Source organism: Corynebacterium sp. CNCTC7651, from assembly GCF_021496665.1.
In the GTDB taxonomy this organism is placed as follows: Bacteria; Actinomycetota; Actinomycetes; order Mycobacteriales; family Mycobacteriaceae; genus Corynebacterium.
This window is the reverse complement of the sequence record NZ_CP071246.1, coordinates 965,807-1,081,149: the sequence shown is the minus strand read 5'-3', so window position 1 is coordinate 1,081,149 and position 115,343 is coordinate 965,807. Positions and strand designations below refer to the sequence as shown.

Sequence of the window (115,343 nt, the reverse complement as noted above, 5' to 3'; positions counted from 1 at the left end):
TGGTTGTCCAGGCGGGCCGTGCGGTGGCGGGCGGTGCCGATCACGGCCAGGCCGCCAAGCTGCGCAACCTCGTCGTGATCCGCCTCATCTGCGCCGCCGAGGCGGATATCGGTGCCGCGGCCGGCCATCTGGGTAGACACGGTCACGCGGCCGGTGTCGCCGGCCTCGGCGATGATGCGCGCCTCCTCCGCGTCGTTCTTCGCGTTGAGCACGTTCACCGCAATTCCGCGCGCCTCCAAGGCTTCGGCCAGTGCCTCCGACTCCGCCACATCATGCGTGCCCACAAGCACCGGCTGCCCCGACGCATGAATGTGCGCGATCTCCTCCACGATGGCCGCGTTCTTATCCTCCATGGTGGCGTAGATGCGGTCGGCCTCGTCGAAACGCTTCAGCTCCTGAGCGCGGTCGATCACCGAGACATGCAGGCCGTAGAAGGTGCGCAGCTGGTCGGTCGCCTCCACAGCGGTGCCGGTCATGCCGCACACGATTGGGTAACGGCGCATGAGTGCCTGCAGGGTAATGGAATCCAAGATGCGGCCGCCCTCAGAAACGTCGAGGCCCTCCTTGGACTCCACCGCAGCCTGAAGGCCATCCGGCCAGCGCTGCAGCTCGGCAACGCGGCCGCGGGAGGCATCCACGAGAGCGACCTTGCCGTCCGCGACGATGTAGTGCACGTCCCGCACCAAGAGCGCCTTCGCGTGCAGCGCCAGGTTCACCCGCACCAGCGTGGTGCCGATGTGCTCGTCGGAATACAGCGAGTCGATGCCCAGGAGCCGCTCGACCTTTTCCGCGCCTTTATCGGTGAGGAAGACGTTGCGCCCTTCAGCATCGATCGTGTAGTCCTCTTCCTCCTCGAGGTGGGACACCGCGGCCGTGATCTGGCCGGTGGCCTGCTGGGAACCCTCAGAACCGGCGAGGACCAGCGGCACCAGAGCCTCATCCACCAGCACACTGTCTGCCTCATCCACCAGCGCCACGTCAGCCGGCGGCTGCACCGTCTGCGAGCGGTGGGTGATCTGGTTGTCCCGCAGGTGATCGAAGCCGATCTCCGTCACCGGCGCGTAGATCACGTCGCTGCGGTACGCCGCCACGCGCTCCTCGCGCGTCGATGCCTCCGTCACGCTTGCCACGGTCAGCCCGAAGAACTCGACCAGCGGCCGCATCCACTCCGCGTCACGGTCCGCCAAGTAGTTGTTCACGGTGATCACGTGCACGCGCTTGCCCGTCAGCGCATAGCCGGTGGCGGCCATCGCGCCCACCAGCGTCTTGCCCTCGCCGGTGGCCATCTGGATCACGTCGCCCTCCAGCATGCGCAGCACCGCCTGGTTCTGCACGTTGAACGGGGTCATGCCCAAACGACGCTGGGATGCGACAGATAACCCGGCCAAAAACCGCGGCTTGTCGGCGATTTCGCCGTTTGCCACGGTTCCTCGGACGGTGGCTGCCAATGAAGCGTCGTCAAGCTGGGAAAGCTCCGGGATCAGCTCATGTGCCGCGGCCACCACGGACTTTGACTTCTTGTTGTTGCGCTCGGTGGTCGAGCCCATGGCCTTCCAAAACCAATCGAATGCGCCCATGCGTGGCATTGTACGGCCCCAGCGAGACTCCCTCGGCGGGCGGGGCGGGAGGTGCTTTATTGTTGTGGGCATGCAGTCGCTGAACGTCAAGGTCCCGTCTTCCACAGGAAAGATGCTGGCCGCCACGATTGACCGCCCAGAATCCCCCGCGCAGGCCTACGCCATCTTCGCCCACTGCTTCGCCGGCTCCCGCCACACGCCGGGTGCATCGCGCATCTCGAAGCGGCTGACGGAGCACGGTATTGCCACCCTGCGCTTCGACTTCCCCGGTCTTGGCCAGTCCGAGGGCGAGTTCAAAGACACCACGTTCTCCCAGAACGTGGATGACATTGTGGCGGTGGCGCAGTGGATGGAGGAGCACTTCACGGCACCGCAGCTGATCATGGGCCACTCCCTCGGCGGCGCCGCCACGTTGAAGGCCGCGACGCGCCCCGAGCTCAAAGACATGGTGAAGTGCGTAGCCACTGTGGGCGCGCCGTTCGACCCGGCGCACTCCGTGCTGCACTACGCAGACAAGATCGGCGAGGCTGACGCGAACGGCTCCGTCCCCGTGATCCTCGGCGGGCGCGAGCTGGTGATCTCGCGCGAGTTCCTCGAGGATCTGGCCGTAACCAACCCGGAGACCTACCTGCCCACCATGCGCAAACCGCTGCTTCTGGTGCACTCCCCCATTGACGTCACGGTGGGCATCGACAACGCCCAGACCATCTTCCAGCTCACCCGCTACCCCAAGTCCCTCATGGCGCTGGACAAGGCGGACCACCTGCTCACCCGCTCCGGCACCGCGCAGCGCGCTGCGGACATCATCGGCTCCTGGGCCCAGCAGTACATCGTCCCGGAGTTCGTGCCGGAGGAGACGGGCGATTCCAACGCCATCAGCTACGCCGCCCGCGGCACCAAGTACGGCGACGTGGTGCGCACCTCCAACACCGCGATCACCACGGACCGCGCGAAGAACGCCGGCGGCAAGGGCCAGGGTGTCACCTCCACCGGCCTGTACATGTCCGCGCTGGCTGCCAGCTCCTCCCAAGCCGTGCGCGAGGCGGCCAAGGGCATGCCGCTTGACGACGTTCGAATTGAAATCACACACGGCCAAGGCAACGAATTCGTCCGGGAAATCACGCTGTACGGCGACCTCACCGACGAGCAGGCGGAGACGCTGCGTGCAGCCGGCGCAGCGTCGACGGTCGACGGGTACGTTGCGGCGAACCAGATCGAGACGACGGTTGCTGTGGCATCCGTGGCCGAACGCCGCGCCGCAAACAAGGCAGCCGGCAAGGCCCACGTTGCCGCCGGCAATCTGGTCGGCAAGCGCGAGCGCAAGGCGCGCGCCGGGAAGTAGCTGGTGAAGGTTCGCGAGCCAGACCCCTGCCCGTGCGGGTGGGGTTTGGCGTACGAGCAGTGCTGCGGGAAGTACCACGCGGGACTGCGCGCGGGTGGTACCGCTGCCGGCGCCCCGACGGCTGAAGCCCTCATGCGCTCGCGCTATTCCGCCTTTGTGATGGGCGACGGCGAGTACGTGAGCGCGACCTGGGCACCCGAGACTCGCCCCTCCTCGCTCGAGATCGATCCGGCGGGTGAGCCTTTCACCAGGCTGGTGATTCTGGATACGGCTGGCGGTGGCCTGCTGGATACCGAAGGCGTTGTCGAGTTCGCCGCCTTCTACTCCGGCGGAGTGCAACGGGAACGCTCCCGCTTTGTAAAGCGTGCCGGGCAGTGGCTCTACCTCGACGGGGTTGTTCGGTAAGTCGCTCTCGCCTCGCGTCTACCGGACCTCCGTGGCTAACGCCTGCCCCTCATGGTTTTGGCCGCTGGTTTATCCGCCGTTTTGGCCGCTGCCTGTACGATCTCACCGGACTTCTGCAGAATGGCCATTTTTGGGACTGAAGCTTTCCTGTGAACCGTCGGCCATCGGTGAGGAGTTCCAGATGAGTTATCCGTTGGCGGTTCGTGAGCGTGCCGTCGAGCTTTACGGCAAGGGTCTAGAGCCGCAGCAGGTACGCGCCCGTTTGCGTGAGGAAGGTGTCGATCCTGTTCCCTCGGCGGCGTCGATTTGGCGGTGGGCAGTTGATGCTGAGCACGGTGTTGAGGTGGATCATCGCCGGCGCAGCCCGAGTGAGATCGCCGCAGCGGTGCGGGCGGCATTGACCTCACCGGGGTCGCTGCGGGAGATGAGCCGGCAAGTTGGTGTGTCGCCGGCTACGTTGTCGATTTGGGTCCGCAGTTTCGCTCCTGAAGAAGAGACGCGGCGTGGGATGAGCCCTGAGCAGCTAGAGCAGGCGACACTGTGGCGTGTGGAACAACATAAACGCCGCCCGCGCAAAAGCGCATCGCCGCAAGCTTCCAAGCCGTCTAGCGCTAAGGCTGCCAAGATTGCCAGTGAGCAGCACGTGACGCAGCTCGATGATGCTGCGTTGCCGGATGATCCCGAAGAGCTTAAAGCGATGTTGCGCCACGAGCGGTTTTTACGGCTTGCGGATAGGGCCTTGTTCGAGGCTGCGATGGAGTCGGAGGGAAAAGCCCCAGCCCGGAGACGTTCGACAGCGTGGTCGTCGCTCAAGCTGTTCAGCGACTCCGGGCGCACGGATATCAAGTGAAAGCCAGCTGCGAGCACTTCGGGTTGAACCCGAGCACCTACAAGCATGCGTGCCGGCGGTTAAAGTACCCGACGTCGAAGCGCAAAGCTGCCGCAGCGGCGGTCATCGCGGTGTCGAAAGCGAGCAACGGCATCTACGGCTACCGCAGGATCTTGGCGCTGTGCAGGCAAAACGGGTGGACGATAGGTGAGAAAACAGTACGCGCCATCATGTACGAAGAAAACCTCACCCCGAAGTCCAAGCGCGCCATGAGGTACCGCTCCTACAAAGGAGAAAACGCCCACCGGCCGGCGAATAAGCTGCTCATCGGGGACCTGGATGAAGCAGCGGCCGCAGATGTCGTTGTCTCGCAGGGCTACTCGCGCGAAGCACGCAGGCGTCGCGCTGCCCTTGAGCCCGACTTGGTTCACGACTTCTACGCCGATAAACCGAACGAGAAGTTCGGCACCGACGTCACTGAGTTCGCCTGCCGAGACGGCAAGGTCTTCTTCAGCCCCCTGATCGACTTCCATGACAATCTGCCCGTCGTCTATACCATGAGCACCAGCCCGAACGCCGCGCTGACGAACACCATGCTGGAGGCTGCGTTGGCAACCTTCCAGCCCGGAACCAAGCCGGTCATCCACTCCGACCGCGGGTGGGCCTACCGCCACCCGGAATGGGTCGGCATGCTCACCGACCCCACCCACGACCAGGCAGCATGCGACACCTGCGACCCGGGCAAACCCTGCGACAACGCCTGGGTTGCAATCCCATCGTTGTCGCGAGTCGGCAAAAGCGGCGATAACGCCAGGGTGGAAGGATTCTTCGGCCTGCTCAAAAGGGAGCTCTACGCCGCCGGAATTAACTCCGAAAAGATGGGCACCGAGGACTTCATGGACTATCTTGAAACCCACCTGGACTGGTTCGTCTACGAAAGGCTCACCACACACCCAGGTAAGGGCTACACAACCCTGGCAGAGCGACGCGCTCTAGCCACAGCTACCTAACAAACACGACTAGATGGCCACAGAGGTTCACAGGAAAGCCGCAGTCCCTTTGAGGGGTTTCTGCAAAAGCCCGGCGAGATCCTACAGCGCAGTCTCCCCCGATCATCCGAGCGATCTCCGCGTCCCCCGAGTCGGCTTGCAACCACCAGCAGGTTTCCGTTCGGAAAGTGGGCTGGTGTAGTCTGACTGAGTTGCCAGCTCCGCTGGGAACGATCGGGCTGTGGCGCAGTTTGGTAGCGCACCACACTGGGGGTGTGGGGGTCGCAGGTTCAAATCCTGTCAGTCCGACAAAAGTCCTTTGGGACAGCTACGGCCCCCTGGCCGACACCTTTTCGGGAAACTGAAAAGCTGTCAGCGAGGAGGCCCTTATTTGTGCCTTGGTTACGGCTTGAGGACGACCTTGATGCAGCCGTCTTCCTTCTTCTGGAACTTCTCGTACATCTCGGGCGCGTCGTCAAGCGGTGCGGTGTGTGTCTTCAGGTCGAGCACGCCGAGGGGGTCAGACGGGTCGTCCACCAGCGGAAGGATGTCATCGGTCCAGTTGCGCACGTTGCACTGGCCCATCCGCATCTGCACCTGCTTGTCAAACAGCGTCATCATCGGCATCGGGTCCTTCATACCGCCGTAGACACCGCTGAGTGAGATGGTTCCACCGCGTCGCACCGCATCGATAGCGGTGTACAGCGCGCCGAGGCGGTCCACACCAGCCGTTTCCATGGCTGCGCGGCCTAGTGCGGGAGGCAGCAGGCCGACGGCAGCTTGAGCGGTGCCGGCGACGGGAGAGCCGTGGGCTTCCATGCCGACGGCGTCGAGGACGGAGTCGGGCCCGCGGCCGTCGGTCATCTCGCGCAGCAAATCGACAACCCCGTCGCCGCCCTCGAGGACCTCGATGCCGTGCCGGGCTGCCATGTCGCGGCGCTCCGAGACGGGGTCGACGCCGATAACGCGGTAGCCGAAGTGGGCACCGATGCGCGAAGCCATCTGCCCGATCGGGCCGAGACCGAGCACCGCGAGGGTGCCGCCTTCAGGGACATCGGCGTACTTGACGCCCTGCCAGGCGGTAGGAAGAACGTCGGATAGGAACAGGAAGCGCTCGTCCTCGCCGACGTTGGGGACCTTGATGGGGCCGTAGTCGGCGTGCGGGACACGCAGGTACTCGGCCTGACCGCCGGGCAGCGAGCCGTAGAGGCGGGAGTAGCCGAGCAGGGTGGCGCCGCTTTCGTACTCGCGAACCTGCGTGGTCTCGCACTGAGACTGAAGGCCGCGCTCGCACATGTAGCAGTGGCCGCAAGAGACGGTGAAGGGGATGACTACGCGGTCGCCCGGTTTGAGGTTGGTGACTGCGGGGCCGACCTCCTCGACGATGCCCATCGGCTCGTGTCCGATCACGTCGCCCTTGTCCATGTAGGGGCCGAGAACCTCGTAGAGGTGCAGGTCAGAACCACAGATGGCGGTGGAGGTGACGCGGATGATGACATCAGTAGGTTCGATGATCTTGGGGTCCGGAACTTCCTCGACGGTCACATTCCGCTTGCCTTGCCAGGTGAGTGCTTTCATAAGAAACCTTTCATCGGTTGGGGGTGCGGCCGAGTGTAATCCTGGCTTTGTTGAGCGCGCCACATTCTTTGCTCGTGTTTTCAATGGGCGGCCTTCCACAGGAAGCCTTCTGGCATCTGCGGGAGCAACACCACACCACTTTTCCACCCTGAACAGGGAGAAAGCGTCATATCGTGAAGATATGAGCGCCAAGAGATCCCGAAAACGCGATGCCAGCGGGAGCATCCTTTCCTACCGTTCCAAGAACTCCGTCCTCAGCGCCTGGTCCTCTGAATCGTTCATGAGCATCGGCTCCGTCGGATCCTTCATGTCGATCGGATCATTGGGCTCCGCCCTGTCTATCGCGTCCGTGGGTTCGGCTCTGTGCGTCCTCTCTGTCGGCTCGTTCCTGTGCGTCACTTCCCTGTCTAGCTACCGCAGCAAGAACGCGGTGCTCGGTAAGTCCAGCTAGGGGTAGTCGCGAGCCGTCGGGCCCGATCCACGGACTCTCACTGGGCTGAGCGTTTCGCGGAATATCGCGGTAATCCGAACAAGGATGTTGCCATTATCCGGCTGAAACCGGGAGTCAAGTTGGGCAATAACGTCTACTCGGGGGATAAGATTCTTAACCCCGCCGATGTCAAGCTTTCTAAGCAGCGCCACTGTGTGTATGGAGCTATCTCTAGGAAGCCAGTTTGTGGATTGGGATTCTTTAGCAACGGGCTCGAGAATCTGATCTATGTAATCGGAGCTCCGGCCCGCCAGGGTGATTCGGGCGGCCCAGTCTGGGCGGTCGACTTCCAAGGCAATCCGATTGGTCTAATCGGCCCTGTTAAGGGTGGAGCAGCTGAAGACGATGAGATTAGGGATCCGAGCTTCCCTCCTCAAGATAACTCGACCTCTTGGTTCCTGACGAAGACGAGATTCTAGAGGTCGAATCCACTCACAAAACCTAACCCCGCAGCGCTGTAGCGCCGTGGGGTTTCGTTTTTCTCAGCTGAGATCAGTGAACGAGCAGTAACCCCTACCGCTCCCCGACCCCGAAGAACTCCAGCTGCCGCTTCGTGGCAAAGCCGCTGGGGGCGGTGCCGGACTGGTCGTACGCGCCGCCGGGCCACACGTGGGGGCCGCCTTCGATGCGGTAGTGCTCCATGCCGGCGTCGCAATCCAGCCAGCGCTCCTCCACAATGCCAGTGGTCACCTGCGTCACCTCCGGTTCCGGAGCGCACCGGTTGCGCTGGGCCCCTTCCTCGACCATTTCGGCTGTGGAGTCATACACCGTGTCATGGCGATGGCCGCCCGCGTACTCGATCACCCGGTCCTCAGTGCCGTGGAAGTCGATGTGCTTCATCGGGATCGCGGAGCAGCCCTCGGACACCCGCTGGTAGAACGCCGCGGCCACTGAAGCCACCGCCGTGAAATCTTGCGGTCGCTGACACCCCACGTATGCCGCGAACCCGCCGCCGTTGGACATCCCGGTGGCAAACACTCGCGCCCGGTCCACCGAAAACTCCTCCGCCAATTGCTCACGAACCGCGTCTACAAACGCAAGGTCCTGCGCACCAGTCGTCTTCGCGTACGGGGCCGGCGCCCAAGCCTTCTCCACACCCTCCAGGTACGCCACGATCGCATCCGCACGGTCCATGTTAGAATTCTTCCGCACCGACGCCGCATCCTCGTTGTACCCGTGGAACACCATGATCAGCGGCAGCCGTTGCCGCTGATGCGCCCCCTCGGGCAGCGAGAGGATGTACCCGCGCCGCACCCCGCCAACGTCCAGCGTCCTCTCCTCCACCGTGGCAGGGCTCAGCTTGTCGACGCTCACTTGATCCTCCCCATCCTCCACCACAACCGTGGTAGGGCTGGGCACGACGGGCTCTGAGACGTCTGCGCAGGAGGTGAGCGGGAGGGTGAGCAAAAGGAACGTCGTCAAGCAAAAAGCCCTTAATCCCGCGCGCACGGTGAACCAGAGTAGCCCACGCTGGGCGGCTCGATGGGAGAGAATGGGGGTGTGACGGCACCGAGTTCCCCGCAAACCCCCACCCGCACGGTGGCGAAGGTCCGCTACATCGCGCCCGACGTGGCGCGCGGCATGGCGCTGCTGGGCATCGCGCTGGCCAACACGCCGACGAACTGGCTGGTACACGCGGACGCGCCGGCCGCCCAGTTCTTCGGCGGCGCGCCTGAGGACATGGGTCTGCTGACCAAGATCCTGATCGTGTTTCAAGCGATGTTCGTGCACGTGCGCGGCCTGCCGATGTTTTCCACGCTGCTTGGCGTGGGCATCGGCATGGTCACCGCGAGCCTGCTGCGCCGCGGGTACTCCACCAAGGCCGCGCGCCGGGCGCTGCTGCGCCGCTACGGGTTCCTGCTGCTCTTCGGCCTGATTCACCTGCTGTTCTTCCCGGGCGACATTCTCACCGGCTACGGCATCTGCGGCATGATCACAGCATTGTTGATTGGGCTCAGTGACCGGGCCATCCTGTGGATCGCCGGCGTCGTGCTGTTCCTCTGGTCCGGGTGGACGGCACTCGGCGGCACCGTGCTGTTGACCATGGGCCCGACCGCCTTCCGATTCGACTACTCGCTTATGCTGCCTGCGAATCCAGAGACCTACGCGGGCCAGCTGGAACACTCGCTGAATACGCTCCGGAGCCAGCCGTTCCTCGTGCCCTCCATCCTCCCGATGGTGCTGCTCGGGTTCGTGTGGGGGCGCAGCGACCTTATGGGCAACGTAGACAAACACGCCCGCAAACTGTGGGTGTGGGTGTGGGTCGCGGTGGCCGTGATCCTGCTCGTAGGGCTGCCGTGGGGCCTGGCCGCCGTGGGGGTGCTGCCCCGCGAACTTGAGATCGGGCTTTTCCTGTACAACCAGGCATTCGGCCGCCTGGCCGGTCCCGGCATCTTGGCCGCGGTGATTCTCGCCCTCCGGCCGGTCCAACGCCGCCTCGCCGCCGCGCCGGGCACGCCGCTCCCGGGCTGGCTGGCCGCATTCAACGCGCTGGGAAAGCGATCGCTGAGTGGCTACCTTGGTCAGACTGTGCTCTTCTTCATCCTCACCCCGCTGTTCATGCTCGGCGTCGGCCACAGCTGGGGCATCGGTGGCCAGATGCTCTTCGCCACCGCAGTCTGGCTGGTCACCCTCTTCGCCGCCTGGGCGATGGAGCGCCGCGGCGTCCCCGGCCCCTTCGAGGCTGTGCACCGCCGCCTCGCCTACGGCAAGGCCGGCGTACCCGAACGTTTCCAGCCGCGTGAGCTCGAGCGCGCATGATCGGCCCCAGCCGCAGGCAGGGCCCGGGCTTCCGGGACGACGCCGCCCGCACCCACACCGCCGGGGCATTCCAGAAGGGGGCTTCGCTTTACGACGCCACCCGTCCCACCTATCCGCCAGAAGTCGCCGCATTGATTGACGGTGCCGCGTCGGTGCTCGACGTGGGCGCAGGCACCGGCAAACTTACGGAGATACTGGTCAAGGAGGGTCGCCGCACAGTCGCGCTCGACCCATCCGCAGACATGTGCCGTGTCCTGCGGGCGCAACTCCCGGGCGTTCCCGCACTGCGCGGAACCGCGGAAGCACTCCCAGTGGCAGACGCGTCCTTCGAGGCCATCACCTGCGCGCAGACCTGGCACTGGGTGGACGTGGAGGCAGCCAGCCGCGAGGCGGACCGCGTGGTCCGCCTCGGCGGGGCACTCATGCTGTGCTGGAACACCCTCGACGTGTCGCACCCGTGGGTGCTCCGGCTTTCACGCATCAGCCACTCGGGTGATGTGCATCGGGAGGGGTTTTATCCGGACGTCGGCAAGCAATGGGTGCTCGAGCGCGAACTGCGAACCAAGTGGATCCAGCCGGCGACCACGGATGACCTGTTTGCGCTGGCTCGCACGCGGTCCTACTGGCTGCGAGCAAACGAGGCGACGCGCGCCAAGGTGGAAGCGAACCTCTCCTGGTACCTGTTTGAGCGGCTGGGGTTTGCGGAGGGGCAGCTGCTCCCGTTGCCCTACCGCACAGACGCGTTCCTGTACCGCCGGGCGTAGGGCGGCGCGGGAGGGCTACCCGCTCCGCGCACGCCTAGAGCCCGAAGAAGTCCAGGATCTCGCGGGTGACATCGATGCCGCGGTGGGCGGCCCACTGGCCTGTCGGCCACTCGTGACCCATGCCCTCGACGCGGCGGTGCTCCGTGCGGGCGGCATCGCCGTTGCGGCGCTTGAACGCCTCGACGACGGCGGGCGCCGCTTGGATCACATCCGGCTCCGCGCCTGAGTACGGGGAGCGCAGATCCCCCGCGTACGGCACGACATCGTCATACGTGCCGTGGATGTTCAGGTAGTCCACGGGCTCGGCCGACGCGATCTCGTCCGGGGTCTCGCGCACCGCTGCGGAGCAGGTGGCTATGCCGGCGAAGCGGTCGCGCACCGTGGAGAGCGCCACCGCCAAGCCGCCCCCGTTGGAGAAGCCAGCCAAATAGACGCGCTCCGGGTCCGCGCCGTGCTCGGCCACAAGGTTGTTAACGATGGCGTCGATACGCGCGGCGTCCTCCTCCAGGGTGGTACTGGCATAGGGTGCCGGTGCCCAGGCGAGCGCGCGCCCGGTCGGCGCAGCCACGATGGCGTTGGCTTGCGTCAGCCCTGTGCCGTCGAGAAAGTCAATGCCGTTATCGCCCTTGCCGTGCAGGGCAATCAGCACAGGGTGCGGGCCAGGCGTGCCCTCCAAGGAGGCGGGGACGTGCACGCGGCAGGCGGGATCCATAGCCACTACTTCCTCCTCGGGTTGCGCTCGCGCACGCGGACTGCGATGCGGATGGGCGAGCCGGGGTAGCCGAACTGCTCGCGGAACTTGCGCTCCAGGTACCGGCGGTATGCCGCGTCGAGGAACCCTGTCGTGAACAGCACGATTGTTGGCGGGCGGGTAGTCACCATGGTGGCGAAGAGGATCTTCGGCAGGCGGTTGTTCTTCATCGGCGGCGGGTTCGCAGCAACCGCATCGCGCAGCCAGTTGTTCAGCTGGCCGGTAGAGACGCGCTTGTCCCAGCTCTCCAACGCCTGCTGCATGGCCGGCTCCAGGCGGTGCAGGCCGCGGCCGGTTTCCGCGGACACGTTGATCTTGGTCACCCAGCCCAGGTGGCCGATGTTCTGCTCAAACTCGCGGTCGAAGTAGTAGCGCCGGTCCTCATCCATCAAGTCCCACTTGTTGAACAGGATCACCATTGCTTTACCGGCGTCCAGCACCATGGATATCACGCGCTGGTCCTGCTCCGAAATCTCCTGGGAGGCATCGATGACCACCACGCACACCTCAGCGGCGTCGATGGTGCCGCGGGTGCGAAGCGACGCATAGTACTCGTGCCCCTGCGCGTTCTTCACCTTCTTGCGCAGACCGGCGGTGTCGATGAACTTCCACAGCTGATCATCGAGCTGGATCAACTCATCCACCGGGTCTACGGTGGTTCCGGCGACGTTATCCACCACGGAACGGTCCGACTTGGACAGCTTGTTCAGCATGCTGGACTTGCCCACGTTCGGCCGCCCCACCAGCGCCACGCGGCGCGGTCCCTCGGTGATGGAGTTCGCGGCGCGCGGGACTTCCGGGAAGAGGCGCAGAATCTCATCCAACACGTCCGCGCCGCCGCGGCCGTGCAGGGCCGAAACCGGCCACGGGTCGCCCAACCCGAGTCCGTAGAAGGAAGCGACATCGCCCCACTGGGAGTCGGATTCGAACTTGTTGGCCACCAGGATCACCGGCACGTCAGCGCGCTGCAGGTTGCGGGCCATCACCGCGTCCGTCTCGGTGATGCCGGTGTGGGAATCCACCACCATCACAATCACGTCGGAGGTTTCCATCGCGGCCTCAGACTGGCGGGCGATTGCCGCGTGGATGCCCTTCGCGTCCGGGTCCCAGCCGCCGGTGTCTTGCACCCAGAAGCGGCGCCCGCCCCAGTCGGCCAGGTAGCTCACGCGGTCGCGTGTCACGCCGGGGTGGTCCTCCACCACAGCTTCGCGGCGGCCTATGAAACGGTTTACCAGGGTGGACTTACCCACGTTCGGGCGGCCGACGATGGACACCGTCGGCAGCGCCTCCTCGACCACGTTGGGGCGGGTGATGCCGTAGACGCGCTCGAGTTCCTCCCAGTCGGTGTTCTCGTCGAATTCATCGTCGTCGAAGTCGCCCTCGAACTCGCCGTCGCCGTAGTCGGCTTCGCCGAAATCGTCCTCGTCGAAATCGGTGTCGAAATCCTCGTCGCCGATTTCGTAGTACTCCACATCGTCCGCACCGATGTACTGCACCTCAACCTCGTCGTACCCGGAGGCGTCGATGCCCGGTTGGAAAAATTCGGTCTCGGGAAGTTCGGAGGGGTCAAAGCGATCGTCGTCACGCGGGGTTGTGCTCATCGCGCGCTCCTTTCAATCACCTGGATGAGTGCGTCAAGCACGGCCTCACGCGTCATCTCGGAAGTGTCAATGATTTCGGCGTCGTCCGCCGGCTTGAGTGGACTCGTCGCGCGGGAAGAGTCCAGCTCATCGCGGCGCTGCACGTCCGCCAGCACGGTGGCGTAGTCTGCCTCGCGCCCGGCCGCCACGTCCTGGTCGTAGCGGCGCTTCGCCCGCACGTCCGCGGACGCAGTCATGTACGCCTTGGCCGGCGCATCCGAGAGGACGACGGTGCCAATATCGCGCCCTTCTACAATCGCACGGTGCGCTTCCCGCGCAAGCGCGCGCTGCAGCGCAACGAGGTTTTCCCGCACCTCCGGGATGGCGGAGACGGCGGAGACGTTGCGCGTGACCTCGGCCCCGCGGATCTCGCCGGAGACATCCTCCCCACCCAAGAGTACCTCGGTGGAATCCGGATCATCAGAAACGGTCAGCGGCAGCGCGGCAGTCGCCTGAATCACCGCGGCGGTGTCCTCCGGGTCCACTCCCGCGCGCAGCACCGCCAGAGTGGCCACGCGGTACATCGCACCGGTGTCGATGTACTTGGCATCCAGGCGCTTCGCCAGCGCGCGGCAGGTGGTGGATTTGCCGGTGCCGCTCGGCCCGTCGACGGCCAGGATCAGGCCGCCGTCCGGCATATTCGTCATGGTTGCAAGGTCTGCGTGATCCGCCATTACATCTCCACCGCCTTGTACAAGGAGGCCAGCTCGCTGGAGTTCAGGGCGCGCATGGAGCCCGGCTTCATGTCGCCCAGCTGCACGGTGTGCACCTTGGTGCGCACCAGGCGCTGCACCGGGTAGCCGGCCGCCTTGAGCATGCGGCGCACAATGTGCTTGCGGCCCTCGTGCAGCTCCACACGCACCAGGGACTGGCCGTTGTGCACGTCCACAATCTGGGCGTAATCGGCCTTCGCCATGCCGTCATCCAGCTCGATGCCGTCTTTCAGCTGCTTGATCAGGTCATTCTTCGCCTCGCCCAGCACGGTGGCCAGGTAGGTCTTGGACACGCCGTACTTCGGGTGCGTCAGCCGGTTGGCCAGCTCACCATCGTTGGTTAGCAGCAGCAGCCCCTCCGTGTCCGCATCTAAGCGGCCCACGTGGAAGAGGCGCTGGCCGGACGCGGTGCGCTCCGAGAGGTAGGAGCCGACAGACATGCGGTCCATCTCATCGTTCATCGTGGTGTGCACGCCGCGGGGCTTGTTAAACGCGAAGTACTGCATCTCCTCGTTCACATTGATGCGGGTGCCGTCCACGCGGATCACGTCCACATCCGGGTTGACGCGGGTGCCCTGCGTGGTCACTTTCTTGCCGTTGACGGTGACGCGCCCCTGATCAATCATCACCTCTGCGTGGCGGCGGGAAGCCACACCAGCTTGGGCGAGCACCTTCTGCAGGCGCACGCCGTCGGTGTGCTGCTTGCGTTCTTTCACGTCATCGTCATCCCACCAGTTATCCGCAAGCGGGTGGGGTTCAACGTGTTGCTTCTTCGCCGGCTTCGCGTAGGAGATGTAGAACGTCTCGTCCTTCTCTCTTTCCGGTGTGCCGTCGCGGCGAGCGGGTGGAGTCATGCAAATCATCCTTTGCCTCGGGTCTGAAGTTGTCCGCACTATCCTACCAGCAGGAAACGTATTACCAGGCATCCTCGATGGCGTCGACCTCCGGCAGCAGCGGCGCGAGCTCCGGCAGCCGCTCCAAGGACTCGATGCCCAGCAGTTCCAAGAACAGTTCCGTGGTGACGTACCGGTGCGCGCCAGTGGACTCATCCGGATCCACCTCCGCAATCAGGCCACGCAGCGTCAACGTGCGCATCACCCCGTCCACATTCACCCCGCGCACGCCCGCAACTTGCGCGCGCGTCACCGGCTGGCGGTACGCCACCACGGCGAGCGTTTCCAGCGCCGCCCGGCTCAGCTTGGTTTGCGCGCCGTCCAGCACAAACGCCTCCACCGCGTCCGCGTTCTCGGGCCGCGTATACAGCCGCCACCCCTCCGCGCTGTGCCGCAGGTCAATCCCGCTCCCCCGCGCGTCCAGCTCGTGCGCCCACTCGAGCAAGTGCTTTTCGACGCTTCCTTCATCCACCCCGAGCACCCCAGCCAACGCGGCAGCGGTCACGGGCGTATCCACCACCAAGAGGATGGATTCGATTTGGGAGCGCAGTCTATTCATCGTCGTCAAGCTTAAGCCCCCTACTCCCAGTTGCCGGCGGCCACTACGGCGGGATCCACCTGCGCCCCGGTCCAGGCGACGTCGAGGGGGCCGAGGGCTTCCGGCTGCTGCGTTTCCACCGCCTGAGCCTTGTAGAGCTCCAGCAACGCGAGGAAACGGCCGACAACCTCCATCGATTGGCCGCAATCGCGCGTTAGCGCGGCGAAGGAGAGCCACGTGCCCTCGCCGGCGCGTGTGAGCTGGTCCAGCAGGCGGCCAGCCTGTTCGGGCACGGAGACATGCACGTCGTGGACGTGGTCCGTGCGCACCTCATCAGGGGGACGAGGGCGGAACACACTGGCGGCGAGTTCCGCGAAGCTGTCCGGTGTGTGGCCGAGCGACACGGGTGGGAGGAGCTCGGCGAACTGCGGCTCCATCGACACGGCCCGCGGGTAACGGCGTTTGGCATCGAGCTGCCAGCGGGCGAACTCGGCGGCGACCTGCTGATAGGCGCGGTACTGCAGCAGGCGAGCGAAGAGAAGGTCGCGGGACTCCAGCAGCTCGAGGTCCTCGATCTCTCCGGCCTCGCCCCGCGGTAGCAGGCGAGCCGCCTTCAAGTCCAAGAGCGTTGCGGCGATGAGCAGAAACTCCGTCACCTCGTCCAAGGCCGCCGTCTGCCCAAGCGCGCGGGTGTAGGCGATGAACTCATCCGTCACCTCCGCCAGCGCCACCTCAGTAACATCCAGCTTCTTGGAGTTGATCAGGCTCAGCAGCAGGTCGAAAGGGCCCTCGAAGTTGTTCAGGACGAGGGTGAAGCCGGTGATCTCCGGCTGTTCATACCTCACCGCTCGGTGCGTTCCATGACCTCAAGCGCCAGGCTGCGATACTGCTCAGCGCCCTGCGAGTGCGGGGCCCAGGTGGTGATTGGCTCTCCGGCGACAGATGTTTCGGGGAAGCGCACGGTGCGGGTGATTACGGTGTCGAAGACGCGGTCCCCGAACACCTCCACCACGCGGTCCATGACTTCACGCGCGTGGGTGGTGCGCCGGTCAAACATGGTGACCAGGATGCCCACAATGTCCAGATCGAAATTGATGCGGTCGCGCACCTTCTCCACCGTGTCCGTAAGCAGCGCAAGGCCGCGCAGCGAGTAGTACTCGCCCTCCATCGGGATGATCACGCCGTGCGACGCAGCCAGGGCGTTGACGGTCAGCAGGCCCAGGGACGGGCCGCAGTCGATAAAGATGTAGTCGTACTCACCGCGCACCGGGCGCAGCGCACGTGCGAGGGTCTGCTCGCGCCCCACCTCATTGACCAGCTGGATCTCTGCCGCCGAAAGGTCGATGTTGGCCGGGATGAGATCCAGACCGGAGACGTTGGAGTGCTTGATCGCCCCGTGGACGCTGGCAGTGTTGTCGAAAAGCAGGTCGTACACCGTGATCTGCTCTTCATCGTGCGGGATACCAAGGCCGGCGGAGAGCGCACCCTGCGGGTCCAGATCCACCAGCAGGACGCGCCTGCCCTGCTCAACCAGCGCGGCGCCCAGGTTGATGGTGGAGGTGGTCTTACCCACGCCGCCCTTCTGGTTCACCATCGAGATGATCGTGGCGGGACCGTGCTTGTCCAGTGGTTTGGCAGCCGCGAACTCGCGGTGTGGCCGCCCGGTGAGGAACGTTTTCTGCCCCTCAGCGTCGAACAGCGCATTGCTCGCGGAGTTGTTCGCCATCGCCGATCCTTCCCTCAGACGATCATGCCGACACGCTTGACGCTTTCATCTTACAACGGTGGGATTTTCCGTGGGAGCTGCGCGCGCAGCCCAGTTGGGCGCGACCTACCCGCGACGATGAGAACGGCGACGCAAACCGGCGATAACCAGCGCGATTATCAGAAGAATGCCGACGCCGGTTGCAAGTATCGGAAACAGATAGCTGCCCTTGTCAGGTTCTGCGACTTGACCTTCTGCAGTGACATCGCTGTACGGATTCTCGGTGTCCACCGATTCAGGAGTTTCCACCGCCGCGTTGGTGGCGGTGATGACGGCGATGAATTCCGCGGCCGTATCGTCGCGCACAACCTCCATGATGAACGGGTTATCTGGTGTTTCACCCTCGGGATACGTCAGCGTCAATGTGCGGGCAGTAATGTTCACGTCCCGCTTTACGCCCTCGATGATCCTGCCGTTCACATCCACATAACGCAGCTTGGCACCCTCGCGGTCCGTATTCGCGTACTGGACCAGATCCGCGGCCCTGGACAGCGGCACCGTGACCACAATCTGGTTGCCCTTGATCTCGCCGTCGAAGTAGAAGCGCTTTGCAGCCGACGTTTCCACCGGGGAGGCTGCTTGGCGGGGCGGATGGCTCACTGCTGCAGCGCCAGCCGCTCCGGCAGCACCCGGGGCGCCCGGCGCACCTGCATCGCCCGGCTTCGCCCCTCCATCTGTCGGAGCCTGAGCTCCGTTACCGCCTTGGCCGGCGTTGTCGGCCGGGGCCTGATCGGCAGCCCCCTGACCAGGCTGGCCGCCTTGCCCCGCACTCCCCTGGCCGCCCGCTGGCTGACCGGCGCCCCGACCCCCGGCCTTGCTCCCCTCTCCAGTTGCTACAAGCGTGATGGTGGCGGTGTAGCCCAGCGCACTCGCCGGCACGTTTGCAGTCGCACCCGGGCTATCGGGCGCAGTCACGGACACGGTAGTGCCGTTCGACGTCACCGACCAGCCGCCGGAGTGGTAGTTCACGTCCACCGGCACGCCCACATCAACCGAGGTAGTCTCACCCGCACGCACCGAAACCTGGGACGGGATCATGGACTGCACCTGGGCGGGATCAAGCCCAGCCGGCAATTGCGCCTGGGCGGGCACCGGCACCGCGATCACGGTTAGACAGGCGACGGCAGCGGCACCTGCAGTTCTACGGAAGTTCACCACGCGACAACTGTACACACGGGCGTGGTTTGCCAGGCTACGCGCGCGGATGCGAGCTCGCCCACACCTCTCTCAAGCTTTCGGCCGTGACGTGGGTATAGATCTGAGTGGTGGTTACGGAGGCGTGCCCCAGCAGCTCTTGGACTGTTCGCACGTCCGCGCCGCCCTCTAACAGGTGGGTGGCAAAGGAGTGGCGCAGCGTATGGGGTGAGATCTCCTTGTCCAGCCCAGCACGCTCCGCGGCCTGCTTGATCACTGTCCAGGCGCTTTGCCGCGACAGCGCACCGCCGCGAGCGTTGAGAAACAACGCGTGGGACTTCCCCCTCGCAAGCACCGGGCGCGAACGCACCAGATACGCCTCAAGCGCCGCCCGAGCGTGCGAGCCCAGCGGCACCAACCGCTGCTTGTTGCCCTTCCCGGTCACTGCGACAATGCCGTCGGTATCAGCGACATCGTCCACCACCAGCGCCAGCACTTCCGAAACGCGCGCGCCGGTAGCGTAGAGCGTTTCCAACAGCGCCTTATCCCGCAGCCCAACCGGTGTGTCCTCTGAGCAGGCATCCAGCAGCGCCGCAACTTCCGCAACGGTCAGCGTGTCCGGGAGCTTCTCGCCCGAGGACGGCGGGGAGACGTCAGCCGACACGTCCGCCGGCAGGATGCCCTCCGCCACTCCGAACTTGTGCAACCCGCGTGCGACCACCAGCGCGCGGGCCGCCGACGATGCGGCCAACGGCGCCGCACCCGCGGTACCGCGGCGCAAGTCCGCCACGTACGCCTCGAGGTGCTGGGCCGTCACGTCCCCGAGATCCGTGATGCCGGCGGCGCGCAACCAGCCGATGTAGCGGTTCAGATCCCGGTCATAGTTGCTCACAGTGTTATTGGACAGCCCGCGCTCCACCACAAGGTGGTCGTGCCAGCGAGCAGCCAGCGCCGCAGCGTCCACGGGGCTAATCGCGCCCCCCGCGCGGAATCCGCTTCATGTCGGGCACAACGCCTTGCGCGCTGCGCCGCTTGGCCATCGACGTCGGGCGCAGGTCAAACGGCTCGCCCACATCGCGCGGCTCTGCACGGCCCGCCTCGACCTCCGATGCCGCGAGGATGCCCGCCACAGCGATGGAGTTCACGATGCCGCCGCGCATCACCTCGCTCCGCGCCTCCTCCAGCTGCACCCAGGAAAAGCCCATGTCCGCTTCCTCGTCCTCGGCTTCCGGGCGCTCCACCTCGGTCAAATCCCGCGCAATGTACACGCGCACGGCTTCTTCCGCGAAGCCAGGCGAAGTGACAAGATCCACCAGCAGCCCCCACTCGGCAGCCTCCAAGCCAGCTTCTTCAACCAGCTCGCGCTTCGCCGTTGCCAACGCATCCTCTTCGTGGAAATCAAGTATGCCCGCGGGCAGCTCCTTGAGCCTGCGGCGAACGGAGTGGCGGTACTGCTCCACCATGGCCACGCGCCCCTGCGCGTCCACCGCGACCACGGCCACAGCCCCGAAATGCTCCACAATCTCGCGGTCTGCCTCATTTCCGCCGGGCATGACCAGCCGGTCACGCCTGAGCGCCAGGATCGGGGCATCGACCAATATTTCGGAATTTCGAACGGTGAATTCGTGGTGCATGCGCCCCACCCTACTGCTCGCCGCCGGCTAGCTCAGCCGCCGCCAGCACCGCCCGGATCCGGCCCGCCTCCGTACCCACGTACCCCACCGTGTCCGCGCCTTCCACTTGGAGGGCATTGCTTGACGACGCCACAACGACCCGCGCATTCGCCCCCAGCGCAGCCGCGAAGTCGGCCAACGCCTGGCTAGCAAAGCTATCGTCATCCTCCGGGCCAGCCACGAGGATGATCACGCCAGCCGGAACGACCGGCGGGGTGATGTCGATGAACCCGGCGTGCTGGAGGGATTCTAGAACTAGGTCGCGGTCCCCCGTTGGCGCGATGGCATCGCCCGTTGCAGGGTCGGCCGCCAGAACCGCCGCAAGTGACTCGCCGGCGTGCGTGCCCGGGGAACGGTTCTCCACGGACAGCTGCGCTCCCGCCGGTAGTGTGGTGGCGATGATGCTCGCCAGCTCATCCGCCGCCTCGCGGTCGAAGAACTTCTCCGTCAACATAATCCCGCCCGAGCTGGAGGCACCTGCGACGTTGGCCAGCCACCTCACAGCTGCCGCGTCCGCATCATCGGCCGATGCAGTGCGAATCACCGTCACTGGTACGTCCGTGAGCGCGCCCTCCACAATCATCTGCGACTGATCCGCAAGCAGTGCGTTAGCCTCCTCAGCCTGCGCTTCCGCATCGGAGGAGTTGGCGCCGCCAGCTTCGGTCCCCCCTCCCTCCGCGCTGTGTGTGGGTGCTGCGGGGCGGGTCAAGGGATCGTCGGTAAGCGTGCCGCCCATCGCCGGGGCGATGAGGAGGGTGCCAAGCGCAACCCCGAGTGCAATGCCCCAGCCGAGGCCCGCCGCAACGAGTCCGGATGCTTGTCCTGCGTTTGCCATCCTGCGCCCTCCTTAGGAGACCCAGCCCTGGACCGCGGTGGCGATCGCGTCCCAGGTGTCCACCAAGTTCTGAGTGAATGCGGCCGGGCCGGAAAGGCCGACGATGAGGACGATGGTGGCTGCGGCCACCATCAGCCCCAGGATGGCCCACGCCCACGCCACGCCACCACCGCCGGTGTTGGTGGTGTAGAGGTTTTCAATGACGGTGGAATCCACCAGCTTGCGCCCGGCTTTCAGGCGGGTGAGTAGCGCGGCGGGCTCCACCTGCTCCGGGTCGGCGAAGATCGCGTCCAGCTCCACAGGAGCGCCCACGGTGATGATGGTCTCCGCATCATGGAAGAGCGCGAGAAGAATTGCCAGGTCTGTGGCGGATTCGGTCGCGGCCGGGAACGTCATCGCTCCGACGCCGAGGTCCTGGATGCGCTCCAGCCCGGGCGCGTACCCGTCCGTCTCAGCGGGCAGGATTACCTTGGCTTCGCTGCGGAGGTTTTCCGCCGACACCTCGGTCGGATCGGCCACGATGAAATCCGGGTCATAGCCCATGGCGGTCAAGGTGTCCGTAGCCTTGCCCACGCCGATAATCACCGGTGTGAATTCGCGGATGAAGTGCTTCAGCCCCGCGAGGCGCTCGCGCGTATCCGGTGCCGGCGAGACGATGAGCACTTTGCGCTCTTGCATGGAGTCGCCCACCTCGGGGGCTCCCACGCCGTCGATAAGCAGCGGTGCCTCCGAGTGGATGAACTCGATGGTGTTGCCGAAGTAGGCCTCCATGTTCTCCACCAGGCTGCGCTGCGCTTCAGCAAAGGTGGAATCCACGTCGGCGCGGTGCACCGGCGCCGCGTGCCCGGCGACCTTCTTGCCAACGGTGATTTCGCCACCGCTGCTAATGCGAACCTTCTTGCCGTCGCGGATGGCGGAACGCATTTCGCTGCCCGCGCCCTCGAAGAGCGGTATGCCGGCATCCAGCAGCAAGTGCGGCCCGTAGTTCGGCACCGCGCCGGTAGTAAAGCGCGACAGGTTGACCACTGCCGCGGGGCGGGCCGCGATGAGCAGCTCCGCTAGGCGACGGGTCATGTCAGGCGCGTCCACAAAGGCGACATCCCCCGAACCCAGACGGGAGATGCCTTTGCCCTGCGCAGTGCAGTCGCGCAAGGTGCCGGAAGCCCCCTGCGGAGCTTTCACATCCACCTGACCTACATTGCTCTCCGAGACAGTCATGCCCGCTATTGTGCACCCTGACCAGCCATATCACTGTTAGGCGCGCGGAAAGACGCGGGACTACCAGCCCCGCAGCGAGGCCACTTCGCCCTGCGCCCGCTCAAAGAGTTCTGTGGCGTGCGCACGGCCCGTGTCAGAATCGTCGAGGCCGGCCATCATCCTCGCCAACTCCTCAATCCGGCCCTCCGGGTCTAGGCGAGCTACGCCTGACGTCACAGCCTCATCCCCTACATGTTTGGACACGTGCAGGTGGGCGTCCGCGTACGCCGCCACTTGGGGCAGGTGCGTGACCACAATGACTTGGTTGCGCACCGCGAGCCTGGCCAACCTCCGCCCGATCTCCACCGCCGCGCGGCCGCCCACACCGGCATCCACCTCGTCGAACACCAGCGTGGCGCCGCTTGTAGAACCTGCGAGGATCACTTCCAGCGCCAGCATCACGCGCGAAAGTTCGCCGCCCGAAGCGCTTGTTGCCAACGGCTTTGCCTCTAGCGCCGCGTTGGGCGCGAGGAGGATCTCCACCGCATCCGCGCCCTGCGGGCCGTACGGCGCGCGCTCCACCTTGACGGCAAGCTGCGCCTTCGGCATCGCGAGCCCGTGCAGCTCGCCGGTCACGGCTTCGCTAAGGTTGTTGGCCGCAGCCTCGCGCGCCGCACTCAGCTCCCTGCCCCTCGCCGCGACTTCCTTCTCCAGCTCCGCTACTCGGGCACTGAGCTTTTCGACGGCACCTTCAGACGTATCGATCTTGGCCAGCCGCTTCGCCGCCTTGTGCCGCCATGCCACAACGCCTGCGGCATCCGGCGCGTACTTGCGCGTCAGCGCCTTCAGTTCCTGCTGGCGCTGCAGCAGACGGTCGAGCTCACCCGGGTCGCTCGGTAGATCGGCAAGATAGCCGCCCAGCTCAACCGCCGCATCCCCGAGCACTGCCGATACTTCCTCGAGCCGGCCAGCCAGTTCCTTCAGGGCCGCATCGCTGGACCCTGCAAGTGCGCTGGCGGCCTGGCCAACCAACGAGGACGCGGATTCCTCGTCCCCGCCGTACCCGCCGGCCGCCTCAGCACCGTCAATAGCTGCCAACGCGGTGGTCGCCGCCTCCCTGAGTGCGTCCACATCCTGGAGACGGTTGATAGAGGCGATGAGCTCCTGGTCCTCGCCCTCCTCGGGCGAAACGGCGTCGATTTCGTCGATGGCGAACTGCAGCCGGTCAGCCTCTTGGGCAAGCTCCTGCCGCTTCGTCGTACGTTCCTTGAGCTCGCGGGCTGCCGCCCGCCACTCCCGGTAGGCCGCTTGGTAGCGCTGGAGGATCTCCCCGAGCGCTGGATCGAAGCGGTCCAGCGCCGCCAGCTGCTCGTCGGGCGACATCAACCGCAGCTGGTCGTTTTGGCCGTGGATGGTAAGCAAGTGGGAGGTGAATTCCCCGAGCGTCGCGGCCGGCACGGTGCGGCCGGCTAAATGCGCGCGGGAACGTCCCGTTGCCTTCACGGAGCGCGCGATGAGGAATTCCCCATTTTCATCTGGCGCGGCACCCGCCTCCTCCGCGATGGCGGAAACCTGCCCGCGGTCGGTCTCTCGCAGGCCCTCGGTGCTGAAGGCGCCCTCCACCAGCGCTTCCGGCGCTCCGGTGCGCACCCGCGACGCATCCGCGCGGCCGCCGGTGAGCAGGCGCAGGCCGGTTACCACCATGGTCTTGCCGGCGCCGGTTTCACCCGTAAGCACCGTCAACCCCGGCGAAAACTCCGCGGAGGCATGCGGGATTACGCCCAGGTTGGAAATTGTCATCTCTGCGAGCATGCAACCGCCTTACCTTGGCCCGCGCCAACCGGAAACAGGGAGCTGGAACTTGCGCACCAAGCGATCGGTGAATGGGCGGTTATCCAGGCGCACCCACTTCACCCCGCGCTCTCCGCGCGTGACTTCCACGCGTGATCCGGGCGGCACCTCAATCGCGCGAAAACCATCCATCATGGCAACAGCGGGGCCAGTCGTCGGCTCCGATTCAACCGCAACGGTGGACCGCGGCGAGACCACCAGCGGCTTTGCAAACAGGGCGTGCGCGTTGTTGGGCACTACAAGGATTGCCTCCAGGTTGGGCCACATTACCGGCCCGCCGGCCGAGAACGCGTAGGCGGTGGAGCCCGTCGGCGTGGAGATCAGCACACCGTCGCAGCCGAAGGAAGACACCGGGCGCAGATCCACCTCGAGGATTGCATCCAGCACCTGGGTGCGGTCCGTATTTTCCACGCTGCATTCATTCAACGCCCAATCGCGGCCCAGCTCGCTGCCTTCTGCGTCACGCACCACAACGTCCAGCGTCATGCGCTCTACCACGCGGTAACTGCGCGCGATCACGTGGCCGACAGAGGTCTCCAGGCTCTCCGCTTCACCTTCTGCCAGGAAGCCCACGTGCCCCATGTTGATCCCCAGCACCGGCAGATCCTGGGCGCGGGCGTAACCCGCGGCGCGCAGAAACGTGCCGTCCCCGCCCAGCACCAGGACAAGCTCGCAGCCGGCGGCAGCATCTGGCCCAGCCTCAACGCGTTCCAGCCCCGCCAGCACGGGTTCATGCTCCATCGGGCTGTGTTCTCCCGGCACGCCCTGGGCGAGCAGCCGCACCCGGATGCCCGCGTCCTGCAGCAGGCGGGCGGCGGTGGCCGCGGCGGCGATGTTCTCCGGCCGGTAGAAGTGCGGGACCAGCAGGATTTCTCTCGGATTCGTTGCGTCCATCTGTGTTACTGCGGTCCTTCCTTCACGGCTGCGGCAACCATCTCGGCCACCGCTTCCGGCTCGCGTGCGGACGCGCCACCGTCCTTCACCAGCCACAGGAAATATTCTACGTTCCCGCTTGGGCCGGGCAGCGGCGAGGCCGTGACCGCCTTCAGGCTGAGCCCGAGGGACTGCGCGAACTCCGCCACATCCGCCGTCACCTCGGCGCGCAACTCCGGCGAGCGTACGACGCCGCCGCTGCCAAGGCGATCCTTGCCTACCTCAAACTGCGGCTTCACCATCGGCAGCAGATCAGCCCCGTCCGCCATGCATCCCACAATCGCAGGCAGTACCAGCTTCAACGAGATGAAGCTTAGATCGCCGACCATCAACTCCGCCGGGCCGCCCATCATCTCCGGCGTCAGCGTGCGGATATTCGTCCGGTCCAGCACCAGCACGCGATCATCGTTCTGCAAACGCCACACCAGCTGCCCGTACCCCACATCGACGGCGACAACCTCACTCGCACCCCGCGCCAACAGCACGTCAGTGAACCCGCCGGTGGAGGCTCCCGCATCCAGGGCTCTGCGCTTTCCGACGCTCAGTCCCCCCGCCTCAAACACCTCAAGCGCGCCGAGCAGCTTGTGGGCGCCGCGGGATGCCCACTCGTCCTCTTCGGAGGCGCTGACCTTAATGGAGACACCCGGTTCCACCACCGTCGCAGGTTTGGTGGCGGTGAACCCGCCAACCTCCACGCGGCCCTCCTTGATCCAGGTCTGCGCCTGTTCGCGGGAGCGGGCAATTTTGCGCCGCACCAGCTCCGCGTCGAGCCTCCTGCGACCCGGTGCCATCACGCACCACCGCCCTGCAGTGCGTTCGCAAGTAGTGCGTGCGCGCGACTCAACTGGTCCGCCTCCTCCGCCAGCGTGTCCGCCGGCGCGGCGAGAATTGCCTCGTACCTGGTCTGAAGGTCTGCAAGGTCCTCCGTCGAAAAGCGGGGAGCCCTAGGATCCCCTGGCTTTGGTGCGCTCACCGCGGTTACCACCAGCCGTCGGTCGCAGCCTCCGCCGCGTCCGAATTCGGGCGGACCAGCTCCGGGGGCTCCGGCATGAGCCACGCAACCTCCAGCACCGTGCGCAGCGCTTGCATGCTGGTAGCGCCCTCGTTGCCGTGGCTGAGAATGATGTCTTTGCCGTCTATGCGGGCACCGAACCCGCCCTGGCGGCCCGGCTTCAGCTCCTCCGGATCGGCGTGGAGAGCCCGCATATCCTCTGCAACGTAGGTCGGGCGCATGGATTTCGGCGCCTCAAGCAATGCGAGCGGCCCAGAGACGCCAGTAGCCACGTGGAGGGCCGGGATGCCAGCGCCCACAGCGCCCGCGATATCGGTATCGAGGCGGTCCCCCACTGCGAGAGGTCGCTTCGAACCAGCAGTTTGTGCGGCCTGCAGGAACATCGCGGGCTCCGGCTTACCGGCCGACTGGGGTGCAACACCTGTAGCGGACGTGATCGCCGCTACCATCGAGCCGTTTCCAACCAGGAAACCGCGCTCGCTGGGCAGGGACGTATCCAGATTCGATGCGAGATAAGCCGCGCCGCGCTGGATGGCAAGCGCTGCTTCGGAGAGGTCGCGCCAGCCGGTGTCGGGGTTCAGACCGTGGAGGACAACCTTCGGAGCATCATCCGCGCTATCCACAACGTTGTACCCGGCTGCAGTAACCAAGTCGCGGAAGGACTGCGCGCCGAGAACGAATACGTTATCCCCAGGTTCCAGGTGCTGCTCCGCAAGCCGCACCGCGGCGTGCGCGGACGTTAGTACTTCCTCCGGCTGCGTGTGCAGACCGATCGCGCGCAGCATCTCCGCAACACTCTCCGCGCTGCGGGAAGCGTTGTTGGTGATGTACATCGCCGGCACGCCGGCTGCGTTGATGGCCTCCACGGCATGTGGGATAGCGGTTCCGCCGGCCCACACTGTGCCGTCAAGGTCTAGAAGCAGGGCGTCATGCTTGGTGATTAGCGGCATGGTCCCGACCCTAGTCCAGCTCTTCCAGACGCTCTCGGGCATCCGTCAGCTCATCGATGTCCAAGTCAGCCGCGTGCTCGAACCAGGTGCTGGCTTCGTCCTTACGCCCTACGGAGAGCAGCGCATCTGCGTATGCGTAGGACAAACGGGCTTGACTGTATCCTTCCGAATCTAGCGACGGGTTGAGGCGATCAAGCGTTGCCAACGCAGATTCGTGCTGGCCAAGGTCATGGCGCGCACCAGCCATCACGATGGCGAGCTCGATGCGGCCTTCCTCATCCAGCTGGCGCGCCTCCGGCGTACGGCCGAGCTCTAGTGCTTTCTCCGGGCGGCCAAGACCACGTTCTGCGTCTGCCATCACGGCGAGCAAGCCAGGGCCGCCAGTCATGCGGCGGGCGGCACGCAGCTCAGAGAGCGCTTCACGCCACTCCCCGGCGTGGTAAGCGACCACGCCATTGGTCTCGCGCACCACACCGACGCGGCCCGCGCGGTTCTTCGCGGCACGCGCGTGGCGGAGTGCCAGCTGCGGGTCATCCTCCAGAAGTTCCGCCGCCATCACGAGGTGCTTTGCTACACGGTCCGCGTTGTCCTTGGAAAGGACGCGGAGATCTTGCAGCACCGACGGGTCCAGCAACGTGATGTCGATATCGTCGTGCAGATCCGGCTCTGAGAGGCGCTGCGCCATACGGTCCTCGCGGAATCCTTCGCGGCGCGGGTTCGAACGATCGTGGCGCACGCGGTTGTCGTCTCGCCGGTTGCGATCGCCATACGGCTTGTTGCCGCCGCGGCTGCGGTCGCCGCCCCGGTTGTCTCTGCGGTCATTTCTACCGCGGTTATCGTCTCGCCGACCAGCACGGGAGCCGCCACGGGCGTCACGGTCATCTCTGCCGCCGCGGTACCCACCGCGGCCGCCGTCACTGCGGCGGTCACCGCCACGGTCATCCCGACTACCACGTCCACGGTCGTCGTACCGACCACGGCCCCGATCGCGGTCTCCGTCCCGACGCTCGTACCGTTCGCGCCCCCGCTCACCAGGGTTCTCGGAGCGCCGCGTCTCACGACGATCAGGCTTGTTACCCTGATCCTCCGTTGGGGCATCCTCGTATCGGTTATCGACTTCAGACATTCCTAACCTTTCCTACGCGTTCACAACAGTATAGGGAGACTGGCATACATAGATCGCATCGCCGGACAGCAGGCCATGCGCTTACGGGTACCAGGGTTGCAGCTCCCTGCGGCGCCTAAGGGCACGAATCTGCAACAGCACCGGGTATAGGTGGCCGAAGATCCCGACGACCACCAGCGCGGCGCACCATGCCAAACTTCCGGTCGAGGCCACCAAGATTGCGGTGATGATGTGCAGCGCGAATGACCAAGCGTGCCCGGCGGCTGCCGACTGCATGTGATGCGGGTCCCACCGGTCGCTGTCACCAGTTGATCGATATTCCCGCATGGCGTAGACCTGTTTGTTCTATCCGATACGGGAGAGCAACGCATTGAAACGGGACACTCCCCATCGGTGGGGACGTCTCGCGCGAGATGGAGAGGCGATCCCAGAAGGTGACCGGGATACGCCGTGCAAGAGAATCGCCGACGAAGGGAGCAAACCCGAATCCAATGAGGATTACGGTGACAGAAAATATCGCCGTACTGGCGCTGGCTGAACTGGCGACGATTACAAGGCCGAAGATCGCAAGGGTTGTCATGATCAGCGCGACCAAGGGTGCTCCCCCTCGACAGCACTAAAGGGCATCGTTTGCGACGGTACTGTACGGTCCAAACGATGCCCTTTAGCGGTCTTGTTTTAAGTTGTTGGGTCGGCGGTAACCTACTCTCCCACACCCTCCCGGGTGCAGTACCATCGGCGCGGGCGGGCTTAGCTTCCGGGTTCGGAATGGGTCCGGGCGTTTCCCCGCCGCTATCACCACCGACACATCTATTTCGGGGTTAGCAACATTGGTTGATGTGGAGTTGTCTGGCCCCGCACACTCGGGTGGTGTGTGGTGTGTCAGATACTGGTGAGTGGACGCGTGCACACCTTGTGTTGGTGTGTTTGCAGGACACCGAACCGTGACCTAAGTGGGTGTTGATTGGTGGTGGTTGTTTGTTGTTGGTGTATTAGTACCGGTCGCCTCCGCACATTGCTGTGTGTCCAGTTCCGGCCTATCAACCCAGTAGTCTGCTGGGAACCTCAAAAGAAACCTCATCTTAAAACAGGCTTCCCGCTTAGATGCTTTCAGCGGTTATCCCTCCCGTACGTAGCTAACCAGCGATGCTCCTGGCGGAACAACTGGCACACCAGAGGTACGTCCGTCCCGGTCCTCTCGTACTAGGGACAGCCTTCTGCAAGTTTCAACGCGCGCGGCGGATAGAGACCGAACTGTCTCACGACGTTCTGAACCCAGCTCGCGTGCCGCTTTAATGGGCGAACAGCCCAACCCTTGGGACCTACTCCAGCCCCAGGATGCGACGAGCCGACATCGAGGTGCCAAACCATCCCGTCGATATGGACTCTTGGGGAAGATCAGCCTGTTATCCCCGGGGTACCTTTTATCCGTTGAGCGACACCACATCCACAAGTAGGTGCCGGATCACTAGTCCCGACTTTCGTCCCTGCTCGACTTGTAAGTCTCGCAGTCAAGCTCCCTTGTGCACTTACACTCTAAACACCTGATTGCCAACCAGGCTGAGGGAACCTTTGGGCGCCTCCGTTACATTTTGGGAGGCAACCGCCCCAGTTAAACTACCCACCAGGCACTGTCCCCAACCCAGATCATGGGCCAAGGTTAAGGTATCCACTACGGTCAGAGTGGTATTTCAACAACGACTCCACACCAACTGGCGTTGATGCATCAACGTCTCCCACCTATCCTACACAAACCGCACCGAACACCAATACCAAGCTATAGTGAAGGTCCCGGGGTCTTTTCGTCCTGCCGCGCGAAACGAGCATCTTTACTCGTACTGCAATTTCACCGGGCCTGTGGTTGAGACAGCAGGGGAGTCGTTACGCCATTCGTGCAGGTCGGAACTTACCCGACAAGGAATTTCGCTACCTTAGGATGGTTATAGTTACCACCGCCGTTTACTGGGGCTTAAATTCTCCGCTTCGGTATTACTACCTAACAGGTCCTCTTAACCTTCCAGCACCGGGCAGGCGTCAGTCCGTATACATCAACTTAATCGTCTTCGCACGGACCTGTGTTTTTGATAAACAGTCGCTCCCCTCTCTTCTCTGCGACCACCACCAGCTCAACCACGCAAGATGGCATCACCGGGTGTGGTCCCCCTTCTCCCGAAGTTTCGGGGGCATTTTGCCGAGTTCCTTAACCACAGTTCACCCGACCGCCTTAGTATGCTCTACCTGACTACCTGTGTCGGTTTCGGGTACGGGCCGTACATGCACATCGCTAGAGGCTTTTCTCGACAGCACAGGATCACCGCCATCACCCCAATTGGGCTACGCATCACGCCTCACACCTAGTGACGCCCGCATTTAACAAGGCGTCGTGCTACACGCTTGCACCAGAATCCAATAACTGGCGCGGCTACCACTCTGCGTCACCCCATCACTTACCTACCACAGATCAGGCCCCACGCATCACCACACCCGGACCATCAGAGATGATCATAGGAGTGGTTCAGGGTGGTTAGTATCACCGCTTCAGCATTTGGCGCGCATACACGGGTACGGGAATATCAACCCGTTGACCATCGACTACGCCTGTCGGCCTCGCCTTAGGACCCGACTCACCCTGGGAAGACGAACTTGACCCAGGAACCCTTAGTCATTCGGCGGATACGATTCTCACGTATCTCTCGTTACTCATGCCTGCATTCTCACTCGCATGCAGTCCACCGCCCCTTACGATACGGCTTCACCCCACACACGACGCTCCCCTACCCAAGACAATGTCTTGCCGCGGTTTCGGCGGTGTACTTGAGCCCCACTACATTGTCGGCGCAAAACCACTCGACCAGTGAGCTATTACGCACTCTTTCAAGGATGGCTGCTTCTAAGCCAACCTCCTGGCTGTCTTCGCGATCCCACATCCTTTTCCACTTAGTACACCCTTAGGGGCCTTAACCGGCGATCTGGGCTGTTTCCCTCTCGACTATGAAGCTTATCCCCCACAGTCTCACTGCTATGCACCACTTCAACCGGCATTCGGAGTTTGGCTGACATTGCTAAGATGATAGTCCCGCTCAACCAACCAGTAGCTCTACCTCCGGCAAGCTCACATAACGCTGCACCTAAATGCATTTCGGGGAGAACCAGCTATCACGGAGTTTGATTGGCCTTTCACCCCTACCCACAACTCATCCCCTCAGTTTTCAACCTAAGTGGGTTCGCGCCTCCACAACCTCTTACAGCTGCTTCACACTGGCCATGGGTAGATCACCCCGCTTCGGGTCCAGGACATGCCACTACAACACCCATTTCGGATTCGCTTTCGCTACGACTACCCCACACACGGGTTAACCTCGCGACATGCCGCTGACTCGCAGGCTCATTCTTCAAAAGGCACGCCATCACACACTGAGGTGCTCTGACGGATTGTAAGCGCACGGTTTCAGGAGCTCTTTCACTCCCCTCCCGGGGTACTTTTCACCATTCCCTCACGGTACCTAATCCACTATCGGTCACACTGAGTATTTAGGCTTACCGGGTGGTCCCGGCAGATTCACAGCAGATTCCACGAGCCCGCTGCTACTCGGGGTTTGCGACACAACCAGCACATGCATATACGCGTACGGGACTCATCACCCACTCCGGTGCACCATCCCAGGCGCTTCCGCTCACACACGCACGTAGTCGGCACAGTTGGCAGACCATGCTCAGTCGCACCCCACAACCCCACACACGCAACCCCTGCCAGGTATCACACGCACATGGTTTAGCCTCATCCGCTATCGCTCGCCACTACACACGGAATCACAATTGTTTTCTTCTCCTACGGGTACTGAGATGTTTCACTTCCCCGCGTCAACCCCCACACAGGCTATGCATTCACCTGCAGGTAACACCACACAACTGGTGCTGGGTTTCCCCATTCGGACATCCTCGGATCAACGCTTAGTTGGCAACTCCCCGAGGCATAACGCAGCCTCACACGTCCTTCATCGGCTCAGCATGCCAAGGCATCCACCGTACGCCCTTACATAAAAACAACACACTAAGAACAAACACACAAAAAACAGAAAAAACAACACCCACACCCCACACACACGTGCAAGGCACAAACGCAGGTGTTGTCAGATGCTCGCGTCCACTCTCCAGTTCTCACACACCACACCCACACACCACACCACCCACAAAACGTAAGCAGCGCGAACCATGCAGGCCACAGAAACAACACAACACCTGTGCTGCCCCAGACACCCAACAGCATGCCAACACAAACACTTTGTTCGCGGACCCCCACCAAACGGCGGGAGAAAGGTTGCACACCCAGTACCACACCCATGAGCCGGGCATCTAACCCAGCCGGTGCATGTCCACCTGGAAATTTTCAAACAAACACGGCGGCAGCCGCACACACGGCGACTCAACCACCAACCACACACACATCAAACACTGCTCGACAAACACTGTTCGACACACACTGTTCGACGCACTGTGCGGCACCCGCAACTGCGGGCACAAAACATAAAGCTCCTTAGAAAGGAGGTGATCCAGCCGCACCTTCCGGTACGGCTACCTTGTTACGACTTCGTCCCAATCGCCGATCCCACCTTCGACAGCTCCCCACAAACGTTTGGGCCACTGGCTTCGGGTGTTACCAACTTTCATGACGTGACGGGCGGTGTGTACAAGGCCCGGGAACGTATTCACCGCAGCGTTGCTGATCTGCGATTACTAGCGACTCCGACTTCATGGGGTCGAGTTGCAGACCCCAATCCGAACTACGACCGGCTTTCAGCGATTCGCACCCCCTCACAGGGAAGCTGCGCGTTGTACCGACCATTGTAGCATGTGTGAAGCCCTGGACATAAGGGGCATGATGATTTGACGTCATCCCCACCTTCCTCCGAGTTAACCCCGGCAGTCTCTCATGAGTCCCCGGCCAAACCGCTGGCAACATAAGACAAGGGTTGCGCTCGTTGCGGGACTTAACCCAACATCTCACGACACGAGCTGACGACAACCATGCACCACCTGTACACCAACCACAAGGGAAAGACTATCTCTAGCCCGATCTGGTGTATGTCAAGCCCAGGTAAGGTTCTTCGCGTTGCATCGAATTAATCCACATGCTCCGCCGCTTGTGCGGGCCCCCGTCAATTCCTTTGAGTTTTAGCCTTGCGGCCGTACTCCCCAGGCGGGGCGCTTAATGCGTTAGCTACGGCACGAACCCCGTGGAAGGGACTCACACCTAGCGCCCACCGTTTACGGCATGGACTACCAGGGTATCTAATCCTGTTCGCTCCCCATGCTTTCGCTCCTCAGCGTCAGTTACTGCCCAGAGACCTGCCTTCGCCATCGGTGTTCCTCCTGATATCTGCGCATTTCACCGCTACACCAGGAATTCCAGTCTCCCCTACAGCACTCAAGTTATGCCCGTATCGCCTGCAACCCCACAGTTAAGCTGCGGTATTCCACAAACGACGCGACAAACCACCTACGAGCTCTTTACGCCCAGTAATTCCGGACAACGCTCGCACCCTACGTATTACCGCGGCTGCTGGCACGTAGTTAGCCGGTGCTTCTTCTCCAAGTACCGTCAAAAATTCGTCCTTGGCGAAAGGAGTTTACAACCCGAAGGCCGTCATCCCCCACGCGGCGTCGCTGCATCAGGCTTGCGCCCATTGTGCAATATTCCCCACTGCTGCCTCCCGTAGGAGTCTGGGCCGTATCTCAGTCCCAATGTGGCCGTACACCCTCTCAGGCCGGCTACCCGTCGACGCCTTGGTAGGCCATTACCCCACCAACAAGCTGATAGGCCGCGAGCTCATCCCACACCAAAAAATCTTTCCACCACCGACACTAAACGATGGTCCTATCCGGTATTAGACCCAGTTTCCCAGGCTTATCCCAAAGTGCAGGGCAGATCACCCACGTGTTACTCACCCGTTCGCCACTCGAGTAATCCCGAAGGATCCTTTCCGTTCGACTTGCATGTGTTAAGCACGCCGCCAGCGTTCATCCTGAGCCAGGATCAAACTCTCCACAAAGAACACCCTGAAATAGAGTGTCATGTTTCGTCAAGAAACAGGCCGTGAAAAGCCCAATACCCAACCAAAACAAACCACCCCACACCAAACCGGTGCAGAACTGGCTCAAATAAAATGTTTTCCTAAAATTACTGCAAACACGGCTGGCCCCACATCCGACGAGGAAAAACTTAAGGGCCAACCAAAAACTTTGCAAAAACGTTCAGTGAACCAATCATGGCCCAACCGATCAACCACGCCCCCATCAAAGGATTCAGAACGCAGCCACCAGCACACACCAACCACACACCCCGCAAAACACGGAACCATGCAGCCAAAATGTGTCACAGGCACACAACCAACCCACAAACAAAAATGCATTGGCACACTATCGAGTTCTCAAACAACACACCCACGCTTTTCCGCTGAGTTTCACCCCGGCGTTTGAGCGGCTTGTACGACCTTACTCATTCGGTTCTTCGGTGTCAATCTCCGTCTTACGGAAGTTTTTCCATCCGAACCTGTATTGAGTTTGTCTCGCTCCGAAGAACGTGTTGGACACTTTAAACACCGACGTGAACAGAATGCAAACTTCCCTGCTCACGCGGTGTAACACGATAGAGCGTCAGTGGCTTAAACGCGCTTAACGCCCGCGAAGTTCTTCTTGCCTCGGCGCAGCACAAGCCAAGCCCCGTGGTAGAAGTCCTCCTCTGCGGGGACCCACTCCTCAGACTCAACGCGCTCATTGTTAACGTAGATGCCGCCCTCCTTGATCGCGCGGCGTGCAGCACCCTTGGAATCCACCAGGCCGGAGCCAACAAGAAGGTCCACAATGCCCTGGGCTTCCTCGCTCGATGTCTCGAGTACCCCGGTCTCAGATACGGCGGCGGCGAGGGTGCCTTCGTCCAAGTCCGCAAGATCCGCCTTGCCAAACAGCGCCTGCGCCGCAAGTTCCGCAGCCTCGCGTGCCTCCCGGCCGTGAACCAAGTCGGTCATCTCTTGAGCCAAGCGGCGCTGCGCCTCGCGCTTGAACGGGCGCTCCGCCACCTCCTCCTCGAGCTGCTCCAGCTCTGCCTGGTCAAGGAACGTGAACCAGCGCAGGTAACGGATGACGTCTGCGTCTGCGGTATTCAGGAAGTACTGGTACCAGCTGTACGGGCTGGTCATCTCGGGATCCAGCCACAGGGAGCCGCCGCCGGTGGACTTGCCGAACTTCTTGCCTTCAGAATCCGTCACCAAAGGCACCGTTACGGCGTGGACGGATGCGCCATCCATGCGGCGGTTCAGGTCTACGCCGGCGATCAGGTTGCCCCACTGGTCGCCGCCGCCGATCTGCAGAATGCAGTCGTGGTTGCGTCGCAGCTGCACAAAGTCATTCGCCTGCAAGAGCATGTAGGAGAACTCGGTGTAGGAGATGCCGTCGGATTCCAGGCGGCGCTTCACCGTCTCGCGCCCGAGCATTGTAGACAGCGAGAAGTGCTTGCCAATGTCGCGCAACAGGCCGATGGCGGAAAGGTTCTTGGTCCAGTCGTAGTTATTCACCAGCAGCGCGGCGTTGTCACCTTCGAAGGAGACGAAGCGGGAAAGCTGACCTGAGATACGCTTCGCCCATTCTCCGACAGTGTCCTCCGAGTTCAGGGTGCGCTCGCCAACGTCACGCGGGTCGCCGATCATGCCGGTCGCGCCACCGGCCAGCACGATCGGGCGGTGGCCGGCCATTTGGAAGCGGCGCAGCATGAGCAGCGGAACAAGGTGGCCTGCGTGGAGCGACGGCCCGGTCGGGTCAAAGCCGCAGTACAGCGTGATTGGGTTTTCGGTCGCCTCGCGCAGCGCTTCGAGGTCGGTCGATTGGTTGATCAGGCCGCGCCATTCGAGTTCGTCGACAATATTGGCGGGGGAAGTCATGAACAGATCACGCTCTTTCTATGTTCGCTACTTGGTAGCTGCGGGGTGGGGCTGTGCTTCGTCGATAAGCAGGACGGGGATGCCATCGTCGATGCGGTAGGCAACCCCGAGCCGCTCGTTGATGAGGAGCTGCTCCCCTTCGTCGTAACGCAGCGGGCCCTTGTCCTGCGGGCAGACGAGGATTTCCAGCAACCTGGGATCAAGGCTCATGGCGCTCAATGCTACCCGCCGGCAACCCGTGCGGGCGCTAGCGGTCCTCCTCCGGATAGCCGCCGTCCAGACCCGGGAGGGCGCCCAGCTCATTGCGCAGGAACTGGGCTTGGGAATCCATGGCGCGCAGGTTGTCGTCAAGAATGCCGGCCTTGATTCGCCCCGCGGCCTGCGTCAGGGTGCTCAGCGAATCCACCATGACGTTCACCGCGGACTGGTCGCGGAACTGCGGCGCATCCAGATACGTCGTGGTGATTTCCGGGTAATACACCTTGACAATGTTCCACATCGTCTGCCGGTGCTTCGGCGTCGGCTCCAGGTGGTCCCACTGCGAAAGCACGAAGCGCACGTTGTTCTCCAACTCCCGCACCTGGGCCAGAATCGGCGTCGGCGGGCCCGCGCTGAACAAGCGTTTCGACGTTTCCGTCAACGCCTGATCGAGCAGCACCGGCGTGGGAGTAACGGGGGCTGGAGGAAGCTCCTTCTGCTTCGGCGGCGGGGTCAGTGCCACGCCGGCACCGTATGCAGCCACTGTCGCCAACGGCCACAAGTATCCCAGGCCGAATGCAAGGTGCAGCACCACCACCAGGATGGCCAACAGCAGACCGACCTGGTTCCGGCGCGACACCAGGAAGTTTGCGAAAGCGTTATTGGTATCCACGGATCTCCTTGAACGCAGCCTCGAGGTCGCCGCCGAGGGCATCGAACACCTTGCCGCCAGTCATCGCCGCAAGCTCGCGCATCTCGCTCTCATTCGCGCTGCCGTAGAGGATGATGAAGACGGGAATCCGGCGCTTATCCGCAGGAAGGTCGGCGTACAGGTACTTCAGTTCGCGCATCGGCGGGCCGATGTTGTCCTCGCCGTCGCTGAAGAGCACGATCGACGGAATCCCAGCGGCCGTGTCGGCGCCGTGCAGCGCATCCAGCAGCGTCTGGTACATGGCGGTAGAGCCGCTGGCCTCCAGGTTGTCAACATAGTCTGTCAGCTGCTGCAGGCTGGCTGGGTTAGAGCGGTCCACCTGGACTGTCACCGGCGGGTTCGGCTGGTTGTCGAAGGACCACAGCGTGACCTGCTCGCGGTCGCGCAGGGAAACGTCGCCCACCAGGGTGGACGCGGAACCATCGACTAGAGAACGCATGATGGCCTGCAGCGACTCAATTCGCCGACCAGCCATGGAGCCGGAGGTATCCAAGATGAACGTCGTGGTGCCCGGGGTGCGGTAGCTGTTGTCGTAGGCGTACAGCAGCTCATCCACCACGCCCTGGTTTGCGGGGAACGGCAGCTCGATCACCTGCTGGCTAGCAATCTCAGCCGGCAGGTTGTCCACCTGGGAGACCGGGCGGCGGAACGTGCTGGCGATGTTCTCCTGGTGCTCCAGCAGCCACTGCGCCAGCGCCTTGACCTGCTCACTCGCCTGCGGGTTAGCTGGCTGCGCCAACGTGGCCAGCGGGTAATCGGCAGAAATCACGCCGTCTGCCGGCACCACAACCTGGATCGGGTGGCCCTGTTCCCGCAGCTGGTACAGCGTGGACTCATAGTTCACAATCGCGTCCGCACGAGTGGGGTCCGCAACAAACGCCTCTGCCAGCCAGCCGGAGGATCCGGAGACCAAAGATTGCGCCTGGAACAGCTGCTGCAGTGTGGGGCTCACGCGCTCCAAGTCGCCCGGAGAGAGCGCCTGGCCCGTGTCCGCCAACGCGGTGGCCACGGCCACTAGGGCGGAAAAGCCCGAGTTGGAGGCGGAGGGGTTGGTCATGCCGAAGGTGAACTCCCCCGCCTCAGCCGCCTTGGCAAACTCCGTCCACGTCGGCTGCTGCGTGTCCCATCCAAGACGCTTTGCGGTTTCCTCCCACACACCGAAGGCCACGGGGCTGGTGGCAATTTTGGTCTCGTCCGCCAGCTTGTCCACCGCGCCGATTAGGTTCACGTAGCGGTTGGTGGCGAACCAGGTGGCGTCCACGGCGCCGTCGAACTCCCCGCGCTTCAGCGCCTGAGAATTCTCAAGGGTGCCGCCCGGAAATTCGAGCTCGATGGGGAAGCCGAGGTCGTTCGAAGCTTCGTCGATAAGCTGCTGCAAATCCTTGAGCTCTGTCGCGGCGACAATGCGCAGGCCGTCGCCCTGGGAGCTTCTGCTTGACGACGATCCCGTCCCCGACGTCATCTCCGTCGTGCACCCGGCAAGTGCCAGGGTGGCGATCATGGCCAGAATGGCCGCCCAGAGTTTCTTCACTACTCTTCCTCCTCCTGCTTCGGCGGCGGTGCGAGCGTGCCGTAGCGCATGCCCACCCCGTCAATCAACTGCTCCAAGCGGTCATAGTTCGGCGGGTCGATGGAATTGACGTAGTCCGCCGGCGGCTGCAAGCCGTGCTGCTCCATCTCCTCCGCCAGCGAGCCCGCGGTGGCTGGGCGGAACCCGTGGCGGGCCGCGAGCTGCTGCAACTGCGCATCAGCGGTCAGCAGCCGGGCGAGCTCCTTGCCCTCCGGGGTCACGCCCACAATGCCATGGTTGGCCAGCACAGTCGGGCTCAAGTGGAACAGCACCATGTCGTCCCGGATGCGGGAGGTGGGGCTCATCTGCTCGCCGATGAACTGGGCCTCGTAGACCATCACCATCGGTGCGGCACCCATACCCTGGCTCAGGTACTCCGCGAACGGGCCCGAAGAGGAGGACTCGGAGTAGCCCTGGCCAGTGAAGAACGGGGAGATCTGCTCAACCAAGTAGCCCACATCATCCCCGCGGGCTGGGTCGCGCTGTTGGAATTCCCACGCAAGCACGCTCAGGTACATCGCGGCGGAGTTGGACGTGCGGATGTCCGTGGAGCGGATCTGCACGTTGCGCGGAGACGGGAACGCATCCGAAAGGTCGCGCCAGCGGGTTCCGGACTGCGCCAAGTCCACGTACTTTGCCATGTCCAGCACGTACGCGCCGTTTTCCTGGTGGACTACTCCCTGCTCCTCAAGAATGTCCGCGATGGTCTGCCAGCTGGCCACGGCCATCGGAGAAAAGAACGGGAACTCCGCGCTAGCGCCAGATACCTGCTCCCGCACCTTCTGCGTTGCCGGGGCGGACGACGGGAAAACAAAATCCTGCGCGGCAATGTCCGTGCCGGTGGCAATCTGGCGGGAGCCGGCGGTGGAAATACTCACCTCGTACCCAAGCTCTTTCAACCGCGCGACAACGTCTGGGTCCTCGAAGTAGCCGCGCTTCTCGGAGCCGATGACGCCGTGGACCTTGGTCACCCCCGCACCGCCGCGGAGGCCGCCGCCAGCGCCGTCGTTTTCCGTGTCGGAGGTGCCGCCTCCACCAAGGCCTCCCCGGCCCAGAGCTACCGCGGCCACCACCACGCACAGCAAAATGACACCAAGCAGGACGGTCAGTCCACGCCCTCCACGCTTGGTGCCATTCGTCGTGCTCGATGCACTACTGGGAACACTCATACGGCCATCGTAGAGTGCCCTAAACGATAGCGCTGCTAAACGGCACCGTCGGCACGCACGGGGCGCTCGGCCCACGCGCGGTAGGAAGCGCTCGCCTCGGCCACGCGCTCCCGCTGCTCCTCCACCCGCACGCGCGCAGTGCCGCCGCGGGTGGCACGGGAGGCCACCGCACCGTCGATGGTGAGCACCTCGCGCACCTCGGGGGTGAGGCGCGTGTCGACGCCCGCCAGCTCCTCATCCGTCAGCTCCACAAGACCAACTCCCCTGCTTTCTGCGATGCGGACACAGGCGCCGGATGCTTCGTGGGCCTCGCGGAACGGCACGCCCTGGCGCACCATCCACTCCGCCAGGTCCGTCGCCAACGTGTAGCCGGCCGGCGCGAGCTCGCGCATGCGATCCTCGTGGAACGTCAAGGTGGAGACCAAGCCCGTGAAGGCGGGGAGCAGGACGCGCAGCTGGGTCACCGAATCAATGACCGGCTCCTTGTCCTCCTGCAAGTCGCGGTTGTAGGCCAGCGGCTGCGCCTTCAACGTCGCCAAAAGGCCGGCAAGGTTGCCAATCAAGCGCCCGGACTTGCCGCGCGCAAGCTCGGCCACGTCCGGGTTTTTCTTCTGCGGCATGATCGAGGACCCGGTGGACCAGGCGTCATGCAGCGTGACGTAACCGAACTCCGGCGTGCACCACGCGATGATCTCTTCCGCGAAACGGGGGAAAGGTCTACCGCGATCTGGGCGAGCACGTACGCAGCCTCGGCCGCGAAATCGCGGGATGCGGTGCCGTCGAGGGAGTTGTCGGCGGAGGAATCGAAACCGAGCTCCTCCGCAATGGCCTCCGGATCGAGCTGCAGGGAAGAACCCGCCAGCGCGCCGGAGCCGTACGGGGACACGGCCAAACGCTTGTCCAAATCCTGGATGCGCTCCAGATCGCGAAGGAGCGGCTGGGCGTGCGCCAGGAGGGAGTGCGCGAGCAGGATGGGCTGCGCCGCCTGGAAGTGGGTCTTACCGGGCATGATCGCATCCGGGTGCGCCTTGGCCTGGGCGACGATGGCATCCACCAAGTCGGCAACATCCAGCGCCACGCCACGAACCGCATCACGCAGCCACATGCGGAACATGGCGGCAACCTGGTCGTTGCGGGAGCGGCCGGCTCGCAGACGCCCGCCCACTTCCGGTCCAACCCGGTCGATCAGGCCGCGCTCCATCGCACCGTGCACGTCCTCATCCGTCGGCAGCGGACCGAAAGAACCGTCCGCCACGTCGCGGCCAAGCTGGTCGAGGCCGTCCAGCATGGTTGCCAAGGCATCGTCGTCAAGCAAGCCAGCCCTGTTCAGCACCTTGGCGTGCGCCTTGGAGGCCAGCACGTCGTAGGGTGCCAGCACCCAGTCGAAGTGCGTGGACACGCTGAGGGCAAACATCGCCTCAGAAGGACCGCCGGAGAACCGGCCGCCCCACAGCGCGCCCTCGTTGGTCTTGTGCTGCTCCACTAGCGCGCCTCGCGGTCGCGCTTGTTGGCAATCTGGGAGGACAGGCCGTGCAGGCGCACGAAGCCCTTCGCCAGGGTCTGGTCGAAGGTGTCGCCAGTGTCGTAGGTGGCCAGGTTGAAGTCATACAGCGAGTGGTTGGAGCGGCGGCCGTTGACGGTGGCCTTGCCGTTGTGCAGCTCCATGCGGATGTCACCGGTGACGTGCTCCTGGGTGGACTCGATGAATGCGTCCAGGGAGCGCTTCAGCGGCGCGAACCACAGGCCGTCGTACACCTCTTCCGCCCAGCGGGCGTCGATGAGGCGCTTGTAGCGGGCCAGCTCGCGCTCCACCGTCACGTCCTCCAGCGCCTTGTGCGCCGTGATCAGGGTGATGGCACCCGGAGCCTCGTACACCTCGCGGGACTTGATGCCCACCAAGCGGTCCTCCACCATGTCCAAACGGCCGATGCCCTGGGCGCCTGCGCGGCGGTTCAGCTCCTCGATTGCCTCCAGGACAGTGACCTGGCGGCCGTCAATGGCCACCGGCTTGCCGGATTCGAAGGAGATGATGACCTCGTCCGGCGCGTTACCCAGCGCCGGGTCCTCGGTGTAGGAGTACAGGTCCTTGGTCGGCGGGTTCCACAGGTCCTCCAAGAAGCCCGTCTCAACCGCGCGGCCCCACACGTTCTGGTCAATGGAGAACGGAGATGCGGCGGACTGCTCAATCGGCAGGTCCTTACCCTCGGCGTACTCGATGGCCTTGTCGCGGGTCCACGCGTAGTCGCGCGCCGGGGCCACAATCTCCAGGTCCGGGTCCTGGTTGAGGAAGCCGACCTCGAAGCGAACCTGGTCGTTGCCCTTACCGGTGCAGCCGTGGGCAACGTGGGTGCCGCCGAAGTCCTGGGCAGCCTTGACCAGATGCTTCACAATCAGCGGGCGGGAGATGGCGGAAACTAGCGGGTATTCGCCCTGGTACATGCCGTTCGCCTTGATGGTGGGCAGGCAGTACTCATTGGCAAACTCATCCTTTGCGTCGATGACAATCGCCTCTGCCGCACCGCAGTCCAGCGCGCGCTGGCGCACGGACTCCATGTCTTCGCCGCCCTGGCCCAGGTCGAGCGCTACGGCGATAACGTCGCCCTCCAGCATTTCGCCGAGGTACGGAATGGCCACGGAGGTGTCAAGGCCTCCGGAGTATGCGAGTACAACGCGGTTGGACATATGCAAAAGCTCCTTGAGAAAAAGTTTTGGTTCGACCTTTGAGGATAGTGGGTGGCGCTAATCGCGCTTGCGCGGGGCGCTGCCGAAGAGCTCCTCAGCAAGATCCTGGCCCGTCAGCGGTTCACGTGCGAGGACAAACACCGTGTCATCGCCCGCAATGCAACCGACTACCTGGTCCAGACCCACACGGTCGATGTAGCTGGCCAGGTACTGGGCCGCGCCCGGCGGGGTGCGCAGGACGGCGATGCCGTAGGAGTAGTCAACGGAGACCACAAGCTCATCAATCATCCGGCCCAACTTTTCGCGTGGGCCGGTCTGCACCGCTCCGAGGGCTTCCTTTTCAGACCCCACGGTATAGAACGCACGGCCGCCTTCCAGCGGGCGAACCTTGCGGGCGCCAAGCTCATCCAGATCGCGCGAGAGCGTCGCCTGGGTGATGTCAATCCCCTCTTCCAGCAGCAGCTCCGAAAGCTGCACCTGCGAGGTCACATGTGTCGCCGCGAGGATCTCCAAGATCCGCGCCTGGCGTGCGGTGCGGGATACGGGTTGCGTCACTGCACACCCTCCGACGGCTGGTGCTCCAGCAGCCAGGCCAGCAGCGCCTTCTGCGCGTGGAGGCGGTTCTCCGCCTCATCGAACACGCGCGACGCAGGTCCGTCGATGACCTCTGCGGTGACCTCACTGCCGCGGTATGCAGGCAGGCAGTGCAGGAAGATCGCGCCCTCGCCGGCCGCGTTCATGACATCCTGGGTGACCTGGTACGGCATGAACGGGGTGCGGCGATCCTTGCCGTCGCCCTCCATGCCCATTGAGACCCAGGTATCGGTGATCACCACGTCCGCGCCCTCAACCGCAGCGAGGTCCGAGGTCACGGTGACGGTTGCGCCGGTCTCAGCAGCACGCGCGCGGGCCCGCTCCACAAACTCCTCACGCGGCAGGAAACCCTCCGGCGCGATGATGGCAATGTCCATCCCGGCGGTGGCGAAGCCGATCATGTAGGAGTTGGCCATGTTGTTGTCGCCATCGCCCAGGTACACAGCACGCTTCCCGCTCAGGCCGGCAGGCCCTTCCTCGGGGCAGAGATTTTCGACGATCGTTTGCAGGTCCGCCAGAATCTGGCACGGGTGCAGGTCGTCCGACAGCGCGTTCACAATCGGCACCGTGGCCGTCTCCGCCATGTCCATAAGGTTCTGGTGCGCGTAGGTGCGCCACACAATCGCGGAAACATAGCGGGAGAGCACCGCACCTGTGTCCTGGTAGGTCTCGCCCTTGCCCATTTGGGAGTTGCCGGTTTCCGTGACAATCGCGTGGCCGCCAAGCTGGGCAATACCCGCGTCGAATGAGAAGCGGGTGCGCGTGGACGTCTTGTCAAAGAGGACTGCTACCGACTGCGGCCCCTCGAGCGGGCGGCGCGCGTACGGCTCCCGCTTCATCGCTGCGGCGAGCTCCAGCACCTCCGCCTGCTCGGCCGGGGTCAGATCATCGTCCGCGAGAAAGTGACGTGGCATTGCTACTCCTTCTCTTCCTGTCGTGTTTCGTTGAAGGCTGCGGCGAAGCGTTGCGCAGCCTGCTCAAGTTCGTCTTCGCTGATTACTAGCGGCGGGGTGAAGCGCACCACGCTTGCGGACGGCGCATTGAGCACCACCCCGTGACGCAACCCCGCCGCCACAGTTTGCTTCGCCACAGGTGCTTCGAGCACGGCGCCGAGCATGAGACCGCGCCCGCGGACCTCGGTAACGCCGTCGATGGCGTGCACCAACTCTGCGAACCGCTCCCCTTTCGCGGTGACGCCGGCCAGAAAATCGTCGTCAAGCGTTTTCAGCACCGCGCGCGCTGCAGCGCACGCGATGGGGTTGCCGCCGAAGGTGGTGCCGTGTGAGCCCGGGGTAAGGGTCTCGGCGACCTTGCCGGTGGCGATGGCCGCGCCGATTGGCAGCCCGCCGCCGAGGCCTTTGGCCATGGTGACCACGTCCGGGCGGATGCCTGCGGGCAGGTCGTGCTCGAACGCGAAGAAGGAGCCGGTGCGGCCGACGCCGGTCTGCACTTCATCCACCACCATGAGGATGCCGTGGGTGTCGCAAAGTTCGCGTACCGCGGCGAGGAATCCCTCCGGCGCCGGAATCACGCCCGTTTCACCCTGAATGGGCTCGAGGAAGATCGCCGCGACCTCTCCCGGGTTGAGCTCCACCAGGGTGCGCAGGTAGTCGATGTCCCCGTACGGGTAGTACTCCACGCCTGCGGCAACCGGCTCGAAGGCCTTGCGCTTCTCGGGCTGGCCGGTGAGTGCGAGCGATCCCATTGTGCGGCCATGGAACCCGTGCTGCGCTGACAGGATGCGCCTGCGTCCAGTCAAGCGCGCGAGCTTGAACGCGGCCTCGTTCGCCTCCGCGCCGGAGTTGCAGAAGAACACCCGTGCGCTCTCGTCGCCGAAGCGGCGCACCAGCTCGCCCGCAACCTGCACCGCCGGTTCGGAAGCAAAAAGGTTGGAAACGTGGCCCAAGGTCTGCACCTGCTCGGTCACGGCCTCGACGATTGCGGGGTGGGCATGCCCCAAGGCGTTGACGGCAATGCCGGCCAGCATGTCGATGTATTCGTTTCCAGCGTCGTCCACAAGCGTGGAACCGTGCCCCGAGACGAGCGCGACCTGCGGGGGGCCGTAATTGTTCATCAGCCCGGCTTGCCAACCGGAGAGGATCTCGCTCACTTCGCCTCGTCCTTCCTGAACACGGTGCCGTCCGGGTAGTGCGCCAGATCGTACGCGTCCGGCAGCACCATGGTGCCGATGCCGCCCATGGTCAGCAGCTCCAGCAGCACGGAGTGGGCGATGCGGCCGTCGATGACGTGGGCAGCGCGCACGCCGCCCTTCACGGCGGTGAGGCAAGCCTCCATCTTGGGGATCATGCCGCTATCCAGCCGCGGCATCATCTTCTCCAGCTCGCCCACCTCGATCTTGGACAGCAGCGAATCTTTGTCCGGCCAATCGGTGTACAGCCCCTCAACGTTGGTGAGCACCACTAGGCGCTCCGCGCCGATCGCCGCCGCGAGCGCACCCGCGGCCTCATCCGCGTTGATGTTGTACACGTTGCCGTCCGCGCCCGGAGCAATGCCGGAGACCACGGGGATGCGGCCGGCCTCGATGATGTCCATCACCGCGGACGGGTTCACGTCCGTGATCGTGCCCACCAGGCCGATGTCCAGCTGCTCCCCGTCCACCTCCACGTAGCGCTTTTCCGCCGTGAATAGGCCCGCATCCTCGCCGGACGTGCCCACCGCGTAGGGGCCGTGGGAGTTGATTTTCCCCAGCAAATCGCGTCCCACTTGGCCAAAGAGCACCATGCGCACCACGTCCAGGATTTCCGGCGTGGTCACACGGAAGCCGCCGACAAATTCGCCTCCGTCAAGGCCCAGGCGCTTCATCATCGCGGAGATCTGCGGGCCGCCGCCGTGCACCACCACAGGCTTCGCGCCGACAGTGCGCAGGAACACCATGTCCGCGGCGAAGGCGGCCTTGAGGTCCTCATCGATCATCGCGTTGCCGCCGTACTTCACCACCACAATCTTGTCGCGGTAGTGCTGCAGCCACGGCAGCGCTTCCGCGAGCACGTGGGCGCGGGCCTCATTACTCAGGTTCGCGCTGATCGCTTCTACATCCATGTGTCGGTTCTTTCTTTAGGTGCTGTAGGCGGAGTTGATCTCCACGTAGGCGTGCGACAGGTCGGTGGTGCGCACGGTGGCCTTGCCCGGCCCGCCGGTGCCCAAATCCACCTCCACGGCGATATCTTCACCGGAAAGGTCCACCTCGCGGGCGCCCGGCGTGCCCGCCGAGCGCTCGCACACCGGCTGGCCGTTGAAGCTCACCGAGATGTTCTCCGCATCCATCTCCGCATCCGCCATGCCCACGGCCGCGAGGGTGCGGCCCCAGTTCGGATCCGAGCCGAACATGGCGCACTTGAACAGGTTGTCGCGGCCGATGGTGCGGGCGGCGTTAAGCGCCTGCGCATCATCCGCAGTGCCGGTGACGGTGATGGTGACGCGCTTGGTCACGCCCTCCGCATCTGCCTGCATCTGGGCGGCCAAGTCGGCGCATACCGCGTGGATCGCCTCATCCAGCTCTTCCTGCGCGGGGGTCAGGCCGCTGGCGCCGTTGGCCAGGACAATCACCGTGTCATTGGTGGAGGTAGACCCATCGATGTCCAAGGTGTCAAAGGTCACCGCCGTGGCCTTGCGCAGGGCGGCGTCGAGAGCATCCTTGCTTGCCGACGCATCCGTAGTGATCACCACAAGCATCGTGGCCAGCGACGGCGCCATCATGCCCACGCCCTTGCCCATCGCGCCGACGGTCCATCCATCTCGCTCCACCTTGGCTTCCTTGGCCACGGTATCCGTGGTCAAGATCGCCTCCGCCGCGGCGGCACCATGGGCGGCGTCGCTTCCCAGCCCGCCGGCCACCGCCTCTACGCCAGCCCTGATCTTGTCCATGGGCAGCAGCTCGCCGATCAAGCCGGTGGAGCACACGGCCACATCGCCGGCGTCCACGCCGAGCTTCTCCGCTGCCAGCGCCTGGGCCTCGCGCGCATCCGCGTCGCCCTGCGCGCCGTTGCAGGCGTTCGCATTGCCGGAGTTGAACAGCACGGCTTTGAGCTGGCCGTTCGCCACAGCCTCGCGGCTGATTTTCACCGGGGAGGCGAACACCTTGTTGCGGGTGAACACCGCGGCGGCGTTGAACTCCGGGCCCTCGTTGAGCACCAGCGCCATATCCGGCTTGCCGGACGGCTTGATGCCGGCGGTGTGGCCCGCAGCGGCGAAACCCTGCGGCGCAGTTACACTTCCAGTCATTCCAACTCCTCCTTACGGGGCCACGCCCTGGCGGGGCAGGCCGGCGGTCTCTTCAAAACCAAGCGCGATGTTCATGCACTGGACCGCAGCGCCGCCCGTGCCCTTGGTCAGGTTGTCAATCGCAGAGGTCATCAGCACCACGCCAGCGTGCAGGTCGATCTCGGCCTGGATGTGGCACATGTTGGAGCCGACAACGTTTTGCGTCTCCGGTAGCTCATCCTCCGGCAGGAGCCAGATGAACGGCTCGTCCCCGTACATCTCTTCGTACGCGCCGCGCAGCTGCGAGTCGATTTTGGCCACGCGAACGTCGTCCGCAATCGGCGCGGTGACGGTGGTGAGGATGCCGCGCGGCAGCGGCGCCAGCACCGGCGTGAAGCTCACGGTGACTTCTTTGTTGGTCACCTCGGAGATGTTCTGCGCAATCTCCGGAGTGTGGCGGTGCCTACCAGCGGTGTTGTACGCCCTCAGTGACCCCATGGTTTCGGAGCCGAGCATGCCTACCGACGCCTTCTTCCCCGCACCCGAGACACCGGTCACGGACACCACCCGCAGATCAGGCTTCACAACACCGGCCTTGACTGCGGGCAGGGCGGCCAGCGTAGCCCCCGTCGGAAAGCAACCCGGCACCGCGATGCGCCGAGCGTTCGCGATCTGCTCGCGGTGACCCGGCATCTCCGGGATTCCGTACGGCCAGGTACCGGCGTGCGGGGAGTAGTAGTAGTTCTCCCACTCCCGCGCGCTGCGCAGGCGGAAGTCTGCCCCGCAGTCAATCACCAGGGTTTCCTCCGGCAACGCGGCGGCAATCGCGGCAGAGTACCCGTGCGGGAGGCCAAGGAACACCACGTCGTGCTTTGCCAGCGTGTCGACGTCCGTTTCCTCCACCACCCTGTCCGCCAACTGCGGGAGGTGAGGCACAAGCCGCCCGAAGCGAAGACCAGCGCTAGAGTTGCCGGTCAGCGCTCCAATTTCTAGCTCACCAGCCACAAAAGCCGGGTGACTGAGCAGGAGGCGGAGAATTTCTCCACCCGCGTACCCGGTCGCCCCGGCAACCGCAACGGAAATAGTCATAACGGCAAACGTAGCAGATTATGCATCTTGCCGCAAACTATTCGTTACCCTCGCATCGTCGCGTTGTGCTCCTTCGCGGCAGCTTCCGCGGCGCGCAGACGGGCCTCGGAGGCTTCGTCTTCAGTGAGGGTCTTATCCCCAGCGCGGAACACCAGGCCGAATGCGAGCGACTTCTTCCCTTCACCCAGCTGCTCCGAGCGATACACGTCGAACAGTGCCACGCTCTCCAGCAGCTCGCCGGCGGCGGACTCGATGGTGCGGCGCACGGCCTCGGCCGGGACGTCCTCTTCCACCACAAGCGCGATGTCCTGGTTCACTGCCGGGAAGGAAGACAGCATTGGCGCAGGCAGCACCTGGTTGAACGGCAGCGCGGTAAGGTCCAGCTCCATTGCGCAGGTGCGGGCCGGAAGGTCCAGGGCCTCCAGCACCTGCGGGTGTAGCTCGCCCGCATAGCCAACAATGATCTTCTCGCCTTCTGCGGTTGTCACAGTCAGCGCGGCACAGCGGCCCGGGTGCCACGGCAGTTGCTGCGCGGCTGCAACGTCTAGGGCCACACCGGCGGCCGCAGCGGCCACGCGTGCGGACTGAATCGCATCCGCCCAGGTGTAGTCGCGGCCCTTGCCAAACGGGCCGTCCAGCTCCTGCTGCCCCACCGCCACGGTGGCTGCGTGCAAGTGCTGCTCCGGGAGGGAATCAATGAGCTCCGCCAGCGTCGCCTCATCCGGGCGCGCGGCCACGCTTGGCAGCGGGGAGACATCTGCGCGCTTCACAGATGTCTGCGCAACCGAGTAGATCGCCAGATCGTGGCGGCCGCGAGCAACGTTTCGACCGATGGCCTCCAGCATGGACGGCAGCAGCGTGGTGGCCAAAATGCTGTAGTCCGCGTCCAGCGGGTTCTGCACCTTCACGGTGTTGCGGCGCGGGTCCTCCGCCTCCAGGCCCCAGGTATCAAAGGTGGTGTTCTTTATAAACGGCGTGGGGATGATCTCCGCGTACCCGGAGTACGCCAGCGCGTGCGTCACCGCGCGGCGGCGGCGCTGCAGCGGGCTCAAGCCCCGGCCGCCAACCGGCGTGGGCAGGACAGACGGGATGTCGTCCAAGCCCTCGAGGCGCACGACCTCTTCGATCAGCTCCACCGGCACAGTGAGATCGCCGCGCCAGGTCGGCGGGGTCACGCGCAGGACCTCGTCCGCACCAGCCTGCGCATCGCCGCGCTCAACGGTGCAGCCGACCTCTTCCAGCCGCTTGATCACGGTCTCGGTCGCGTACTCCACGCCGATCAGCTCGCCGGCGCGGCCCGCGCGCAGCTCAATCGCCTCGCGCGCCGGCACCTCACCCACGATGGTGGCCTGCGGCGAGATGGTGCCCCCGGCGGCGCCGACAAGCAGTGCGCACGCGATATCCAGCGATGCCTCGACGATTGCCGGGTCCACGCCGCGCTCGAAGCGGCGCGACGCCTCCGAGGAGAGCTTGTGGTGGCGCGCCGTCTTGGCCACGGTCAGCTCATCCCACGTCGCGGCCTCGAAGTAAACGTTCACCGTCTCATCCGAGATTTCTGAGGTGGTGCCGCCCATGACACCAGCGAGGGACTGGATGCCGTTGTCGTCCGAGATCACCACATCCGTCGGCAGCAGGGTGCGCTTGGTGTGGTCCAGCGTCTCAAACTCCTCGCCGCCTTGCGCGTTGTGCACGCGCAGGCCGCCGGCAATCTTGTCCGCGTCGAACGCGTGCATCGGCTGGCCCGTCAGCAGCATCACGAAGTTTGTCACGTCCGTCGCCGCGTTCACGGAGCGGATGCCGGACAGCATCAGCGCGCGCTGCATCCAGAACGGTGCCTGCGCCTTCGGGTCGATCCCCTCAACCTTGCGCAGGCCGAAGCGCTTCGCCTTCGTGGACGGCTCCAGGGTGATGGGCAGGAGCTCCCCGCTTATCGACGGCACCTTGCTCACGTCCACCCCAGCAACGGAGGGGTCTTCAACAACATCGGTGAAGTCGAGACCGAACGCGGAGGCGATCTCGCGAGTCAGGCCGCGTGCGGACAGCGCGTAGCCGCGATCCGGGGTGATGTTGACCTCGAAGACAGTGTCGTCGGAGCCGAGCACCTCGCGGGCATCCTGGCCGGGTTCGAGCCCGGAGGCTTGCACGGAAGCGTCGGCAAGCGTGATAATGCCCTCGCTCTTCGCAGTGAGCCCGAGCTCCGCGGCGGAGGCCATCATGCCGTTGGAGATGTGGCCGTACGTCTCACGCGCGGCGATCTCGAACCCGCCCGGGAGGACAGCGCCCGGGAGGGAGACGATCACGGTGTCGCCCTCTTGGAAGTTGCGGGCACCGCAGATGATCCCCTGCGGTTCGCCGGTGCCGTTCGCCTGGCCGACGTCAACCTGGCAGTAGCGGATCGGCTTTTTGAAGCCCTCGAGCTCCTCAATCTCCAGCACGCGGCCGATAACCAGCGGGCCGGTGGTTTCCGGCAGCGGCTGGTAGCCCTCAGTTTCGAAGCCGACGCGCACGAAGCCGGCATCCAGCTCCTCGTCCGTCGGGTTGAAGCTGTTGCCCGCGCCATTGAGCAGGTCAGTGATCCAGTTCTTTGAAATCAGCATGTTCTCTCTCTCCTGCCCTTATGCCTGGATGCCGAACGGGATGGTGAAGCGGACATCGCCCTCGACCATGTCGCGCATGTCCGTCAGGCCGTTGCGGAACTGCAGCGTGCGCTCAAGCCCCATGCCGAACGCGAAACCGGTGTACACCTCCGGGTCCACGCCCACGGCGCGCAGCACGTTCGGGTTGACCATGCCGCAGCCGCCCCACTCGATCCAGCCGGCGCCGCCCTTCTTGTTCGGGAACCACACATCCACCTCGGCCGACGGCTCCGTGAACGGGAAGTAGTTGGTGCGCATGCGGGTCTTGGTCTCCGGGCCGAAGAGCGTCTTGGCTAGGTGATCCAGGGTGCCCTTGAGGTGCGCCATGGACAGCCCCTTATCCACTGCCAAGCCCTCCACCTGGTGGAACACCGGGGTGTGCGTGGCATCCAGCTCATCAGTGCGGAACACGCGGCCGGGGCAGGCGATGTAGATCGGCACATCGCGCTCCAGCATGGTGCGCACCTGCACCGGGGAGGTGTGGGTGCGAAGTACCTGCTTGGAGCCCTCCTCGCCGATGTAGAAGGTGTCCTGCAGGGTACGGGCCGGGTGATCCGGGATGAAGTTCAAAGCGTCGAAGTTGAAGTACTCCGCCTCTACCTCCGGGCCTTCGGCGACCTCCCAGCCCATGCCGATGAAAATGTCGGCGATCTGCTCCGAAAGCGCAGTGATCGGGTGCATCGCGCCCGCCTGTGCGCGGGCGGTAGGCAGAGTGACGTCCACGGTCTCCTCGCGCAGCTGGCGCTCACGGTGTTCAACTTCTCGCACCGCTCGAAGTTGGGAGAAGGACTTCTCTGCCTTGCCGCGGGCGACGTTGACGAAGCGGCCGGCGTCCTTGCGCTGATCCTTCGGCAGCTGGCCGAGTGAGCGGCGCGCCAGGGAAATCGGGGATTTCTCGCCGAGGTGGGCGCGGTGCGCCTCCTCGAGCGCAGCAAGATCTGCAGCCGCTTCGAACGCCGCAATGGCTTTGTCTGCAGCCCGGTTCAGGCTCTCCTCAGTCAGTTCAATTTCGGGGTTTTCGGTGCTCACTGCACACCCGCACCTTTCCTCATCGGCGGCATCTCAAAACGCAGACAAGCATACCCGCGAGGTCCGGGCCCGTCGGCTTCGAGGACTGGCTTGATTGACCTATCCCTCGCTCACCGGTACTGACAGTACTTACCTCGGGCCGTTGGCAGCGGGCAATCTAAGGTGAAGACGGTTTGACACCTCACAAACTGATATCGTCGCGATATCTACCACCATTGTTGTGATGCAGGAGGTAACTAACGTGGCATCCATCATCGTGCGAAACTTGGATGACGGCGTAAAGGCCAAGTTGGCCGAACGCGCACGTCAGAATGGTGTCTCAATGGAAGCTGAGGTGCGACGGATTCTGTCTGAGTCCGTGGGAGATCGGAACGCGGGTCAGGCACTACTCGATGCACTGTCGGAAACAGGAGGATTCCCCGAACTCACTATTCCAGCACGGGAATACGATGATGACCGGGTGCCGTTCTCGTGATCATTCTCGACACGAACGTGATCTCAGACTTGATTGCCAACCCGGATGGGAAGGTGGCAAGAAGGGTTGCTGCCGCTGCCGATCAGGTGTGCATCACCTCGATCACTTTGGCGGAGCTGCGCTACGGTGTTGAACTTCTCCCCCATGGGCGGCGCAGAGAATCTCTTGAAGAAGTGATCAGCGTTTGGGCAGAAATGCTCGGATCCGAGCTCATTCTTCCGTTCGATGGAAATGCCGCGGAGGCATTCGGGCGAATCCGATCAGCGCGCAGAATCATGGACCGCCCCATCACATTCGCTGATGCTGCGATTGCGGCAGTCAGCGAGTTTCACAAGGCGACGCTATACACGGGCAACACCAAGGATTTCGAGCACACCGGTGTCAACCTCTTCAACCCTTGGCTCGACTAGCCGGTACCGTTCGAAGGCATGGGCAAGAGCAACCTGAGCAGGCAGAAGCTAGGCAAGAAGCGGCGCAAGAAGCTTCAGCAACTGCGGGACGAGCGGCTGCCTGAGGAGCGGTGGGACAAGATCGCGCGGCTGTACTGCGATCCCACGGCCCACACACTTGATGTGGTGCCCTTCCGCGGGATGAGCGAGTCCTTCCTCCACTACTACTTCCACGTGGAGCGCAACTACATGCCGCGCTTCATCGACCGGTACGCGTTCATCGTGCTCACGGCGGCATACACGTGGGCGGATTACATCGACATCGTGCCCGGATACTGGCACAAGCGAGACCAGTACCCGACAGTCATCCTCGAGAGCGAGAAAGGCCTCGAATCCTCGGCAAAGGATGTCGACCGCCTAATCCGTGACACGCTCAAAAGCGAGCTCCTCACGACCACCTACGTTTTTATCGAGAGCAAGAACATCCTCATCGAGCTGCGGGAAGACTTCACCGTGGTGTTCTACGGCCTTGGCGACGACGAGGAGCGGATGATCCAATCGCTCGCTGACGCAAACGGGTTATTCCTCAAACGAGGCACCGAAGACAGGACCACCGAAGACTGCCTCAACGAGACCATGCCAACCACCTACCCGGGCACTGGTTGGACTATCTCAAGCCTCGTGCTCCCCGAGCGCTTTGGAGGATTCCCAGAGACAGATACTCGCGGCGGTAGCTAGGTTCAACGACTCGGCGCTCCCCCGAATCGGGATGGAGACGCGGTGATCGGCGGAATCCAAGAGTTCCTCGCCGAGACCGTGCGCCTCGTTGCCGAATAGCCACGCCGTGGGCTGGGCAAGGGCATCACCTGGCTGGGCGAGGTTGAGTTCGCCGTGCATGGTTGTAGCGAACGTCGATAAGCCTGCGCCCTGAAGCTGGCCGATGACCCTGCGGATGTCGCGATCCCGGGCGACTGGGATGTGGAAGAGCGAGCCTGCGGTGGAGCGGACGACCTTGGGAGACTCAGGGTCGACGGTGTCGCCGGCGAAGATGACAGCGTCCGCGCCTACGGCGTCCGCGATGCGGATGATGGTGCCGGCGTTGCCCGGGTCATTCGTTTCCACGCACACCGCGACCAGCTTCGGGTTGCCCTTCAGAATCGCGGGGACGGTCCAGAGGACGGGGCGGCAGACGGCGAAAATGCCGGTGCTGGTCACCGCGTCCGCGAGGTGGTCTGCAGCCTTTTCTGTGATCGCGTGCGTGTATACGTTCATGTAGCCGGCCGCGCGGACGATCTCCTCGAAGCGCTCGGCGGCTTCCTCCGTGACAAAGAGGTCGGTGGCGGCACCCGTGGCTACCGCGGCCTCAACAGCGTTCTCCCCCTCCGCGAGGAACGCCTTCGCCTTCTTGCGACCGGCCGCACGTTTCAGTTTCGCAGCATTGACTACGCGGGGCGTGCGCTCGGTAAACGGTTCGTTGAAATCGAGGGGCATGCCGCCAGCGTAATCAAGTGGGTGTTGACTCCCCTGCAGCAGGCCCCTAGCATGGCGCTAGCGTAGGGATATCAAACCGAGGAGGTGCCCGATGGCTTCACTCATTGTGCGTAACTTGGATGAACGGGTAAAAGAAGCTCTGGCGGAGCGCGCCCGACTACAGGGGCGATCCATGGAAGCCGAGGTGCGGGACATCCTGCACCGCGCCGTGGCGCCTACCAATCCCCTCGAAGAACTGCATCAGCTGGTCTCCCGAGCTGATGCCAGCGTTGATTTGGAGCTTCCCGATCGAGTCATTGATGAGCGGAAAGTTGACTTCTCGTGATCATTTGGGACACAAACGTAGTCTCCGAGTTTCTCAAGTCGGATCCGGACCCTAGGGTCCGCGTTTCGATTGAGAGGTCCATGAGAGACACCCCCGGGCTGGCCGCACTGTGCACAATGACGCTCGGTGAGATATGGCAGGGAATCGCGTATCTCAAACCTGGTCGAAGACGCACCGCTCTCGAACAGAGCTTTACCACCTGGTTGGAGCTCATGCCGCCAGAACACGTTCTCCCCTTTGGCGCCGAGGAAGCCCGGATCTTTGGCGACGTGCGTGCCCATCGAAAGGCAATTGGGCGACCCATAAGCTACCCAGATGCCATCATCGCAGCAACATGCATTGCTCATGATGCAACACTGTTCACGCGCAATACCAGCGATTTCGACGAACTCAATCTCCGCCTGGTCAACCCTTGGGAAGACTAACCCCGAAAAAGACGAACGCCCCGCGGCCGCGGTGAGAAACCGGGCACGCGGGGCGTCAGTTAACGAACGAGCGCTTAGGCGGCAACCTTCGGTGCGTTGACGTCCTCCGGGAGGGCGTTCTTGGCAACCTCGCACAGCGCGGAGAACGCAGCGAAGTCGTTCACGGCCAGATCGGCGAGGATCTTGCGGTCAACCTCGACCTCGGCCAGCTTCAGGCCGTGGATGAGGCGGTTGTAGGTGATGTCGTTCATGCGGGCAGCGGCGTTGATGCGCTGGATCCACAGCTTACGGAACTCGCTCTTGCGCTTGCGGCGGTCGCGGTAAGCGTAGGTCTGGGAGTGCAGCCACTGCTCCTTGGCCTTGCGGTACAGGCGGGAGCGCTGGCCGCGGTAGCCCTTCGCGGACTTCAGAATCGCGCGACGCTTCTTCTTGGCGTTGACTGAACGCTTGACACGTGCCATGAGTCTTTACTTCCTTATCGTTCTAGGTTTGTAGGGATCAGGCAGTGCTTAGGACATGCCGAGGAGGCGCTTCGCGCGCTTGACGTCAGCCGGAGCGACATCGGTGGTGCCGGAGAGCTTGCGGCGACGCTTGGACGAGAGCTTCTCGTTGAGGTGGCGCTTACCGGCCTGCTCGCGGCGCAGCTTGCCTGCACCGTTGACCTTGATGCGCTTCGCGGTGCCCTTGTGGGTCTTCTGCTTCATTTTCAAAGCCCTTCAGAGTTGTGAACGTTTACTTCTTGCCCTTGCGAGCCGGTCCGAACACCATGGTCATGTTGCGGCCGTCCTGCTTCGGACGGGACTCCACCACGCCGAGTTCCCCGATGTCGTCTGCGAGACGCTCCAGGAGGCGGTAGCCGAGCTCCGGACGCGACTGCTCGCGGCCGCGGAACATGATGGTGACTTTGACCTTGTTGCCCTTCTCTAGGAAGCGCTCAACATTGGCCTTCTTCGTCTGGTAGTCGTGCTCATCGATCTTCGGGCGGAACTTCTGTTCCTTGACCACGGTCTGCTGCTGGTTCTTGCGGGCCTCGCGGGCCTTCTGGTCCTGCTCGTACTTGAATTTGCCGTAATCCATGATCTTGCACACGGGCGGCTTGGCGTTCGGCGCAACCTCGACCAAGTCGAGATCGGCTTCGTATGCCAGTTTGCGAGCATCATCCGTACGGACAATGCCCACCTGCTCGCCGGACGGGCCGACGAGACGAACTTCCGGAACACGGATGCGTTCGTTGATCCGAGCTTCAGCGCTGATGAGAACTCCTTGAGACGAAGGGAAACAATGTTGCCCGCTCCCGGTCCGCTTGTAGTGCTACCCCCACACAAAAATCCCGCTCACCCGAGAGGAGGTGGCGGGAGTTCGTCCTAGTATCGGAAGACGCACATTCCGTGCGGTTCCAACACCGTTGACCCGTATCCAACCGGGTTCTGCAACTCCGGCGGCTTGGGGTGGGATTCACTCCACTTGCGGCCCGCACGCCTAAGTCAGGCGCACTGGGCGGTGTGCAGGGAAATGTACCACCACTTCCGCCTCAACTCCAAATCCCGCACCGCAGCGGGGCGGACCTAGCGCTGCAGCACCTCCGACAGGAACTGCCCGGTGAAGGAACCTTCCACCTTGGCAACATCCTCCGGAGTGCCTTGCGCAACGACGGTACCGCCGCCGGAACCGCCCTCCGGACCCATGTCGATGATCCAGTCCGCGGACTTGATCACATCCAAGTTGTGCTCGATGACAAGGACGGTGTTGCCCTTCTCTACTAGGCCGTTGAGCACCAACATGAGTTTGCGGATGTCCTCGAAGTGCAGGCCAGTGGTCGGCTCGTCCAGGATGTAGATCGTGCGGCCGTTGGAACGCTTCTGCAGCTCGGACGCGAGCTTCACGCGCTGCGCCTCGCCACCGGACAGCGTGGTGGCGGATTGGCCCAGACGGACGTAGCCCAAGCCGACGTCGACAAGCGTTTGCAAGTAGCGGTGGATCGAGGTGATCGGTTCGAAGAACTCGGCCGCCTGAGAGATGGGCATGTCCAGCACCTCGGCGATGTTCTTGCCCTTGTACCGGACCTCCAGCGTTTCGCGGTTGTAGCGCGCGCCGCCGCACACCTCGCACGGGACGTACACGTCCGGGAGGAAGTTCATCTCGATCTTGATCGTGCCGTCGCCGCGGCAGGCTTCGCAACGTCCGCCCTTGACGTTGAAGGAGAAGCGGCCGGCCTTGTAGCCGCGCACCTTCGCCTCCTGCGTCTCGGCGAAGAGATTGCGGATCTTGTCAAAGACACCGGTATACGTCGCAGGGTTGGAACGCGGTGTGCGCCCGATCGGGCTCTGGTCCACCTGCACAAGCTTGTCCAGATGCTCCAGACCCTCCACGCGCTTCACGCGACCCGGGACCTGCCGCGCGCCGTTGAGCTGGTTTTGCAGTGTGCGTGCGAGGATCTGGTTCACCAGGGTGGACTTGCCGGAGCCGGACACGCCGGTCACGGCCACAAGCACACCCAGCGGGATATCCACATCGACGTTGTCCAAGTTGTTCTCGCGCGCACCAACTACGCGCAGCTTCCGCTCCGGGTCGATCGGCCGACGCGACTCGGGCACCTCAATGGCTTTGCGGCCGGAGAGGTAGTCGCCGGTCAGCGAATCCTTGGCCTTGAGAATGCCCTTCGGCTCGCCCTGGTACACCACTTGGCCGCCGTACTCGCCGGCCTTGGGTCCGATGTCGATGAGCCAGTCTGCCTCGCGGATCGTGTCCTCATCGTGCTCCACCACAACCAGGGTGTTGCCCAGGTCGCGCAGCTTCTTCAGGGTGCCAATCAAACGCTGATTGTCGCGCTGGTGCAGGCCGATGGACGGCTCATCCAACACGTACAGGACACCCGCCAGGCCGGACCCAATCTGCGTGGCCAAACGAATGCGCTGCGCCTCGCCGCCGGAGAGCGTTCCCGCGGAGCGGGCGAGGGTGAGGTAGTTCAAACCGACGTCGATAAGAAAGTGCAGGCGCGCCTGAATCTCCCGCAGTACGGCACCAGCAATCATTTCCTCCCGGTAGCCCAACACCAGGTTGTCCAGGTACTCGCTAGCGTCCTCGATGGACAGCTCCGTCAGCCCTGCGATGGACTTCTCACCGTGCGTGGTGGAATCCAGCCGCACGGCCAGTATCTCCGGCTTCAGGCGGGTGCCGTCACAGGTCGGGCACGGGATCTCCCGGGTGTACGCCAGCAGGCGCTCCTTTTGCGTGTCCGTCTCCGCCTGCTCCATCTTGCGCTCGAGGTAGCCAATCACGCCCTCATACGCAGCGCTGAAGGAACGTTGGCGGCCGTAGCGGTTCTTGTAGCGAACGCTCACGGTGGTGCTGGAGCCGTGGACAAGGTGCTTCTGCTGCGTCTTGGTCAGCGAGCTAAACGGCGCGTGCGCGTCAAAGCCCTCCTCTTTCGCCAGCGCTTCGATCAACTTGGTGAAGTAGCCCTTGTTAGGGCTGGAGTTCCAGATCTGGAACGCGTCCACCGCCGGGGCGTCCGGATCCGGAATCACCAGGTCGATGTCAATCTCTTTGCGCACGCCAAGGCCGTCGCACGCCGGGCACGCACCGAACGGAGAGTTGAAGGAGAACGCACGCGGCTCATACTCCTCCACGTCCAGCTTGTGGCCGTTCGGGCAGGCCATCTTCTCAGAGAAGATCTGCACCCGCTCAGGATCGTCCGCCTCCAGGTCCACGAAGTCGAAGCCCACAAGGCCGTCCGCGAGCTTGAGCGCGGTCTCCACCGAATCCGTCAAGCGCTGCTTCTGGCTCGCCTTCACCGTCAGGCGGTCCACCACCACGTCGATGTTGTGCTTGACCTGCTTTTCCAGTGCCGGCGGTTCCGTGAGCTGGTAGGTCTCCCCGTCCACGTTCACGCGGGAGTAACCCTGCGCGGCGAGATCCTTAAACAGGTCCTGGAACTCGCCCTTGCGTTTGCGCACCACCGGGGCAAGCACCTGGAATTTGGTGCGCTCCTCCATGGACAGAATCTGGTCCACAATCTGCTGCGGCGTTTGCCTATCAATCACCGCGTCGCACACCGGGCAGTGCGGGGTGCCGGCACGCGCGTACAGCAGACGCAGATAGTCGTAGATCTCGGTGATCGTGCCCACGGTGGAACGCGGGTTGCGGTTGGTGGACTTTTGGTCGATGGACACCGCCGGGCTCAACCCGTCGATGTAATCCACGTCCGGCTTGTCCATCTGCCCCAGGAACATGCGGGCGTAGGAGGAAAGGGACTCCACGTAGCGTCGCTGCCCCTCAGCAAAGATGGTGTCGAAGGCGAGAGAGGACTTGCCCGAGCCGGAAAGGCCGGTGAACACAGCCATCTTGTCGCGGGGCAGCTCGATGTCAATGCCCTTCAGGTTGTGTTGGCGCGCGCCGCGCACCGTTAGCCACTCTGCCACGTGGGTCCTTTCTCTTAAACCGCCACCAACCTACCAACGTGCGCCGCCGCGCCACTATTCCGCTTACGCTGGCATGCATGTCCGAGATCACGCTGCACCACATCTCCGTCTCCGAGATGGACAACAACTGCTACCTGCTGGCTTGCGAGGGGCAGGGCTTGCTTATCGACGCCGCCGATGACGCCCCAGCCATTCTCAAGATGGCCGAAGAAGCTGGCGTCACCATCACCGATGTGCTGACAACGCACCGGCACTTCGACCACGTTCGGGCGCTAGGAGACATCCTGGATGCCACGAACGCCACGCACTGGGCATCGTTCCTCGATGCCCCTGCAATCCCGGGACACGTGGAGCAAGAGCTGCGCGACGGCGATATCCTCGACTTCGCCGGCCACAGCCTGGAGGTGGCCATCTTGCGCGGCCACACCCCGGGCGGCGTGTGCCTGGCAGCGACGATCGAGGACACCCTGAATCTCTTTGTGGGCGATTCCCTTTTCCCCGGCGGTGTTGGCAAGACCGCGTCCGAAGGCGAATTCGTGCGATTGTTCACCGATGTGAAGACGAAGATTTTCGACACCTGCGAGGACGAGACCATTATTTGGCCTGGTCACGGGGCTCCTACGACCGTCGGCAAGGAGCGCCCCAACCTGGACGAGTGGTGGGAGCGGCGCTGGTAGCTGTAGGCCAGCCCACACCGGCGGCGGAAATGTCTACAGTGGTGTGTAGAACTTGACCATTGAAGAAAAGGATGGGTTAGCTCATGATTCGCAAGATTGCCCGCCCGATGCTCGCATCGGTGTTTGTCATCGACGGTGTGGAAACCGTTCTCAACCCGGCGGGCCACAAGGAGTCCGCTGACGGCGTGCTCAAGTCGATCCGTGCCGCAGTGCCGCGCGAGTACCGCGCGTTCCTGCCCAAGGACCCGGAGACCGCCGCACAGATTAACGGTGGTGTGAAGGCTGCTGCAGGCTCCCTCTTCGCTCTTGGTAAGGCTCCCCGCACCGCGGCCGCGCTGCTGACCGCTTCCTCCCTGGCGTCCATGGTGGGCCGCAACGCGTTCTGGGCCACCGATGACGCTGACGAGAAGGCACGCCGCCGCACCGGAGCGCTGACTGATCTCGCGCTGACCGGCGGTGTGCTCCTGGCTACCGTTGATACCGCTGGCAAGCCGGACATGAAGTGGCGCGCGCAGAACGCCGCCCGCGTTGCCCGCAAGAACGTGCAGCAGGCGCTGCCTACCCAGTCCGAGACGGAGAAGGCGCTGAACAAGGCTGGCAACTGGTTCTCCGACGCTACCGACCAGGTCGGCGACTACATCGACGACAACAAGGGCGATTGGAAGAAGGCTGCGCACAAGGCCGGGGATGCCGCGCAGGACTTCCTGGGCGATGCGAAGAAGCAGACCTCCAAGTTCCTCTCCAACGCGGGTGACTGGCTGGATGACGCTGCTGACCAGGCGCAGGACACCTACCAGGACCTGAAGCCGTCCAAGCTGGACCAGTACAAGGCGAAGCACAAGGTGAACAACTTCATCGGTGACGCGCAGGATTGGGCCGGGGACGCATGGGACGAGATCACCCCGTCCAAGTTCCAGCAGTTCAAGGCCAAGCGCAAGGTCAACTCCGTTGTGGATGATCTGCAGTCCACCCTGGATGACCTTGGCCCGTCCGGCCTGGACAAGTTCCGTGCACAGCGCAAGGTGAACAAGGCCACCTCCAAGCTGCAGAACCGCGCGCAGGATGCCGTTGACAACCTGCAGCACGCATGGGACCAGCTCGACGCTTCCCCGTCTTGGTGGACCAAGAAGAAGTGGGAGCGCAAGGCCAAGAAGGCTGAGAAGCAGGCCAAGAAGGCCGTGAAGAAGCTGCAGAAGAAGCTCGGCTAAACGCCGGTAACGCACACGGCCCCGCCCCGCGGCAATTCCAAGGAATAGTCCGGGGGCTGGGGCCGTTTCTTCATGAGTGCCACCATCCTGGTGGCAAACGCAACGTGAGGAGGCACAGCGGGTGACCAACCCCCACAAGGACAACAGGGTTGCAGAAGAGCAGGCGTATGTAGACGTGCTCTTTGGGCACCTACGGCAAGAGGTGGACGCGGCGCGTCTGAAGCTCGCCGAGGTCCAGGCGGACGTGGACCCTGATAACCCGGACGCGGACGCGCTGGTGCGCCGCGAGACGGAGTACCACGCGCTGAACGCAAAGCTGGATCAGCTCGGTGTGGCTGAGGTGGGATTGGTCTTCGGCCGCGTTGACGTGGAGGACGCGGATGCCGATAACCCGGTGCCCGGCCGGGAGGATTTGGATCGCCGCTACGTTGGCCGCCTGGGTATTGATGACCGCGCGGACCATTACCGCACGCTGCTCTTGGATTGGCGCGCGCCGCAGGCCCGCCCGTTCTACCTGGCTACCACCGCGCACCCAGAAGGCGTGGCCACGCGCAGCAACATCCGCATGCGCGGCCGCCGGGTGACCGCGGTGGATGATGAGGTGCTGTCTGGCGCGGTGACCGCAGAAGAAAGCGCGAACGTAGGTTCTGAGGCCGCGTTGCGCCGGGCAATGAACGCCGCGCGCACCGGCCACATGCAGTCCATCGTGGAGACGATCCAGCGCGAGCAGGACGAGATCATCCGCGACCCCACGCGTGGGGTCATGGTGGTGCAGGGCGGACCCGGCACCGGTAAAACGGCCGTCGCCCTGCATCGCGTCGCCTACCTGCTGTACACCTGGCGCGAGCAACTCTCCCGCACCGGTGTGCTGATTGTCGGCCCGAACCGCACCTTTTTGGACTACATCTCCCGCGTGTTGCCGGAACTGGGCGAGACCGGCGTGGTGCTGACTACCTTGGAGCAGCTCGTACCGGGCTTCTCCCCCACCGCCGCCGCTCACACCGAGAGCATCGCCGCGCGCGAGGTGAAGGGCTCGGAGGAGATGGTGACCATTCTCAAGCGCACCGTGCAGGTGCACGAGACGGTGCCGGTCGAGCCTGTACCGCTGGATATCGACGGCGTGAGCATCCAGGCGACGCCCGCGATGGTGAAGGCTGCCCGCACCAGGGCGCGCCGTTCCCGAAAGCCGCACAACCCAGCTCAGGCTGTGTTCGCGGAGGAGGTTACCCGCCTGCTCGCCGGCGCGCTGGCGGAACGCATCGGCACAGACCCGCTGGGCGGGGAGAATCTGCTTTCTGCGGCCGACGTGGATCAGCTCCACGACGATCTTGCGGAGCACCCGCAGGTGCTGGCGCTTATCGACGATTGCTTTCCGCTCCTCTCACCCACCGAGACCTTGGAGGAGCTGCTGACCAGCAAGGAGAGGATTGCCGAGGTAGCCGGGGACTACGACGAGTACACGCAGAATGCGCTCTACCGAGAACCCGGGAGCCCGTTTACTCCCGCGGATACTGCGCTGGTTGATGAGCTAGCGGTACTCATCGGCATCGTAGACCCGAAGGAGGAACGCCGCCGCGAAGAAGCAGAGTGGCGCCGCCAGGTGGAGGAGGCGGAGGACGCGCTGGACATCCTCGCCTCTTCCGAAGCCACGGACAACGACGACGATCAGTTCGAGGCGGAGATTTTGTCCGCCGCCGACGTGATCGACCCGGAGACGCTGGCCGCCCGCCAGCAGGTGCGCGACAACCGCTCCACCGCGGAGCGCGCACGCGCCGACCAGGCGTGGGCATACGGTCACGTGATTGTGGATGAGGCCCAGGAGCTCTCGCCCATGGAGTGGCGGATGGTGTTTCGCCGCTGCCCGTCACGTTGGATGACGTTGGTCGGAGATACCGCACAGACCTCCTCCCCGGCGGGCACCGACGACTGGTCAGTGACACTCGCCCCCTTTGTGGGCCAGCGTTTCCGCCTGCACGAGCTCACGGTGAACTACCGCACGCCGGCGGAAATCATGGCGTACGCCGAACGGGTGCTTGGGTACATTGAGGGCGGCAAAGGGACGTCGATAAGCATCCGCTCCGGCGCGGAAGTCCGGCACTACCCGGAGGGCACGGACCCGGCGGACGTGCAGGAGGCGCTGCGAGCGGGCGATGCGGATGATGCAGGCGATGCCGGCGAGCGCCTCACCGCTGTCATCTCCGCCGAGAACGTGAGCGAGATGAAGGGCTTGGAGTTTGACCATGTGATTGTGGTGGAGCCGGCGGAAATAGTAAAGGCCTCGCCACAAGGGTGGCAAGACCTGTACGTTGCTGTCACCCGGGCCACGCAGACCCTGTCGGTGATTGGAGAGCTGGAGCTCTAGCACCAGCTCTCGGACGGTTTAGTTCACGGTGTGAACAATCATCACGTCACAGTCAGACTGACGTGCAACGTCCGCCGGCACGGAGCCGAGCAGGCGGCCGGTGAGAGAGTTGATGCCGCGGTTACCCACAACCAGCAGCTCAGCGTTGTTGTCGTTCACAATGGCCATCAGGGCCTCAACCGGGGTACCCGGGCGGGTTGCAGTCTGCACATCCTTCGCGCCAGCCTGGCGTGCGTGCTCTGCAGCTGCCTCGAGGTTCTTCAGCGCCTGATCATCGCCCAGGATGGTCACGGAATCCTGGCGCAGTGCCTTGGATGCGTCCTCCTCAGAGCGGTAGTAGGCGGTGCCAATCACCAGGGTGGCATCGAATGCCACGGCCATCTTCGCTGCCCGCTCCACGGCGAGGAGGGAAGACTTCGAACCGTCCGAGCCGACGACGATGGTGTTGTAGTAGTTACCCATTGAGTGTTCTCTAACCTTTCGGGGTGAGGGTGAATTACGCCTTAGTGTAGTCCGTAGTGCGAAAAGACGGAATGCGGGTTAGCTGTGGCCGTCCGTTCGGGTATCCACCAGCATCACGTCCACCGGCGCCTTCTTGGCCACGCTGCCCGGGATGTTGCCGAAGACACGGCCAGCGAGGCTGCGCATGCCCTTGTTGCCCACCACAAGCAGGTCCACGTTGAACTCCTGGACGGACTCCACCAGCACGTTCGCCGGCTGGCCCCCGCGGGAGATCAGGGTGATGTCCTGCGCCTGCTCCTCCTCGGCGATCTGGCGTGCCAGCGCCAGCACCTCCTGGGAACCGGTTTCGGTGACGGTGTCCAACGCAGTCAGCTCGGCATTGGTGGAGTTGAGCATGGAGCCGGAAGCGGAGTAGTGCGCGCAGATAATGGTCAACTTCGCGCCGTACACCCTGGCAAGGCTGGCCGCGGTGCGCACAGCCACCAGGGAGGTCTCGGAGCCGTCGGTGCCCACTGCGATTGATGTGTACGCGTGCATGCTGTCAATCTCTTTTCTGTTGCCTGGCCAGCTTAATTGCCAGTCTCTTTCATACCACGGAGCTCTTTGCGCAAGTCCGCGATCTCATCACGTAGCCTGCCGGCCAGCTCAAACTTCAGCTCGCGGGCGGCTTCGCCCATTTGCTTCGTAAGATCGTCGATAAGCACCTGCACCTCGTCCGAAGCCATCCGGGACACGTCCGGCTTATCGACGATCGCAGCTTCGCCCCCGGTCTTCGAAGGATCATCGCTGTTCTCGTACACCTGATCCAGGATGTCCGCGATGGCCTTGCGCAGCGGCTGCGGGTCTATGCCGTGCTCAGTGTTGTAGGCGATCTGCTTCTCCCGGCGGCGCTCCGTCTCTTCAATCGCCTCCTGCATGGATTCGGTGATCTGGTCCGCGTACATGATCACCTCGCCGGAAACGTTGCGAGCCGCGCGGCCGATGGTCTGGATGAGCGACTTGGTGGAACGGAGGAATCCCTCCTTGTCCGCGTCCAAGATTGCCACCAGCGATACCTCCGGCAGGTCGAGGCCCTCACGCAGGAGGTTGATGCCCACCAGCACGTCGAATTCGCCGAGGCGGAGCTGGCGCAGCAGCTCCACGCGCTGCAGCGTGTCGATGTCCGAGTGGAGGTAGCGCACCTTGATGCCGTTATCCAGCAGGTAATCCGTCAAGTCCTCCGCCATCCGCTTGGTCAAGGTGGTGACTAGGACGCGCTCATCCTTCTCGGTGCGCTGGCGGATCTCGTGGATGAGATCGTCGATCTGGCCCTTCGTGGGCTTCACGGTCACCTTCGGGTCCACCAGACCCGTCGGGCGGATCACCTGCTCCACGAACTCGCCGCCGGCCGCCTCCAGCTCGTAATCGCCCGGTGTCGCGGACATGTAGACGGTCTGGCCGACCCGCGCCTCGAACTCGTCGAACGTCAGCGGGCGGTTATCCACCGCGCTTGGCAGGCGGAACCCGAACTCCACCAGATTCCGCTTGCGGCTCATGTCGCCCTCGTACATGCCGCCGATCTGCGGAACGGTGACGTGGGACTCATCGATGATGGTGAGGAAGTCCTCGGGGAAGTAGTCGATGAGCGTTGCCGGGGCGGAGCCCGCCGGGCGGCCGTCCATGTGGCGCGAGTAGTTCTCGATGCCGGAGCAGAAGCCCACCTGCTGGATCATCTCCAGGTCATACTCCGTGCGCATGCGCAGGCGCTGCGCCTCCAACAACTTGCCGCGGTTCTCCAGCTCCTCCAGCCGATCTACCAGCTCCAGCTTGATGTCCTCGATTGCGCGGGCCATGCGGTCATCCGTTGCCACGTAGTGGGTGGCCGGAAAGATGCGGACTTCATCCTCCTGGCTAATCACGTCGCCGGTAAGGGGGTGGATGTAGTACAGCGCGTCCACCTCATCGCCAAAGAATTCCACGCGTACCGCCACCTCCTCGTAGGCCGGGATGATGTCCACGGTGTCGCCCTTGACGCGGAAGGTGCCTCGCTTGAAATCGATGTCGTTGCGCTCATACTGCACGTCCACCAGCAGCCGCAGGAAGCGGTCCCGCTCCACCTCCTCCCCGACCTGCAGGACGATGGAGCGGTCCAGGTAGCTCTGCGGCGTACCCAGGCCGTAGATGCAGGACACGGAGGCGACTACCACCACGTCCCGGCGGGACAGCAGCGCGGAGGTGGCGGAGTGGCGCAGGCGCTCCACATCATCGTTGATGGAGGAATCCTTCTCGATGTAGGTGTCCGTCTGCGCGATGTACGCCTCCGGCTGGTAGTAGTCGTAATAACTGACGAAGTACTCCACCGCATTGTTGGGCAGCAACTGGCGCAACTCATTCGCCAGCTGGGCGGCCAGCGTCTTGTTGGGTGCCATGACCAGCGTCGGGCGCTGCTGCTTCTCAATCAACCAGGCCGCCGTCGCGGACTTGCCGGTACCGGTGGCGCCCATGAGCACCACGTCCTCCTCGCCGCGGCGCAGGCGCGCGTCCAGCTCCTTGATCGCCGCCGGCTGGTCGCCCGAGGGCTGGTACTCCGAGATGACCTCGAAGCGCTTCTCGCGCCGCTCAATCTCACCGACCGGGCGGAACTCCGAATACGCAAGGACCGGGTGTTCTGCAGCAAAAGCCATGCGGGCAAGTGTAGCGGGTAGCCTGGAAGTATGTTCGAACTACTGCAGGACCTCATGGCTCCGGCATCGCTCATCTTCGTGGTGGCAATCATGTTTTCCACCGGATTGTCCCTGAAAGTGGAAGATCTCAAGAACACCGTCGCGAATTGGCAGTATTTCCTGCGCCTGCTGTTGGTGAACTTCCTCGTGGTGCCCGGCATCATGCTGCTGTTCGTGCAGATTGCCAAGCTCGAGCACCCCTACTCCACCGGCATGATCATCCACGCGTGCGTGGCGGGTGCGCCGCTGATCATGGCGCTGACGCAGCTGAGCAAGAACCCTGTGGCCCTCGGCGCGACCGTGCAGCTGGTGCTCATGGCGGCGACGGTGGTGATCATGCCGCTACTGCTTCCCGCGACGCTAGGCATCGCCGGCGTGTCCGCGGGAGCGCTGATCAAACCCCTGCTGCTGGAGATGATCCTGCCGCTGGCTGTGGGCATGGTCATGTTCAACGCCGCGCCCGGGCTGACAGCGAAGATCCGCCCGGTGGTGGGAAAGGTGGCCAACGCGGTGATGATGTTCTTCCTCATCCTTTCCGTCGTCGCCTTCGGGCCCTACTTCGCAGACCTCACGTTGTGGAAAGCCGTCATCGTGGGCATGCTGGCCCTCACCGTGGCGTTTTACGTGGGCTACGGCACTGGCCTTGACGGGGGCGGCAGCAGATCCCAGGTCGGTGCGCTTGGCACCGCGCAGCGAAATACCGCTGCCGGTGTGATCACCGCGATGGCTTTCGACGAACCCCTGGTATTCATCACCTTCGTGTTCATCAACAGCTTCATGATGTTCGTGCTCATGGGCTTTGCTAAGCGCTTCGGCGCCGGCAAGAACATGCCGCTGCTCTCTGCACTGCTGGACCAGCAACCGGCGGCGCGCTAGGAGGCGTACTTGCGGGTCGCTTCGAGCCACTCATCGAGCTCTCCCGCTTCTTCCCACAGCTCGTAGAGCTCGGACCCGCCGGGGCGCACAACTTCCGCTGCGTTACGACGGATCCATCTCCGATCATCTACCGTGAACGGATAGGCTAGCTCTGTGGACGCATAGCCCTCAGGCGCGTGTCCATTCAGCACGGCGGCGAGCGCAATCACGGATTCTGCCTCGTCGGTGCCGAGCGGGCCGCGGCCGCAGTTGAACCGGAACAGGTCCATACGGAACGTGCCGTTCGCCAGTGCGGCGACAGCCTCCGCTGCGGGGTCGTTGTCGAACGGCCCCGTGTTCCAAGTTCCCATGACGGGTCAATATAAATTGCTCAGGTTAATGGAATTTAACCTCCTGGTAAATGTCGTTGGTCCAGAACAAACACTTTAGGTAGCCAATAGTTTTGCAGACCCAACTCTACAACGCTCGAATTTTCGCAATCAGGTCCGCAACCTGCGGTTCAAGCGCTTCCTTTGGGCCGTTGTTGTCTATCACCACGTCCGCCGCGGCACGCCGTGCAGCGTCATCAATCTGTCGCGCAATGCGGGCGCGGGCATCCTCTTCGTCCAAACCGCGCGAGCCGACCAGCCGCCGCACCCGCTCCTCAGCTTCAACGTCCACCACAACGGTCAGGTCCATCTCGCGGTGCAACCCCTGCTCCACCAAAAGCGGCATGTCGTATACCGCAGCCTCCGCTCCCGCGGCCTCGGCGGCAGCGAACTGCGCCTCCGCTTCCTCACGGATCGCCGGATGCGTAATGGCGTTCAGCCGCTGCGTGGCTTCCTCCGAGCCAAAGGCGCGGCGAGCCAGGCCGGCGCGGTCGAGCGCACCGTCCGGCCCAATCAAATCCGCGCCGAAGACCTCAGCGACTTGGTCGAGGACAGGCGACCCGGGCTCCATGATCTGCCGCGCGATCTTGTCCGCGTCCACGATGGTGAATCCTGCGCCGGCAAGCATTTGTGCCACCGTAGATTTGCCGCTGCCGATGCCGCCTGTGAGCCCAATGCGCTTCATAGGCCCCAAGGTAGCAAAACGGCCCGGCACCAACCTTCACGGTTGGCGCCGGGCCGGAGCGGCTGAAACTAGCCGTCGTCAAGCATCTAGCCCTAAACGGGCAAGCGCTTAGTTGCCCGCGAGCTTCTCGCGCAGAGCAGCAAGCTGCTCGTCGGAAGCGAGGGAACCGCCCTGCTCCGCCTCGCCCTCGGCTGCCGGAGCAGCAGCCTCGGACTCGGAGGAGTAGTTGGACTCAGAAGAGTAGTTCGTCTGCTGGTCGGCGTTCTCTGCAGCCTCGGCGGCTGCAGCGCGGTGACGCTCGATCTGCGCGGTGTGGGCCTGGTAGCGACGCTCTGCCTCTGCGTAGCGTGCCTCCCACTCCTGGCGAGCCTCCTCGAAGCCCTCCATCCACTCGTTGGTCTCCGGGTCGAAGCCCTCCGGGAAGATGTAGTTGCCCTGCTCATCGTAAGAGTCGGCCATGCCGTAACGGGACGGATCGAACTCCTCGGTGTAGTCCTCATCAGCCTGCTTGAGGGACAGGGAGATGCGGCGGCGCTCGAGGTCGATGTCGATGACCTTGACCATGACCTCTTCGCCGACACCCACAACCTGGTCCGGAACCTCAACGTGGCGCTGAGCCAGCTCGGAGATGTGGACGAGGCCCTCGATGCCCTCCTCGACGCGGACGAACGCGCCGAACGGGACGAGCTTGGTGACCTTGCCCGGGACGATCTGGCCCACAGCGTGGGTGCGGGCGAACACGCGCCACGGATCTTCCTGGGTGGCCTTCAGGGACAGGGAAACGCGCTCGCGGTCGAGATCGACGTCGAGCACCTCCACGGTGACCTCGTCGCCCACGGTGACAACCTCGGACGGGTGGTCGATGTGCTTCCAGGACAGCTCGGAAACGTGAACCAGACCGTCAACGCCGCCGAGATCGACGAAGGCACCGAAGTTGACGATGGAGGACACGACCCCCTTGCGTACCTGGCCCTTCTGCAGCTGGTGCAGGAAGTCGGAGCGGACCGCGGACTGGGTCTCCTCCAGGTAAGCGCGGCGGGAAAGGACCACGTTGTTGCGGTGCTTGTCCAGCTCGATGATCTTCGCCTCGAGCTCCTGGCCGATGTACGGATCCAGGTCGCGCACGCGGCGCATCTCGACGAGGGAAGCCGGCAGGAAGCCGCGCAGGCCGATGTCCAGGATCAGGCCGCCCTTGACAACCTCGATAACGGTACCGGTAACCGGCTGGTCGTTGGCCTGCAGCTCCTCGATGGTGCCCCAAGCGCGCTCGTACTGCGCACGCTTCTTGGACAGGATCAGGCGGCCTTCCTTGTCCTCCTTGGTGAGGACGAGAGCGTCAATCTCATCGCCGACCTCGACAACCTCGTCCGGGTCAACGTCGTGCTTAATGGAGAGCTCGCGGGTGGGGATAACACCCTCAGTCTTGTATCCGATGTCCAGCAGAACCTCATCGTGGTCCACCTTGACAACGGTGCCGGTGACAATGTCGCCATCGTTGAAGTACTTGATGGTCGCGTCAACTGCGGCAAGGAATTCCTCAGGGCCACCGATATCGTTGATAGCTACCTGGGGTGCGTTGGAAGTGCGCATATGTAAATGTGCTCCGAAAAATAGGAGATCGAAATGGTCAGGAGCGCGTCTCTCACCGCCCGCAGTCGAAGTCTCCGGTGCCGGGGCCCGCAAGGGCGCGGCAATGGTTACGCTGGGGGAAGCGATCTCACGTCTGGCACGGCGGGGCCCTCCTATTACAGCTCCGACCGCTCCGACGCCTAGATGCGCCCCTAGTACAGTAGTGTCTTTGCCCAGCGTAAGCAAATAAACCGGAGGGGTTTCACCGTGGCCGAAGCATCGCGCGCCAACCGCACCTTCTGGGACGCTGATGCGGCCCGCTATCACGCCGCGCATCCAGAGTACTTGGCAGGTTTCCACTGGTCGCCGGAGATGCTCACCGAAGAGGAGGCAGGTTTGCTTGGCGACGTTCGCTTGCAGCGCGTCCTGGAAATCGGCTGCGGCTCCGCCCCGTGCGCGTCTTGGGTGGCTGCGCAGCAAACTGAGCCCGGTTTTGTGACGGGGTTCGACCTCTCGGCCGGAATGCTGGGCCGCGCAGATGGGTCGGTGCCGCTGGTGCAGGCCGATGTGTTAGCAATGCCGTACGCGGATGATGCCTTCGATGTCGTTTTCTCAGCTTTCGGGGCACTGCCCTTTGTACGAGACATCGATGCCGCGCTGCGGGAGGTGGCCCGCGTGCTGCGCCCCGAGGGCCGGTTCGTCTTTTCCGTGACACACCCGATGCGGTGGGTGTTTCCGGATGATCCGGCGTTGATGGAGGCGCAGATCAGCTACTTCCAGCGCGAGTACGAGGAATACAACGAACACGGTGAGCTGACCTACGCCGAGTACCACCGCACGTTCGGGGACTGGGTCCGGGCACTTGGAACGGCCGGGTTTTGGCTGGCGGACGTGATTGAACCCGAGTGGCCCGAAGGCTTGGAGCTAGAGTTCGGCCAGTGGTCGCCCGCGCGCGGGAAACTCTTTCCCGGAACGGCAATTTTCGTCGCCTTCAATGTGGGATAAGCACGGCGAATTACCCCCGCCTACCCCCTGGCCGGTTTCGGGTCGACAAATGCTCAGGATTCATTAAGGTTCCTCTTAGCTTCGGGCGGTGTGGCAGAGAACAGCGAGAGGGGCGCTGTTCCAAAACTCCGGACCGGAGCTGCCTCGGGAAGAGGGGACCCGAGGGAAAGAGGGGGGAAGCAGGGCTGGGGGGGCTCTGCAGTGAGGCGGGTGGCGTGCTTTGGAGAAGGTCGCCACCCGCCTCACGACATTCCCCCGCAGCTCCCACGCAAGCGCGAGCCACAGGCGCTAGTGCGCCGCTTCGTCCCAGTTCGCGCCCGTTCCGGCGGACACCTCGAGAGGCACCAGGAGTTCAATCGCGCCGTCCATCTCGCGCTCCACAATCTCGCGGACCTGCTCAAGCTCGCCGGGAGCGACCTCCACCACAAGCTCATCGTGGACCTGCAGCAAGACGCGGGAGCGCAGATCAGCCAGCCCGGCATCCACGCGGATCATCGCAACCTTAATGATGTCCGCCGCCGTGCCCTGGATCGGGGCGTTCAGCGCGGCGCGCTCCGCGTTCTCGCGGGCCACACGGTTGTCCGAGTTCAACTCCGGAAGGTAGCGGCGCCGGCCGAAAACGGTGGACGTGTAGCCGTCGCGGCGGGCCTGCTCCACCACCTCATCCAGGTAGCGCTTCACACCGCCGAAACGCTGGAAGTACGCCTCCATGATCTGCTTCGCTTCCCCGGCGGAAATGCCCAGCTGGTTGGACAAGCCGAACGCGGAGAGGCCGTACACCAGGCCGTAGGACATCGCCTTAACGCGGCGGCGCAACTCCGGGGTGACCTGGTCGATGGGTACGTCGAACACGCGGGAGCCGACGAAGTTGTGCAAGTCCTCCCCCGCCTTGTACGCCATGATCAGCCCGGCATCCTGGGACAAGTGGGCCATCACGCGCATTTCAATCTGGCTGTAATCCGCCGTCAACAAGCAGTCATAGCCCTCGCCCACCGTGAACGCGGAACGGATCCGCCTGCCTGCCTCGGTGCGCACCGGAATGTTCTGCAGGTTCGGCTCGGCGGAGCTCAGGCGGCCAGTCGAGGCAACCGTCTGGTTGAACGTGGTGTGGATGCGGCCGTCCGGCTGCACCGTCTTGATCAGGCCCTCGATCGTGGACTTCATCTTCTGGTACTCGCGGTGCGCCAGCAGGTGGTCCAGGAACGGGTGCGGGTGCTTCTCCGCAAGGGCCTCAATCTCGCCCGCGGCCGTAGAGTAGCCGGTCTTGGTCTTCTTGGTCTTCGGCAGATCCAGCTTGTCAAAGAGCACCACGGAGAGCTGCTTGGGGCTGGAGAGGTTCAGCGTCGGCTCATCCACCAGCGCTCGAGCCTCCTCCTCCACGCGCTCCACCTTGTGGGTGTAGTCCTTGCGCAGCTCCTCCAACGAGGCCAGGTCCACCGCAATGCCGGCGTCCTCCATCTCGGCGAGGATGCTCAGCAGCGGCAGCTCCAGATCGGCGTAGAGCTCATATGAATCGATCACCCGCAGCTGTTCCGACAGTTCCGCAGACAGCTCCAGCACCGCCGCCGCGGCATCGGTCAAAGACGTATCCCCCAGCAAGCTCAGCTGGTCCCCACCCAGTGTGAGCTGGCGTTTCAGGTGCCGCTGGTACACGTCTTCCAGGGCGTACGTGCGCTGCCCGGGGCGCAGGAGGTACGCCGCGATCGCGGTGTCGTGTGCAATGCCGCGCAGCGTCATCCCGCGCCCGCGCAGCATGTGGAACGCAGCCTTCGCCTCGTGCAGGAACTTCGGGGAATCCGACTCGATCCACGATTTCAGCGCCGCATCTTCCGCCGGGGTCAGGTCCGCAGCGTTGACCTGCACGGCGCTTCGTTGCTTGTCGACGATCGCCAGCGCCACCACATCACCCATCCCCGGTGCTGGGGTACCGGAGACGTAGAGGGCGAGGCCTTGGCCTTGGCGTTGGGACAACCAATCGTCGAGAAGCGTGTCCTCGACGGTGACCTCGGGGAGTTCGACGGGCTGGGGCGCGTCGGCGGCAGTGCCCTCGGTTTTGACGGCGGCGAGGACGCGCTCGCGGAGGTTGACGCCGAACTCGAGGTCATCGAAAGCCTGGGCGACATCGCCGATCTCCGCGGGTTTGAGGTCCAGGTCGTTCGGCCCGAGGGGCAGCTCCACATCCGTGACCATCTGGGTGAGCTCGCGGTTCATCTTGACCTGCTCGATGCGCTCGCGGAAGTTCGCGCCGGCCTGGCCCTTGATCTCCTCGGCGTGCTCGATGAGGCCGGCGAGGTTGCCGTATTGCACGATCCACTTCGCCGCGGTCTTCTCCCCCACCTTCGGGATGCCGGGGAGGTTGTCCGACGGGTCGCCCCGCAGGGCCGCGTAATCCGGGTACTGTTCTGGGGTCAGGCCGTACTTCCTCTCGACCTCCTCCGGGGTGAAGCGAGTCATGGTGGACACGCCGCGGGTTGGATAGAGCACCGTGGTGGAGCCGTCTACCAGCTGGAGGTAATCGCGGTCGCCGGTGACGATGACGACCTCGAAATCCCCGTCCGCCTTCGCCTGAGTGGTCAGCGTGGCCAAGATGTCGTCTGCCTCGAAGTTCTCCTTGGATAGGGTGACAATGCCGAGCGTGCCCAGGATGTCCTCGATGATGGGCACCTGGCCCTTGAACTCCGGCGGGGCCGCCTCGCGCTGCGCCTTGTACTCCGGGAACTTCTCCGTGCGGAATGTCTGCCGTCCCACATCGAACGCCACTGCGACGTGCGTCGGCTCCTCGTCGGTGAGAATGTTCGCCAGCATGGACAGGAAGCCGTACACCGCGTTGGTGTGCTGACCTCCTGAGGTGGAGAAGTTTTCTGCCGGAAGGGCGTAGAAGGCGCGGAACGCCATAGAGTGGCCGTCGATAAGCAAAAGGCGCTTCATGTGCGCCCAGTGTAGTTGCGCGAGAAGAACGCACCCCTACGCGCCCGCGGCCACCACAACCATCCAGATGGCCACCAGGTGCAGAATCGCCGCCACAATCGTGGCGGTGTGGAAATGCTCGTGATAGCCGTAGTAGCGCGCGGAGCGGCCGGGCCACTTGAAGCCGTAGACCAGGGCGCCGAGTGTGTAGATCACGCCACCGATGAAGATGAGGATGACCACGGCCGGGTTCGTCTCCGCCCAAAGCGTGGGCACGAGCGGCACGATGATCCACCCCAGGCCGATGTACACCACCAAGTCCAGCCAGCGTGGGTGGTTAATCCAGACCAGGTTCAAGATCACACCCAGGATGGCGCCCGTCCAGGCCACGGTGAGCATGATCGCCGCTGTGCGCGGTTCGAACACCAAGATGCAGAGCGGCGTGTACGTGGCGGCGATGAAGATCGCAATGGTCGCGTGGTCCGCCCGCCGCCACCACTGCACCGTCGACGCCGAGCGCCACGGCCAACGGTGATACATGCCCGACACGCCGAACAAAGTGATCACGCCCGCGCCGTAGATGGTCACGCCCAAGGCGCCTGGCCACGTCAGCGTCATCCACGCGAACGTGATCAGCACCGCCGAGGCGAGCGCAAAGAGCGCCGCCGCGACAACATGGAACCAGCCGCGCGTCGCCGGACGCTCGCCGCGATCCGCGACGACGTACGTGCGCTCAACCTGTCCGTTCTCGAGCTGGCGAGTGGTAGTCACGCTGCATAGTCAACCACGAAGGGCCGGCTTGCGGTAGGGGCTCACGCTTGCCGACGATCACTGCACTCGCTCGGAGCTTAAGATCAAGCGTGCGGAGCGGCTCCGTATTGCATACGAGCGCAGGAAAGAACTGGGTGGTTAAGAATGAAGCGTCGGTTAGCAATTGCCCTGGTGTTGCCTCTGGTGCTGGCTGGGTGTTCGGGGACGGGTACGCGAGAAACCGTGTACGTCACGTCGACGCAGATCGTTGAGCCGGATGGGTCCGTATCTGACGGCGGCGGGTCCGAACCCGCCGCATCGGCGGATTGGCAGAAAGAGTACGAGTGGGTGCTCGACCACCCCGGCGACTACCCGGTGAATTCCGCGGCGCAGTACACACCAGATGGGCAGTATTCCTACGCTCTGGTGGAGGCCAACGGCGGCGGCTCGCCGGAGCTGCTCCTCGCGGTGAGCGGCGGGCACACGCAGCCGATCATCGTGTTCACCATTGGGGATGACGGTAAGGCCCATGCATCCCCGGAGGTGCTCATCGCCGGTACGCCTGGCAACGGCTCTGCACGCGAAGCCGTATGGGCATCCGCGAGCGGGCGAGGTATTTACCAGATCAGTGGCAGTTCCGGCAGACCAGAACGGCAGTCGCGCCTGTTCACCCTGTCCGGTGCCTCACTTGTGCCCAGTGGCGAAGAGACCTTCGACATCAGGTATCCCCTCCCCGACCACTTAGCCATCGACTTCCGCCCGGTTGCAGACAGGCGCGGGCTCGAGGACGGCGCGTTGACCGTGCGCAAGTTCGATGACATGGCAGTGCAGGGTGGGGCTCCGGCTTCGCAGGCCGCGAACCCGTCAAATGGTGGCTCGGCCGAGTCACAGGGGATGTACCCCAATCAAATGGAATTCACCGGAACAGTGAGGATGTACACCGGCGCAGAACTGCAAGGCGACAAAGGAATGCCAAACGGCGAGGATCCGAACACCGAATATTTTGTTCTGGAGCTGGATAGCCCGCAGCAGGTACGTGGGCGTATTGCTGGCGAGCACACCACTCGGGAAGTAAAGCAGTTCAAACTAGGCGAGCGTGCGCCTGGCCAAGGTATGGCTATTGAGTGGGATCAATACGTAGGTAAGCGGGTACGCATCACAGCCCCCGGCGATGCGATTTCGTACCCATCTGACACCCGCATGCCGCTCGGGATGCCTGGCTTCGGTTCAACCTTCAACTACAAGGTGTTGTAGCGCCCAGTTCTAGTTTACGAACGCCCCGAGACCAATCACGCCGTCTCTAATCATCCACATTGCTAATACGACAAAGATGGTTCCAGTGATGATGTCTACTAGGTAGCCGTAACGGTCAAGGAACCCAGCGAACACGTCAACCAAGAGTGCGAATCCAGCGGACATGATGAAACCAATCAAGACCAAGCTAAGCAGAATAATTGCGAACCATTCCCAGCCCATCTCAGGTTTCACAAACTGCGCAAAGACGGCGCCGAAAAATAAGACTGACTTGGGGTTCGATAGGTTCGTTGCCATTCCCACTCGAAAGGCTTGGCTGGCTGCATGCGACTCACCTTTCGCATCAGCGGGCATTGTGCTAGTTCCTGACCCCCATGCCTTAAAGCCGCTTCTTACCGCGCCAACGCCCATATAGATAAGATATGCGCCGCCGACCAGCTGTAGCACTGCAAGTAGCTGTGGGGCAGCTTGCATCAAGGCGCTCAGCCCAAGCAGTGATGCCGCAATCCAAATTGCGTAGCCCGCCATAATCCCGGTCGCGCAAGCCACGCCAGCAGCACGGGATTTAACACTAAAACGAATAATCTGGACAACATCGGGCCCTGGGACAGCGACGGCTGCCGCGAACACACCAATAAGCGCCAAGAAGTCGGTAAGCAGCACGGTCTCTCCCCGATCAATCGCAATTCCTGACGGGCGATCCTAAGACCGCCCCCCCCCCGGGGAGTTATACCTCGGGGGGATTTCGGAAAACTCTTTGGCCACTACCAACGCGGCCTCGCTTTAGCCTAAGTTCCACGACCTTTGGTGTTTAGTTCCAAATCGATCCTAGCTGCCCCCTACACCTTGGCCTCAGACAGGAAATTGGAGGCGCACGTTCGCCCAACCCGTGGATTGGATAGGGATTGTTTCGGGGATGCCCTAATCCTTGGGGGTACGGTCGCAGGTAGCCTGATCGCAGCACCGGAAACTTTGGGTGCGTCTCTCGCGGCGGGTGCGGTTGTTGCAGGGTCAGAGTGGAATGCCCTTAACTCATGCTTCGGAAAGTAGGATGAAAGATGAACGTAAAGACGCTGCGTAAATCCGCGCTAGTTGTAATCATGTTCTTGATCCTCGGCGTTTTGGCGTACGAAGTATTCACTGGGTCACTGACTGTTAGTACGACCGTCGTTGCAGTGGGTGCTTTGGCATTTATGGCCTGGGGGTATTGGAAGGTTTCCCACGAGCGGCCGAGCACGGTCACAAACGGCTAGTAAGAAGCTGAGGCGGGTGCTTTGGGCATCAGATATTTTCCAAAGCACCAGCAAACGGCGCACGTCCCTATACCGGTTTCTAGGAACACCTCGGTAGCCCCTAAGCGAGCGTAATACGGCATCAACAAGCTCGATGAATGGGTGCGCAGGTTGCCCATTACACGTCCCAACCGCAACAGGGGGCGTGAAACTGTGGTTGTCGACTCCGCGCGCCACTTCGCCGCCCCACTTTCTCCTGGGGGGCAGTTCTTCTATGCGGGGCTGTCGCGGTCGTCGGCGTGTACGACGAATCCCATGACCGCGGTGTGACATCCGCAGGGCGACCGCGGTGGAGCCGGGCATGCGGTGAGTCATCCTCCGGCTCGACCCAGCCCTCGCTGCGGAGGCGGTCGAGCGCGGTTTCCCACGCCGCGTGGCGGATGGCCTGGGCGTCGCCCGCGTTGACCTCATGAGGGCGGAGTCGAGGTCGAAGCCGTAGTCCTCGGCGACCGTGGAGAGCAGCTCGGCCAGCATCTCCGTGTTGTCGACGAACGGCTCGGCGTCATCGTCCCACATGTACGCGCCTTCGGGTCGCGCAACCGTGTTTCGCTCTCCGGATCGGGGACGTGACAATGCCTCCCCGCCGACTCTGCAGGCCCGCCCAATGTGTCTGTCATTGCGACGGGCCAGCCAGAATACGCGCAAAACCCACGGCCCCTCGGCCGTCGAGCTGTACGCTCAAGGTGAGAGAAGGGAGGCCCTATGTCTACTGCTATCGGAGCTGATGACGGATCGAATCCCGGGGCGGGCGGTTTTTCTGGTGAAGACATCGCCGCCAGCGAGAAGCTGTCCGGAATCTATCTGCGGGTGGCCGTCGGTGCGCTGCTAGTCAATATCGCGATGGCCGTGTCGTTCACGGCGATGAGCTTTTTCACCCCGGTGATCTTGTAGCAATTCCCGGAGTTCACGAGCTCGTCGTTCCTCGTCTACTACACGCTGCTCGGTGTGTCATCGGCTTTGGCGATGCCAGTGGCAGGTCAGCTGGTGGACAAGCTGAAGGCACAGGGACTGCTCATTATCGGCGGAATCATCGCTGCGGTGGGGCTAATCATCTTTGGGCTGTCAACGTCGCTGTGGATGTTCTACCTCGCCGGCATCGTGATCGGTGTCGGTGTGGGCCTTTCTGCACAGTATGTGCCTATCGTTGTGGTCAACCGATGGTTCTTCCGGAATAAGGGCACCATCATGGGTGTCGTCTTGGCTGGCTCCGGGGTGGGAGGCATGATCCTCGGAATCGGCATGCCATATCTCTTGGATTCAGTCGGCTGGCGCGCCGCCTCATTCTTCCTCGCGGCATTCATGGCGGCGTTCACGATACTTCCGGCGATCTTCCTGGTGCGCAACTCCCCACTGGATTATCAAATCCCCGGCTATGGCGAGACGGCTGTCAACGCTGATGAAGCCGCCGACGTCTCCGGAGTCGAGCCGGGCTTGACCCAAAAAGAAGCGTTCACAGTGCCCTGGTTCTACGTGCTCATCGCGTCCTACTTTCTTTTCGGCATGACGTACGCGATGACAAAGCACCTTGTGGCGTACCTGTCGGGCACTCCGTGGGGCATCTTTGTCTCCTCCAGCAAGATCTCCGCGGTAGTCATCACCGCGACTCTGAGTTTGATCGTGTTCAAACCGTTGATCGGCTGGTTGATCGACAAGATGGGGCTCCTACCGGCGATGTGGCTGACCTTGGGAGTGGCCGGTGTTGCGGTGTTCATCTCCACCTGGGTCACCTACTTCATTCCGTACCTTGTTCTCATCGTCATTATGTCCCTGGGCACTTCGAACGGTACGGTGTCTCCCCCACTCGTCGCGCAGGCGGCGTTCGGGCAGCGTGACTTCTCCAAGATCTGGGGTGTGCTCGGGATGGCCTACCCAATCGGCTTGGCGGTGGGAACACCGTTGTGGGGAGCGTTCCCAGACAAATTCGGTTCTTACGGCGCCGGCTTCGTCCTCGTCCCGTTCGTGACGGTCATCTTCATGGTCGGATTCACTCTCTCGGTCAAGAAAACCCGCAAGCTGTGGGCGATGAATCAGAAGAAGTAGCTCGCAGATATCAGCGCTAGCATCGTGCCGACACACGAAATCGGCCCCGAGGGGAAGCCTCGGCGCCGATCGTCGATAAGCGGGGGCGTGTCTTAATCCTTGGCCATGACCGTGGCTGCGGCGAGGAGCACAGACATAGAGCCGCGGTCGAGAGTCGGCTGGAGCTGCGGGAGGAAACCCTTGTTGTGGTTGGGCGGACCATCGTGGCCCTCCTCGAATCCGGACCAGGAGATGAAGACGTAGGGGGCATCCCAGGCGTTTGGGATGACCGGGAAATCCTCGGAACCGGATAAGCCAGCGCCCCATCCGACCAGTTCTTCGCCGAAGTAATCGGTGAAAGTGTTCTTGAGGCGCTCGGTCAGATCCCTGTCGTTGTAGATCACGGGGACGGAATCGAGGTATTCGAACTCGGGCGGTTCCGGGCAGTTACCGGCCTCGCACTCGGCGGTGATAACGCGTTTCATGATGTCCTGGATCTGTTCGGAGATCTCGTCGGTTGAGGCACGCGTGTTGATTCCGAGCTCGACAAGATCGCAGATCGAGTTGGACGACGTTCCGCCGTGGATAGATCCCACCGAGATCACGCCAATCTCGAGCGGGTCGATCTCGCGGGCTACCGCAGCTTGCAGTCGGGTGACAATCGTCCCCGCGGTTGGAATCGGGTCGATTGCGCGGTGCGGAAGGGAGCCGTGGCCGGATTTTCCGTGGATGCGGACCTTCCAGTTCGACGCGGCGGTAGTCATTCGACCCGGCGTGAAAGCGAAGCCGAGCGGCGGGTCTTCGGCGAGAACGTGCTGGCCGAACACGTAATCCGGCTTAGGTAACCGTTGAACAAGGCCGTCCTCCACCATTCGGCGGGCCCCGCCACCAGCTTCCTCGCCGGGTTGGAAAAGGGCGATGAAGGTACCCGACCAAGCGTCTTTGTTGCGAACGAGCGCGTTCACGGCACCGAGATGCGCCGCGGTGTGCATGTCGTGGCCGCACGCGTGCATGACACCTTTCTCGGCCGGCGCGGCGTAATCGGCTCCAGTGTCTTCGGCGATCGGCAACGCGTCGTGGTCGGACCGGAACAAGACGGTCGGGCCGTCCCCATTCTCGATGACAGCGACTTTGCCGGTCCCCGCGAATGTCTGCACCTCGAGCCCCATGCGTTTGAGCTCTTCTTCGATGCGGGCGGCTGTCTCATGCTCCTCCATGGACAACTCCGGGTTCCGGTGGAACCACTTATACAGCTCTTCCCGCTCGGCACGAGTTTCCTCCAGCGTGGCTGATAATTTCTCGATGTTCTCGTTGACCATGAATTTCCCTCCGTTCTGCAAGTGGTGGCAGCACCACGTTCACGTTTAAGTCTAGGTCGATTCTGCGGAATGCAGGCGGGAAATGCGGTTCGGTGAAGTTGCGGGGCTTCAGGTGGGAGACCTTGACTTTGAACGGCACCGAATCAGTATTAAGCGTCAGGCTGTCACGGTTGGCAATGAAGTGCATATCAAGGAAGCTCTCAAGACTGAGGGTTCAAGGCGTGTAGTTGCCTTTTCTTCGAAGCTGGACGATGAACTCAAAGCACTGTGCAAGGGGAAGAAGAAAACAGACTTCCTCTTCACCAAACAGGGAACAAAGGAGCCGTTAAAGCGACCGCAGGGGACGAAGTCGTGGCTCGGTTGTGCCGTAGGACGCATTCAAGCAGTAGATGAGGATTTCCCCCATGTGACATCTCATGATCTTCGTCACACCGCCGTCTCTTTGATGGTGAGCGTGGGGGCACCCATCTCTGTAATCTCACACGTCAGGTGAGACATAAGAACATTTCGATGACGTTGGATCACTACACCGAGCTGTTCGATAGTGACCTAGATTCTCTGACAGCAGCGATGGATTCCATCCTTTAGCGGCGGAGCTGTACGGCATCCATACGGCAATAGCAGTGCTGGAAGTGCCTATTTATCGTCTCTTTTTTCTATTAATTTGTGGATCACCCCGCCTGACCTCGTTGTTACTGGTTAATGGAGTGCAATGGGGGTTTCGGAAAACTCATTGACCACTGCTGATGTTGCCCGATTCCAACCCTAGTTCCACGGACCCGACGATCTAGTTCCAAACTTCGAAGGTGACCTTGGTCTATAGCCTGTTACGACCAGGGGAATGGTAGCGGTGTGGTGAGTTTTCGGTAGCGCCTGTGTTTTGTCAAGTTGTAGTAGGCCATTTCGGCTCGGTTTTTTAGGCCAGGTCTGCACGGTTTTGGGCCGTGTGAGCGTTGCTGGGGTTTCGGGGCTATTTCATGAGGGCGTTTGCCATGCGGTAGGACTGGCCGGTGAAGGTGATCATGCGGCCGTGGTGGACGATGCGGTCGATTGCGGCGGCTGCCATGTCGTCGTTTCCGAAGACTTGGCCCCATTGGGAAAATGCAAGGTTGGTGGTGATGATCAGGCTGCGTTGTTCGTACGCGTCGGCGATTGCTTGGAACAGAAGTCTTGCCCCGTCGGTGTCGATGGGGATGTAGCCGAGTTCGTCGATGACGAGGAGTTCGTTTTTGCCTAGGGATGCGAGCTCTTTGTCGAGTTTGCCTGCGTGTTTCGCGTTCCGTAGATGGTCGACGAGTCCTGCGGCGGTGAAAAACCGTGCCGGAATGCCTCTGAGACATGCCGCGGTGACCAGTGCGATGGCGAGGTGTGTTTTGCCGGTTCCGACGTCGCCGTAGAAGACGAGGTCTTCACACCCGTTGAGGAAGTCGAGTGTGGTGAGGTGTTCGCGGGTGATGTCGGCGGGCAAGGTGACCGGGGACCAGTCGTAGCTGTCGAGGGTTTTGCGTACCGGGACACGCGCGCGGTGCATCAGGCGCCGCGCTCTTGATGCGGCCCTGGAAGAAAGCTCCGCTTCGAAGAGCTCAATGAGGATGTCGCATTGGCGTGGGGTGGCATGGTCTGCGCACTGGCGTAACACGGCGGTAGTGAGGTAGAGCTGGCGGCCAAGAGCCACCACGCGGTCTTTGTTGTTGGTGGTATCGGTGCTCACTGTGAGGTCACCTCCGCATGCTGTGAGGTGGTTGTGGTGGCAAGGAGCTGGTCATAGGTGGTGAGGTTCGCTCGTGTGTGTTGTGGTGGTGGTGGGGAGCTGTAGCGTGCGGCGATACCCAGATGAGGCCCGGTTGGTTGGGCGTTGGTCTCTAAGAGTGCGGCGGCTGCGGTGACGGTGGCGTCGAATCCGCATTCTGTGGCGGTGGTTTGCGCGTGGGTGAAAAACTCCCGGCGTGTAGCGGTATCCGCCCCGTCGAGGTAGCCCACGACAGCGTCCGGCAGGTGATGGCGAAGCGGTGAGTTCGTCCACGCCCCGGGTTTTTTCGCTAACCCAGGCAGCAAACTCATCGGGTTGATCACCGTCGAGTCTGCGGTACCGAAAACTCTCGGCAATGCGATGATGCGTCTGGTGTCGTCGTCTAAAACGGTGACGGTGTCGTGGGACAACTCCAGCGTGACTTGCCTGTTCGCCCAGGCAGGCCCGACCAGGTAACGGTTGCCGTCTAGGGTGACAACGCCGGTTTTGTCGGTGCGGCGCACGTCGAAACGCACCGGGTTAAACCGCACCGACGGGCACGCTTTGAGCGCTTGCTGATCCTGTTTGAACAGTTCAGCGACCGTGGCTGCCTTCTTGTAGTGGGTGTGGGTAGCAAACGCGGCGCACCCGGACTCCAAGATGGTGTTCAACTCCGCTAGGGAGGCTACTTCCGGCACAGGCACAAGCAGGTTTCGGCGGATGAAGCCGACCGCGTTTTCCACATTGCCTTTCTCATGGCCCGAGTACGGATTGCAGTACCGAGCCTTCGTCCTATAGTGCGCTTTGAACGCGGCGAAAAGCTCCGATTCCACCACTTTCGGGCCGACACGGCGCCCAACGGCGGTCGCGTTATCGAAGACCATCTCAGTCGGCACCCCGCCGGCGGTGTCGATGACATCTAAAAGCCCGGTAATGACGCACTCAGCGGTTTCGCCGGCAAAGGCCCTGCAAAACCTCATATTTGAATACGGAAACGTCACCACCAGAAGGTGCACAACCCTTGCGGCTGACGCCATGATGACTTCTGCCTGGCCGAAATCGACCTGGATGACCCCCGGTGACCATTCCAACTCCATGAACCCATCCCCCGGGGATTTATGGTCCTGTTTCCACTGCTTGACGTAGCGCTGCACCGGTGAATACGAGCCCGTATAGCCATGCTCGTTGATCAGCCGGTCACAGATGCGTTGCGCAGTGTGGCGTTGCTTGCGTGGCATGCGCTGATCATCCTCGAGCCAACCATCAATCACAGCGCACAACGCCTCACCCAGCACGATTGAGCCTGGTTTGCGTGTCTTCACCGGCACGGTTGGGCTGAAATCGTCCTGGTTAACGTACTTATCGACCGTAGCGCGCGACACGTTCACCGCCTTGGCAATCGCTCGTCTGGACATTCCCTCGTCATCGAGCTGTCTGATAGTTTCGATCGTGGTCATGCTGATCGTCATCTACTTTCTGGTCCCTTCCTGAAAACCCAAGTCCCGGACCTCGCGGCCAAACGAAGATGGGACATTTCTCAGGAACAGAAACCTACTGGGGGTGGTTATCGGCATGGCCCTTCCCTTTCTAAAAAGGAGCCACACCAGTCACAGCCACATGGGGAAGTGGCCTAATTTTCCGCGCTGAAACGGACCAAAACAGGCCGCCAACACGGCCTACTTCCCAAGACGAACTGGACCAACTACATCAGATCAGACACAAGCGCCCGGGTGGGTGTGTGGTAGCGGTAGTCACCCGGGCGTTGTGGGGTTAGGTGTTGAGTCGCATGTTGGGTCCATCTAGGGCGATGATCTCAGCGCCTCCGACGAGTCGGTTGAGGATGGATTCGGCGATGACGGCATCGGGGATGGATTTGTACCAGTCTTCAGGGTTGAACTGGGATGTGACGATTGTTGATCCTCGTTGTTCTCGAGCAGCGAGGATGTTGAGCAGCTGTGGCGCTATTTCGGCGTCGATTGGTGTGGTGAGGAAGTCATCGAGGACAAGTACGTCAGTGTTTCGGATGTCTTCGAAAAAGTTCATCCGGGCGATGTCGTCGTGTTTGAGCACGGCTAGCTGGTTGGCGAGCATATCGGTGCGGAAGAATTTCGCTGAGAAATCTCGTCGGCATACAGCGTTGAGCAGGGCGAGCGCGAGGTAGGTTTTGCCGACTGAGGACTTGCCTAGGATGACAATATTTTGGGTGTGCTGGCACCATTGGCATTGAGCAAGTCGGGTGATTTGCTCTTTGTTGATGTTGCGGTCAGGCATGTAGGTGATGTCTTCAACACAAGCATCGGGGTTTGGCGATTTTGATGCTTTGAGCAGTTTGTTGACTCGTCGTTCGCGCCTGGCCGCGACTTCTTGGTCGAGTGCGTAGAGCACTTTGTCGGAAAATGACCAGTCGTCGAATGCGGGGTCGGCGGCGATATCGATCACGCTTCTGCCGAAAGCGGTCATCCGCAGATCGGTGAATGTCGGCAAAACCGATTCGTCCAGGAAGCGGGCGTGTGTCGAAGCTGGCGTGTGGGGTGTCATGGTTAGTTGTGCTCCTTGCTTGTCAGGGCGGAGAGGGTGAATTGGTCTGCACCAGCGAGATAGGCGCCGCGTGTATCGCGCGCAAGTGGGGCAGCTGGTATCGGGGCCGAGGTATCTGGGGTGTAACTGCTCGGCCGAGACTCGGTGTCTTTGCGTACGGCCGCCATCATGTTTTTGACCGCGGTGTAGGTCGCTGCCCGGCGGTTTGCGCTGGTGTCGACGAGACGCTGGCATGCGGCTTCGAGGACGGGTTTATTGTGTTTTCCCAGGTTGAGCACGTTCCGGCACGATTGGTACGCCTGGGCCGCAATGGGCTTAGCTGCAATCATCTCTTCAATTACAGCTTGGGTTGCAGGCCCCACTTTGGCGGCTTCGCGCACGAAGTATGGAGTTGACCACAGCCCGACTGCGGTGTCTAGGTGTGCGGGTAGATGATCTGGGTCAGTGACGTAGACCCCTCGGCGGGAATCGATGCGGTGGGCGGCAATGCGCTCACCGTCGACGAAAACGGTCAGCGTCTGGCCAGTGATACGGGCATCAACCCGACGGCCCACGTACTGATGCGGTACCGAATATCGCACCGTGTTGATGGTGATATGGCTATCTGGGGCAACCTTCGCGCTCTTCCATTCGGTTGCCTCCCACGCTGTGTCTGGCAGCGCACCGAGCAGGTCGCGCTCATAGGTGTCGAACAGCTCCCGGCGGCTGGGCGCTTGCCGGCGAAACGGGGTCGCTGCGTTAATCGCGTCAACCCTGGCCAAGATCACCTTGTTGAGCTCGTCGATATCCACGCATTGGTGGCCGTCAAGGAAGTGAATGACCTTTTGGGTCACGATCTTCACCGCGGCTTCTACATTCGCCTTATCCTTGGGCCGTTTGACCCGCGCGGGCAAAGCTGCGGTGTTGTAGTGCTCAAGAAACTGGGCGTATGTCGAATTGACCTGCCTGTTTCTATCCGCGGCGCTGATCGCGTTCGAAGCCGTCGACGCGTTATCGGGCACGATGACCTCAGCAACACCGCCGAAGTACTCAAACGCCATCTGATGGGCCATCAACCAGCATTCTTGGCGCTCATTGCGGCAGGCATACGCGAAAATCATCCCCGAATACGGCAATGAAGCCACAAACACGCTGACTTTTGGACCATGTCCGAGGACTGGGTCGAACAAGCGCATTTTCGAGCCCGCCCAGTCCACCTGCATCGTATGCGCCGGGGCGTGGGTAATCCGAGCGCTTAGCCCAGCTTCGTTGACGTGTTGTGCGACAAGCTGACGAAAACGCTCGTAGCTGTAATGCCGCTGACCAACCTCGGCAGGAGTATCGGTATAGCGTGCCCACAGCACCTGCAACGTCGCCTTGCCGCGGCCAGTGCGTGCAGAGACAACAGCATCGAAGTCGATCGGGACGAAATCGCCCTGACCAGTGCTGCGCCCGTCAACGAACAACAGCTCTAACTCGCTATCAGCTAGGGCATTTACTTGCTCAACCGTAGTGAGATTGAGGTCTTTGACCACCGTGTTCGCCCGTGCAATAGCCCGGTGGGAGCATCCGAGCGCGCTTTCAATCTGGCGGTACGACCGCTGCTGCACAAGCAGCGTCATCACCGCACGGTAATCCGTCACAACGGACTCCTTTCTGGATTCTGCGCACCACGATTAGTGCGCTACCAGAAAGCAAACCCCCGCTACCGGATCCCCACCACCGCGCTACCGGAAAATCACCATGCTGCTACCAAATCCGCCCGCGCAACATATAGCCTTCTCACGGGTATACGAAGGGGCGAGAATGGAAGACCCCATTCACGCCGAACTCAGTCAGCATGAATGGGGTCTTCTAGTCAGCCGACTCCGTCAGGAGCCGACTTCTTCGGCTAAACCCGCTGGCGGATGGTTCCGCCGGGGTTCTCGTCGCCCCAACGCTTCGTTACGAAGCGACCCGTCGTTGCAGAGCGGGTTACGGTGCGGGCGTTGCTGGTTCCCTTCCCGACTCGTTCGGTAGTGGTCTTGTTAGGCCACCGGCCCCTAGCCGCGTTGGAAACGAACTTGCCGGTCTTTGCAGACCGATTAACACTGCGTCGAGCCATTCTCGACAACCTCCTATGGAGTCTGACGAGAGTGAGCGCGTTTCGTGCTTGAAACGCTGTTGACTCAGTTAGACTCGGTGTATCACGTCCAAGTGGTGACCGAGACTAACCTCTCGTCGGAACGGGGTCGAGCGCCAACTCGGCCCCGTTAATCAGTCTTAGGCGGCAAGCGTACGAATTTCCCCTTTTTGCTGGTAGTAGCGCGTTTTTGAGCGAGTTTCTTTGCCATTTCTGCGGTCTGCTCATTCGACACCCTCGACCGCATTTGGCGTACCTCTTGGGTGCCAAATGACGAGCGCCCCAACGCCTCTTTGTAACGGCTAGTCATGCCACGCCTCCTTCGTTCCTATGCTTTCTGGCTTTCCCTCGCGCCCTTTCCAACGTTTTGTTCACATTGCGAGGAAGCATTCCGAGTCTGCCCGCAATGTCCTTCGCAGAAAGCCCTTCGGCATGCAAACGCACGACTTCCAACTCTCTCTCCGAAAGCAACCCGGTCACGAGGCGCAGTTCGTCGTCGCGTTCAAATTGCGTCTCCAACGGCATTTCGCGTGAAGGCAGGTTGTGCAATTCATCTTCTTCAACCTCTTGTATGTAGCGTGCAGTCCTCTTGAGCTCTTTGGCACGTTGTTTCAGCACCCGGCACGCCTCCATCAAGCACCTGCCGACGAAGAAGGTCTTCAAACTCGCTCCGCCAGTCGGTGACCACTTTCCTCCAACAAGCGCGTCTTCCCGAAACCCGAGGACGGATTCCACTACGATGTCTTGGGCAATTTCTTCTGCCTCTTCTGGGGTGAGGAGGTCTAAACGGACGTCCTCGTCCTTGGGGACGAATTTCAACTTCTCACGGCATTTGGAAAGCAGTTCTTTCGTCAGAATCCACTTCTTGATACATGCGAACCCGTACCCCATGAGCTCGATTTCAAAATCGTCGTAGTCCCTGCCTTGAAAGCCTTGTTCCCGCAGAACTTCATAGAGCTCGCGGTCACCCGCAAGGCGATCTGATTCCCCGCTCGGCTTTGTGGACTCCGTCCACGCGACGGTGGTCTTACGCTTACGCCGCCCTTCGTTGCGAAACCTGCCTAAGTCGCTCACGAGCCTCCCTCATGTTCTAGGAGGAGAGTTTAGCTTCTGGGTACCCCCTCTGGCTAGGTAGTTTCGTGACTCGTCTGAGCACGTCGCCAGTCAACCTAATCGCGTGCGGGGCATCATTTCTTGGGTAAAGCGCTCGTCCTTGGACGGGACAGGATCACCGTGCCGCTGTCTACTCGCCAGCCGGCACAAACCACCGTCGCGTCTGACACACCACTGCCGGCAGTCCCTCCTTCCGGCAGTTCTCCGCAATCTTCCGGGCGAGCGGGAGCTTGTTTGTGCGGCCGAGAAACTCGGTCCCACACTCTGCCCACACCTCGTAGGTCTGCTTCCCGAAACGAGGGTCAATGAGTTCGCGCGGTTCGTCCTCGTACACACCGGTGTCGGCTACGAGCGTGTCGTTCTCCATATGCGTTTCTGCGACAAGCCGCGAGCGTTCCCACTGCGACAAGTCCCGCGGGTCAGCGTCGGCTTCCAGGGTTACAAGACCGGTGGCGCGGTCGCAGTTCTTCACCAACGCGGTCAAGAAGTTCTTCGCTTCGGCCACGTCGAACTCGACGTGCTCGCCGTCGGAACCGAGCAGGCGCACGGTCTCGGCGTTGCGGCCGAGGAACACGTTCATGTGGGACAGTTCGTCGCGGTCGAGGAAGTCGAGGTGGAGAAGGACCGACTCGGGACGCCGCCGTTTCGGAACCGGTGCGGAAAGGAACTCTATGTCTGATTCGTCAAAGTGGTGGTGTCTCATACCCCAGGAGCCTGCCTAGGGCCCTGGGTGGCAAACAACCACAGGGGTACGAGGTTCGGTAGATGCTAGGATGTCTCTTTGAGAAGCGGGTCGTTGTCGGTTTCGATCCTGTCCCACCGCGCGAGGTACACCGCAGCCTTCTCACCGCGGGCTAACCGTTCTGTGTCTGATCTGATGTAGGTGGTCCAGTTCGGCTGTCTCGCCGAGCGCTGCGGCCGCCGACCAGTGGACGGACAGGAGGTTGAAGTTCTCGTCTCGGACTTCGATCCGAAACCCCGTTGCGGGGTACGGGGCGGTTCCACCTGGTGTCAATGTGCAAAAACTGTCGGGTGCTGCTTCGGTGGCCCAAGAGTTGTCGTGGTGTGAGGTCATGCTTTGAGCATGTCGTCGTAGCCACGTTGTCGCCAGGTCGGGGGTAATTGGTTTTCAAAGACACGGAAGTCTAAATCGTCACCCTTATTGCGAGAGTCGCTGAAAATTTCTCTCACTTGGATATCAGTCAAGCCCTCGCCTTATCGACGCTAGTTTCGACTTAAACTCAGGCGACCCAGCATCAATCAAACGATGCTGCATCTGCTTGTTACGGTCGTTTTGGAGGGCTATCCGGCGTCGTTTTTCCTCCCTGTAATCAGAGAAAGAACCATGATGTAGGAGTGAGCTCGGGTAACACTTTGTATTGCGGTCAAGGTCATTCGTCCAAATCACGCTGTTCGACACGATGTTTTGCTGGCCGGTGAAAAGCGTGTTGGCTAGGTCAACGGACCACTCGAACTGCACCTCATTTGCAAAATGGTACTTTCCGAGCCGCGACAGTAACGCACAGGTCCAATCCGCAAGTTGGATTGTCCCGTAGAGGTAGCTATCTGCCTGGATAGGGACTTCAATGATCTGCTGCGTTTCGGGGTGGCCAGAATAGATTGTACGGCCAGCGGTTGACACTGCACGCTCTCGGTTATCCGTCTCAGTGGCGTCCATAATGACGAGCATTTGTTCTTGCTGGTCGTTGGCGAATGCTCCAAGCCTCTTAAGCGATTGGATCAAACAATGTTCCTCACGCTCCTGTGACTTTTCCCTGGTGACACTGACAGGACCGATTGGCTTTTCTTGCCCAAAGAAGAACACTTTACCGTTCAGCTGAAAAAGCCGTCGATAAATCCTTCCAAGCGCAGGGGTTATCTCAGACCCAAACTTGTCCATATTCCTGGTTGTGAGGAGTGCGGAACCCTTCTTTTCCCACCTACGGGGATGGCACCCAGATTGCTCAATCTCCCAAGCAAGCAATTTTTCCTTGATGTGCTCGAAGTAGCCTCCTAACTCACGAACCTTGTCAGATTCGATAACGTAGCCGCCATAGCCAAAAAGGGGGTGCGTGTTGTACTTCTCGTGGTCTTTGTCCACGTAGGGACCTTGGTGACCAAACTCGTCAAGATAGGCAATTAACATGTTCGTTTTAATGGGCGCGGCGGCAACCATGGAGGTTGCCGCCGGAATTAGCGCGGTACGTGTGTCTCAACGCCGCCACTGATATTTAGTGTACTGGATTAACTCCCAATAACAAGCCATTCGGCATTGGCAATCCCAAGTCTTTCGCGATCCACCAGGAAAGTTAAAGCGGCTCACGTCCCGGGATTCGACTTCCGCTTCAAGTCTTCCCACGACTCGGAGGAGCGAATGTCTGATTCGTAGGCAATGACGTAGCCCCAGTTCTGGCCGACGAAGTCCTCTTCGCCGAGCAGTTCCCGGACGAGCACCCGGGCCGCGGCTCGTTTCGCTTGAACCGTTTCGTCGTCCCGTCCCTTGTCGGACTTGCCCTCGATGATCCACATGGTTCCGGCAACATCTTGGGCGACGAAGTCAGGGTGGTAGGTGTCACGAGTGGTGTACATGATCGACGCGTGGTCAGAGACGTACAGCCGCTTCCACCACACGATGTCCGAGGTGTAGTTCAGTAGCAGCGCGAGCAGGTACTCACCGCCCCATGAGTCGAAACTCGCTGCGGGGAACAGTCCGCGATTCCAACCGTCGTAGAACTCGCGTGGCTTGAACTTCGCCTGCTGATCTTTGGAGAGTTGCTGGAGCACCTCTTTGCCAAACGGCAGGGTCACGACCTCGTCAATCGGTAGTTCCACCGGAACGATAGACGTTTCAGTTTGCAGACTACTGGCGTGCTGGCGCGCCTTCTCATTTACAAGTGCAACGAGTTCGTCAACAGCGGACTGCTTCGCCTTCTCCGTCCAGCGGTCGATACCGGCGTTCGCCATAAACGTCGGAAGGACGTACCGGGCAAGTGTGATCGCGTTCTTCTTGTCCTGGGTGACAACTCCGAGACCAAACACACGGCGGGTCAATTCTTTGATGACAACGTCTTCCACCACGGGAGCCGACTCGACCTCCGCGTCAGTGCTTCGTCTCGTGTCGAGCTTGTCTTTGCGGACCACGATTTCTTCACGGATGAGCGCCTCTTTGGAGTCCGAGACACGCTTCGCAGCCCGGATGATGTCCTCGTCGTCAATGTGGCTCAGGAGGAACGGCGACGTCGCTTTCGCCATGACCGTGGACGGAAACAGGAACGTTTTTCCCGCGAACTTGTGGTTAACCGTGATTACCGTCGCAGGAATGGGATTCTGGTTCTGGATGGTTTCGTCGTCGCCGACCCTGCGGAACTTCACTCCACCGTTTTCGCCTCCGGTGACCTGTGTCGTCTCCCCAGCGATAGAAGCGCCCGCTCGCCCAGCATTAGCTTCGTAACCGCCGGCCTGGACACCCGGCCCCGCCGTCGAACCGGTACCCGGGGTGGTTTGGTTCTCTCCGTGGCCGGGCACTCCGGGTTGAGGTTGGACCTGCCGCTCTCCTTGAAGAAAACTCTCCTTCACGTCCATTCCCGAGATTGCGCCTTGAGCGGCGTCTCCAAGACCGAATGACCGCAGCACGTCCTCGTCTTTGAGCAGGGACTTGAACGACTTGTGGCTCAAGATGTCCAACTGGTCAAGCTCAGCAATGCCAGTCCTCACCCCGTACGGCAACCGGAGGCCGCAACCCATTGTCTGCTGGGTGAGAATGTCCGAAGACATAGCGCGAAGGGCGCACATGACCGCAACTCGCTTGGTGTCCCAACCCTCTTTGAGACGGTCGACGGAGACGATAGCCCGCACCGTCGAGGCAGGGCTGTCGAGTTCGTCTAGGCGCCTGAGAGTGACAGCGTCGTTGTGCTTGTTGTCGAACTGGAGTACTGCCTCTGGGTCATCGAAATACCCCGGGCCTTGAAGCAGTTTTGTCACCTCGCCCGCGTGGGCCACGTTTTCGCAGATCACGAAAAGCAGTGGTCTTGTGCGTTTCGCTTCGCGTGCTTCACCTGGGAAGTTGGCCGCTCCGTAGGCCTCGTACGCCGCTTCCTTGTTGCGCAGCAGAGACACCGCGTCGAGAAGCTGGCGCTCTTCTGCGGAGTCCTTCGGGTAACCGTTCTCGCGGTAGACCAGCATCGGAGATTTCACGTAGCCGTCTTCAATAGCCTGGTAGAGCGGGTAGTGGAAGATGACATGGTCCGTATCGGATGCCGAAGCGGTCAGACCAATCGTGGCAGCGGGGCGTAAGTCTTTCAGCGCTTTGTTAAACGCTTTAGCCGAGGTGCCAAACAAGTGGGACTCGTCCGCGATCACAACAAGGTCATCTAGGCCGACTAGGTGATCGTAAAGTGATCCGGTTTCTTCCTGGTGGTCACGAATTTTTCGGCGCATGCCCTCGTCAGTGCCAGCTGCCGCATCGGCCTTCTTTGGCTCAATCAACTGCGAGACGTTGAACACAAAAACCATAGGTCCGTCGGCCGTGTCGCGGAACAGTTCCGACTGACCCGCCCGCCAAGCACCATAGTTACCTGGGGAGACGACTTGAGGGGCGGCCGAGAACCCGCCCACGTAGCGTCGCGAGCCTTGGGTGAAATTTTGCACAGTCTTGTTCTCCAGGACCGTCGAAGGCGGGACGACCACCATCACATTCGTGAGGCCGAACCGTGCCAAGTACTCGATGAGCGCGGCCATCAGGTACGTCTTGCCCGCTCCGGTGGCCATGTGCATGACCATCGGCTCTTGTGGATCGAAGTCGCCGGTGAGGTTAAAAATGAGCTGACGCAGCGCTCGCTTGTTCGGGTCACGCAGGTCGAACTCGGCCGCAATAGTGTCGATAAGACCCTGGTCAAGTGCGATTGGAAGTGCCATGTCTACTTTCCCTCCTGCGTGCCCGAGTAGGTGAAGATGTCGTTCGGGATATGGACAATCTGACACGGCTTGTCCGTTGCCCTCGCGAACTGCTTGATTCCCGGTTCGAGCTCCGTTGCGGCGATCGTGACGCCTTCGCCTACATTGAGGGGGGCGAGAAGCTCTTCGGCTTTGTCCCTATCAAGTCGGCCTTCGACCACTTTGAGGAACATAGAGCCTCGTTTGCCGTCGAAATGGCGGTTGTTCGGGGTGAGCGAGAAGTTGAGGTTTGCGGCGATAGAGTTCACGAGCGTCGCACCGGTTGCCGCTTCGGTAAGCGTGACGAGGCCCAATTCGGGGACGTAGTCGAAGCACTGCGGAGCTAAGTGTGCGACCGCGAAGCCGCCACCGCCATGCCAGTTGACCACGCCTTTTAGGTTCTTGGTCTTCGTCGCAGTTTTGAGCGCCTTAACTACCGCTTCGGTTTTCAATTCGGGGTTCGCTGCGAGCACCTTGTTGAGAGCACTGTTGAACTTCTGGGCGTCTTCCGGCGAGAGCCCCTCGGGCAGACCTTCCTCGGTCGCGTCGACGCGCTCTGGCTTCTGAATGCTGATTCCGCCCTGATCTTCACCGTTGATGACTTTCTCCAGACGCGGGCGCGTAAAACGGTTGAATGTGTCCTCCACGAGTTCACAAGTGACCCAGTGTCGTCCCATTTTCTTGGCTACCGCGGCGGTAGTTCCCGAACCGGCGAACACATCGAGGACGATGTCGCCGGGATTTGTGGCGATGTGAATGACTCGTTCGAGCAGGCGTTCTGGTTTGGGGGTAGTAAATGGGTTCTGTCCGGGAAATAGAGCCTGTATTTCGTTTTTCGCTGTTTGATTGTGGCCAACGGCCTCATAAGCCCAAATGGTCTGGGGGACAGCCCCTCGAACTTCGGAGAGAAAACGTTTCGGGGCTGGCGAGTTATTGCCTTCTTTTCCCCACCAGATTCTGTTGTCAGCATCGAGCTTCCTTAGAGTCTCTAAAGAACTCCTCCAGTAGAGTCCTTGAGGAGGGCCCGGGATCACCCTGCCCGACGGAGTTGTAATTGGGTAAATTCCTTTTGAGTAGGGCTTATTTGCGGAAAAATCTCCCGGCTTCCACGGTCCCCTTGGATCATTGTCGGGATTGGTATATTTCGCATCACTTCCGGCCGACCTATGTTGTAGATCGTTGGGGCGCCACACTTGCTTGTTCTTCGCGAACACAATGATCACATCGTGTTCGATAGACAAGTATTTTGCTGAGTTCTTGGGCGAATATACTTTTTGCCAAATAACCTCCGCGACGAAGTTCCCACTACCGAATACCTCGTCCATTAGTACCCTCATTCGGTGGTTCTCCACGTCATCGAGGTGGACCCAAATTGAGCCGTCATCACTAAGAAGCTTGCGCAGGTGAACGAGACGGTCACGCATCATGGTCAACCAGACGGAGTGTTCGAGGTTGTCCTCGTAGTTGGCGAAGGTTTGCGCCGTGTTGAATGGTGGGTCAATATAAATGCACTTAACCTTGCCCAGGTATTTCTCCCGCAGTTCGGGAACGCGGCAAAGTGCCTCAAGTACGTCGCCAGATTCGCCTAGGATGAGCAAGTTCTCCTCAGTGGGCTCGATGTCAGCCCGCTCTGAGTACTGCGTTTCTCCACGTCATCGAGGTGGACCCAAATTGAGCCGTCATCACTAAGAAGCTTGCGCAGGTGAACGAGACGGTCACGCATCATGGTCAACCAGACGGAGTGTTCGAGGTTGTCCTCGTAGTTGGCGAAGGTTTGCGCCGTGTTGAATGGTGGGTCAATATAAATGCACTTAACCTTGCCCAGGTATTTCTCCCGCAGTTCGGGAACGCGGCAAAGTGCCTCAAGTACGTCGCCAGATTCGCCTAGGATGAGCAAGTTCTCCTCAGTGGGCTCGATGTCAGCCCGCTCTGAGTACTGCGTTCCTTCCTCTTTCGGCGACTGCACACCGGTAACCGCGTCATCAACCACGAGCGTGCGCGTCTCGCAGTACCGCGGGTCGTTCGGGTCAACCCACTCGTATGCGTAACGCCCCTCTTCACTGGGAATGAGCGCCTTGTCCTTGTTGAACCAGGTCAATTCAAGCAGTTGCTTCGCGCCGGCCACCGTTTCGCTGCCTCATTTCGTCTGTCGGGGCTATAGGATTATTCGCACTTTATGGTAGCCGGGGCAGCGACAGGCACCGAAGAAAATGCGGTCCGAGGCGAACATGTTTTTGGATCGCGAATTAGGCGGGCGCGTCGGCGCTCGTAACGGTGTACCGGATTATTCCTCCTAAGCGGTCAAAAACGACGTGTCGTCTCACTACGGTGCAGTGAATCACCCCCTCTATTGTCTGCTGGTGTTTGGTTCTCCCCACGACACCGCAGGCGTATGCAAGTTGAATTAGGTATCCGACGGGGCGGGGTCCGACCCCGGCCACAGGCGCACCCCGAGACCCACTTCGAGTCTGGCCACGGTCTGCAACGTCGGCCACGAATTGCCGTTAAGGATGTCAGAAACGGTAGAGGCGCAAGAGTTGTGCCCCAGGTGAGACTCGAACTCACACTGGACGGGTTTTGAATCCGTTGCCTCTGCCAATTGGGCTACTGGGGCGACGGGAGAATCCTATCGCACGCTGAGACATATAGATAAATCCGCCCGGCACATTACACTTACGCCCATGCGTATCTCTTCCCGTGCAGCCATTTCCGCCGCTACCGCAGCAGCGCTTGCCGCTGGCCTGATCGCCGCCGCTCCGATCGCGTCTGCGCAGACTCCGGCTGGGTCGGGGAACCAAACGTCGGAAAGCACGGGCTCCGTGACGGACCCCAAGCTGCAGGAGGCGTCGGCGAAGGCCTTGGGCTCCACCGATTCCTCCACTGTGGTGAAGCGCACCGGGCCTGGCGCGCCGGCGGAGGCGCTGCAGCCGCTGAGCCCGAACCCGTCCGCGGACCCGCTGTACATCGATCCGGAGAAGAACCCGCTCAAGGCGGTCAGCAGCTCGGAGCTCTTCCTGGGCTGGACGGAGGACATGGAGCCGGGCGGCGGCAAGGAGTTCGTGCAGGGTTGGGCGACCGGTTCGGCGGTTCCGGACACGGCGAACCCGGTCGAGCTGCTGAAGCAGGAAGTCCAGGGCTCCACGATGATGTCCTCCGGCCTGTTCACCGGCGATTTTGCGCAGAGCTCCCGCGGTTCCAGCCAGGCAACTTCGGTGATCCTGCCGGTTTTTCTCGGCGTGATGGTGATCGGTCAGCTCGTCGAACTGCTGATGCGCGGCCTGCGTTTCGCGCGAGGCTAGGGGCTTGTTGCTTGCCGACGAGCGTCGGCAAGCGTGCCTACTTTCGTCTATGCCCTAGTGGGTTTAATATGCAGTGCAGCGTATTTTTACCCATACTGAGAGAATTATGCATAGACGAACCACCTTCACCCGCCGTGCGGGCGTGTGCGCGAGCCTGCTTGCGGCAACGCTTCTGGCAGGCTGCGTGACCAATGAGGAAGGCGGCAACCCGGAGGGCTGGCAGCCAATCGTGCCTGGCGCAGTGCCGGAACTCGCCGCGCTCGTGCCGCCCGAGGTTGCCGCGGACGGCGCGCTGACCATTGGCACCAATCCCCCGTTCGCGCCGTTCGAGTTCAAAGACTCGCAGGGACACATCATCGGCCTCGAGATGGACCTGGGCCACGCCCTTGCTGGCGTACTGGGCTTGGAGTACCGACCGAACGAGATGGATTTCGCGATGATCCTGCCCGCGGTACAGGCGGGCAGCATCGACGCTGGCATGTCCGGCTTCACGGATAACGAGGAACGCCGGAAGTCCTTCGACTTTGTCAACTTCCTGTACGCGGGCATCCAGTGGGCGTCCCAGCCCGGCAGCGGCGTGGATCCTAAGGACCCGTGCGGGCTGATCGTTGCCGTGCAGCGCACTACTGTCTCCGAGACGGACGATGTGCGGCCGAAGAACGATGCCTGCATTGCCGCCGGCAAGGACCCGATCACCATCCTGTCCTTCGACACATCCGACAACGCGGCGCTGGCCGCCCTGGTGGGGCGTGCGGATGCGCTCAGCGCGGACTCCCCCGTCACTGCCTGGGCCGTGACGCGTTCGGAAGACAAATTGGAGCTTATCGGCGAGATGTTCGATGCCGCGCCGTACGGTTTCGCGGTGCCGAAGGATTCCGGGTTGGCTCAGGCGCTGGCGGCTGCGATGCAGCACCTGATTGATACCGGGGATTATGACCGCATTTTGGCCCAGTGGGGTGTGGAGACCGGCCACCTCACCGAGGCGCTGATCAATGAGCAGCCGTACCAGGACTTCAAGGGATAAGGGACAGGCAGTAAGACATATGAGCAACAGAATCACAATTGCGAACCGCGGCGGAGAGCGCCGCGAGCGCCCCGAGCGCATCGAGGCCAAGCCGCTGCGCCACCCGGGCCGCTGGGTGCTGGCCGCGATCCTGATCGCCCTGGTCATCTGGTTCATCATCGGCGCCGCGCGCAACGAGGCGTACGGCTGGGAGACCTACTTCCAGTACTTGTTTGACACCCGCATTGCCACTGCGGCGCTGCACACCCTGGCCATCACCATCCTTGCGATGCTGATCGGCGTGGTGGGCGGCGTGATCCTCGCGGTGATGCGCATGAGCCCGAACCCGGTGTTCAAATCCATCGCGTGGGTCTTCTTGTGGATCTTCCGCGGCACCCCGGTCTACGTCCAGCTGATGTTCTGGGGCCTCTTGGGCGCGATCTACGACTCCATCAACCTCGGCTTCGCCCAAATCTCCCTGGAACCGTTCACCTCGTCCGCGTTCATGCTGGCCGTGGTCGGCCTCGGCCTGAACGAGGCCGCCTACATGGCTGAAATCGTCCGCTCCGGCGTGTCCTCCGTCCCGGAGGGCCAGATTGAAGCCTCCAAGGCGCTGGGCATGGGCTGGGGACAGACGATGCGCCGCACCGTCCTACCGCAGGCAATGCGCATCATCATCCCGCCCACGGGCAACGAGTTCATTTCCTTGCTGAAGACCTCTTCGCTCGTTGTCGCCGTGCCGTACTCCCTGGAGCTCTACGGCCGCTCCATGGACATCGCTGCCGCGCTGTTCCAGCCGGTGCCCCTGCTCCTGGTGGCTGCAACCTGGTACCTGGTCATCACCTCCATCCTCATGGTGGGCCAGCACTACCTGGAGCAGTACTTCGACCGCGGCGCCTCCCGCCAGCTCACCGCTCGCCAGCTGGCCAGCCTGGCGGATGCGGAAGGCACCATCCCGCACAACGTGCAGATCATCGACGCGCCCGAGAAGAAGGGACACCGCTAAACCATGACCATCAAGCACACTCCCATGGTCCAGGCCGTGGATGTCTGGAAGTCTTTCGGCAACCTGGACGTGCTCAAAGGCATCGATCTTGAGGTCATGCCCGGCACGGTGACCTGCATCATCGGCCCATCCGGTTCCGGCAAGTCCACGTTCCTGCGCTGCGTGAACCACCTGGAGCAGGTCACGGCAGGTCGCCTGTACGTGGACGGCGAGCTGATTGGCTACCGCGAGCGCGACGGGGTGCTCTACGAGATGAGCGAGCGCGACGCCGCCCGCCAGCGCCGCAACATCGGCATGGTGTTCCAGAACTTCAACCTTTTCGGCCACCGCACGGTGCTGGACAACATCATCGAGGCCCCGATTCACGTCAAGGGAGTGCCCGCGGCAGAAGCGAAAGCTCGCGCCATGGAGCTCCTCGCCATGGTGGGCTTGGAGCACAAGGCGGATGCGTACCCGATCCAGCTTTCCGGCGGCCAGCAGCAGCGCGTGGCCATCGCGCGCGCCGTTGCGATGGACCCGAAGCTGATGCTTTTCGACGAACCCACGTCCGCCCTCGATCCGGAGTTGGTCGGCGAGGTACTCCGCGTTATGCGCACGCTTGCAGACGACGGCATGACCATGATCGTGGTCACCCACGAGATGGCGTTCGCCCGCGAGGTGGCGGATCACGTGGTGTTCATGGCGGATGGCCGCATTGTGGAGCAGGGCACGCCAGCCGAGGTGCTGGACAACCCGCGCGAAGAGCGCACCCAGGCGTTCCTGAGCACGCTGTTCTAAAGCGCAATCAATCCGCGCACCAGCGCTGTAGCGCCCCCGAAGAATGCGAGGCCCAGCGCGATCTTGCGCGCCTTGTCTGCCGGCACGCGCGGCGCAAGGGCCTTGCCCACGATCACGCCGGCGAGAAGGCCCAATAGCGTGGCTGCCCACACCGCCGGATGGATGGCGGAGACGTCCGCAGCGCCGGAGAGCTCCTTGCCTAGAAAGGACAGCGCCCCGCCCACAAGGAAGATCGGCTGCAGGGTGGCTGCGTAAGTGCGCTGGTCCCACCTCGCCGCATGGGCGTAGACGGTGATGGCGGGGCCGGCAACGCCGGAAAGCGTGTTCATGAACCCGCCGATCGCACCAGAAATCGCTGCCGGCACCACGCCCTCAACGCGCGGCACGTAGCGTTTGCCCAGTGTAACCACGCTGAGCGCTAAGAGGAGCAGGATGCCGATGATCACTTGGAGCACGGCTGTGGATACGCGCGGGATGATCCAGGCGCCCGGCAGCACGCCAATGATCAGCGCGCCGGCGATAGGCCAGAACTTGGACCAATCGATGTTGGCGCGCATTCCCCAGGTGTTCGCGGTCGCGTTAATGACGGCCAGCATGTTGACCAGCAGGACACCGTCAACGGGGCCCAGCAGGATAGACAGCACCGGTGCAGCGATGAGCCCCATCCCCATGCCGGAGATGCGCTGTAGGCCGGCACCGAGCGTGACGGCAAACCAGAGGCCGATAAGAACTGCGGTCACTGCGGCAGTTTAACCCCGGTACTTCGCAAGCATCGCCTCGCGCACCAAGTCCGGCACCAGGCCGGTCACGTCGCCGCCGTACTTGGCCACCTCCTTAGTCAGAGAGGAGGAGATGTAGCCGTACTTCTCATCCGTCAGCAAGAAGTAGGTGTCCACACCAGTCAGACGGCGGTTCATCTGCGCCATCGGCAGCTCGTACTCGTAGTCCAGCGCGGTGCGCAGGCCCTTCACCAGGGCAGTTACGCCGTGGGCGGAGGTGTAATCCACCAAGAGGCCACCCCAGTGGTCCACGCGCACACGGGGATTGTTGGCGGTGACGGAGCGGATGAGGTCAACGCGTTCGTCGATAGTAAAAAGCCCAGACTGCTTGGCCGGGTTGCCAGTGACTAGGACGATGACTTCGTCGAAGTGGCGCGACGCGCGCGTGACAATGTCCAGGTGGCCGTTCGTGATCGGGTCGAACGAGCCGGGGCACACTGCAGTGGTCAACCTATTCTCCTTCCGTCGGACCCGCCTCAGGGTCCGAGTACACAGCCATATCCATGCGGGCGATGCCGTAGAGGCGCTTCTTCAACTTCTGGCCGGTCGGCGTGAACTCTGGAGGCCACGCGGTCTCTGGGCTTTCGCGGAAACAGGTCCAGCACGCGCTGGCCTACGAAGCCGAAGCGCACCTGGAGCGAAGAGAACAGCCCCTCGCGGGCGCGGTCCGAGGTGGGGCGGGTGCCCTCCGGCGGGACCTTGATCTTCCTGCCCCGGGCTTCGCCCGAGATGATGCGGTTCATAGACATAACTAGCTCTTATCCAGGTACTCGAAATCTTCCGGCCTAAAGCTCGCGGTTGCGGCGCGGGCAAACGCGAGGTTGTTGGCAATAATGCCAGCCGCGTCATCGTAGGCGCGCTTCACCGTCGGATAATCATCCACCAAGTTCACCAGCCGCAGCGTGCGGGCGATGCCGGATTGCTCTGTACCTAACACGTCGCCCTCTCGGCGATTCATCAGATCCAGCTCGGCCAGCGCAAACCCGTCCGAGGTATTGGCGACGGATTCCACGCGCTGGAAGGAGGGCGTTTCCGGTTCGGCCGCGGTGTGGAAGAAACAGATGGACTGGTTGCCGCCGCGGCCCACTCGCCCGCGCAGCTGGTGGAGCTGGGACACGCCGAAGTGCTCCGCTTCGCGCACCATCATCACCGTCGCGTTAGGCACGTCCACGCCGACCTCGATCACTGTGGTGGAAACCAGCACGTCAATCGCGCCGGCAGCGAACGCAGTCATCACCGCGTCCTTCTCCTCGCCCTTCATGCGGCCGTGGAGCACCGCAATCTCCAACCCGGCCAGCACGGTTGACTGCAATAGAGCCGCGGTTTCGGTGACTCCCCCGGCGCCGTCGATACGCGGGCAGACGATGTAGACCTGGTGCCCGGCGCCGACCTCTTCCCGGATCTTCGCCCACGCGCGCTCAACCCACTTGGCGCGGAACTCCGGCACCACGAAGGATTGGATGGGTTTGCGCCCACCCGGCAGCTCGGTGAGGGTGGAAACAGCCAAGTCGCCGAAAACGGTGATGGCGATGGTGCGCGGGATTGGCGTCGCCGTCATCACCAACAGGTGCGGGGTGGTCTCCCCCGCCTTGGCGCGCAGCTGGTCGCGCTGCTCTACGCCGAACCGGTGCTGCTCATCCACCACCACAAAACCGAGGCGGAAGAACTCCACCCCCTCTTGGATGAGGGCATGCGTGCCGACGACGATGTCCGCCTCACCCGTCATGATCTTCAGCAGCGCTTCCTGCTTTGCCGCGGCGGTGAGCGACCCGGTGAGCGCCACCACCCGGGCGGGCACCCCGGCGCGCAAGAGCGTCTCAGTGAGTGAGCGGGCGTGCTGCATTACCAAGACCTCGGTCGGTGCGAGGAGGGCACATTGCGCCCCGTTGTCCACGGCCTGCAGCATGGCCAGCAGGGCGACGATGGTCTTGCCGGAGCCCACCTCGCCCTGGAGCAGCCGGCTCATGGGCAGTGTGCCCTCCATGTCGCGGGAGATCTCGCTGAGCACTTCTTGCTGGCCTTTGGTGAGCGGGAACGGCAGTGCGCGCAGCAGCGTGTCTTGGTCGCGTCCTTCCTTGCGTGGCAGTTCGGGGGCGGTGTGGTGCGCGAGGTCTGCGCGGCGTACGCCCATGGCGAGTGCGACGGAGAGCGCTTCGTCGTACTTCAGCCTGTCGACGGCACCCTGTGGGCCCTTCGGCCCCGGGAAGTGGATTTGCCGGATGGCGGAGTTGAGCGGTAGGAGTCCGATTGGCGTGAAACCGAGCGGCTCCTCGATCGGCCCGAGGTCTTTGAGGACCGTGTGGACTGCCCCCATGATGGTCCAGGTGCTCACCACCTTGGTCGCCGGGTAGATGGGCATCCATTCCTTGCCGGCGAGGATCTCTTCGAGGTCGCCGAAGTGCGAGAGCTGGCGAAGCGATCCGGTTGCTTCCGTGGGACCGTCGAGAAGCACAAAGTCCGGGTGCTGCAGCTGGGGCTCGCCGTTGAACCAGTCGAGCTTGCCGGTGAACATTGCGCGGCGCCCCTCGGTGAGCACGCGCTGGGCGTAGTGGGAGCCGAAGAACGTGGCGGCAAACTCGCGGTGGCCATCCGTGAGCCGCACCTTGAAGATTGGGCGCTTGGGCTGCTTGCGGTTGTGGATGGTTTGCGTGGACGTGACGGTGCCGATGATGTTGAGGGTGTCGCCTTTGCCCAGACCCTCCAGGTCAGCGCCCGTGCCGTAGTGCAGGTAGCGGCGCGGGTAGTGTTTGAGCAGGTCGCCCACGGTATTGATGTCTAGGTGCTTGGCCAGTGCCCGCGATTGTTTGAGCGGGATGAGCAGGTTCAGCGGCCGCGCGTCATCAAACCCCAGCACGGCCTACTCCACCCCAATCTCCGCGATCGCACCCAGTTCATCGGCCGGGTAAGCCATGACTTCTACGCCAAGTGCGGGTTCGAGCCCTGCGAACTGCTCCGCAAGAGCGGCTGGGTCTGCGCCCGCGCCCGGACCAAACCCTGCGGGGCTGAACTCATCTGGGTCGAAGAGGATGGACACCTGCTCCCCGCCGTGCTCCAGGAATCGCTTGCAGGTGCGTTCGACGGCGCACAGCGGATCCTCGTCAATAATCACCGTCTCACCATGCGCGGTCACGACGACATCGCCCTTTGCCACAGCGCCGCCTTGGATCAACCCGGCGCGCGGGGCGCGGTGCGCGACGGCGGTGCGCATTTCGCCGGCCGCTTCAGACATGGTGAACGCGGCGGTAGCCAGCGGCTGGTTCGGGTCGTGCACCGTGAGGGCCGCGATGCCGGAGACCAGGCGGACTGTGGGCAGCAGTGTCACCGTCTGCTCGAATGCGCGGGCCGCCTTCTCCACGGCGGCGAGGTTGCGGCGATCCAGCAGGCCGTTGGGAAGAAGCAGCACCTCGCTTGCCCCGCTGCGGCGGATAGTGGAGAGGATGTCCGCGACCACGTCTTCGCCCGGCGCGACGGTGACAGCGCCCGCTTCCTCATACAGCGCGGTGAGGGAGCCCGGGGGTGTGACAGCGAGGATGAGCCGCTGCGGAGTGTCTGTTGTCGGCTCCGGCGGCAGGATCTCGAACCGCAGGTCGGTGACGCCGCCGGCGGCGAACGCGCGTGAAACTACCTCGCCCGCGTGCCGTGTGTGAGCGTGGATGTGCACCTTGCCGGAAGCGGCGGATTGGGGGCCGGCGGTTGCGGAGCTTCCGGCATCACCCGCACCGAGGCGGGCGATGACGAGGCTGTCGCCCAACTCGGCCAATTCCGTTTCGAGGGCGTCGAGGTCGCCCGCGAACATGAACATCACCTCGAGCTTGCCGGCGCTGCCGTGGCCCGCCTCCGAGGGAGTGGGTGGTCCTGCGTCGGGTTGCGGCTCACAGTGTCCAACCGGTGTATCTGGCGCGCCCGGGAGATAGTCGGTGGGCGCGGCTCCGGCGACTTCGTCGGTCAAGGCCTCGAGCAGGACCACTAGCCCGGTGCCGCCCGCATCCACTACGCCGGCTTCACGCAGCACTTCGAGCTGAGACGGCGTGTTCGCCAGCGCCGTACGCGCGGCGTCGGTGGCAGCACCGGCCACCTCTTCGATTGAGGGATGGGCGGGATCCTCTGCGTCTGCCACCGCTTGGGCCGCCGCGACAGAGGCGGCGCGCAGCACCGTAATTACGGTGCCTTCGACGGGCTCCGCAATCGCCCGGTCCACAAACGTCACCGCGGCCGCCAACGCGTCCGCGATCACTGTGCCTCCCGGGGTGTCGCGCTGCACGGACTGGGCAAGGCCGCGGATGACCTGGGAAAGCACCACACCGGAGTTGCCGCGCGCACCCTTCACCGCACCGATGGCGAGTGCAGAGGCAACCTGCTCAACGGACGCGTCTTCCGGCAACCCCTGCGCTTCCGCCACGGCGGAAGCCATGGTGTGCGCCATGTTGGAACCCGTATCCGCATCCGGGACCGGGAAGACGTTGAGTTTGTTGATTTCCACCCGCCTACGGTTCAGCTCATCGGCCGCGCGCTGCGCCCACTCGAGCAACCGCGCGCCGTCAAAAGCGGGGGGTGTCACCATGACGGTTGAGTTTACAACGACCAGTCCACCGGGTCCGCTCCCTGGCTTTCCAGCGCCTCGTTGGCGCGGGAGAACGGCCGCGACCCGAAGAAGCCGCGGCTGGCGGACAAGGGGGAAGGATGTGGCGACGCGATCACCGGCGTATCGCCCAGAAACGCCGTGGCCTGCTGTGCGTCGCGCCCCCACAAGATGGCAACCAGCGGCGTGTCCCGTTGCGCCAGCGCACGAATCGCCGCCTCTGTCACCGCTTCCCACCCTTTTCCACGGTGCGAGCCGGGGGCACCCGGCCGCACGGTGAGCACTCTGTTCAGCAGCATGATCCCCTGCGTCGACCAACTTGAGAGGTCGCCGTCTTGGCGGGGCGGGACCCCGCAATCGTCGTAAAGCTCTTTGTAAATGTTCACCAGCGAGCGCGGGGCGGGCACCCCCGGCTGCGTGGAGAACGCGAGCCCCATCGGGTGCCCGGGCGTGGGGTACGGGTCCTGGCCAAGGATGAGCACGCGCACCTCATCGAACGGCTGGTGGAAGGCGCGCAGGATGTCGTGCCCGCGTGGGAGGTACGCGTCCTGCGTGCGCAGGAAGTCCCCCATCTCGTGGATCTGCTTTTCGACGCTCGCTAGAGGCGCCTGCCAGCTTTCATGCACCGGCAGATTCATCAGAAGCTCTCCCACCCGCCGGTGTAGGCCGGCTCCTTGCCGTCGATACGCACGCCCTCCTGGCGGGTCACGGTGCCGATAGAGCGAAAGCCCACCGGGGCGGAGCGGTCGCAGGTGCCGATGAGCGTGTGGTCCTCCCCGCCGCACAGCACCCACTGCCACGGATCCGCGTTGAGGTAGCGGGCAGCGTCCACGAGGATCTTGTCCGGCGATAGCGCCACCGCGGACAGCTCGATGCCCACGCCGGAGCGCCGCGCCATGGTGGAGAAGTCCTTGATCAACCCGTCTGAGTTATCCGTCATGGCCGTGGCTCCGGCTGAGCGCGCCACTACCCCGCGACCTGGGGTGATATGCGGGACCTGGTGCGCCTGCACGAGGGGTTCGAAGCGCTCCGGCACGGGGATGCCCGTCTCGGCGGCGTGCTGCAGCAGCGCCAACCCCGCCGCCGAGTAGCCCAGCCTGCCATGCGCAACCACCCGCTGGCCGGGCCGCGCACGGTCCAGGCGCAGCGCCTCGAGGTTGCCGCCGAGGGAGCCGATAGCAGTGACGGAGACTACAAGATCCTTGCCCGCAGTCACATCCCCGCCCACAAGTTCTGAAGACCACGCCTCTGTCATGCTGCCCACCCCGCGCGCCAGCTCCTCAATGACTGCGACCGGCATGCTGGGCGGGGCGGAGATGGCCAGCAGCGCGGCGAGGGGACGCGCACCCATCGCCTCAATGTCCGCGAAGTTTTGCACCACGGCCTTCTGGCCAACGTGGAACGGGGTGGAGTATTCCGGGGTGAAATGGCGGCCTGCAACCAGCATGTCCGTGGACGCCACCACGCGGGAATTGGGTGCTGCAGGGGTGAACACCGCCGCATCATCGCCGTTGATCGCCGACGGCGCGGCGGCGACGATGGCATCGATCACGCCGCGCTCCCCCACCTCCCCGAGCGTGGGGCCGAAGTCCGGGAACCCTGTGCGAATCACGTTTCTGACTTGGCCTTTCAGTAGACTGAGCCGCCATGAGCTCGACGGACACTCACGCGGAAACTAGCGCCAAGATTAGCCGGACCCCGATTTACATCATCCTCGGCCTAGCGATAGCGATGGTGGTGGGCGTGCTGTTCGGCGCCCGATTCATGTTCCAACAGGCCGCAACCCAGCCGGTTGCGATGCCGGAGCTGCCGTCGCCCGGCGCGCAGTCCCAAGAGTGCGCCGATTTCATCGCCAGCTTGCCGGAGCGCGTGATGGATTATCCGCGCGCCGAAATCGCAGAACCCGCACCGGCGGGCGTGGCGGCGTGGCAGCGTTCCTCCACCGAGCGAGTCACGTTGCGCTGCGGCGTGGAGTGGCCGCTGCAGTTCCACGCTTACGCCCAGCCGGAGGATATCGGCGGCACCCGCTGGCTGCGTGTGGACGATGTTGCCGGCACGACCATGTCCACCTGGTTCACCACGGACCGTTCCCCCGTTGTCGCTGTGACGGCCGACCTGGCGCAGCTCCGCGACGGTGAGACACCAGTCGACCGCATCGACGCGGCTCAGCTGCCGGTGGCAGACGTGGCGGTGGAGCCCGCTCCCCTGTCCCAACTCCCCGCCGGGGATACTGCGGGCTGCGGCAGCATCGCGGCACCGGACTCCATCGCGGAGGGCTACACGCGTATCGACGTTTCCGAGGAACACACCTACGCCTGGACTTCTCCCGGCAAGGAACCGATTGTGCTGCGCTGCGGCGTGGCCGAACCGGAGGCCTACGAGGCCGGTGCCCAGCTGACCCAGATCAACGACGTACCGTGGTTCGAGGACCCGCTGGCCAGCGGCGGTGCGGCGGGCCGCACCATGTACGCCCTCGGCCGCGAGGCGATGGTGGCCGCATACCTCCCGATGGGCGGGGGCAACGAGGCGATTACCAACCTCACCGAGCTGATCAGCCAGAACGTGCCAGAGGCGCGCTCGGCTGGTTAGCGCTCGCCGCGCCTGCCGGCAGCGCTAACGGCCGCCGCGCTCCAGGGCTGTTGTGACAAGGATGTCCAGCAGCTCGCTGTATTCGAGGCCGCTGCCCTGCCACACCTGGGGGTACATGGAGATCGGCGTAAAGCCAGGCATGGTGTTCACCTCATTGAGCACAGGGCCGTAGGGGGTGACAAAGAAATCCACGCGGGCGAGGGACTTGCAGTCGAGTGCCCTAAACGCTCGGATGGCCAAGGAGCGGAGGTTGCCGCACATCTCATCGTCATAGGGCGCGGGGATGGTGGCGGTGACGTGGTGTTCCAGGTACTTGGTTTCGAAGCCGTAGAACCCTTCGTCCGAATCATCGGTGCCGTTGAGCTTGGCGGGCACGGATGCCTCCACGTGGCCGTCCGGGTATTCCAAAACGCCGACTTCCACCTCGTCGCCCACCAGCGCCGCCTCAACCAGCACCTTCGCGTCGTTGGCGAACGCCAGCTTTACGGCGGCCGGGAGGTCATCCCAGTCATCCACCTTGGACACGCCGATGGAGGATCCGCCGTTGGCGGGTTTGACAAACACCGGCAGGCCGAGGCGGTCCCTCTCCTCAGCGGTGAGGTCGCTTCGCTCCCCGGCGCGCAGCAGCACGCCTTCTGCGACCATGAGGCCCGCCGCGGCGACGACCTTCTTGGTGAACTCCTTGTCCATGCCGCATGCAGAGGCCAAGACACCCGGGCCGACGTACGGAACGCCGGAAAGCTCGAAAAGCCCCTGGATGGTGCCGTCCTCGCCGAACTTGCCGTGCAGGACCGGGAAGATCACGTCTACTTCCGCCGCGACTTCACCCGTCGCTGCGTCGGTGAATTGTCCGCGGGTTGCAGGAGACGTCGATAAGCGGAGCTCCCTTTCCCCCGCAACCTCGGGCAAGGCTGCCCCGGCGACGGGATCGATGCTGCCCTCGACCCACGTGCCGTCGCGCGTGATGCCGACCGGGTAGACCTCATAGGTCTCGCTGGGCAGGTGCGCCATAATGGCGCCGGCGGAGATGCAGGAAATGGAGTGTTCGGTGGACTGGCCACCGTAGATCACGGCAATACGAACCACGGCTCGAGCGTACCTGCCGCCGCGGCGCTCTCCGGAAACCGCGACACGGCATGCGGCCTAGTTTGTGGCGCAGTGGTGGCGCGGTAGTGGCGCAGCCTACTCGGATTTCTTGGAGCGGCCCATCAGCGCCGAGATGGCGTCCTCCACCCGGAGTCCCTGGTGGCACACAGCGTGCACGGCGTGGGTGATGGGCAGCTCTACGCCCTGCACATGCGCGAGCTGGTGGATGCTGCGGGAGGAGGTCACGCCCTCCGCCACCTGGCCGCGGGTGGCCGCGCGGGCCTCTTCCATCGTCGCGCCCGCGCCGAGCGCCTTGCCGAACGTGCGGTTACGGGAAAGCGGGGAAGAACACGTGGCAACCAGGTCGCCCAAGCCCGCCAGGCCGGAGAACGTGCGGGCATCCGCACCCAGCGAGAGCCCAAGGCGGGTGATTTCCGCCAGCCCGCGGGTGATCAAGGTGGCAATGGTGTTTTCGCCCAGGCCCTGGCCGGCCGCCATGCCGCAGGCCAGCGCGATGACGTTCTTGGTGGCGCCGCCGACCTCGCAGCCGATGACATCGGTGTTGGTGTACGGGCGCAGGTACTGCGTGGCGCACGCGGCCTGGATGAGCTTCGCGCGGTTCAAGTCGGTGCAAGCGATCACCGTGGCAGCCGCCTGCTCCTCCGCGATCTCGCGGGAGAGGTTCGGACCGCTAAGCACAGCGATACGGTTGGGGTCTGCGCCGGTAACTTCGGCGATGATCTGGCTCATCCGCATGTACGTGCCGGATTCGATGCCCTTGGAGATAGAGAGCAGCGTCGCGTCCGGCTTCAGGTGCGGCGCCCACACGGTGAGGTTTTCCCGCATGGTTTGGCTCGGCACGGCGAAAACCGCGATGTCCGCACCGTTGAGTGCGGCTTGCGCGTCAGAGGTAGCGGTGATCGCCTCCGGCAGCGTAATGCCCGGCAGGTAGTCCGGATTTTCCCGCGTGGAGGCAATGGCGTCGGTGAGCTCTGGGCGGCGCGCCCACAGCCGCACGGCATTGCCCCCGTCCGCGAACACTTTCGCCAGGGTGGTGCCCCAAGAGCCGGCGCCCATCACTGCCACGTTAACCATGGTGACTAACGCTAACATCCGCGCCCGCCCTCCATGGTGTGAGTGGGCGTGCCACAATGGAACGTATGTCAACGTCGCCTTCGAACCCTCACGAGTTGCACGAGCAGGATAAGGACGAATCGGGGGAAATGTTTCTCACCGGCCGTTACCAGGAAGTGCCGGTGAAGCCGCAGAAGGAGTTCCCCCGCACCACCCTCGCCGCCGGTGCTGTGCTGTGGCGCGGCACGCTCGCTGAGCCGGACACCGTGCGCGTGGCGTGCATCCACCGCCCGCATTACGACGATTGGTCGCTGGCCAAAGGCAAGGTAGACCCCGGCGAATCCTTAATCGCCACCGCTGTGCGCGAGATCAAGGAAGAGACGGGCTACGACATTCGGCTGGGCAAGCTGATCGGCAAGACCGTGTATCCGGTGAAGAACACCACCAAGGTGGTCTATTACTGGACGGGCGAGGTCGTCGGCGGCGAGTTCGAGCCGAACGATGAGGTGGACGAGATCCGCTGGCTGCCTATCGACGAGGCGAAGGAGCTGATGAGCTACGACCTCGACCGGGAGGTGCTTGCGAAAGCGCAGAAGCGCTTCACCACCCCCGCGGATGCCCGCATTCTCTACGTGCGCCACGCCCGCGCGCACGACCGGGAGAAGTGGTCCGGCGACGATAATCTGCGCCCGTTGGACAAGAAGGGCCGCCGCCAGTCCGAGATGCTGGTGCCCATGCTGGCCCCGTTCGCGCCGACCCGGATCTTCTCCGCGGAGCCGGACCGTTGCCAAGCAACCGTCGCCCCGCTGGCCGATGAACTGGGCATTGAGGTCACCGTTGATCCCCGCTTCGGCGACGCGGCGTGGCTGGAGCATATGGTGGAGGCGCAGCGCGCGTTCATGGACGTGGTGGAGCTCGGCGGCACGAGCGTGATCTGCGCCCAGGGAGATGTGATCCCGGCGATGGTGGCGTGGCTGTCGTCGCAAGGCACCCTGCCCCTCGACGGCGAGATCAACGCCAAGAAAGGCTCCACGTGGGTGCTGAGCTTCGCGGGCGGCCAGCTCACGGGCGCGGACTACATCCCCACCGCGCTGCCGGTGCAGTAACCATTAGTACGAACGACGTTTTCTTAAGGAGCGCCGATGAGCGAGACACTTTCCCCAGTCACCCAAGAACGCATCGAGGCCCAGCTCGACGGGTTCGGCCTCAAGCACTTCCGCGGCGAGGACGGCGAAACCACCACCGCGTTCCCCGGGCTGGTCTGCTTCTTCACCGTGATCGATGCCGGGTTCAAGGTATCCACGCGCTGGATGGCCACCGCCCGTAAGCCGGAACAGGTGCAGAAGCTGCGCTATGTGGCCAACGACATCAACGCAGTGGTACCCCTGGTGCGCACCCACCCGATTGTGCGCGAGGACGACACCGCGGTGGCGGTGATTGAGGCGCCGTTTTTCACCACCGCCGGCGTTACGGATTCCCAGCTGAAGAGCATGCTGGAGTTCTACTTCTCCGCCATCCACCACATCGCCGAGAAGCTGGGCAAGCACGTGCCGGGCATCCTTGACCCGATGCCCGGTGACAACGCCGCAGCAGCTACCGAGACCCCTGAAAGCGAGGCATAGGCCATGGCTGAGCAGACCCTTGCACCCCTGACCTTCGACCGCATCCCCGCCCTCTTCGACGAGATGGGCTGGAAGTACGACATCACCGAGGAAGGCAGCGTCCTGCGCACCGGCTTCTCCGGCATCGGGATGGAGCTCAAGCAGCACGGCAACACGATCTCCATTGTGACCACGGTTGCCGTGGACACCGTCACCGCAGGCAAATTCCCCGAGGTGCTGGGGTGGGTGGAGCGCTACAACGCCGCCAACGCCTTCCCCACCGCCACCGCGATCATCGACCCGGATCGCGATCTCACCGCTTTCGGCGCGGTGTTCAGCCTGCCGGGCGACTGGGGGTACTCGCACGACCAATTCGTCGCCCACATCACCTCGGGCATCGAGGGCGTGGTCAACGCGTCGCGCGATTTCCTGACCGAGTTCGCCCCCGAGGTCATCCAGCAGATCGACGCTAGCTAATCGACGGCTTAAAGGACGGCCGCTCCGCTTCGAAGCGGTCGATCGAGCTTTCGTCGCGAAGCGTGAGCCCAATGTCGTCGAGACCTTCGAGCAGACGCCAGCGGGTGTAATCGTCGATCTCGAACGTGTAGGTGTTCTCGCCGACGGTGACCGTGCGGTCCTCCAGCGAGACCGTGGCTTCGAGACCGGGCTGCTGCTCGAGCTGCTTCCAGATCAGCTCGATGTCGGACTCGCTCATGATGCCGGCGAGCAGGCCAGCCTTGCCGGAGTTGCCGCGGAAGATATCCGCGAAGCGCGGGCTGAACACGGCCTTGAAGCCGTAATCCATCAGCGCCCACACGGCGTGCTCGCGGGAGGAGCCGGTGCCAAAGTCTGGGCCCGCGAACAGGACGGAGCCCGCCGCGAACGCCTCCTGGTTGAGCACGAAATCCGGCTCGGTCTCGCGCCAGTTAGAGAACAGGCCGTCCTCGAAGCCGGTGCGGGAGACGCGCTTGAGGTAGCGGGCGGGGATGATCTGGTCCGTATCCACGTTGGAGCGGGTCAGCGGCACGCCGACGCCGGTGTGGGTAGTGAACTTTTCCATTTGGGTAGTCCCTTCTTTCGGGTCGGCGGTTAAAGGTCGGCTGGGCTTGCGAGGTGGCCGGTGACTGCGGTTGCGGCGGCAACCAGCGGGGACACCAGGTGGGTGCGGCCGCCCGGGCCCTGGCGGCCCTCAAAGTTGCGGTTGGAGGTGGACGCGGAGCGCTCCCCCGGCGCGAGCTGGTCCGGGTTCATGCCCAGGCACATGGAGCAGCCGGCAGTGCGCCACTCCGCCCCGAACTCGGTGAAGATGAGGTGCAGGCCTTCTTCCTCCGCCTGCTGCTTGACCATGGTGGAGGACGGCACGACCAGCATGCGGGTGCCCTCGGCGATGCGGCGGCCCTTCACCACCTCGGCGGCAGCGCGCAGGTCCTCGATGCGGGCGTTGGTGCAGGAGCCGAGGAAGACGGTGTCAATCTTGATGTCGCGCAGCGGCGTGCCCGGGGTGAGGTCCATGTAGGCCAGCGCCTTCTCGGCGGCCTGCTTGGCCGCGTCGTCCGCAAAGTCCTCCGGGTCCGGCACGTTGGCGGCCAGCGGCAGGCCCTGGCCGGGGTTGGTGCCCCAGGTGACAAAGGGGGTCAGCGCGGAGCCGTCGATTTCCACCACGGTGTCGAACTCCGCGCCCTCATCCGTCGGCAATGTCTTCCAGTACTCCACGGCCGCGTCCCAGTCCGCGCCCTTCGGCGCGTACTCGCGGCCCTCCACGTAGTCAAAGGTCTTCTGGTCGGGCGCGACCATGCCCGCTCGGGCGCCCGCCTCGATGGACATGTTGCAGATGGTCATGCGGGCTTCCATGGAGAGCTTCTCAATTGCCTCGCCGCGGTATTCGATCACGTGGCCCTGGCCGCCGCCAGTGCCGATCTTGGCAATGATGGCCAAGATCAGGTCCTTTGCCGTCACGCCCTCCTGCAGCTCGCCGGAGACCTCGATGGCCATCGTCTTGAACGGCTTGAGCGAGAGCGTCTGGGTGGCCATCACGTGCTCCACCTCAGAGGTGCCGATGCCGAACGCGATGGAGCCGAACGCGCCGTGGGTGGAGGTGTGCGAGTCACCGCACACAATCGTCATACCTGGCTGGCTAATGCCCAGCTGCGGGCCGACGGTGTGGACGATGCCCTGCTTCACGTCTCCCATCTGGTGCAGGCGCACGCCGAATTCCTCGCAGTTCTTGCGCAGCGTCTCCACCTGGGTGCGCGAGGTCGGTTCTGCGATCTCCAGGAGGTTTCCGGTAGTGATGCCCTCGGTGGGCACGTTGTGGTCCTCCGTTGCCAGGTGCAGCTCTGGGTGGCGGAGCTTGCGGCCGGCCATGCGCAGGCCGTCGAACGCCTGCGGGGAGGTAACCTCGTGCAGCAACTGGAAGTCGATGTAGATCAGGTCCGGCTCGCCGTTTTCACCCTTGGTGACAACGTGGTCGCGCCACACCTTTTCCGCCAGCGTCAACGGTCGCTCCGCCATCGCGTTCCTCCTTCTCACACCCACACCTTTCCAAAATGCGGGATGGTACGATCCATAACGTGAGACAGTATAGCGAAGACTCCGGCATCAAGGTCCTCGACCGCGCCGTTGCCATCCTCCGCTCGGTCAGCCGCGGGGACAAGTCGCTGGCGGCCCTCAGCCAGGACACGACCTTGCCGCGCGCCACCACCCACCGCATCGCCACCGCGCTCGAGGTCCACCAGCTGCTGGCCCGCACCGAGTCCGGTGCCTGGACCATCGGCCCCGCACTCGAGCACTTCAGCGCCTCCACCTCCCCGCGCCTGCTGGGCGCCGCCGCACCCGTGATGCGCAACCTGGTGGCCACCACCGGCGAATCGGTCCAGCTCTACGAGCTCTCCGGCGACACCCGCACCTGCATCGCCTCCGAGGAACCCACCTCCGGCCTCACGTACACCGTCCCGGTCGGCTCCCAGCTCTCGCTTGCGGCCGGTTCCGCCGCGCGCGTCTTCGGGGCTTTTTCGCTTATCGACGGTTCCCCGTTCCCACCCGAAGACCTCACCGCCGTCCGCTCCACCGGCCTGGCCGAGTCGGTGGCCGAGCGCGAGGTTGGTTTAGCGTCCGTGTCCGCGCCCGTCTTCGAGGGCGAGCACGTCATTGCCGTGTTATCCGTCTCCGGCCCGGCCGAACGCCTGGGCCCCAGCCCGGCCACGAAATGGGGCACTGAACTCAAGGCCGCGGCCGAGGCGATCTCCAGCGCGCTGTAGTTTCGGCAGTTTCTAGCCCCGCCCGCGCGGTGCCCGGTCCGCCCGGGTACCGGCGGCGGCGCGCCTCCGCCACGCGCTGGTCGCCGCGCTGGCCGCGCGGCGAGTGCAAGCCCCGCTGGAGCGATAAACCTGCAGGTCAAGACGAGGGCACCTTCAGGGGCATAACCGCAGGTCAACTCAGGGGCATGTGTTTAAGTCGATAATTGCAGGTCAAGATTTTATGCAAGTTTTCTTAGACAGGCGACTAGGAAGCGTGTGGCCAGCGGTTATGCCCCTGAACACATCGACCTGAACACATCGACCTGAACACATCGACCTAAACAGTTGGCCGTGCGCGGATACCGCGGCTCCGCAGCACGAGGCACCCGAACGTGGAGGAGACGCGTCGATGTCATCGAGGCGCGGCCAGCGTCGCCGGGCTGGCTACGCGTCGATGTCATCTAGGCGGGCTGTACCCGCGTCTTTTTGACCCGGCTCCCACACCACGTTCTTGGCTAGCGGGATCTGGTGCGACGAGCTTTCCAGGATGTGCATGAAGTAGCCGGCTGCGTTGGGGATAGCCACAATGTCGCCGGGCACCACACCACGGGGGAAGCGGATCTTGCGGCGCAGGATCAGCTCATCCTCGATGCAATAGGCGCCGACAAGGTACGCCTCAAGCTCGCCGGGGCGGTCACAGTTGGCTGCACCGCTGGCACCGACCGCGGTGGCAGTACCAGCAGTACCAGCAGTGCCAGCAGTACCGGTTGTGCCGGTTTCGATGAGGAACGGGTCGGTGAGGTAATCGTCGGACGTCGTGCGGCACTGGGTGCGGTTCATGGCCAGGCCAACAAGCGGCAGGCCGTCGGAGCGGGTTTTCACGAAGGCGACTTCAGCGAGGATCATGCCGCAGCCGTCGAGAAGCGAGCGCCCCGGCTCGAGGTGGAGTCGCAAGCCGCGCTCGCGCAGGCCGTCGCCGACGCCTCCTGCGAGGACCTCAGTGAGCCAGGTACCGCGGGTAGGTTCCTGCCAGTAGGGGTAGGTGTTGGTGAGCGGGTCTGACTTCCAGGTGAACGGCGTGGCGTAGCCGGCGCGTTGCTGCGCGATGGCGTGCTGGTAAGCGCGCCACTGGTGCTCGTGCTCGAGGTAGCGCATGGGCACGCCGCCGCCGATGTCGATGAATTCGGGTGCGTGGCCGGCGGCAACCAGGCGGTCGATGAGCGCCATGCACTCCGTGAGCGCGGCCGAACGGTCTGCGGCGGCGTAACCGTGGAGGTGCGCGTGCACGCCGACGACGCGGACGTGGTCGTTAGGCACGGCGAGGTGCTCTGCCCACGCTTC

Annotated in this window: 99 protein-coding genes, 2 tRNA genes, 3 rRNA genes and 4 pseudogenes (2 of these 108 running past the window's edge); 31 read left to right on the top strand and 77 right to left on the bottom strand. The window is 63.0% G+C overall.

Going from position 1 to position 115,343, the window contains the following annotated elements; translation table 11 throughout:
• Positions 1-1,577: the 5' portion of an accessory Sec system translocase SecA2 gene (gene secA2, locus JZY91_RS05205; RefSeq protein WP_234948875.1), read on the bottom strand. Its footprint begins 715 nt before the window's first position; 1,577 of the gene's 2,292 nt are visible here — the first part of the coding sequence; the start codon lies at positions 1,575-1,577; its stop codon lies off the left edge, out of view.
• A 70-nt stretch (positions 1,578-1,647) separates the two neighbouring features.
• Here secA2 and JZY91_RS05200 point away from each other — a divergent pair, with 70 nt between their 5' ends.
• The 5 genes from JZY91_RS05200 to JZY91_RS05180 all read left to right on the top strand — a co-directional run bounded on the left by JZY91_RS05200 (position 1,648) and on the right by JZY91_RS05180 (position 5,451).
• Complete coding sequence (locus tag JZY91_RS05200) at positions 1,648-2,919, top strand: alpha/beta fold hydrolase (RefSeq protein WP_234948874.1); 1,272 nt, start codon at positions 1,648-1,650, stop codon at positions 2,917-2,919.
• Positions 2,920-2,964: 45 nt separating this feature from the next.
• Positions 2,965-3,324 carry a YchJ family protein gene (locus JZY91_RS05195; protein ID WP_234948873.1) on the top strand — a complete coding sequence of 120 codons (360 nt, stop codon included), beginning with the start codon at positions 2,965-2,967 and terminating at the stop codon, positions 3,322-3,324.
• Between the two features lie 181 nt (positions 3,325-3,505).
• Positions 3,506-4,174, top strand: a complete 669-nt coding sequence (locus JZY91_RS05190; RefSeq protein WP_234947725.1) for a transposase — start codon at positions 3,506-3,508, stop codon at positions 4,172-4,174.
• Complete coding sequence (locus JZY91_RS05185) at positions 4,171-5,163, top strand: DDE-type integrase/transposase/recombinase (protein WP_234947611.1); 993 nt, start codon at positions 4,171-4,173, stop codon at positions 5,161-5,163. The genes JZY91_RS05190 and JZY91_RS05185 overlap by 4 nt, the downstream gene beginning before the upstream one ends.
• Positions 5,164-5,377: 214 nt before the next feature.
• Positions 5,378-5,451: transfer RNA gene (locus JZY91_RS05180), tRNA-Pro, on the top strand.
• A 93-nt stretch (positions 5,452-5,544) separates the two neighbouring features.
• Here the strand turns inward: JZY91_RS05180 and JZY91_RS05175 are convergent.
• A complete protein-coding gene (locus JZY91_RS05175; protein ID WP_234948872.1) occupies positions 5,545-6,720 on the bottom strand; it encodes a zinc-dependent alcohol dehydrogenase in 1,176 nt (391 codons plus the stop codon).
• 181 nt (positions 6,721-6,901) lie between these two features.
• Between JZY91_RS05175 and JZY91_RS05170 the strand changes: the two genes are divergently transcribed.
• Complete coding sequence (locus JZY91_RS05170; protein ID WP_234948871.1) at positions 6,902-7,171, top strand: hypothetical protein; 270 nt, start codon at positions 6,902-6,904, stop codon at positions 7,169-7,171.
• Positions 7,172-7,723: 552 nt separating this feature from the next.
• Here JZY91_RS05170 and JZY91_RS05165 read toward each other — a convergent pair.
• A complete protein-coding gene (locus tag JZY91_RS05165; protein ID WP_234948870.1) occupies positions 7,724-8,632 on the bottom strand; it encodes a PHB depolymerase family esterase in 909 nt (302 codons plus the stop codon).
• Positions 8,633-8,710: 78 nt separating this feature from the next.
• Here JZY91_RS05165 and JZY91_RS05160 point away from each other — a divergent pair, with 78 nt between their 5' ends.
• Together JZY91_RS05160 and JZY91_RS05155 are read left to right on the top strand one after the other, a co-directional pair.
• Entirely contained in the window at positions 8,711-9,970 is a 1,260-nt protein-coding gene (locus tag JZY91_RS05160) for a DUF418 domain-containing protein (protein ID WP_234948869.1), read from the top strand.
• A complete protein-coding gene (locus tag JZY91_RS05155; RefSeq protein ID WP_234948868.1) occupies positions 9,967-10,734 on the top strand; it encodes a class I SAM-dependent methyltransferase in 768 nt (255 codons plus the stop codon). The genes JZY91_RS05160 and JZY91_RS05155 overlap by 4 nt, the downstream gene beginning before the upstream one ends.
• Positions 10,735-10,768: 34 nt before the next feature.
• On the opposite strand, the gene JZY91_RS05150 is transcribed toward JZY91_RS05155, so the two are convergent.
• The 35 genes and pseudogenes from JZY91_RS05150 to pheS form a co-directional block, all read right to left on the bottom strand.
• Positions 10,769-11,446 (bottom strand): PHB depolymerase family esterase, encoded by a 678-nt coding sequence (locus JZY91_RS05150; RefSeq protein WP_234949058.1) that lies wholly within the window; start codon positions 11,444-11,446, stop codon positions 10,769-10,771.
• A 5-nt stretch (positions 11,447-11,451) separates the two neighbouring features.
• Complete coding sequence (der, locus tag JZY91_RS05145; RefSeq protein ID WP_234948867.1) at positions 11,452-13,086, bottom strand: ribosome biogenesis GTPase Der; 1,635 nt, start codon at positions 13,084-13,086, stop codon at positions 11,452-11,454.
• The gene (cmk, locus tag JZY91_RS05140) at positions 13,083-13,799 is read right to left on the bottom strand and encodes a (d)CMP kinase (RefSeq protein ID WP_234948866.1); all 717 of its coding nucleotides are present in this window, start codon (positions 13,797-13,799) and stop codon (positions 13,083-13,085) included. Before cmk ends, der begins: the two co-directional genes overlap by 4 nt.
• Positions 13,799-14,692, bottom strand: a complete 894-nt coding sequence (locus JZY91_RS05135; protein ID WP_234948865.1) for a pseudouridine synthase — start codon at positions 14,690-14,692, stop codon at positions 13,799-13,801. The genes cmk and JZY91_RS05135 overlap by 1 nt, the downstream gene beginning before the upstream one ends.
• 61 nt (positions 14,693-14,753) lie before the next feature.
• A complete protein-coding gene (gene scpB, locus JZY91_RS05130; protein ID WP_234948864.1) occupies positions 14,754-15,290 on the bottom strand; it encodes an SMC-Scp complex subunit ScpB in 537 nt (178 codons plus the stop codon).
• A 20-nt stretch (positions 15,291-15,310) separates the two neighbouring features.
• Complete coding sequence (locus tag JZY91_RS05125) at positions 15,311-16,114, bottom strand: ScpA family protein (RefSeq protein ID WP_234948863.1); 804 nt, start codon at positions 16,112-16,114, stop codon at positions 15,311-15,313.
• The gene (locus tag JZY91_RS05120; protein ID WP_234948862.1) at positions 16,111-16,995 is read right to left on the bottom strand and encodes a ParA family protein; all 885 of its coding nucleotides are present in this window, start codon (positions 16,993-16,995) and stop codon (positions 16,111-16,113) included. The genes JZY91_RS05125 and JZY91_RS05120 overlap by 4 nt, the downstream gene beginning before the upstream one ends.
• A gap of 105 nt (positions 16,996-17,100) precedes the next feature.
• Positions 17,101-18,192: a hypothetical protein gene (locus tag JZY91_RS05115; RefSeq protein WP_234948861.1), complete on the bottom strand. Its 1,092-nt coding sequence runs from the start codon at positions 18,190-18,192 to the stop codon at positions 17,101-17,103.
• Positions 18,193-18,226: 34 nt separating this feature from the next.
• Positions 18,227-19,132 carry a site-specific tyrosine recombinase XerD gene (gene xerD, locus JZY91_RS05110; protein ID WP_234948860.1) on the bottom strand — a complete coding sequence of 302 codons (906 nt, stop codon included), beginning with the start codon at positions 19,130-19,132 and terminating at the stop codon, positions 18,227-18,229.
• A 4-nt stretch (positions 19,133-19,136) separates the two neighbouring features.
• Positions 19,137-19,802 (bottom strand): NUDIX domain-containing protein, encoded by a 666-nt coding sequence (locus tag JZY91_RS05105; RefSeq protein ID WP_234948859.1) that lies wholly within the window; start codon positions 19,800-19,802, stop codon positions 19,137-19,139.
• A 10-nt stretch (positions 19,803-19,812) separates the two neighbouring features.
• Entirely contained in the window at positions 19,813-20,676 is an 864-nt protein-coding gene (locus JZY91_RS05100) for a copper transporter (protein ID WP_234948858.1), read from the bottom strand.
• A 12-nt stretch (positions 20,677-20,688) separates the two neighbouring features.
• Positions 20,689-21,894, bottom strand: a complete 1,206-nt coding sequence (steA, locus tag JZY91_RS05095) for a putative cytokinetic ring protein SteA (protein ID WP_234948857.1) — start codon at positions 21,892-21,894, stop codon at positions 20,689-20,691.
• A 60-nt stretch (positions 21,895-21,954) separates the two neighbouring features.
• A complete protein-coding gene (gene recN / locus JZY91_RS05090) occupies positions 21,955-23,685 on the bottom strand; it encodes a DNA repair protein RecN (RefSeq protein WP_234948856.1) in 1,731 nt (576 codons plus the stop codon).
• Between the two features lie 9 nt (positions 23,686-23,694).
• Positions 23,695-24,618, bottom strand: coding sequence for an NAD kinase (locus tag JZY91_RS05085; RefSeq protein ID WP_234948855.1), 924 nt, complete (start codon positions 24,616-24,618; stop codon positions 23,695-23,697).
• Positions 24,619-24,623: 5 nt separating this feature from the next.
• A complete protein-coding gene (locus tag JZY91_RS05080) occupies positions 24,624-25,448 on the bottom strand; it encodes a TlyA family RNA methyltransferase (protein ID WP_234949057.1) in 825 nt (274 codons plus the stop codon).
• Between the two features lie 187 nt (positions 25,449-25,635).
• Entirely contained in the window at positions 25,636-26,619 is a 984-nt protein-coding gene (locus JZY91_RS05075) for an HAD-IIA family hydrolase (protein ID WP_234948854.1), read from the bottom strand.
• A gap of 10 nt (positions 26,620-26,629) precedes the next feature.
• Positions 26,630-27,745, bottom strand: coding sequence for a tetratricopeptide repeat protein (locus JZY91_RS05070; RefSeq protein ID WP_234948853.1), 1,116 nt, complete (start codon positions 27,743-27,745; stop codon positions 26,630-26,632).
• 689 nt (positions 27,746-28,434) lie between these two features.
• Positions 28,435-28,551: ribosomal RNA gene (rrf, locus tag JZY91_RS05065) — 5S ribosomal RNA — on the bottom strand.
• Between the two features lie 165 nt (positions 28,552-28,716).
• A 23S ribosomal RNA gene (locus JZY91_RS05060) occupies positions 28,717-31,793 on the bottom strand.
• A 490-nt stretch (positions 31,794-32,283) separates the two neighbouring features.
• Positions 32,284-33,795: ribosomal RNA gene (locus tag JZY91_RS05055) — 16S ribosomal RNA — on the bottom strand.
• The 16S, 23S and 5S rRNA genes sit together here, the layout of an rRNA operon.
• Positions 33,796-34,407: 612 nt before the next feature.
• Positions 34,408-35,679 carry a tyrosine--tRNA ligase gene (gene tyrS, locus JZY91_RS05050; protein WP_234948852.1) on the bottom strand — a complete coding sequence of 424 codons (1,272 nt, stop codon included), beginning with the start codon at positions 35,677-35,679 and terminating at the stop codon, positions 34,408-34,410.
• A gap of 27 nt (positions 35,680-35,706) precedes the next feature.
• Positions 35,707-35,889: a Trm112 family protein gene (locus tag JZY91_RS05045; protein WP_234948851.1), complete on the bottom strand. Its 183-nt coding sequence runs from the start codon at positions 35,887-35,889 to the stop codon at positions 35,707-35,709.
• Between the two features lie 37 nt (positions 35,890-35,926).
• Positions 35,927-36,550: a hypothetical protein gene (locus JZY91_RS05040; protein WP_234948850.1), complete on the bottom strand. Its 624-nt coding sequence runs from the start codon at positions 36,548-36,550 to the stop codon at positions 35,927-35,929.
• Positions 36,537-38,120, bottom strand: coding sequence for a VWA domain-containing protein (locus JZY91_RS05035; protein WP_234948849.1), 1,584 nt, complete (start codon positions 38,118-38,120; stop codon positions 36,537-36,539). Before JZY91_RS05035 ends, JZY91_RS05040 begins: the two co-directional genes overlap by 14 nt.
• Positions 38,120-39,328, bottom strand: coding sequence for a hypothetical protein (locus tag JZY91_RS05030; RefSeq protein ID WP_234948848.1), 1,209 nt, complete (start codon positions 39,326-39,328; stop codon positions 38,120-38,122). The genes JZY91_RS05035 and JZY91_RS05030 overlap by 1 nt, the downstream gene beginning before the upstream one ends.
• A 35-nt stretch (positions 39,329-39,363) precedes the next feature.
• Positions 39,364-40,811 (bottom strand): annotated as a pseudogene (argH, locus tag JZY91_RS05025) (argininosuccinate lyase).
• On the bottom strand, positions 40,811-42,010 hold the full coding sequence (locus tag JZY91_RS05020; protein WP_234948847.1) for an argininosuccinate synthase: 1,200 nt from the start codon (positions 42,008-42,010) through the stop codon (positions 40,811-40,813). The pseudogene argH and the gene JZY91_RS05020 overlap by 1 nt, the downstream one beginning before the upstream one ends.
• A gap of 57 nt (positions 42,011-42,067) precedes the next feature.
• Positions 42,068-42,565: an arginine repressor gene (locus JZY91_RS05015; RefSeq protein WP_234948846.1), complete on the bottom strand. Its 498-nt coding sequence runs from the start codon at positions 42,563-42,565 to the stop codon at positions 42,068-42,070.
• Positions 42,562-43,518 (bottom strand): ornithine carbamoyltransferase, encoded by a 957-nt coding sequence (gene argF, locus JZY91_RS05010; RefSeq protein WP_234948845.1) that lies wholly within the window; start codon positions 43,516-43,518, stop codon positions 42,562-42,564. The genes JZY91_RS05015 and argF overlap by 4 nt, the downstream gene beginning before the upstream one ends.
• A gap of 2 nt (positions 43,519-43,520) precedes the next feature.
• On the bottom strand, positions 43,521-44,678 hold the full coding sequence (locus tag JZY91_RS05005; protein ID WP_234949056.1) for an acetylornithine transaminase: 1,158 nt from the start codon (positions 44,676-44,678) through the stop codon (positions 43,521-43,523).
• A gap of 32 nt (positions 44,679-44,710) precedes the next feature.
• Positions 44,711-45,664, bottom strand: a complete 954-nt coding sequence (argB, locus tag JZY91_RS05000) for an acetylglutamate kinase (RefSeq protein WP_234948844.1) — start codon at positions 45,662-45,664, stop codon at positions 44,711-44,713.
• Between the two features lie 15 nt (positions 45,665-45,679).
• Positions 45,680-46,846, bottom strand: coding sequence for a bifunctional glutamate N-acetyltransferase/amino-acid acetyltransferase ArgJ (gene argJ, locus JZY91_RS04995; RefSeq protein WP_234948843.1), 1,167 nt, complete (start codon positions 46,844-46,846; stop codon positions 45,680-45,682).
• A 12-nt stretch (positions 46,847-46,858) separates the two neighbouring features.
• Entirely contained in the window at positions 46,859-47,914 is a 1,056-nt protein-coding gene (gene argC / locus JZY91_RS04990; RefSeq protein WP_234948842.1) for an N-acetyl-gamma-glutamyl-phosphate reductase, read from the bottom strand.
• A 44-nt stretch (positions 47,915-47,958) separates the two neighbouring features.
• The gene (gene pheT, locus JZY91_RS04985) at positions 47,959-50,511 is read right to left on the bottom strand and encodes a phenylalanine--tRNA ligase subunit beta (RefSeq protein WP_234948841.1); all 2,553 of its coding nucleotides are present in this window, start codon (positions 50,509-50,511) and stop codon (positions 47,959-47,961) included.
• Positions 50,512-50,529: 18 nt separating this feature from the next.
• Positions 50,530-51,579 carry a phenylalanine--tRNA ligase subunit alpha gene (gene pheS / locus JZY91_RS04980; protein WP_234948840.1) on the bottom strand — a complete coding sequence of 350 codons (1,050 nt, stop codon included), beginning with the start codon at positions 51,577-51,579 and terminating at the stop codon, positions 50,530-50,532.
• A 241-nt stretch (positions 51,580-51,820) separates the two neighbouring features.
• Between pheS and JZY91_RS04975 the strand changes: the two genes are divergently transcribed.
• The 3 genes from JZY91_RS04975 to JZY91_RS04965 are packed head-to-tail and all read left to right on the top strand — an operon-like array spanning position 51,821 to position 53,181.
• Entirely contained in the window at positions 51,821-52,054 is a 234-nt protein-coding gene (locus JZY91_RS04975; RefSeq protein WP_234948839.1) for a toxin-antitoxin system, read from the top strand.
• Positions 52,051-52,464 (top strand): type II toxin-antitoxin system VapC family toxin, encoded by a 414-nt coding sequence (locus JZY91_RS04970; RefSeq protein WP_234948838.1) that lies wholly within the window; start codon positions 52,051-52,053, stop codon positions 52,462-52,464. The genes JZY91_RS04975 and JZY91_RS04970 overlap by 4 nt, the downstream gene beginning before the upstream one ends.
• A gap of 18 nt (positions 52,465-52,482) precedes the next feature.
• Positions 52,483-53,181: a hypothetical protein gene (locus JZY91_RS04965; protein WP_234948837.1), complete on the top strand. Its 699-nt coding sequence runs from the start codon at positions 52,483-52,485 to the stop codon at positions 53,179-53,181.
• Here JZY91_RS04965 and JZY91_RS04960 read toward each other — a convergent pair.
• The gene (locus tag JZY91_RS04960) at positions 53,116-53,934 is read right to left on the bottom strand and encodes an RNA methyltransferase (RefSeq protein ID WP_234948836.1); all 819 of its coding nucleotides are present in this window, start codon (positions 53,932-53,934) and stop codon (positions 53,116-53,118) included. The genes JZY91_RS04965 and JZY91_RS04960 overlap by 66 nt on opposite strands.
• 91 nt (positions 53,935-54,025) lie before the next feature.
• Here JZY91_RS04960 and JZY91_RS04955 point away from each other — a divergent pair, with 91 nt between their 5' ends.
• A complete protein-coding gene (locus JZY91_RS04955; RefSeq protein WP_234948835.1) occupies positions 54,026-54,259 on the top strand; it encodes a toxin-antitoxin system in 234 nt (77 codons plus the stop codon).
• Positions 54,256-54,684, top strand: coding sequence for a type II toxin-antitoxin system VapC family toxin (locus JZY91_RS04950; RefSeq protein WP_234948834.1), 429 nt, complete (start codon positions 54,256-54,258; stop codon positions 54,682-54,684). Before JZY91_RS04955 ends, JZY91_RS04950 begins: the two co-directional genes overlap by 4 nt.
• 74 nt (positions 54,685-54,758) lie before the next feature.
• Here the strand turns inward: JZY91_RS04950 and rplT are convergent, their stop codons facing one another.
• From rplT to uvrA, 4 genes are all read right to left on the bottom strand, one after another.
• Complete coding sequence (rplT, locus tag JZY91_RS04945; protein ID WP_234948833.1) at positions 54,759-55,145, bottom strand: 50S ribosomal protein L20; 387 nt, start codon at positions 55,143-55,145, stop codon at positions 54,759-54,761.
• A gap of 48 nt (positions 55,146-55,193) precedes the next feature.
• Entirely contained in the window at positions 55,194-55,388 is a 195-nt protein-coding gene (gene rpmI / locus JZY91_RS04940; RefSeq protein WP_234948832.1) for a 50S ribosomal protein L35, read from the bottom strand.
• Between the two features lie 28 nt (positions 55,389-55,416).
• Complete coding sequence (gene infC / locus JZY91_RS04935) at positions 55,417-55,938, bottom strand: translation initiation factor IF-3 (RefSeq protein WP_095659887.1); 522 nt, start codon at positions 55,936-55,938, stop codon at positions 55,417-55,419.
• 311 nt (positions 55,939-56,249) lie between these two features.
• Positions 56,250-59,105 carry an excinuclease ABC subunit UvrA gene (gene uvrA / locus JZY91_RS04930; protein WP_234948831.1) on the bottom strand — a complete coding sequence of 952 codons (2,856 nt, stop codon included), beginning with the start codon at positions 59,103-59,105 and terminating at the stop codon, positions 56,250-56,252.
• Between the two features lie 77 nt (positions 59,106-59,182).
• On the opposite strand from uvrA, the gene JZY91_RS04925 reads away from it, so the two are divergent.
• From JZY91_RS04925 to JZY91_RS04915, 3 genes are all read left to right on the top strand, one after another.
• On the top strand, positions 59,183-59,782 hold the full coding sequence (locus tag JZY91_RS04925; protein WP_234948830.1) for an MBL fold metallo-hydrolase: 600 nt from the start codon (positions 59,183-59,185) through the stop codon (positions 59,780-59,782).
• A gap of 83 nt (positions 59,783-59,865) precedes the next feature.
• Positions 59,866-60,990, top strand: coding sequence for a DoxX family protein (locus JZY91_RS04920; RefSeq protein WP_234948829.1), 1,125 nt, complete (start codon positions 59,866-59,868; stop codon positions 60,988-60,990).
• A gap of 121 nt (positions 60,991-61,111) precedes the next feature.
• Complete coding sequence (locus JZY91_RS04915; RefSeq protein ID WP_234948828.1) at positions 61,112-63,352, top strand: AAA family ATPase; 2,241 nt, start codon at positions 61,112-61,114, stop codon at positions 63,350-63,352.
• 18 nt (positions 63,353-63,370) lie between these two features.
• Here JZY91_RS04915 and JZY91_RS04910 read toward each other — a convergent pair whose 3' ends face one another.
• From JZY91_RS04910 to uvrB, 3 genes are all read right to left on the bottom strand, one after another.
• On the bottom strand, positions 63,371-63,814 hold the full coding sequence (locus JZY91_RS04910; protein WP_234948827.1) for a universal stress protein: 444 nt from the start codon (positions 63,812-63,814) through the stop codon (positions 63,371-63,373).
• Positions 63,815-63,892: 78 nt separating this feature from the next.
• On the bottom strand, positions 63,893-64,351 hold the full coding sequence (locus tag JZY91_RS04905; RefSeq protein WP_234948826.1) for a universal stress protein: 459 nt from the start codon (positions 64,349-64,351) through the stop codon (positions 63,893-63,895).
• Positions 64,352-64,383: 32 nt separating this feature from the next.
• Complete coding sequence (uvrB, locus tag JZY91_RS04900) at positions 64,384-66,477, bottom strand: excinuclease ABC subunit UvrB (RefSeq protein WP_234948825.1); 2,094 nt, start codon at positions 66,475-66,477, stop codon at positions 64,384-64,386.
• Positions 66,478-66,507: 30 nt separating this feature from the next.
• Between uvrB and JZY91_RS04895 the strand changes: the two genes are divergently transcribed.
• Entirely contained in the window at positions 66,508-67,392 is an 885-nt protein-coding gene (locus JZY91_RS04895) for a bile acid:sodium symporter family protein (protein ID WP_234948824.1), read from the top strand.
• Here JZY91_RS04895 and JZY91_RS04890 read toward each other — a convergent pair.
• The 3 genes from JZY91_RS04890 to rpsA form a co-directional block, all read right to left on the bottom strand.
• Complete coding sequence (locus tag JZY91_RS04890; RefSeq protein ID WP_234948823.1) at positions 67,389-67,742, bottom strand: DUF4259 domain-containing protein; 354 nt, start codon at positions 67,740-67,742, stop codon at positions 67,389-67,391. The two genes, JZY91_RS04895 and JZY91_RS04890, sit on opposite strands and share 4 nt — an antisense overlap.
• Before the next feature lie 106 nt (positions 67,743-67,848).
• Entirely contained in the window at positions 67,849-68,445 is a 597-nt protein-coding gene (gene coaE / locus JZY91_RS04885) for a dephospho-CoA kinase (protein WP_234948822.1), read from the bottom strand.
• Between the two features lie 108 nt (positions 68,446-68,553).
• Complete coding sequence (rpsA, locus tag JZY91_RS04880; protein ID WP_234948821.1) at positions 68,554-70,035, bottom strand: 30S ribosomal protein S1; 1,482 nt, start codon at positions 70,033-70,035, stop codon at positions 68,554-68,556.
• 246 nt (positions 70,036-70,281) lie between these two features.
• On the opposite strand from rpsA, the gene JZY91_RS04875 reads away from it, so the two are divergent.
• Complete coding sequence (locus JZY91_RS04875) at positions 70,282-71,019, top strand: methyltransferase domain-containing protein (RefSeq protein ID WP_234948820.1); 738 nt, start codon at positions 70,282-70,284, stop codon at positions 71,017-71,019.
• A 288-nt stretch (positions 71,020-71,307) separates the two neighbouring features.
• Here JZY91_RS04875 and polA read toward each other — a convergent pair whose 3' ends face one another.
• Positions 71,308-73,947, bottom strand: a complete 2,640-nt coding sequence (gene polA / locus JZY91_RS04870; RefSeq protein WP_234948819.1) for a DNA polymerase I — start codon at positions 73,945-73,947, stop codon at positions 71,308-71,310.
• A gap of 36 nt (positions 73,948-73,983) precedes the next feature.
• Positions 73,984-74,697, bottom strand: coding sequence for a hemolysin III family protein (locus JZY91_RS04865; RefSeq protein ID WP_234948818.1), 714 nt, complete (start codon positions 74,695-74,697; stop codon positions 73,984-73,986).
• Between the two features lie 222 nt (positions 74,698-74,919).
• On the opposite strand from JZY91_RS04865, the gene JZY91_RS04860 reads away from it, so the two are divergent.
• Positions 74,920-75,930: a hypothetical protein gene (locus JZY91_RS04860; protein WP_234948817.1), complete on the top strand. Its 1,011-nt coding sequence runs from the start codon at positions 74,920-74,922 to the stop codon at positions 75,928-75,930.
• 9 nt (positions 75,931-75,939) lie between these two features.
• Here JZY91_RS04860 and JZY91_RS04855 read toward each other — a convergent pair whose 3' ends face one another.
• Entirely contained in the window at positions 75,940-76,593 is a 654-nt protein-coding gene (locus JZY91_RS04855) for a LysE family translocator (RefSeq protein WP_234948816.1), read from the bottom strand.
• A gap of 1,331 nt (positions 76,594-77,924) precedes the next feature.
• On the opposite strand from JZY91_RS04855, the gene JZY91_RS04850 reads away from it, so the two are divergent.
• Together JZY91_RS04850 and JZY91_RS04845 are read left to right on the top strand one after the other, a co-directional pair.
• Positions 77,925-78,113, top strand: coding sequence for a hypothetical protein (locus JZY91_RS04850; protein ID WP_234948815.1), 189 nt, complete (start codon positions 77,925-77,927; stop codon positions 78,111-78,113).
• 45 nt (positions 78,114-78,158) lie between these two features.
• Entirely contained in the window at positions 78,159-79,262 is a 1,104-nt protein-coding gene (locus tag JZY91_RS04845; RefSeq protein ID WP_370639279.1) for a nitrate/nitrite transporter, read from the top strand.
• Positions 79,263-79,354: 92 nt separating this feature from the next.
• Here JZY91_RS04845 and JZY91_RS04840 read toward each other — a convergent pair whose 3' ends face one another.
• The gene (locus tag JZY91_RS04840; RefSeq protein ID WP_234948813.1) at positions 79,355-80,560 is read right to left on the bottom strand and encodes an amidohydrolase; all 1,206 of its coding nucleotides are present in this window, start codon (positions 80,558-80,560) and stop codon (positions 79,355-79,357) included.
• A gap of 82 nt (positions 80,561-80,642) precedes the next feature.
• Between JZY91_RS04840 and JZY91_RS11840 the strand changes: the two genes are divergently transcribed.
• Positions 80,643-81,053 (top strand): tyrosine-type recombinase/integrase, encoded by a 411-nt coding sequence (locus JZY91_RS11840; RefSeq protein ID WP_370639267.1) that lies wholly within the window; start codon positions 80,643-80,645, stop codon positions 81,051-81,053.
• 477 nt (positions 81,054-81,530) lie between these two features.
• Here the strand turns inward: JZY91_RS11840 and istB are convergent, their stop codons facing one another.
• From istB to JZY91_RS04780, 12 genes and pseudogenes are all read right to left on the bottom strand, one after another.
• Positions 81,531-82,271 (bottom strand): IS21-like element helper ATPase IstB, encoded by a 741-nt coding sequence (gene istB / locus JZY91_RS04835; RefSeq protein ID WP_234947519.1) that lies wholly within the window; start codon positions 82,269-82,271, stop codon positions 81,531-81,533.
• Positions 82,268-83,758: an IS21 family transposase gene (gene istA, locus JZY91_RS04830; protein WP_234947520.1), complete on the bottom strand. Its 1,491-nt coding sequence runs from the start codon at positions 83,756-83,758 to the stop codon at positions 82,268-82,270. The genes istB and istA (JZY91_RS04830) overlap by 4 nt, the downstream gene beginning before the upstream one ends.
• A gap of 301 nt (positions 83,759-84,059) precedes the next feature.
• Positions 84,060-84,827 (bottom strand): ATP-binding protein, encoded by a 768-nt coding sequence (locus tag JZY91_RS04825; RefSeq protein ID WP_234948812.1) that lies wholly within the window; start codon positions 84,825-84,827, stop codon positions 84,060-84,062.
• A gap of 2 nt (positions 84,828-84,829) precedes the next feature.
• Positions 84,830-86,449, bottom strand: a complete 1,620-nt coding sequence (gene istA / locus JZY91_RS04820) for an IS21 family transposase (RefSeq protein ID WP_234948811.1) — start codon at positions 86,447-86,449, stop codon at positions 84,830-84,832.
• A 609-nt stretch (positions 86,450-87,058) separates the two neighbouring features.
• On the bottom strand, positions 87,059-87,238 hold the full coding sequence (locus JZY91_RS04815) for a hypothetical protein (protein ID WP_234948810.1): 180 nt from the start codon (positions 87,236-87,238) through the stop codon (positions 87,059-87,061).
• Positions 87,235-88,002, bottom strand: a complete 768-nt coding sequence (locus tag JZY91_RS04810; protein WP_234948809.1) for an RNA polymerase sigma factor — start codon at positions 88,000-88,002, stop codon at positions 87,235-87,237. Before JZY91_RS04810 ends, JZY91_RS04815 begins: the two co-directional genes overlap by 4 nt.
• Positions 88,003-88,171: 169 nt before the next feature.
• Entirely contained in the window at positions 88,172-88,744 is a 573-nt protein-coding gene (locus tag JZY91_RS04805) for a hypothetical protein (protein ID WP_234948808.1), read from the bottom strand.
• Positions 88,745-89,239: 495 nt separating this feature from the next.
• Positions 89,240-90,217: a DUF3800 domain-containing protein gene (locus tag JZY91_RS04800; RefSeq protein ID WP_234948807.1), complete on the bottom strand. Its 978-nt coding sequence runs from the start codon at positions 90,215-90,217 to the stop codon at positions 89,240-89,242.
• 143 nt (positions 90,218-90,360) lie between these two features.
• Complete coding sequence (locus tag JZY91_RS04795) at positions 90,361-92,955, bottom strand: DEAD/DEAH box helicase (RefSeq protein WP_234948806.1); 2,595 nt, start codon at positions 92,953-92,955, stop codon at positions 90,361-90,363.
• 2 nt (positions 92,956-92,957) lie between these two features.
• A pseudogene (locus JZY91_RS04790) lies at positions 92,958-94,619 on the bottom strand (site-specific DNA-methyltransferase); the annotation flags it as partial.
• Positions 94,620-94,627: 8 nt separating this feature from the next.
• Positions 94,628-95,098, bottom strand: a pseudogene (locus JZY91_RS04785) (DNA methyltransferase); the annotation flags it as partial.
• Between the two features lie 415 nt (positions 95,099-95,513).
• Positions 95,514-95,587 (bottom strand) — tRNA-Leu (locus JZY91_RS04780).
• Between the two features lie 67 nt (positions 95,588-95,654).
• On the opposite strand from JZY91_RS04780, the gene JZY91_RS04775 reads away from it, so the two are divergent.
• The 4 genes from JZY91_RS04775 to JZY91_RS04760 all read left to right on the top strand — a co-directional run bounded on the left by JZY91_RS04775 (position 95,655) and on the right by JZY91_RS04760 (position 99,058).
• Positions 95,655-96,272, top strand: a complete 618-nt coding sequence (locus tag JZY91_RS04775; protein WP_234948803.1) for a hypothetical protein — start codon at positions 95,655-95,657, stop codon at positions 96,270-96,272.
• Between the two features lie 106 nt (positions 96,273-96,378).
• On the top strand, positions 96,379-97,296 hold the full coding sequence (locus JZY91_RS04770; RefSeq protein ID WP_234948802.1) for an ABC transporter substrate-binding protein: 918 nt from the start codon (positions 96,379-96,381) through the stop codon (positions 97,294-97,296).
• Positions 97,297-97,315: 19 nt separating this feature from the next.
• Positions 97,316-98,281, top strand: coding sequence for an amino acid ABC transporter permease (locus tag JZY91_RS04765; protein ID WP_234948801.1), 966 nt, complete (start codon positions 97,316-97,318; stop codon positions 98,279-98,281).
• Positions 98,282-98,284: 3 nt separating this feature from the next.
• Positions 98,285-99,058 (top strand): amino acid ABC transporter ATP-binding protein, encoded by a 774-nt coding sequence (locus tag JZY91_RS04760; protein WP_304504135.1) that lies wholly within the window; start codon positions 98,285-98,287, stop codon positions 99,056-99,058.
• Here JZY91_RS04760 and JZY91_RS04755 read toward each other — a convergent pair.
• From JZY91_RS04755 to JZY91_RS04725, 7 genes and pseudogenes are all read right to left on the bottom strand, one after another.
• The gene (locus JZY91_RS04755) at positions 99,055-99,798 is read right to left on the bottom strand and encodes a sulfite exporter TauE/SafE family protein (RefSeq protein ID WP_234948800.1); all 744 of its coding nucleotides are present in this window, start codon (positions 99,796-99,798) and stop codon (positions 99,055-99,057) included. The genes JZY91_RS04760 and JZY91_RS04755 overlap by 4 nt on opposite strands.
• Before the next feature lie 9 nt (positions 99,799-99,807).
• Positions 99,808-100,287: a pantetheine-phosphate adenylyltransferase gene (gene coaD / locus JZY91_RS04750; protein WP_234948799.1), complete on the bottom strand. Its 480-nt coding sequence runs from the start codon at positions 100,285-100,287 to the stop codon at positions 99,808-99,810.
• A gap of 1 nt (position 100,288) precedes the next feature.
• Positions 100,289-100,580, bottom strand: a pseudogene (locus JZY91_RS04745) (RsmD family RNA methyltransferase).
• Between the two features lie 8 nt (positions 100,581-100,588).
• Positions 100,589-102,691 carry an ATP-dependent DNA helicase RecG gene (locus JZY91_RS04740; protein WP_234948798.1) on the bottom strand — a complete coding sequence of 701 codons (2,103 nt, stop codon included), beginning with the start codon at positions 102,689-102,691 and terminating at the stop codon, positions 100,589-100,591.
• Positions 102,692-102,694: 3 nt separating this feature from the next.
• The gene (locus tag JZY91_RS04735; RefSeq protein WP_234948797.1) at positions 102,695-104,398 is read right to left on the bottom strand and encodes a DAK2 domain-containing protein; all 1,704 of its coding nucleotides are present in this window, start codon (positions 104,396-104,398) and stop codon (positions 102,695-102,697) included.
• A gap of 11 nt (positions 104,399-104,409) precedes the next feature.
• Positions 104,410-105,054, bottom strand: coding sequence for a uracil-DNA glycosylase (locus JZY91_RS04730; protein WP_234948796.1), 645 nt, complete (start codon positions 105,052-105,054; stop codon positions 104,410-104,412).
• Positions 105,054-106,028, bottom strand: a complete 975-nt coding sequence (locus JZY91_RS04725) for a thiamine-phosphate kinase (RefSeq protein ID WP_234948795.1) — start codon at positions 106,026-106,028, stop codon at positions 105,054-105,056. Before JZY91_RS04725 ends, JZY91_RS04730 begins: the two co-directional genes overlap by 1 nt.
• A 35-nt stretch (positions 106,029-106,063) precedes the next feature.
• On the opposite strand from JZY91_RS04725, the gene JZY91_RS04720 reads away from it, so the two are divergent.
• The gene (locus JZY91_RS04720; protein WP_234948794.1) at positions 106,064-107,005 is read left to right on the top strand and encodes a DUF3515 domain-containing protein; all 942 of its coding nucleotides are present in this window, start codon (positions 106,064-106,066) and stop codon (positions 107,003-107,005) included.
• A 24-nt stretch (positions 107,006-107,029) separates the two neighbouring features.
• On the opposite strand, the gene JZY91_RS04715 is transcribed toward JZY91_RS04720, so the two are convergent.
• Both JZY91_RS04715 and JZY91_RS04710 read right to left on the bottom strand, forming a co-directional pair.
• Positions 107,030-108,091, bottom strand: a complete 1,062-nt coding sequence (locus JZY91_RS04715; RefSeq protein ID WP_234948793.1) for a D-alanine--D-alanine ligase family protein — start codon at positions 108,089-108,091, stop codon at positions 107,030-107,032.
• 96 nt (positions 108,092-108,187) lie between these two features.
• Positions 108,188-109,186: an NAD(P)H-dependent glycerol-3-phosphate dehydrogenase gene (locus JZY91_RS04710; RefSeq protein WP_234948792.1), complete on the bottom strand. Its 999-nt coding sequence runs from the start codon at positions 109,184-109,186 to the stop codon at positions 108,188-108,190.
• Positions 109,187-109,251: 65 nt separating this feature from the next.
• Here JZY91_RS04710 and JZY91_RS04705 point away from each other — a divergent pair, with 65 nt between their 5' ends.
• The 3 genes from JZY91_RS04705 to JZY91_RS04695 are packed head-to-tail and all read left to right on the top strand — an operon-like array spanning position 109,252 to position 111,243.
• Positions 109,252-110,271 carry a bifunctional NUDIX hydrolase/histidine phosphatase family protein gene (locus JZY91_RS04705; protein WP_234948791.1) on the top strand — a complete coding sequence of 340 codons (1,020 nt, stop codon included), beginning with the start codon at positions 109,252-109,254 and terminating at the stop codon, positions 110,269-110,271.
• A gap of 36 nt (positions 110,272-110,307) precedes the next feature.
• A complete protein-coding gene (locus JZY91_RS04700) occupies positions 110,308-110,787 on the top strand; it encodes a YbjN domain-containing protein (protein WP_234948790.1) in 480 nt (159 codons plus the stop codon).
• A gap of 3 nt (positions 110,788-110,790) precedes the next feature.
• Positions 110,791-111,243: a YbjN domain-containing protein gene (locus JZY91_RS04695; protein WP_234948789.1), complete on the top strand. Its 453-nt coding sequence runs from the start codon at positions 110,791-110,793 to the stop codon at positions 111,241-111,243.
• On the opposite strand, the gene leuD is transcribed toward JZY91_RS04695, so the two are convergent.
• Positions 111,236-111,826, bottom strand: a complete 591-nt coding sequence (gene leuD / locus JZY91_RS04690; RefSeq protein ID WP_234948788.1) for a 3-isopropylmalate dehydratase small subunit — start codon at positions 111,824-111,826, stop codon at positions 111,236-111,238. The genes JZY91_RS04695 and leuD overlap by 8 nt on opposite strands.
• A 29-nt stretch (positions 111,827-111,855) precedes the next feature.
• Positions 111,856-113,277 carry a 3-isopropylmalate dehydratase large subunit gene (gene leuC, locus JZY91_RS04685; protein ID WP_234948787.1) on the bottom strand — a complete coding sequence of 474 codons (1,422 nt, stop codon included), beginning with the start codon at positions 113,275-113,277 and terminating at the stop codon, positions 111,856-111,858.
• A gap of 59 nt (positions 113,278-113,336) precedes the next feature.
• Between leuC and JZY91_RS04680 the strand changes: the two genes are divergently transcribed.
• A complete protein-coding gene (locus JZY91_RS04680) occupies positions 113,337-114,023 on the top strand; it encodes an IclR family transcriptional regulator (RefSeq protein WP_234948786.1) in 687 nt (228 codons plus the stop codon).
• Between the two features lie 423 nt (positions 114,024-114,446).
• Here JZY91_RS04680 and JZY91_RS04675 read toward each other — a convergent pair whose 3' ends face one another.
• A protein-coding gene (locus JZY91_RS04675; protein ID WP_234948785.1) for an FAD/NAD(P)-binding protein crosses the window boundary here: on the bottom strand, positions 114,447-115,343 show its end. The gene runs 1,974 nt beyond the window's last position; 897 of the gene's 2,871 nt are visible here — the last part of the coding sequence; the start codon falls outside the window, past its right edge; the stop codon is at positions 114,447-114,449.

Bases quoted from the DNA above. Each gene is read 5' to 3' on its own strand.
- coaE (WP_234948822.1), bottom strand. From the start codon at position 68,445: ATGAAGCGCATTGGGCTCACAGGCGGCATCGGCAGCGGCAAATCTACG.
- JZY91_RS05175 (WP_234948872.1), bottom strand. From the start codon at position 6,720: ATGAAAGCACTCACCTGGCAAGGCAAGCGGAATGTGACCGTCGAGGAA.
- JZY91_RS04815 (WP_234948810.1), bottom strand. From the start codon at position 87,238: ATGACTAGCCGTTACAAAGAGGCGTTGGGGCGCTCGTCATTTGGCACC.
- JZY91_RS04920 (WP_234948829.1), top strand. From the start codon at position 59,866: ATGATTCGCAAGATTGCCCGCCCGATGCTCGCATCGGTGTTTGTCATC.
- JZY91_RS05080 (WP_234949057.1), bottom strand. From the start codon at position 25,448: ATGGCACCGGGTCGCAGGAGGCTCGACGCGGAGCTGGTGCGGCGCAAA.
- JZY91_RS04775 (WP_234948803.1), top strand. From the start codon at position 95,655: ATGCGTATCTCTTCCCGTGCAGCCATTTCCGCCGCTACCGCAGCAGCG.
- scpB (WP_234948864.1), bottom strand. From the start codon at position 15,290: ATGAATAGACTGCGCTCCCAAATCGAATCCATCCTCTTGGTGGTGGAT.
- JZY91_RS04805 (WP_234948808.1), bottom strand. From the start codon at position 88,744: ATGAGACACCACCACTTTGACGAATCAGACATAGAGTTCCTTTCCGCA.
- JZY91_RS05105 (WP_234948859.1), bottom strand. From the start codon at position 19,802: ATGCACCACGAATTCACCGTTCGAAATTCCGAAATATTGGTCGATGCC.
- polA (WP_234948819.1), bottom strand. From the start codon at position 73,947: ATGAAGCGCCTTTTGCTTATCGACGGCCACTCTATGGCGTTCCGCGCC.
- JZY91_RS04795 (WP_234948806.1), bottom strand. From the start codon at position 92,955: ATGGCACTTCCAATCGCACTTGACCAGGGTCTTATCGACACTATTGCG.
- JZY91_RS04720 (WP_234948794.1), top strand. From the start codon at position 106,064: ATGAGCTCGACGGACACTCACGCGGAAACTAGCGCCAAGATTAGCCGG.
- JZY91_RS05200 (WP_234948874.1), top strand. From the start codon at position 1,648: ATGCAGTCGCTGAACGTCAAGGTCCCGTCTTCCACAGGAAAGATGCTG.
- JZY91_RS05030 (WP_234948848.1), bottom strand. From the start codon at position 39,328: ATGAGTGTTCCCAGTAGTGCATCGAGCACGACGAATGGCACCAAGCGT.
- JZY91_RS04890 (WP_234948823.1), bottom strand. From the start codon at position 67,742: ATGGGAACTTGGAACACGGGGCCGTTCGACAACGACCCCGCAGCGGAG.
- pheT (WP_234948841.1), bottom strand. From the start codon at position 50,511: ATGCTGATTTCAAAGAACTGGATCACTGACCTGCTCAATGGCGCGGGC.
- JZY91_RS04765 (WP_234948801.1), top strand. From the start codon at position 97,316: ATGAGCAACAGAATCACAATTGCGAACCGCGGCGGAGAGCGCCGCGAG.
- JZY91_RS04800 (WP_234948807.1), bottom strand. From the start codon at position 90,217: ATGGTTGCCGCCGCGCCCATTAAAACGAACATGTTAATTGCCTATCTT.
- JZY91_RS04905 (WP_234948826.1), bottom strand. From the start codon at position 64,351: ATGCACGCGTACACATCAATCGCAGTGGGCACCGACGGCTCCGAGACC.
- recN (WP_234948856.1), bottom strand. From the start codon at position 23,685: ATGCTCGCAGAGATGACAATTTCCAACCTGGGCGTAATCCCGCATGCC.
- argC (WP_234948842.1), bottom strand. From the start codon at position 47,914: ATGACTATTTCCGTTGCGGTTGCCGGGGCGACCGGGTACGCGGGTGGA.
- JZY91_RS04850 (WP_234948815.1), top strand. From the start codon at position 77,925: ATGTCTACTGCTATCGGAGCTGATGACGGATCGAATCCCGGGGCGGGC.
- JZY91_RS04895 (WP_234948824.1), top strand. From the start codon at position 66,508: ATGTTCGAACTACTGCAGGACCTCATGGCTCCGGCATCGCTCATCTTC.
- JZY91_RS04925 (WP_234948830.1), top strand. From the start codon at position 59,183: ATGTCCGAGATCACGCTGCACCACATCTCCGTCTCCGAGATGGACAAC.
- JZY91_RS05170 (WP_234948871.1), top strand. From the start codon at position 6,902: ATGAGCGCCAAGAGATCCCGAAAACGCGATGCCAGCGGGAGCATCCTT.
- JZY91_RS05100 (WP_234948858.1), bottom strand. From the start codon at position 20,676: ATGGCAAACGCAGGACAAGCATCCGGACTCGTTGCGGCGGGCCTCGGC.
- JZY91_RS04960 (WP_234948836.1), bottom strand. From the start codon at position 53,934: ATGCCCCTCGATTTCAACGAACCGTTTACCGAGCGCACGCCCCGCGTA.
- rplT (WP_234948833.1), bottom strand. From the start codon at position 55,145: ATGGCACGTGTCAAGCGTTCAGTCAACGCCAAGAAGAAGCGTCGCGCG.
- leuC (WP_234948787.1), bottom strand. From the start codon at position 113,277: ATGGCGGAGCGACCGTTGACGCTGGCGGAAAAGGTGTGGCGCGACCAC.
- JZY91_RS11840 (WP_370639267.1), top strand. From the start codon at position 80,643: ATGCGGTTCGGTGAAGTTGCGGGGCTTCAGGTGGGAGACCTTGACTTT.
- JZY91_RS04760 (WP_304504135.1), top strand. From the start codon at position 98,285: ATGACCATCAAGCACACTCCCATGGTCCAGGCCGTGGATGTCTGGAAG.
- steA (WP_234948857.1), bottom strand. From the start codon at position 21,894: ATGACTGTCTCGGAGAGCAATGTAGGTCAGGTGGATGTGAAAGCTCCG.
- argJ (WP_234948843.1), bottom strand. From the start codon at position 46,846: ATGACTGGAAGTGTAACTGCGCCGCAGGGTTTCGCCGCTGCGGGCCAC.
- JZY91_RS04735 (WP_234948797.1), bottom strand. From the start codon at position 104,398: ATGGTGACACCCCCCGCTTTTGACGGCGCGCGGTTGCTCGAGTGGGCG.
- JZY91_RS05045 (WP_234948851.1), bottom strand. From the start codon at position 35,889: ATGAGCCTTGATCCCAGGTTGCTGGAAATCCTCGTCTGCCCGCAGGAC.
- JZY91_RS05120 (WP_234948862.1), bottom strand. From the start codon at position 16,995: ATGGCGAACAACTCCGCGAGCAATGCGCTGTTCGACGCTGAGGGGCAG.
- JZY91_RS05190 (WP_234947725.1), top strand. From the start codon at position 3,506: ATGAGTTATCCGTTGGCGGTTCGTGAGCGTGCCGTCGAGCTTTACGGC.
- JZY91_RS05155 (WP_234948868.1), top strand. From the start codon at position 9,967: ATGATCGGCCCCAGCCGCAGGCAGGGCCCGGGCTTCCGGGACGACGCC.
- JZY91_RS05135 (WP_234948865.1), bottom strand. From the start codon at position 14,692: ATGACTCCACCCGCTCGCCGCGACGGCACACCGGAAAGAGAGAAGGAC.
- JZY91_RS05150 (WP_234949058.1), bottom strand. From the start codon at position 11,446: ATGGATCCCGCCTGCCGCGTGCACGTCCCCGCCTCCTTGGAGGGCACG.
- leuD (WP_234948788.1), bottom strand. From the start codon at position 111,826: ATGGAAAAGTTCACTACCCACACCGGCGTCGGCGTGCCGCTGACCCGC.
- JZY91_RS04840 (WP_234948813.1), bottom strand. From the start codon at position 80,560: ATGGTCAACGAGAACATCGAGAAATTATCAGCCACGCTGGAGGAAACT.
- cmk (WP_234948866.1), bottom strand. From the start codon at position 13,799: ATGGCGGATCACGCAGACCTTGCAACCATGACGAATATGCCGGACGGC.
- JZY91_RS05070 (WP_234948853.1), bottom strand. From the start codon at position 27,745: ATGTCTGAAGTCGATAACCGATACGAGGATGCCCCAACGGAGGATCAG.
- der (WP_234948867.1), bottom strand. From the start codon at position 13,086: ATGAGCACAACCCCGCGTGACGACGATCGCTTTGACCCCTCCGAACTT.
- JZY91_RS05020 (WP_234948847.1), bottom strand. From the start codon at position 42,010: ATGTCCAACCGCGTTGTACTCGCATACTCCGGAGGCCTTGACACCTCC.
- JZY91_RS04700 (WP_234948790.1), top strand. From the start codon at position 110,308: ATGAGCGAGACACTTTCCCCAGTCACCCAAGAACGCATCGAGGCCCAG.
- JZY91_RS05075 (WP_234948854.1), bottom strand. From the start codon at position 26,619: ATGCCGCTAATCACCAAGCATGACGCCCTGCTTCTAGACCTTGACGGC.
- istA (WP_234947520.1), bottom strand. From the start codon at position 83,758: ATGACGATCAGCATGACCACGATCGAAACTATCAGACAGCTCGATGAC.
- argF (WP_234948845.1), bottom strand. From the start codon at position 43,518: ATGCCACGTCACTTTCTCGCGGACGATGATCTGACCCCGGCCGAGCAG.
- JZY91_RS04705 (WP_234948791.1), top strand. From the start codon at position 109,252: ATGTCAACGTCGCCTTCGAACCCTCACGAGTTGCACGAGCAGGATAAG.
- JZY91_RS04965 (WP_234948837.1), top strand. From the start codon at position 52,483: ATGGGCAAGAGCAACCTGAGCAGGCAGAAGCTAGGCAAGAAGCGGCGC.
- JZY91_RS04730 (WP_234948796.1), bottom strand. From the start codon at position 105,054: ATGAATCTGCCGGTGCATGAAAGCTGGCAGGCGCCTCTAGCGAGCGTC.
- tyrS (WP_234948852.1), bottom strand. From the start codon at position 35,679: ATGACTTCCCCCGCCAATATTGTCGACGAACTCGAATGGCGCGGCCTG.
- rpmI (WP_234948832.1), bottom strand. From the start codon at position 55,388: ATGAAGCAGAAGACCCACAAGGGCACCGCGAAGCGCATCAAGGTCAAC.
- argB (WP_234948844.1), bottom strand. From the start codon at position 45,664: ATGGATGTAGAAGCGATCAGCGCGAACCTGAGTAATGAGGCCCGCGCC.
- rpsA (WP_234948821.1), bottom strand. From the start codon at position 70,035: ATGCGCACTTCCAACGCACCCCAGGTAGCTATCAACGATATCGGTGGC.
- JZY91_RS04825 (WP_234948812.1), bottom strand. From the start codon at position 84,827: ATGACACCCCACACGCCAGCTTCGACACACGCCCGCTTCCTGGACGAA.
- JZY91_RS04955 (WP_234948835.1), top strand. From the start codon at position 54,026: ATGGCTTCACTCATTGTGCGTAACTTGGATGAACGGGTAAAAGAAGCT.
- JZY91_RS05005 (WP_234949056.1), bottom strand. From the start codon at position 44,678: ATGAACAATTACGGCCCCCCGCAGGTCGCGCTCGTCTCGGGGCACGGT.
- JZY91_RS05085 (WP_234948855.1), bottom strand. From the start codon at position 24,618: ATGGACGCAACGAATCCGAGAGAAATCCTGCTGGTCCCGCACTTCTAC.
- JZY91_RS04770 (WP_234948802.1), top strand. From the start codon at position 96,379: ATGCATAGACGAACCACCTTCACCCGCCGTGCGGGCGTGTGCGCGAGC.
- JZY91_RS04910 (WP_234948827.1), bottom strand. From the start codon at position 63,814: ATGGGTAACTACTACAACACCATCGTCGTCGGCTCGGACGGTTCGAAG.
- uvrB (WP_234948825.1), bottom strand. From the start codon at position 66,477: ATGGCTTTTGCTGCAGAACACCCGGTCCTTGCGTATTCGGAGTTCCGC.
- JZY91_RS04710 (WP_234948792.1), bottom strand. From the start codon at position 109,186: ATGGTTAACGTGGCAGTGATGGGCGCCGGCTCTTGGGGCACCACCCTG.
- JZY91_RS04695 (WP_234948789.1), top strand. From the start codon at position 110,791: ATGGCTGAGCAGACCCTTGCACCCCTGACCTTCGACCGCATCCCCGCC.